The organism is Streptomyces sp. NPDC104581 (genome assembly GCF_055583685.1).
This window is the reverse complement of sequence record NZ_JBVJNN010000005.1, coordinates 56,420-160,780: the sequence shown is the minus strand read 5'-3', so window position 1 is coordinate 160,780 and position 104,361 is coordinate 56,420. Positions and strand designations below refer to the sequence as shown.

86 protein-coding genes, 1 tRNA gene and 1 pseudogene (1 of these 88 running past the window's edge) are annotated in these 104,361 nt (G+C 72.6%); 32 read left to right on the top strand and 56 right to left on the bottom strand.

What is annotated here, in order from left to right:
* Window positions 1-122: 122 nt before the first annotated feature.
* Entirely contained in the window at window positions 123-2,801 is a 2,679-nt protein-coding gene (gene clpB, locus ACZ61E_RS06830; protein WP_469698187.1) for an ATP-dependent chaperone ClpB, read from the bottom strand.
* A 183-nt stretch (window positions 2,802-2,984) separates the two neighbouring features.
* On the opposite strand from clpB, the gene ACZ61E_RS06825 reads away from it, so the two are divergent.
* Entirely contained in the window at window positions 2,985-3,389 is a 405-nt protein-coding gene (locus ACZ61E_RS06825) for a pyridoxamine 5'-phosphate oxidase family protein (RefSeq protein ID WP_469698186.1), read from the top strand.
* Window positions 3,390-3,538: 149 nt separating this feature from the next.
* Here the strand turns inward: ACZ61E_RS06825 and ACZ61E_RS06820 are convergent, their stop codons facing one another.
* Entirely contained in the window at window positions 3,539-3,859 is a 321-nt protein-coding gene (locus tag ACZ61E_RS06820) for a Rieske (2Fe-2S) protein (protein ID WP_023539836.1), read from the bottom strand.
* Between the two features lie 292 nt (window positions 3,860-4,151).
* Between ACZ61E_RS06820 and ACZ61E_RS06815 the strand changes: the two genes are divergently transcribed.
* Both ACZ61E_RS06815 and ACZ61E_RS06810 read left to right on the top strand, forming a co-directional pair.
* Window positions 4,152-5,135, top strand: a complete 984-nt coding sequence (locus tag ACZ61E_RS06815) for a helix-turn-helix transcriptional regulator (protein WP_469698184.1) — start codon at window positions 4,152-4,154, stop codon at window positions 5,133-5,135.
* Between the two features lie 197 nt (window positions 5,136-5,332).
* A complete protein-coding gene (locus tag ACZ61E_RS06810; RefSeq protein WP_469698183.1) occupies window positions 5,333-6,373 on the top strand; it encodes a helix-turn-helix transcriptional regulator in 1,041 nt (346 codons plus the stop codon).
* Window positions 6,374-6,407: 34 nt separating this feature from the next.
* Here the strand turns inward: ACZ61E_RS06810 and ACZ61E_RS06805 are convergent, their stop codons facing one another.
* The 4 genes from ACZ61E_RS06805 to dnaK form a co-directional block, all read right to left on the bottom strand.
* Window positions 6,408-6,884: a heat shock protein transcriptional repressor HspR gene (locus ACZ61E_RS06805; protein WP_078075943.1), complete on the bottom strand. Its 477-nt coding sequence runs from the start codon at window positions 6,882-6,884 to the stop codon at window positions 6,408-6,410.
* Window positions 6,885-6,889: 5 nt separating this feature from the next.
* Entirely contained in the window at window positions 6,890-8,098 is a 1,209-nt protein-coding gene (dnaJ, locus tag ACZ61E_RS06800; protein ID WP_469698181.1) for a molecular chaperone DnaJ, read from the bottom strand.
* A gap of 83 nt (window positions 8,099-8,181) precedes the next feature.
* On the bottom strand, window positions 8,182-8,862 hold the full coding sequence (gene grpE, locus ACZ61E_RS06795; protein ID WP_469698180.1) for a nucleotide exchange factor GrpE: 681 nt from the start codon (window positions 8,860-8,862) through the stop codon (window positions 8,182-8,184).
* Complete coding sequence (gene dnaK, locus ACZ61E_RS06790; protein ID WP_469698178.1) at window positions 8,859-10,721, bottom strand: molecular chaperone DnaK; 1,863 nt, start codon at window positions 10,719-10,721, stop codon at window positions 8,859-8,861. Before dnaK ends, grpE begins: the two co-directional genes overlap by 4 nt.
* A gap of 244 nt (window positions 10,722-10,965) precedes the next feature.
* Here dnaK and ACZ61E_RS06785 point away from each other — a divergent pair, with 244 nt between their 5' ends.
* The 4 genes from ACZ61E_RS06785 (at window position 10,966) to ACZ61E_RS06770 (ending at window position 16,457) form a co-directional block, all read left to right on the top strand.
* The gene (locus ACZ61E_RS06785) at window positions 10,966-11,538 is read left to right on the top strand and encodes a sugar transferase (protein ID WP_469698177.1); all 573 of its coding nucleotides are present in this window, start codon (window positions 10,966-10,968) and stop codon (window positions 11,536-11,538) included.
* A 123-nt stretch (window positions 11,539-11,661) separates the two neighbouring features.
* Window positions 11,662-13,956 (top strand): heterodisulfide reductase-related iron-sulfur binding cluster, encoded by a 2,295-nt coding sequence (locus ACZ61E_RS06780; protein ID WP_469698175.1) that lies wholly within the window; start codon window positions 11,662-11,664, stop codon window positions 13,954-13,956.
* A gap of 234 nt (window positions 13,957-14,190) precedes the next feature.
* Window positions 14,191-15,366 (top strand): FG-GAP repeat domain-containing protein, encoded by a 1,176-nt coding sequence (locus tag ACZ61E_RS06775; RefSeq protein WP_469698173.1) that lies wholly within the window; start codon window positions 14,191-14,193, stop codon window positions 15,364-15,366.
* A gap of 137 nt (window positions 15,367-15,503) precedes the next feature.
* Entirely contained in the window at window positions 15,504-16,457 is a 954-nt protein-coding gene (locus tag ACZ61E_RS06770) for a Yip1 family protein (RefSeq protein ID WP_469698172.1), read from the top strand.
* Between the two features lie 59 nt (window positions 16,458-16,516).
* On the opposite strand, the gene ACZ61E_RS06765 is transcribed toward ACZ61E_RS06770, so the two are convergent.
* Window positions 16,517-17,014: a phosphoribosyltransferase gene (locus tag ACZ61E_RS06765; RefSeq protein WP_469698170.1), complete on the bottom strand. Its 498-nt coding sequence runs from the start codon at window positions 17,012-17,014 to the stop codon at window positions 16,517-16,519.
* A 5-nt stretch (window positions 17,015-17,019) separates the two neighbouring features.
* Window positions 17,020-17,595 (bottom strand): dCTP deaminase, encoded by a 576-nt coding sequence (gene dcd / locus ACZ61E_RS06760; RefSeq protein WP_469698168.1) that lies wholly within the window; start codon window positions 17,593-17,595, stop codon window positions 17,020-17,022.
* 432 nt (window positions 17,596-18,027) lie between these two features.
* On the opposite strand from dcd, the gene ACZ61E_RS06755 reads away from it, so the two are divergent.
* Window positions 18,028-18,101 (top strand) — tRNA-Gly (locus ACZ61E_RS06755).
* 61 nt (window positions 18,102-18,162) lie between these two features.
* Here the strand turns inward: ACZ61E_RS06755 and ACZ61E_RS06750 are convergent.
* From ACZ61E_RS06750 to ACZ61E_RS06735, 4 genes are all read right to left on the bottom strand, one after another.
* Window positions 18,163-19,824 (bottom strand): allophanate hydrolase, encoded by a 1,662-nt coding sequence (locus tag ACZ61E_RS06750; RefSeq protein ID WP_469698166.1) that lies wholly within the window; start codon window positions 19,822-19,824, stop codon window positions 18,163-18,165.
* Window positions 19,825-19,962: 138 nt separating this feature from the next.
* Window positions 19,963-23,517, bottom strand: coding sequence for an urea carboxylase (gene uca / locus ACZ61E_RS06745; RefSeq protein ID WP_469698164.1), 3,555 nt, complete (start codon window positions 23,515-23,517; stop codon window positions 19,963-19,965).
* Window positions 23,514-24,176, bottom strand: a complete 663-nt coding sequence (locus ACZ61E_RS06740; RefSeq protein ID WP_469698163.1) for an urea amidolyase associated protein UAAP2 — start codon at window positions 24,174-24,176, stop codon at window positions 23,514-23,516. The genes uca and ACZ61E_RS06740 overlap by 4 nt, the downstream gene beginning before the upstream one ends.
* The gene (locus ACZ61E_RS06735) at window positions 24,173-24,997 is read right to left on the bottom strand and encodes an urea amidolyase associated protein UAAP1 (RefSeq protein WP_469698162.1); all 825 of its coding nucleotides are present in this window, start codon (window positions 24,995-24,997) and stop codon (window positions 24,173-24,175) included. Before ACZ61E_RS06735 ends, ACZ61E_RS06740 begins: the two co-directional genes overlap by 4 nt.
* Before the next feature lie 160 nt (window positions 24,998-25,157).
* Here ACZ61E_RS06735 and ACZ61E_RS06730 point away from each other — a divergent pair, with 160 nt between their 5' ends.
* From ACZ61E_RS06730 to ACZ61E_RS06710, 5 genes are all read left to right on the top strand, one after another.
* Entirely contained in the window at window positions 25,158-25,886 is a 729-nt protein-coding gene (locus tag ACZ61E_RS06730) for a TetR/AcrR family transcriptional regulator (protein ID WP_469698160.1), read from the top strand.
* A 627-nt stretch (window positions 25,887-26,513) separates the two neighbouring features.
* Window positions 26,514-28,166, top strand: a complete 1,653-nt coding sequence (locus ACZ61E_RS06725; RefSeq protein WP_469698158.1) for a PP2C family protein-serine/threonine phosphatase — start codon at window positions 26,514-26,516, stop codon at window positions 28,164-28,166.
* Window positions 28,167-28,265: 99 nt separating this feature from the next.
* Window positions 28,266-29,075: an SAM-dependent methyltransferase gene (locus ACZ61E_RS06720; RefSeq protein ID WP_469698156.1), complete on the top strand. Its 810-nt coding sequence runs from the start codon at window positions 28,266-28,268 to the stop codon at window positions 29,073-29,075.
* Between the two features lie 220 nt (window positions 29,076-29,295).
* A complete protein-coding gene (locus ACZ61E_RS06715) occupies window positions 29,296-30,129 on the top strand; it encodes a PIG-L family deacetylase (RefSeq protein ID WP_469698154.1) in 834 nt (277 codons plus the stop codon).
* A 185-nt stretch (window positions 30,130-30,314) separates the two neighbouring features.
* Complete coding sequence (locus ACZ61E_RS06710; RefSeq protein ID WP_469698153.1) at window positions 30,315-30,632, top strand: GYD domain-containing protein; 318 nt, start codon at window positions 30,315-30,317, stop codon at window positions 30,630-30,632.
* Window positions 30,633-30,837: 205 nt separating this feature from the next.
* On the opposite strand, the gene ACZ61E_RS06705 is transcribed toward ACZ61E_RS06710, so the two are convergent.
* The 11 genes from ACZ61E_RS06705 to ACZ61E_RS06655 form a co-directional block, all read right to left on the bottom strand.
* Complete coding sequence (locus tag ACZ61E_RS06705; RefSeq protein ID WP_469698151.1) at window positions 30,838-31,362, bottom strand: VOC family protein; 525 nt, start codon at window positions 31,360-31,362, stop codon at window positions 30,838-30,840.
* Entirely contained in the window at window positions 31,359-32,351 is a 993-nt protein-coding gene (locus ACZ61E_RS06700) for a DUF5996 family protein (protein ID WP_469698149.1), read from the bottom strand. The genes ACZ61E_RS06705 and ACZ61E_RS06700 overlap by 4 nt, the downstream gene beginning before the upstream one ends.
* Window positions 32,352-32,636: 285 nt before the next feature.
* A complete protein-coding gene (locus tag ACZ61E_RS06695; RefSeq protein WP_469698147.1) occupies window positions 32,637-33,233 on the bottom strand; it encodes a hypothetical protein in 597 nt (198 codons plus the stop codon).
* Window positions 33,234-33,450: 217 nt separating this feature from the next.
* Window positions 33,451-34,998 carry a cryptochrome/photolyase family protein gene (locus ACZ61E_RS06690; protein ID WP_469698145.1) on the bottom strand — a complete coding sequence of 516 codons (1,548 nt, stop codon included), beginning with the start codon at window positions 34,996-34,998 and terminating at the stop codon, window positions 33,451-33,453.
* Between the two features lie 199 nt (window positions 34,999-35,197).
* Complete coding sequence (locus tag ACZ61E_RS06685; RefSeq protein WP_469698143.1) at window positions 35,198-36,214, bottom strand: ABC transporter substrate-binding protein; 1,017 nt, start codon at window positions 36,212-36,214, stop codon at window positions 35,198-35,200.
* Window positions 36,215-36,228: 14 nt separating this feature from the next.
* Window positions 36,229-37,002: an ABC transporter ATP-binding protein gene (locus tag ACZ61E_RS06680; protein ID WP_469698141.1), complete on the bottom strand. Its 774-nt coding sequence runs from the start codon at window positions 37,000-37,002 to the stop codon at window positions 36,229-36,231.
* A gap of 1 nt (window position 37,003) precedes the next feature.
* Window positions 37,004-38,023: a FecCD family ABC transporter permease gene (locus tag ACZ61E_RS06675; RefSeq protein WP_469698140.1), complete on the bottom strand. Its 1,020-nt coding sequence runs from the start codon at window positions 38,021-38,023 to the stop codon at window positions 37,004-37,006.
* A 203-nt stretch (window positions 38,024-38,226) separates the two neighbouring features.
* Window positions 38,227-39,255: a pyridoxal-phosphate dependent enzyme gene (locus tag ACZ61E_RS06670; RefSeq protein ID WP_469698138.1), complete on the bottom strand. Its 1,029-nt coding sequence runs from the start codon at window positions 39,253-39,255 to the stop codon at window positions 38,227-38,229.
* Window positions 39,176-40,306, bottom strand: a complete 1,131-nt coding sequence (locus ACZ61E_RS06665) for a GHMP family kinase ATP-binding protein (RefSeq protein ID WP_469698136.1) — start codon at window positions 40,304-40,306, stop codon at window positions 39,176-39,178. Before ACZ61E_RS06665 ends, ACZ61E_RS06670 begins: the two co-directional genes overlap by 80 nt.
* Complete coding sequence (locus tag ACZ61E_RS06660) at window positions 40,303-41,163, bottom strand: Rossmann-like domain-containing protein (RefSeq protein WP_469698134.1); 861 nt, start codon at window positions 41,161-41,163, stop codon at window positions 40,303-40,305. Before ACZ61E_RS06660 ends, ACZ61E_RS06665 begins: the two co-directional genes overlap by 4 nt.
* Window positions 41,160-41,897 carry a class I SAM-dependent methyltransferase gene (locus ACZ61E_RS06655; protein WP_469698133.1) on the bottom strand — a complete coding sequence of 246 codons (738 nt, stop codon included), beginning with the start codon at window positions 41,895-41,897 and terminating at the stop codon, window positions 41,160-41,162. Before ACZ61E_RS06655 ends, ACZ61E_RS06660 begins: the two co-directional genes overlap by 4 nt.
* 323 nt (window positions 41,898-42,220) lie before the next feature.
* Between ACZ61E_RS06655 and ACZ61E_RS06650 the strand changes: the two genes are divergently transcribed.
* A complete protein-coding gene (locus ACZ61E_RS06650) occupies window positions 42,221-43,444 on the top strand; it encodes an MFS transporter (RefSeq protein ID WP_469698298.1) in 1,224 nt (407 codons plus the stop codon).
* Window positions 43,445-43,507: 63 nt separating this feature from the next.
* On the opposite strand, the gene ACZ61E_RS06645 is transcribed toward ACZ61E_RS06650, so the two are convergent.
* The 4 genes from ACZ61E_RS06645 to ACZ61E_RS06630 all read right to left on the bottom strand — a co-directional run bounded on the left by ACZ61E_RS06645 (window position 43,508) and on the right by ACZ61E_RS06630 (window position 48,124).
* Window positions 43,508-44,092, bottom strand: coding sequence for a TerD family protein (locus ACZ61E_RS06645; protein WP_469698131.1), 585 nt, complete (start codon window positions 44,090-44,092; stop codon window positions 43,508-43,510).
* Between the two features lie 120 nt (window positions 44,093-44,212).
* Window positions 44,213-45,451: a PP2C family protein-serine/threonine phosphatase gene (locus tag ACZ61E_RS06640; protein WP_469698129.1), complete on the bottom strand. Its 1,239-nt coding sequence runs from the start codon at window positions 45,449-45,451 to the stop codon at window positions 44,213-44,215.
* A gap of 168 nt (window positions 45,452-45,619) precedes the next feature.
* On the bottom strand, window positions 45,620-46,282 hold the full coding sequence (locus ACZ61E_RS06635) for a hypothetical protein (protein ID WP_469698128.1): 663 nt from the start codon (window positions 46,280-46,282) through the stop codon (window positions 45,620-45,622).
* A 198-nt stretch (window positions 46,283-46,480) separates the two neighbouring features.
* Window positions 46,481-48,124 (bottom strand): hypothetical protein, encoded by a 1,644-nt coding sequence (locus ACZ61E_RS06630; RefSeq protein ID WP_469698127.1) that lies wholly within the window; start codon window positions 48,122-48,124, stop codon window positions 46,481-46,483.
* 801 nt (window positions 48,125-48,925) lie between these two features.
* On the opposite strand from ACZ61E_RS06630, the gene ACZ61E_RS06625 reads away from it, so the two are divergent.
* Window positions 48,926-49,318: a TraR/DksA family transcriptional regulator gene (locus ACZ61E_RS06625; protein WP_469698126.1), complete on the top strand. Its 393-nt coding sequence runs from the start codon at window positions 48,926-48,928 to the stop codon at window positions 49,316-49,318.
* A 243-nt stretch (window positions 49,319-49,561) separates the two neighbouring features.
* On the opposite strand, the gene tatA is transcribed toward ACZ61E_RS06625, so the two are convergent.
* Entirely contained in the window at window positions 49,562-49,948 is a 387-nt protein-coding gene (tatA, locus tag ACZ61E_RS06620; protein ID WP_469698125.1) for a Sec-independent protein translocase subunit TatA, read from the bottom strand.
* Window positions 49,949-50,114: 166 nt separating this feature from the next.
* Here tatA and ACZ61E_RS06615 point away from each other — a divergent pair, with 166 nt between their 5' ends.
* On the top strand, window positions 50,115-50,510 hold the full coding sequence (locus ACZ61E_RS06615; protein WP_469698123.1) for a BlaI/MecI/CopY family transcriptional regulator: 396 nt from the start codon (window positions 50,115-50,117) through the stop codon (window positions 50,508-50,510).
* Between the two features lie 3 nt (window positions 50,511-50,513).
* Window positions 50,514-51,470 (top strand): M56 family metallopeptidase, encoded by a 957-nt coding sequence (locus ACZ61E_RS06610; protein ID WP_469698122.1) that lies wholly within the window; start codon window positions 50,514-50,516, stop codon window positions 51,468-51,470.
* 164 nt (window positions 51,471-51,634) lie between these two features.
* Here the strand turns inward: ACZ61E_RS06610 and ACZ61E_RS06605 are convergent, their stop codons facing one another.
* The 3 genes from ACZ61E_RS06605 to ACZ61E_RS06595 all read right to left on the bottom strand — a co-directional run bounded on the left by ACZ61E_RS06605 (window position 51,635) and on the right by ACZ61E_RS06595 (window position 55,636).
* Complete coding sequence (locus ACZ61E_RS06605) at window positions 51,635-52,615, bottom strand: sporulation protein (protein WP_469698120.1); 981 nt, start codon at window positions 52,613-52,615, stop codon at window positions 51,635-51,637.
* Window positions 52,616-52,809: 194 nt separating this feature from the next.
* A complete protein-coding gene (locus tag ACZ61E_RS06600; protein WP_469698119.1) occupies window positions 52,810-55,029 on the bottom strand; it encodes an MMPL family transporter in 2,220 nt (739 codons plus the stop codon).
* A 55-nt stretch (window positions 55,030-55,084) separates the two neighbouring features.
* Window positions 55,085-55,636 (bottom strand): TetR/AcrR family transcriptional regulator, encoded by a 552-nt coding sequence (locus tag ACZ61E_RS06595; protein ID WP_469698117.1) that lies wholly within the window; start codon window positions 55,634-55,636, stop codon window positions 55,085-55,087.
* A gap of 289 nt (window positions 55,637-55,925) precedes the next feature.
* Here ACZ61E_RS06595 and ACZ61E_RS06590 point away from each other — a divergent pair, with 289 nt between their 5' ends.
* The 3 genes from ACZ61E_RS06590 to ACZ61E_RS06580 all read left to right on the top strand — a co-directional run bounded on the left by ACZ61E_RS06590 (window position 55,926) and on the right by ACZ61E_RS06580 (window position 58,517).
* The gene (locus ACZ61E_RS06590) at window positions 55,926-56,609 is read left to right on the top strand and encodes a DedA family protein (RefSeq protein WP_469698116.1); all 684 of its coding nucleotides are present in this window, start codon (window positions 55,926-55,928) and stop codon (window positions 56,607-56,609) included.
* Between the two features lie 109 nt (window positions 56,610-56,718).
* A complete protein-coding gene (locus ACZ61E_RS06585; RefSeq protein ID WP_469698115.1) occupies window positions 56,719-57,681 on the top strand; it encodes a threonine/serine dehydratase in 963 nt (320 codons plus the stop codon).
* Window positions 57,682-57,944: 263 nt separating this feature from the next.
* Entirely contained in the window at window positions 57,945-58,517 is a 573-nt protein-coding gene (locus ACZ61E_RS06580) for a hypothetical protein (RefSeq protein WP_469698113.1), read from the top strand.
* Window positions 58,518-58,801: 284 nt separating this feature from the next.
* Here ACZ61E_RS06580 and ACZ61E_RS06575 read toward each other — a convergent pair whose 3' ends face one another.
* Entirely contained in the window at window positions 58,802-61,828 is a 3,027-nt protein-coding gene (locus tag ACZ61E_RS06575; RefSeq protein WP_469698111.1) for a LuxR C-terminal-related transcriptional regulator, read from the bottom strand.
* Between the two features lie 444 nt (window positions 61,829-62,272).
* On the opposite strand from ACZ61E_RS06575, the gene ACZ61E_RS06570 reads away from it, so the two are divergent.
* A complete protein-coding gene (locus ACZ61E_RS06570; protein ID WP_469698110.1) occupies window positions 62,273-63,271 on the top strand; it encodes an alpha/beta fold hydrolase in 999 nt (332 codons plus the stop codon).
* A gap of 90 nt (window positions 63,272-63,361) precedes the next feature.
* On the top strand, window positions 63,362-63,727 hold the full coding sequence (locus tag ACZ61E_RS06565; RefSeq protein WP_469698108.1) for a PH domain-containing protein: 366 nt from the start codon (window positions 63,362-63,364) through the stop codon (window positions 63,725-63,727).
* 24 nt (window positions 63,728-63,751) lie between these two features.
* Here ACZ61E_RS06565 and ACZ61E_RS06560 read toward each other — a convergent pair whose 3' ends face one another.
* The 7 genes from ACZ61E_RS06560 to ACZ61E_RS06530 form a co-directional block, all read right to left on the bottom strand.
* Window positions 63,752-64,852 carry a hypothetical protein gene (locus ACZ61E_RS06560; protein WP_469698106.1) on the bottom strand — a complete coding sequence of 367 codons (1,101 nt, stop codon included), beginning with the start codon at window positions 64,850-64,852 and terminating at the stop codon, window positions 63,752-63,754.
* A gap of 5 nt (window positions 64,853-64,857) precedes the next feature.
* Complete coding sequence (locus ACZ61E_RS06555; RefSeq protein WP_469698105.1) at window positions 64,858-67,371, bottom strand: Hsp70 family protein; 2,514 nt, start codon at window positions 67,369-67,371, stop codon at window positions 64,858-64,860.
* Window positions 67,364-68,092 carry a hypothetical protein gene (locus tag ACZ61E_RS06550; protein ID WP_469698104.1) on the bottom strand — a complete coding sequence of 243 codons (729 nt, stop codon included), beginning with the start codon at window positions 68,090-68,092 and terminating at the stop codon, window positions 67,364-67,366. The genes ACZ61E_RS06555 and ACZ61E_RS06550 overlap by 8 nt, the downstream gene beginning before the upstream one ends.
* Window positions 68,089-69,210, bottom strand: coding sequence for a serine/threonine-protein kinase (locus ACZ61E_RS06545; protein WP_469698102.1), 1,122 nt, complete (start codon window positions 69,208-69,210; stop codon window positions 68,089-68,091). The genes ACZ61E_RS06550 and ACZ61E_RS06545 overlap by 4 nt, the downstream gene beginning before the upstream one ends.
* A complete protein-coding gene (locus ACZ61E_RS06540) occupies window positions 69,207-70,013 on the bottom strand; it encodes an FHA domain-containing protein (protein WP_469698100.1) in 807 nt (268 codons plus the stop codon). The genes ACZ61E_RS06545 and ACZ61E_RS06540 overlap by 4 nt, the downstream gene beginning before the upstream one ends.
* A gap of 53 nt (window positions 70,014-70,066) precedes the next feature.
* On the bottom strand, window positions 70,067-72,271 hold the full coding sequence (locus ACZ61E_RS06535; RefSeq protein ID WP_469698099.1) for a septum formation family protein: 2,205 nt from the start codon (window positions 72,269-72,271) through the stop codon (window positions 70,067-70,069).
* Window positions 72,272-72,538: 267 nt separating this feature from the next.
* Window positions 72,539-73,534, bottom strand: a complete 996-nt coding sequence (locus ACZ61E_RS06530; protein ID WP_469698097.1) for a ferric reductase-like transmembrane domain-containing protein — start codon at window positions 73,532-73,534, stop codon at window positions 72,539-72,541.
* A 204-nt stretch (window positions 73,535-73,738) separates the two neighbouring features.
* Between ACZ61E_RS06530 and ACZ61E_RS06525 the strand changes: the two genes are divergently transcribed.
* Both ACZ61E_RS06525 and ACZ61E_RS06520 read left to right on the top strand, forming a co-directional pair.
* On the top strand, window positions 73,739-74,449 hold the full coding sequence (locus ACZ61E_RS06525; RefSeq protein WP_469698096.1) for a hypothetical protein: 711 nt from the start codon (window positions 73,739-73,741) through the stop codon (window positions 74,447-74,449).
* Between the two features lie 141 nt (window positions 74,450-74,590).
* Window positions 74,591-75,250 (top strand): sigma-70 family RNA polymerase sigma factor, encoded by a 660-nt coding sequence (locus tag ACZ61E_RS06520; RefSeq protein WP_469698297.1) that lies wholly within the window; start codon window positions 74,591-74,593, stop codon window positions 75,248-75,250.
* An 8-nt stretch (window positions 75,251-75,258) separates the two neighbouring features.
* Here ACZ61E_RS06520 and ACZ61E_RS06515 read toward each other — a convergent pair whose 3' ends face one another.
* From ACZ61E_RS06515 to ACZ61E_RS06500, 4 genes are all read right to left on the bottom strand, one after another.
* Window positions 75,259-76,596 (bottom strand): MFS transporter, encoded by a 1,338-nt coding sequence (locus ACZ61E_RS06515; RefSeq protein WP_469698094.1) that lies wholly within the window; start codon window positions 76,594-76,596, stop codon window positions 75,259-75,261.
* A 3-nt stretch (window positions 76,597-76,599) separates the two neighbouring features.
* A complete protein-coding gene (locus ACZ61E_RS06510; RefSeq protein WP_469698092.1) occupies window positions 76,600-77,865 on the bottom strand; it encodes an ATP-grasp domain-containing protein in 1,266 nt (421 codons plus the stop codon).
* Window positions 77,862-78,938 carry a pyridoxal-phosphate dependent enzyme gene (locus tag ACZ61E_RS06505; protein WP_469698091.1) on the bottom strand — a complete coding sequence of 359 codons (1,077 nt, stop codon included), beginning with the start codon at window positions 78,936-78,938 and terminating at the stop codon, window positions 77,862-77,864. The genes ACZ61E_RS06510 and ACZ61E_RS06505 overlap by 4 nt, the downstream gene beginning before the upstream one ends.
* Window positions 78,939-79,049: 111 nt before the next feature.
* Entirely contained in the window at window positions 79,050-79,742 is a 693-nt protein-coding gene (locus ACZ61E_RS06500) for a class I SAM-dependent methyltransferase (protein ID WP_469698295.1), read from the bottom strand.
* Between the two features lie 321 nt (window positions 79,743-80,063).
* Between ACZ61E_RS06500 and ACZ61E_RS06495 the strand changes: the two genes are divergently transcribed.
* Window positions 80,064-81,362, top strand: coding sequence for a CAP domain-containing protein (locus ACZ61E_RS06495; RefSeq protein WP_469698089.1), 1,299 nt, complete (start codon window positions 80,064-80,066; stop codon window positions 81,360-81,362).
* 217 nt (window positions 81,363-81,579) lie between these two features.
* The gene (locus tag ACZ61E_RS06490) at window positions 81,580-82,089 is read left to right on the top strand and encodes a hypothetical protein (RefSeq protein WP_469698088.1); all 510 of its coding nucleotides are present in this window, start codon (window positions 81,580-81,582) and stop codon (window positions 82,087-82,089) included.
* A gap of 15 nt (window positions 82,090-82,104) precedes the next feature.
* Here ACZ61E_RS06490 and ACZ61E_RS06485 read toward each other — a convergent pair whose 3' ends face one another.
* Entirely contained in the window at window positions 82,105-82,446 is a 342-nt protein-coding gene (locus ACZ61E_RS06485; protein WP_469698087.1) for a DUF5713 family protein, read from the bottom strand.
* A gap of 265 nt (window positions 82,447-82,711) precedes the next feature.
* Here ACZ61E_RS06485 and ACZ61E_RS06480 point away from each other — a divergent pair, with 265 nt between their 5' ends.
* Window positions 82,712-83,776: an NAD-dependent epimerase/dehydratase family protein gene (locus ACZ61E_RS06480; RefSeq protein WP_469698085.1), complete on the top strand. Its 1,065-nt coding sequence runs from the start codon at window positions 82,712-82,714 to the stop codon at window positions 83,774-83,776.
* Window positions 83,777-83,904: 128 nt separating this feature from the next.
* Here ACZ61E_RS06480 and ACZ61E_RS06475 read toward each other — a convergent pair whose 3' ends face one another.
* Together ACZ61E_RS06475 and ACZ61E_RS06470 are read right to left on the bottom strand one after the other, a co-directional pair.
* On the bottom strand, window positions 83,905-85,011 hold the full coding sequence (locus tag ACZ61E_RS06475) for a sensor histidine kinase (protein WP_469698083.1): 1,107 nt from the start codon (window positions 85,009-85,011) through the stop codon (window positions 83,905-83,907).
* An 833-nt stretch (window positions 85,012-85,844) separates the two neighbouring features.
* Window positions 85,845-86,645 (bottom strand): annotated as a pseudogene (locus ACZ61E_RS06470) (response regulator transcription factor); the annotation flags it as partial.
* Window positions 86,646-86,759: 114 nt separating this feature from the next.
* Between ACZ61E_RS06470 and ACZ61E_RS06465 the strand changes: the two are divergent.
* The 3 genes from ACZ61E_RS06465 to ACZ61E_RS06455 are packed head-to-tail and all read left to right on the top strand — an operon-like array spanning window position 86,760 to window position 89,097.
* Window positions 86,760-87,587 (top strand): glycosyltransferase family 2 protein, encoded by an 828-nt coding sequence (locus tag ACZ61E_RS06465; protein WP_469698081.1) that lies wholly within the window; start codon window positions 86,760-86,762, stop codon window positions 87,585-87,587.
* Window positions 87,584-88,237, top strand: a complete 654-nt coding sequence (locus ACZ61E_RS06460; protein WP_469698079.1) for a TIGR04282 family arsenosugar biosynthesis glycosyltransferase — start codon at window positions 87,584-87,586, stop codon at window positions 88,235-88,237. The genes ACZ61E_RS06465 and ACZ61E_RS06460 overlap by 4 nt, the downstream gene beginning before the upstream one ends.
* Window positions 88,234-89,097, top strand: a complete 864-nt coding sequence (locus ACZ61E_RS06455) for a class I SAM-dependent methyltransferase (RefSeq protein WP_469698077.1) — start codon at window positions 88,234-88,236, stop codon at window positions 89,095-89,097. The genes ACZ61E_RS06460 and ACZ61E_RS06455 overlap by 4 nt, the downstream gene beginning before the upstream one ends.
* A 382-nt stretch (window positions 89,098-89,479) precedes the next feature.
* Here ACZ61E_RS06455 and ACZ61E_RS06450 read toward each other — a convergent pair whose 3' ends face one another.
* The gene (locus tag ACZ61E_RS06450) at window positions 89,480-90,799 is read right to left on the bottom strand and encodes a molybdopterin-dependent oxidoreductase (RefSeq protein WP_469698076.1); all 1,320 of its coding nucleotides are present in this window, start codon (window positions 90,797-90,799) and stop codon (window positions 89,480-89,482) included.
* 320 nt (window positions 90,800-91,119) lie between these two features.
* On the opposite strand from ACZ61E_RS06450, the gene ACZ61E_RS06445 reads away from it, so the two are divergent.
* The gene (locus tag ACZ61E_RS06445; protein WP_469698293.1) at window positions 91,120-92,454 is read left to right on the top strand and encodes a hypothetical protein; all 1,335 of its coding nucleotides are present in this window, start codon (window positions 91,120-91,122) and stop codon (window positions 92,452-92,454) included.
* Window positions 92,455-92,517: 63 nt separating this feature from the next.
* Here the strand turns inward: ACZ61E_RS06445 and ACZ61E_RS06440 are convergent, their stop codons facing one another.
* Together ACZ61E_RS06440 and ACZ61E_RS06435 are read right to left on the bottom strand one after the other, a co-directional pair.
* Entirely contained in the window at window positions 92,518-93,216 is a 699-nt protein-coding gene (locus tag ACZ61E_RS06440; protein WP_469698074.1) for a GOLPH3/VPS74 family protein, read from the bottom strand.
* A gap of 32 nt (window positions 93,217-93,248) precedes the next feature.
* Window positions 93,249-93,398 carry a hypothetical protein gene (locus ACZ61E_RS06435; protein WP_469698073.1) on the bottom strand — a complete coding sequence of 50 codons (150 nt, stop codon included), beginning with the start codon at window positions 93,396-93,398 and terminating at the stop codon, window positions 93,249-93,251.
* 212 nt (window positions 93,399-93,610) lie between these two features.
* Between ACZ61E_RS06435 and ACZ61E_RS06430 the strand changes: the two genes are divergently transcribed.
* On the top strand, window positions 93,611-94,582 hold the full coding sequence (locus ACZ61E_RS06430) for an ABC transporter substrate-binding protein (protein ID WP_469698072.1): 972 nt from the start codon (window positions 93,611-93,613) through the stop codon (window positions 94,580-94,582).
* 56 nt (window positions 94,583-94,638) lie between these two features.
* Here the strand turns inward: ACZ61E_RS06430 and ACZ61E_RS06425 are convergent, their stop codons facing one another.
* From ACZ61E_RS06425 to ACZ61E_RS06395, 7 genes are all read right to left on the bottom strand, one after another.
* Window positions 94,639-96,024 (bottom strand): glutamine synthetase family protein, encoded by a 1,386-nt coding sequence (locus ACZ61E_RS06425; RefSeq protein ID WP_469698071.1) that lies wholly within the window; start codon window positions 96,022-96,024, stop codon window positions 94,639-94,641.
* Window positions 96,021-97,883, bottom strand: a complete 1,863-nt coding sequence (locus tag ACZ61E_RS06420; RefSeq protein WP_469698069.1) for an IucA/IucC family protein — start codon at window positions 97,881-97,883, stop codon at window positions 96,021-96,023. The genes ACZ61E_RS06425 and ACZ61E_RS06420 overlap by 4 nt, the downstream gene beginning before the upstream one ends.
* On the bottom strand, window positions 97,880-99,343 hold the full coding sequence (locus ACZ61E_RS06415) for a lysine N(6)-hydroxylase/L-ornithine N(5)-oxygenase family protein (protein WP_469698067.1): 1,464 nt from the start codon (window positions 99,341-99,343) through the stop codon (window positions 97,880-97,882). Before ACZ61E_RS06415 ends, ACZ61E_RS06420 begins: the two co-directional genes overlap by 4 nt.
* A complete protein-coding gene (locus ACZ61E_RS06410; RefSeq protein WP_469698065.1) occupies window positions 99,340-101,076 on the bottom strand; it encodes an IucA/IucC family protein in 1,737 nt (578 codons plus the stop codon). The genes ACZ61E_RS06415 and ACZ61E_RS06410 overlap by 4 nt, the downstream gene beginning before the upstream one ends.
* A 173-nt stretch (window positions 101,077-101,249) precedes the next feature.
* Window positions 101,250-102,836, bottom strand: coding sequence for a pyridoxal phosphate-dependent decarboxylase family protein (locus ACZ61E_RS06405; protein WP_469698064.1), 1,587 nt, complete (start codon window positions 102,834-102,836; stop codon window positions 101,250-101,252).
* Entirely contained in the window at window positions 102,833-104,323 is a 1,491-nt protein-coding gene (locus tag ACZ61E_RS06400; protein WP_469698062.1) for a diaminobutyrate--2-oxoglutarate transaminase, read from the bottom strand. Before ACZ61E_RS06400 ends, ACZ61E_RS06405 begins: the two co-directional genes overlap by 4 nt.
* A 36-nt stretch (window positions 104,324-104,359) precedes the next feature.
* A protein-coding gene (locus ACZ61E_RS06395; protein ID WP_469698061.1) for an alanine racemase crosses the window boundary here: on the bottom strand, window positions 104,360-104,361 show a 2-nt sliver of it. The gene runs 1,243 nt beyond the window's last position; only 2 of the gene's 1,245 nt are visible here; its start codon lies beyond the right edge, outside the window — the gene reads right to left on this strand; its stop codon straddles the right edge of the window (only 2 of its three bases are visible, at window positions 104,360-104,361).

Genomic DNA, 104,361 nt, shown 5'->3' with positions numbered 1-104,361 from the left:
TCCATCTCCCCCCCCCCCCCCCCCCCCCCCCCCCCGCCCCCCCCAACCCGTTGCGCCCCCCCCCCCCCCCCCCCCCCCCCCCCCCCCCCCCCCCGCGCCCGGCGGCGCGTCCTGCGGCGCCCTTACGGCGTCTTCTCCAAGGAGGGCGCATCGGGCCCGGCGCCCACCGCCCCGTCGGCCGCCGCGACCGCCACCGCGTCCTCCGGCTCCCGCCCGCGCGTCAACGGCCCCACGAGCAGCCCGTCCCCCGCGCGCTCCACCCGCACGGTGTCGCCGTCCACGACCTCGCCCGAGAGGATCTCCTTCGCCAGCCGGTCACCGATCGCCGTCTGGATCAGACGGCGCAGCGGGCGGGCCCCGTAAGCCGGGTCGTTGCCCTCGTCGGCGAGCCAGGCGAGCGCCTCCGGGGTGATGTCGAGCGTGAGCCGCCGGTCCGCCAGCCGCTTGGCGAGGCGGGCGATCTGGAGCTCGGCGATCCGGGCCAGCTCCTCCTTGGAGAGGGCCGAGAAGACCACGAGATCGTCCAGCCGGTTCAGGAACTCCGGCTTGAAGGAGCTCCGTACGGCTTCCAGCACCTGCTTCTTCTTCGTCTCCGCCGACGGGACCGGATCGACCAGGTACTGACTGCCGAGGTTCGACGTGAGGATCAGGATGGTGTTGCGGAAGTCCACGGTCCGGCCCTGGCCGTCGGTGAGCCGGCCGTCGTCGAGGACCTGGAGCAGGACGTCGAAGACCTCCGGGTGCGCCTTCTCGACCTCGTCCAGCAGCACCACGCTGTACGGCCTGCGGCGGACGGCCTCGGTGAGCTGGCCGCCCTCCTCGTAGCCGACGTAACCGGGCGGCGCGCCGACGAGCCGGGCGACGGAGTGCTTCTCGCCGTACTCGCTCATGTCGATGCGGACCATGGCCCGCTCGTCGTCGAAGAGGAAGTCGGCCAGCGCCTTGGCGAGTTCGGTCTTGCCGACGCCGGTCGGTCCCAGGAAGAGGAACGAGCCGGTGGGCCTGTCCGGGTCCGCGATGCCCGCGCGGGTGCGCCGTACGGCGTCCGACACCGCCTGGACCGCCTCAGTCTGGCCGATCAGCCGGTTCCCCAGCCCGGCCTCCATACGGAGGAGCTTGCGCGTCTCACCCTCCAGCAGCCGCCCGGCCGGGATGCCGGTCCACGAGCCGACGACGTCCGCGATGTCGTCCGGGCCGACCTCCTCCTTGACCATGGTGTCCGTGGCGGCCTCCTGCTCCGCCTCGGCCGCGGCCTCCAGCTCCCGCTCCACGGCCGGGATCTCGCCGTGCAGCAGCTTGGACGCGGTGCCGAGGTCGTTGTCGAGCTCCGCGCGCTCGGCCTGGCCCCGCAGCTCGTCCAGCTTCTCCTTCAGCTCACCGACCCGGTTCAGGCCCTGCCGCTCCTTCTGCCAGCGCGCGTCGAGCCCGCGCAGCTCCTCCTCGCGGTCGGCGAGGTCACGGCGCAGCTTCTCCAGACGCTGCTTGGACGCGGGGTCCGACTCGTTCTTGAGGGCCAGCTCCTCCATACGGAGACGGTCGACCGACCGCTGGAGTTCGTCGATCTCGACGGGCGAGGAGTCGATCTCCATACGGAGGCGGGACGCGGCCTCGTCGACGAGGTCGATGGCCTTGTCCGGCAGGAAACGCGACGTGATGTAGCGGTCGGAGAGCGCGGCGGCGGCCACCAGCGCGGCGTCCGCGATCCGCACCTTGTGGTGCGCCTCGTAGCGGCCCTTGAGTCCGCGCAGGATGGCGATGGTGTCCTCGACGTTCGGCTCGGCGATCAGCACCTGCTGGAAGCGCCGCTCCAGCGCCGCGTCCTTCTCGATGCGCTCCCGGTACTCGTCCAGGGTCGTCGCGCCGACCATGCGCAGCTCGCCGCGGGCCAGCATCGGCTTGAGCATGTTGCCCGCGTCCATGGCGGAGTCGCCGCCGGCGCCCGCGCCCACGACGGTGTGCAGCTCGTCGATGAACGTGATGATCTGCCCGTCGCTCTCCTTGATCTCGGACAGGACGGTCTTCAGCCGCTCCTCGAACTCACCGCGGTACTTGGCGCCCGCGACCATCGCGCCGAGGTCGAGGGAGACGACCTTCTTGTCCTTCAGGGACTCCGGCACGTCACCCTTGACGATGCGCTGCGCGAGCCCTTCCACCACGGCCGTCTTGCCGACGCCGGGCTCACCGATCAGTACGGGGTTGTTCTTCGTACGGCGCGACAGCACCTGCACCACGCGGCGGATCTCCTGGTCCCGGCCGATGACCGGGTCGAGCCTGCCGAGCCGCGCCGCGGCCGTGAAATCGGTGCCGAACTTCTCCAGGGCCTTGTACTGGCCCTCCGGGTCGGGTGTGGTCACCCGGCGTCCTCCCCTTGCCTTCTCGAACGCTTCCAGCAGCTTCTTCGCACCGGCCCCCTGCCGGTCCAGTACGTCCCCGGCCTTGCCGCCCTCCGCCGCGATCGCGATCAGCAGGTGCTCGGTCGAGACGTAGTCGTCGCCCAGCTTCCCCGCCCGCTTGCCGGCGTCGCCGACGACCGCGAGCAGCCTGCGGTCGGGCTGCGGCGGCGCGACCGTGGAGCCCCGCACGCTGGGCAGCTCGGCCAGCAGCCGGTCCGCCCCGGACCGTACCTCCGCCTGGTCGGCGTCGACGGCGACCAGCAGATCGGTGACGTTCTCGTTGTCCTCGCCGGCCAGCAGCGCGAGCAGCAGGTGCGCGGGGGTCAGATCGGCATGGCCGGCCGACACCGCGCGCTCGGTGGCGGCGTTGAACGCGTCCTTGCTCTTGTTCGTCAGCTCGGCGTCCACGTGCGGTCTCTCCTCCTCGACTCGGGCCGTCCCGCAACCCCTGGGACCTGACCCACCCAACGTACGCAAAGTTGAGTCTATTCCACTCAAGGCGCGCACGGAACGCCCGGCGGCGGATCGCCGCCCCGGCCCAACTCCCGCCGACCCGCGTCCCCGAGGCCGTTACGCGCCTATTCTTCCGGCATGGCCCAAGACGTACGTGCTCCCGACCCCGGATATCTCGCCTTCTGGGAAGAGCGCCATCTGTGCACCCTCACCACACTCCGGCCCGACGGCACACCGCATGTGGTGCCGGTGGGGGTGACGTACGAACCGGAGGCCGCGCTGGCACGTGTCATCACCAACAAGAACTCGGCCAAGGTGACCAACGTCCTGGCGGCGGGCCCCGACGGGGGGCGGGTCGCGGTCTGCCAGGTCCAGGGAAGGCGCTGGGCGACGCTTGAGGGCCTCGCGACGGTGCGCGTGGAGGTCGATCGGGTCGCGGACGCCGTAGGCCGTTACGCGGCCCGCTACGAACGCACGCCGGCGCCCAACCCGGACCGCGTCGTCATCGAGATCGCCGTCGACCGCGCACTGGGCAGAGGATGACGCGCGCCCCGCGGAGGCCGCCACCACGCGGCACGCGGCGCACCGGCCCCGCACGCGGACAGCACAGCGGCGCCATCGCGTTTCAGGTCCACGATGGCGCCGCTGTGTGGGGGAAGCGCCCGAGCGATCTACTACGACGGGGGAATCGCTCAGGCACTGCGGGGGGTGGCGGAAATGGTCTGTGGTTCGACCAGCTGGTGGTCACGCTGGTCAAGATTGACGAAAATCATGTCGTACCGAATCGCGCAGCGGACGGGCTGCGGCGCCCCCCGGGGCTTCCTCAGACACCGGTAGGCACGGACGTCCTCGTCCTCCTCGCGGACGACGACCACGGGCTCTCCGAACAGGGTGACCATCAGCGAGTCACCACGGTGTGGGATCGCCGTGACGAGATCGATGAAGTGCCATCCGGACCGGTAGGCCGAGGCCATCTCTCGCCGAAAGACCCTGTCGTCCGGCGGGACAGTCATGCGCCCAAGTCCGCCGGTGCGCTGTCCCAGGAGGGATCACTCGGCAGGGCCTGGACGGCGGACACAGACACACTGTCCGCCGAGGGGGTGCCACCCGCGACGAGCGAGCCCGTCACGGCCACCGCAAAAGCAAGTACGCAAAACGCGCGAGCCATCCTCTTCATGGACGATCTCCACCCCATTCTGATCACTATCCTCCCCCCGCGACTAAGACGATGGCCCACGCAGAACGCTTCCACCAGCGAGCGCAGGCATCATGTTCCTGTAATTCAGGACCCTGAGGGGGTGTCAAATGCAGTCAAGTCAGGGAATTGACGGACATAGGCATGGGCCTGGCGAACTATGCGAAGCCGGCAAAAATCTCTACGCGGCGGCTCTGCGCTCCGGCCGGCTGGCCCGGGAGGAGGCGGAGAGCGCGCCCTGCCTGCTCGCCCTCGCGCTACTGCGCCCGGACCCGGACGATCCCCAGTGGCTCAGGCCGGTGTCCCCGTCGATCGCGCTCAATCAGCTCACGCATCCCCTGGAACGGGAGATCCAGGAGCGGCGGCAGCTCGCCATGTCGCTGGCGGAGACCTTCGAACCGTTCATGACGCTCACCGCCATGGACCCCTCGGCCACGCACGCCATCACCGTGCTCGAAGGGCTGAGCCTCATCAACTCCACCCTGGACCGCGTCACCGCGGAGTGCACCGAGGAACTGCTCACGGTCCAGCCCGGCAGCGGACGGAAGCCGGGCTCCCAGGAGGAGGCGCTGCGCCGGGTCCGCCCGCTGCTCGACAACGGCGTGAAGATGCGGACCCTGTACCAGCACACGGCCCGGCACCATCCCGCGACGCTGGCCTACGTGGAACTGGTCGCCCCGGACGGAGTGGAGGTGCGGACGCTCGAAGAGATCATCGAGCGCCTCATCATCGTCGACCGCAAAGTGGCCTTCGTACCCGCCCGCAGCGATCGGCGGATCGCCCTGGAGCTGCGCCACGAAGGGCTCGTCCAGTACCTCGTCGGCGTCTTCGAGCAGTTCTGGCTCCACGGCACGCCCTGGGACGAGCAGTTGTCTTACGCGCCGGAGATCGACGGCATCACCAGCACGCAGCGCTCCATCGCGAAGCTCCTCATCGACGGCCACGTGGACGAGGCGATCGCGCGCCGCCTGGGCATGAACGTCCGCACCTGCCGGGCGCACATCGCCAAGCTGAGCGGCACCCTCGGCAGCGGCAGCCGGGCCCAACTCGGTTATCTCATCGCGCAGTCGGGCATTCTGGACCATGATCACTGATCCTTCCGAAGACGCCACGCCTCGCGCGAACCGCTTGGAAGAGGGGGACGGAGACCGTGACCGCGCCCGGGTGCGACGCGGCCACGGCCGGGATCGACCGGGGGAGTCGGCCACTCCCGACCTGAGGCAACACTCCACCCCCGACTAGGATTTGACCACCTCATCTTGCTGCATTGCACAGAACGGGGGGTGCCCAAATGGGCGGAACCGTAGACAAGCAGACGCATCCACACGGTGACCGTGAGCTGTGCGAGCCGGCGCTCCGCCTCTACACCGAGGCCCTGCGCCAAGGACGGATCGAGCGCACCGCGCTCACACCGGCGCCCTGTCTCACCGACATGGCCCTGCTGTACCCCGATCCCCAGGACGACGCCTGGATGTGCCCCGTGCTGCCCACAGCGGCCCTGGCGCACCTCCTCCGGCCCATCACGCGGGAGATCGACGAGCGCGTACGGCTCACCGCGTCCCTGGTCGACTCGCTCGCGCCGCTGAGCGCCGTCGTCGCCGAGGACCCGGGCCTCTCCATCACCGTGCTCGACGGGCACGAGCTGATCGACGCGAAGGTCGGCGAGGCCGCCCGCGCGGCGACGGTGGAGATCCTCACGGTCCAGCCGGGCTTCAGCCGGGAGCGCGACCTCATGAGGGCGGGGCTCGCCCGCTCCCTCGCCGCCATCGAACGGGGCGCCCGGTTAAGACACCTGTACCAGCACCCGGCGCGCTACAGCCCGCACATCAAGGAGTACCTGGGGCAGGTGCCGGCCGACCGGCTGGAGGTGCGCACGGTCGAGCAGACCGTCGAACGGCTGATCATCGTCGACCGCGCGGTGGCCTTCATCCCCGCCAGCGCCAACCGCCACACGGCCCTGGAGATCCGGCACCCGGCCCTGATCACCTATCTCGTCCAGGTCTACGAGGTCCTGTGGGCGCACGCCACGCCGATGACCGAACGGCCCCCCACCGTCTCCCCCGACGTGCCGGTGACGTCCGTGCAGAGCAGCATCGCCCGTCTCCTCGCCGAAGGCACCAGCGACGAGATGGTCGCGCGCAAGATGGGCATCAGCGTCCGCACCTGCCGCTCCCACATCGCCAAGCTCATGCAGGCCCTCGGCGCCTCGAGCCGCACCCATCTCGGCGCCCTGCTGGTCCAGTCGGGCCTGGCGGGAAGCCGGACGCCCCCCGGATCTCTCCAGGGGGCGACGGGACTCGCGGGCTCGCGTCCCGGCCGGGGCGTGCTGTGAAGGCAGCGCCGTGAGCCGCCCGGGGCACCGCGTCCTAGTCCGACGACAGCTTCGGCTTGGGCCGCCACACCACCAGCGCGCTCGTCTGCTGCACGTCCTGGTACGGCACCAGGTCCCGGCGGTACGACGCGTGCACCTGGGCCTCGCGCTGGCGCATCGCCGCCGCCGCGCCGTCCACCGCCGCGCCGAGTTCCGCCACGCGCGCCTGGAGCGCCGCGACCTGGTTCTCCAGCTCGATGATCCGCTTGATGCCGGCCAGGTTGATGCCCTCGTCCTGCGACAACTGCTGGACCTGCCGGAGCAGTTCGATGTCCCGCGCCGAGTAGCGCCGGCCGCGGCCCGCCGTACGGTCCGGTGAGACCAGGCCCAGCCGGTCGTACTGGCGCAGTGTCTGCGGGTGCAGCCCGGAGAGCTGGGCCGCCACCGAGATGACGTAGACGGGCGATTCTTCGGTCAGTTCGTAGGCTCGGTTGAACGATGAGTGCGGTCGACGCCGCCCGACCCCGTCCATTGGAGTCACGCTCCCTTCGCTGCCTGGAACAGCTCGTCCCGCGGGTTCTCCCCCGCGGTCGCCTTCCGGTAGGTCTCCAGCGCGTCACGGGCCTCGGCGCCGAGATCCTTGGGGACGACCACCTCGACCGTGACCAGGAGGTCGCCACGGCTGCCGTCCTTGCGTACGGCACCCTTCCCCCGGGCGCGCATCGTACGGCCGTTGGGCGTGCCCGCGGGGAGTTTCAGGGTGACCGCGGGACCGCCCAGCGTCGGGACCCTGACCTCGCCGCCGAGCGCCGCCTCCACGAAGGTGACGGGCACGGTGACGGTGAGGTTGTCGTCCTTACGGCCGAAGACCGGGTGCGAGCCGACATGGACGACCACGTACAGGTCGCCCGCCGGACCGCCGCGCTCGCCGGGAGCGCCCTTGCCGCGCAGCCGGATCCGCTGGCCGTCGCTGACGCCCGCCGGGATCCGGACCTGCATGGTCCGCGAGGACTTGGCGCGGCCACTGCCCTTGCAGACGTCGCACGGGTCCTGGGCGATCAGCCCACGGCCCTTGCAGTCCACGCACGGGTCGGTCAGCGAGAAGCCGCCGCCCGTGCCGCGCGACACCTGTCCGGTGCCGACGCAGGTCGGGCAGACCCGCGGCGAGCCGTTCTTGTCACCGGTGCCCGAACACGCCTTGCAGGGCGCCTGGCTGGACATCCGCAGCGGGACCGTGGCCCCGTCGACCGCCTCGGTGAAGCTGAGCGTCACCTCGGACTCGATGTCCTGGCCGCGGCGCGGCTGCGTACGCGTGCCCGTACCGGCACCGCCCCGGTTGAAGAGGCCGCCGAACACGTCCCCGAGCCCGCCGCCGAAGCCGCCGGCGCCGCCCTGGCCCTGGGGTCCCTGCCCGCCCTGGGGGCCGCCTCCGAAGAGGTCGCCCAGGTCGAAGTTGAAGGACCCGCCGCCGCCACCGGCTCCGGGGCCGGCCCGGAAGCCGCCACCGTTGCCGAAGAGCGAGCGCGCCTCGTCGTACTCCTTGCGCCGCTTGGGGTCGCCGAGCACGTCGTTGGCCTCGGAGATCTGCTTGAAGCGCTCCTCCGCTTTGGCGTCACCCTTGTTGGCGTCCGGGTGGAACTCGCGGGCGAGCTTCCGGTACGCCTTCTTGATCTCGGCCTCGGTGGCGTCCTTGGGGACGCCGAGAACCTTGTAGTAGTCCTTCTCCACGAAGTCCTTGGTACTCATTCCCGACGTCCCTCCTCACTGCCCGTCATGCGTACTGCCCATCCGTACCGCCGTGCGCACGTCCCGTACCGCCGGGCCGTGCGTCAGCCCTCGTCCGGGCCACCGCTCTCCTCGTCCGTGTCCGGCTCGTCGGCGTTCGACGCCTTCTCCCCGGGCTGGACCCCCGGCTGGGGCTCCGCCACGGCGACGCGCGCGGGCCTGATGGTCCGCTCGCCGAACCGGTACCCAGGCTGGAGGATCGCGACGCACGTGTCCTCGGTGACATCCGGCGCGTAGCTGTGCATGAGGGCCTCGTGGATCGTCGGGTCGAAGGGCTCGCCCTCCTTGCCGAACTGCTGGAGGCCCATCTTCGCGGCCACCGTCTCCAGCGATTCCGCCACCGACTTGAACCCGCCCACCAGCTCCTCGTGCTCCCGCGCGCGCCCGATGTCGTCGAGCACGGGCAGCAGCTCGGTGAGAAGGCTCGCGACAGCGATCTCCTTGACCGTGACCCGGTCACGCTCGACCCGGCGGCGGTAGTTCTGGTACTCGGCCTGGAGCCGCTGGAGGTCTGCCGTGCGCTCACCGAGCGCCGTACGGACCTGGTCCAGCTGAGCGATCAGCGCCGCCTGCGTTGCGTCCTGCTTTACGTCCCCTGCCGGAGGGCCCGCCGGGCCGGACTCCTTGGCGGAGTCCGGCTCGGCGGCCTTCGGCGCGGCGTCTTCGGGGGTGGCGCCTGAAGGGACGTCGGGCTCCTCTTCGAAGCCCGGAGTCTCCTCCGTCACGCGGCACCGTCCTTCTTGGGCTTCTCGTCGTCGACGATCTCGGCGTCCACGACGTCGTCCGCGGCGCTGTTGCCACCGGCGGGACCGGCCTGCTCCGCGCCCGGGGCGTCGGTGGCGCCTTCGGCCTGGGCGTTGGCGTACATGGCCTGGCCGAGCTTCTGCGAGACGGCGGCGACCTTCTCCGTGGCCGTACGGATCTCGGCCGTGTCCTCACCCTTGAGCTTCTCCTTCAGCTCACCGATGGAGGTCTCGACCTCTTCCTTCACGTCACCGGGGACCTTGTCCTCGTTGTCCTTGAGGAACTTCTCGGTCTGGTAGACGAGCTGTTCGGCCTGGTTGCGGGTCTCGGCGGCCTCGCGGCGGCGGTGGTCCTCGTCCGCGTACTGCTCGGCCTCTTCACGCATCCGGTTGACCTCGTCCTTCGGCAGCGAGGAGCCACCGGTGACGGTCATCTTCTGCTCCTTGCCGGTGCCGAGGTCCTTCGCGGCCACGTGCATGATGCCGTTGGCGTCGATGTCGAAGGCGACCTCGATCTGCGGCACACCGCGCGGGGCGGGCGGCAGTCCGGTCAGCTCGAACATGCCGAGCTTCTTGTTGTAGGCCGCGATCTCGCGCTCGCCCTGGTAGACCTGGATCTGCACCGACGGCTGGTTGTCCTCGGCCGTGGTGAAGATCTCGGAGCGCTTCGTCGGGATCGTGGTGTTGCGCTCGATGAGCTTGGTCATGATGCCGCCCTTGGTCTCGATGCCAAGAGACAGCGGGGTGACGTCGAGCAGCAGGACGTCCTTGACCTCGCCCTTGAGGACACCGGCCTGGAGCGCGGCACCGATGGCCACGACCTCGTCCGGGTTGACGCCCTTGTTGGCGTCACGGCCGCCGGTGAGCTCCTTGACGATCTCGGCGACGGCGGGCATACGCGTGGAGCCACCGACCAGGACCACGTGGTCGATCTCGGACAGCGCGATGCCGGCGTCCTTGATCACGTTGTGGAACGGGGTCTTGCAGCGCTCCAGCAGATCGGCCGTCAGCTGCTGGAACTGAGAGCGCGTGAGCTTCTCGTCCAGGTGCAGCGGGCCCTCGGCGGAGGCCGTGATGTACGGCAGGTTGATCGTGGTCTCGGTGGACGACGACAGCTCGATCTTCGCCTTCTCCGCGGCCTCGCGGAGACGCTGGAGAGCCATCTTGTCCTTGGCCAGGTCCACGCCGTGACCGTTGGCGAACTGCTTCACCAGGTAGTCGACGACACGCTGGTCCCAGTCGTCACCACCGAGGTGGTTGTCACCGTTGGTGGCCTTCACCTCGACGACGCCGTCACCGATCTCCAGGAGCGACACGTCGAAGGTGCCGCCGCCGAGGTCGAAGACGAGGATCGTCTGGTCGTCCTTGTCGAGCCCGTACGCCAGCGCGGCGGCCGTCGGCTCGTTGACGATGCGCAGGACGTTGAGGCCCGCGATCTCGCCGGCCTCCTTCGTGGCCTGGCGCTCGGAGTCGTTGAAGTACGCCGGGACGGTGATGACCGCGTCCACGACCTTCTCACCGAGGTAGGACTCCGCGTCGCGCTTCAGCTTCTGAAGGACGAACGCGGACATCTGCTGCGGGTTGAAGTCCTTGCCGTCGAGGTTGATCTTCCAGTCGGTGCCCATGTGGCGCTTGACCGACCGGATGGTCCTGTCGACGTTCGTGACTGCCTGGCGCTTGGCGACCTCTCCGACGAGCACCTCGCCGTTCTTGGCGAAGGCGACGACGGACGGCGTGGTCCTGGCGCCTTCGGCGTTGGTGATGACGGTGGGCTCGCCGCCTTCGAGAACGCTGACGACGGAGTTAGTCGTGCCCAGGTCGATGCCGACCGCACGTGCCATTTCGATTCCTCCAGCTGACTTGAGTGGAACAGGCTCAAGGATGCACGACCGATCCCCGGCCGTCAACAGAGCTGAGTCGACCCGACTCAACTATCGTGCGGCCCGATTTCCGGGAGCCCTCCCGCGACCGCGCGGTTCCCGCAGGTCCGCGCGCCTTCGGAACTTCCCTCCCGCACTGCGGCACGATCGGTCGCCAAGCGACCGCAAAAGGCGCGATGTCGCATACAACGGTCAGGGAGGCCCCATGGTTCCGGACCTGGATCTGGACCCCAAACGCCTGCTGGACCTGACGCTCGGCTCACTCCTGCTCGTGCTGACCGCGCCCCTGCTGGCCGCCGCCGCCCTCACCCTCACGTTCTCCGCACGGCACCCCGGCGCCGCCTTCACCCACGAGCGCCTCGTCGGCCTGGAGGGGCGCGTCTTCACCGCCCGCTCCCTCGCCACCCGCCGGCACCGGCTGGACCTGCTGTCGCGCCTGCCCCATGTCGTGAGCGGCGACATGTCCCTCGTCGGCCCCGCGCCGCTCCCGCCCGGCGACCCCAGGGCCGCGGCGCCCTGGCGACGCCTCGTACGGCCGGGTCTCACCGGCCTGGCACAGGTGCGCCGCCGCTCCCCCATGCCGTGGGACGAACCCGCGCTGCTCGACCAGCACTACGTGGAACAGCACTGGATCGGACTCGACCTGCTGATCCTCCTCAGGACGCCGGCCGCGGCACTCACCGGGCACGGCGGGGACGCCGCCGTACCGCGCATCCCCGCCCAGGGTCACCTCAGCGACACAGATCACCGCCCGCGCGGCTACAGTGCGGCGGGATAACTGGGTACCCTCAGCACGAACCGATTAAGTTACCGCTTAGTAGAAGCGCTGAGCAGGACCGCTCGGCGGCACCCCCGACGTGGTGCCGCTCGCCCCCACCCTCGCAGGCCCGAGGAGCCCCCAATGCAACTCGCCGCGATCATCGTGTCGCTGGTGCTGACCGTGGTCGGCGTCGCGCTCATCTCCCGAGCCGTCGCCGAGATCTACCGGTTCGTGAAGCTCGGTTCGCCCGTACCGGCCGGCAGCCGCACCGACGATCCCAGAGCGCGCACCGTCACCCTGGCCAAGGAGTTCATCGGCCACACGCGGATGAACCGCTGGGGCGTCGTGGGCTTCGCGCACTGGTTCGTCGCGATCGGCTTCCTGACGCTCGGGCTGACGATCGTCAACGCCTACGGCCAGCTGTTCCAGGCCGACTGGATCATCCCGTACATCGGCACCTTCCTGCCGTACGAGATCTACGTCGAGTTCATCGCCCTCGCGACCACCCTCGGCATCCTCGTACTGATGGCGATCCGGCTGCTCAACCTGCCCTCACGGGCCGGCCGCAAGTCGCGCTTCGCCGGCTCCACCGCCTGGCAGGCGTACTTCGTCGAGTACGTGATCCTCACCATCGGCGCCGCGATCCTGATCCTGCGCGGTCTCGAAGGCGCCCTGCACCACGTCGACGGCTACGAACCGGCGTACTGGGTCTCGTACCCCCTGGTCATGGCGTTCGACGGGCTCAGCCTCGGCACGCTCCAGAACCTGGTCTACCTGACCGCCATGATCAAGCTCGGCGTGACGATGATCTGGGCCATCACCCTCGGCCTCAACACCACGATGGGCGTCGCCTGGCACCGCTTCCTGGCCTTCCCGAACATCTGGTTCAAGCGCGAGGCCGACGGCGGTACGGCGCTCGGGGCGCTGCGGCCGATGGTGTCGAACGGCAAGGAGATCGACTTCGAGGACCCGGGCGACGACGACGTCTTCGGTGTCTCGCAGGTCGAGCAGTTCTCCTGGAAGGGCATCCTCGACTTCTCCACCTGCACCGAGTGTGGTCGCTGCCAGTCGCAGTGCCCCGCCTGGAACACCGGCAAGCCGCTGTCGCCGAAGCTCCTGATCATGTCCCTGCGCGACCACGCGCACGCCAAGGCGCCGTATCTGCTCGCCGGCGGCGGCAAGACCATGGAGGGCGAGGAGAAGGCCACGGCGGAGGCGCTGAAGGACGTGCCCGCCGCCGCCCTCGCGGAGGCCGAGCGCCCGCTGATCGGGACGCTCGACGGCGGCTTCGCCGCGGGCGGCGTCATCGACCCGGACGTCCTGTGGTCCTGTACCACGTGCGGCGCCTGCGTCGAACAGTGCCCGGTCGACATCGAGCACATCGACCACATCGTCGACATGCGCCGCTACCAGGTGATGATCGAGAGCTCGTTCCCCTCCGAGGCCGGGACGATGCTCAAGAACCTGGAGAAGAAGGGCAACCCCTGGGGCCTCCAGAAGAAGCAGCGTCTGGAGTGGACCAAGGAGGTCGACTTCGAGGTGCCGGTCGTCGGCCGGGACGTCGAGGACCTCTCGGAGGTCGACTACCTGTACTGGGTGGGCTGCGCGGGCGCCCTGGAGGACCGCGCCAAGAAGACCACCAAGGCCTTCGCCGAACTGCTCCACATCGCCGGCGTGAAGTTCGCGATCATGGGCGGCGACGAGAAGTGCACGGGCGACTCGGCCCGCCGCCTGGGCAACGAGCCGCTGTTCCAGCAGCTCGGCCAGGAGAACGTGGCGATGCTGAACATGGCGTACGGCGAGTCCCTCGACGAGGACGGCGGGGTCGACGAGTCGACGCGCAAGCCGAAGTCGGCCAAGAGGATCGTCGCGACCTGTCCGCACTGCTTCAACACCCTCGCGAACGAGTACCCGCAGCTCGGCGGCGAGTACGAGGTCATCCACCACACCCAGCTCCTCCAGCACCTCGTGGACGAGGAGAAGCTGATCCCGGTGACCCCCGTCGAGGGCCTCATCACCTACCACGACCCCTGCTACCTGGGCCGGCACAACAAGGTCTACACACCGCCGCGCGAGATCATCGCGAAGGTGCCCGGCCTCCGTAACGAGGAGATGCACCGCCACAAGGAGCGCGGCTTCTGCTGCGGCGCGGGCGGCGCGCGGATGTGGATGGAGGAGCGGATCGGCAAGCGCATCAACGACGAGCGTGTGGACGAGGCGCTCTCGCTGAATCCGGACATCGTGTCGACGGCGTGCCCGTTCTGCCTCGTGATGCTGACCGACTCGGTCAACGGCAAGAAGAACGACGGCAAGGCGAAGGAGTCGCTCCAGGTCGTGGACGTGGCGCAGCTGCTGCTGGACTCCGTACGGGCGCCGTCGGGCCCGGAGGACACTCCGGAGCCCGCGGAGGAACCGGAGCCGGAGCCCGCGACGTAACGCCCTCTTCAGGAGGAGCGCGGCCGGACCTGCCTCGGGGGCGGGTCCGGCCTCTTCTGTGGGCGGACGTCCCTTCCGTAGGAGGCCGTCGTCCGCGCGATCCCCCCGGGCGACCTCCTCACGCGCTCCCCCCCGCGTGTTCGCGATCGGTCTGCGATCGCGACTGGTCCGTTTCCCTACCGCGACGCGCGAACTGGAGCATCATGTGGCAGCGAACGTCCTGCGGCGAGACGGATGGGGGGTGGGGTCGTGCGCATACGCACCGGCGCCACGAGAGCGGTGCTGACCGGCGCCGGCGTCTGTACGGCGCTGGCCCTGCTGCTGACCGGTTGCGGAGGCTCCGCCGACAGTGACGGCGACGGCGGCCCGGGGAACGGCTCCAGGTCCAAGAACGGCGACACCACGCCCCTCGCCGGCGGCGCCTCCGTACCGAAGCGCCCCGTCCCGCGCGGCGACGGCAGCGACGTCCCCGCCGACTTCAACGGCGACGGCCTCCGCGACCTCGTACTGAACGACCTGGTCAGAGCGCCCGACGCGATCCAGGGTGACGACGCCGGCATCGGCATCGTGTACGGCACCGACTCACCGCGCGGTCTCGACCCCGCCGTACGCCAGACACTGAGCCCCACCGCCAACGGCGCCCCCACCGACGGCGTCCTGCCGGCCGCCTTCGACGCCGCGGCCACCTGCGACCTGGACAGCGACGGCTACGCCGACCTGGTCGTGAGCACCGACCCCCCGTACGACGGCCTCGGCCGCCCGCCCGTCCCGCTCCAGCTCCTCTTCGGCGGCCCGGAAGGCATCATCGGCAAGGCGGTCGTACTCAAGATCCCCGCCAAGGCGCGCTACGGCGACGACTGGCCCGACCACCCGGTGTGCGGCGACTTCGACGGCGACGGCGAGCCGGACCTCGCCGTCTCCGCGAGCGCGGGGCAGGTCAGCTATCTGCGGGGCCCGTTCAGCCGCGCGGGCGCTCCCGAGGCGGCGACGGCCCCCGTCCCCGGCGGCGGCCCGGTCCTCTACGCCCCCACGGGCAGGGCGGACACCGACGGGGACGGCTACGACGACCTCGTCCACGCCACCCGCACCCACGAGCCCGGCAGGGCCGGGAAGGGCAAGCTGCTGCTCGGCGGACCGCAGGGCCCCGGTGAGGCGGGCGGCACGTACACCTTCGAGGCCGTCGAGCTCCCGCCCGCACCCAGACTGCCGGGCGCGGAGGGCGAGCCCACCACCGACCTCCTGGACTCCGGGGACTTCACCGGTGACAAACGCACCGACCTGGTGACCCGCACGCACCAGGGCGAGGAGAAGGACCTGATCGCGCTGTACCCCGCCGGGAAGGGCGGGAAGGGCGGGGAGGCCGGCCGGCACCCGGCGATCAGTTTCAGCACGTCGATCTTCCTCAAGTAGGGTCGACCGGGCCCCCCTTCGCAGGTACGGCGAGCCCCCCGGGGTTCCCTTAGGGGATGTCACAGCTCGGCCGCAAAGGCCCGCCGGTTCCGGCCGCTCCGGCCCGGCGCCCGTGCGAAGCGGGTACGTTCGGTGACGTGGCTGGATTCAGGATCGGACGCGGCCGGGACAACCGCACACGCCAACAACAACCGCAGCAGCAGCCGTACGGACGGCAGGCGGCGCCCCCTCCTCAGTACGGAGGCGGACAGCCGGCACCCCCGTACGGCAGACAGCAGCACCCTCCGCAGCAGCAGTGGCCCCAGGCGGGCGCCGGACATCACGGCCCCCCGCAGGGCGGTTACGGCTACCCCGGACCGGGTGGACACGGCGGTCAGGGGGGAGGACACGGCGAACCCGAGTACTTCGGCGACCCGCACAACCAGCACCACGGCGGCGCCCACGACCCGTACGCGAACAACCCGGGGCACACACAGCAGTTCAGCGTGGACGAGAACGGCTACGGCGACGGCGCGACCTACCACGCGGGCTCGGCGCCCGCGCCGTCCGGCCCGCGACTGCACTGGAAGCAGCTGCTGAGCGGCATCGTGCTGCGCCCGAACGCGACGTTCTGGCAGATGCGCGACTACCCGGTCTGGGGCCCGGCACTGGTCGTGACGTTCCTCTACGGGCTGCTGGCGATCTTCGGATTCGACGGCGCCCGCGAGGAGGCGATCAACGCCACCCTCTCGACGGCCATCCCGTACGTCCTCACGACCGCCGTGGCCTTCGTGGTCGGCGGCCTCATCCTGGGCGCGGTGACCCACACGCTGGCCCGCCAGCTCGGCGGCGACGGCGCCTGGCAGCCGACGGTCGGCCTCTCCATGCTGATCATGTCGATCACGGACGCCCCGCGCCTGGTCTTCGCGCTCTTCCTGGGCGGCGAGAACTCACTGGTGCAGATCCTCGGCTGGGTCACCTGGGTCGCGGCGGGAGCGCTGTTCACGGTGATGGTGAGCAGGTCGCACGACCTGCCGTGGCCGAAGGCGCTGGGCGCGTCGGCGATCCAGCTGATCGCGCTGCTGTCGCTGATCAAGCTGGGCACGCTCTAGGGGACACCTGGAACCCGCCGTCGCGGACGGCGGGTCCCCAGGGTGGTCCCGCGTACCGCTCAGGAGTCGAGTATCTGCCCGCCGCGCCGCACCACGGGCGCCTCGACGCTCCACGGGAAGTTGATCCACGCGTCCGTGCGCCGCCAGACGTACTCGCACTTCACCAGCGACTGCGTCTTCTCGTAGATGACGGCGCTGCGGACCTCGGCGACATGATCGAGACAGAAGTCGTGGACGAGCTTGAGCGTGCGCCCGGTGTCGGCGACGTCGTCGGCGATCAGGACCTTCTTGTTGGAGAAGTCCACGACGTTCGGCACGGGCGCCAGCATGACCGGCATCGCCAGGGTCGTGCCCACTCCCGTGTAGAACTCGACGTTGACGAGATGGATGTTCTTGCAGTCGAGGGCGTAGGCGAGCCCGCCCGCGACGAAGACCCCGCCGCGCGCGATGCTCAGGACGACATCCGGCTCGTACCCGTCGTCCGCGACGGCCTGCGCCAGCTCCCGTACGGCGACACCGAAGCGCTCGTACGTCAGGTTCTCCCGTATGTCGTCCACGGCACTCACACCTGCGTCCGGTGGAAGTTGACGAACGAACGGGAGGCGGTGGGCCCGCGCTGCCCCTGGTAACGCGACCCGTAGCGCTCGGAGCCGTACGGGAACTCAGCCGGCGAACTCAGCCGGAACAGACACAGCTGCCCGATCTTCATACCGGGCCAGAGCTTGATCGGCAGCGTCGCGAGATTCGACAGCTCCAGGGTCACGTGCCCGGAGAAGCCGGGGTCGATGAAACCGGCGGTCGAGTGCGTGACGAGCCCCAGGCGGCCGAGACTCGATTTCCCCTCCAGGCGGGAGGCGATGTCGTCGGGCAGCGAGATGACCTCGTACGACGAGGCGAGCACGAACTCACCGGGGTGCAGGATGAACGCCTCGTCCCCGGTCGGCTCCACGGTCCGCGTCAGATCGACCTGCTCGACGGCGGGGTCGATGTGCGGGTACCGGTGGTTCTCGAACACGCGGAAGAACCGGTCCAGCCGCACGTCGATGCTCGACGGCTGCACCATCGACTCGTCGTAGGGGTCGATACGCACGCGCCCGGAGTCGATCTCGGCCCGGATGTCCTTGTCAGAGAGAAGCACGCCCCGAGGATACGCAGAACGCGCGGGCCCACCCCAACTCGGGCAACCCCGCGCGCCCCTGCCGACCACCCGCGTCAGCGCCGCCCGACCTCCACCGGAACGGCATGCCGCAACCGCGCACAACGCGGACACCGAATCAGCCGCCCGGGCCCCAGCCGCCCGTTGTCAAGCTGCTGCATCGGAAACGACGTAGTACTGAACACATGCCCTTCGGCACAGCGGACGACGGTGCGCTCCATCAAATCCATCAGGTCCCTTCCCCAAAACGCGGACGAACCCACACATTAGGGGATGACCGAACCACCACCGGAAGCGGCACTCCGACCCTGGACGCTACGCCCCAACTCCCGCGACCGACAGCACCATCGAGCACACGGAGTCGACAATGGGGTAGAGTGTCCACGGAAGCGCGGATGATCATCAGCGCTCCAAGCGGGTGTAGTTTAATGGTAGAACATGAGCTTCCCAAGCTCAGAGCGCGAGTTCGATTCTCGTCACCCGCTCCACGACGAACCCCCAGGTCATCGACCCGGGGGTTTTTTGTTGTCCAGAACTTTCTCAGCACCGTCAGCTCGTGGCCGCCAGGTAGGCCCGCCAGCCGCCGTAGGCCGTGATGTCCCGGGAGCCGTCGCCGAGCGCCGCGGGTTCGCAGAGGAAGCCGGGGACCAGCGTGCCGTCGGCCAGTTCCACCTTGCCGATCACCATGGGCCGGGGCAGCGAGGCGACAAGGCCGCCCAGGCCGCTGGGCGGTAGCTCCCAGATCTCGACCTCGACGCGGCCCCCGCTGGTGACACGTTCGAGGCCGGGCTTGGGCGGGTCGGTGGGCAGGGCGTGGAGGCGGTAGCGCGGGGCCGTGGTGGTGGTGCGTAGGAAGTGGGCCCCGTGGGAGAGGAGTTGGGAGTTGAGGGGCTGACCGGTGAGGTGGGCGCCGGCCACCGCGATACAGGTGGCCGGGGTGAGCAGGGCGGCGATCCGGGCCAGCCGCTCGTCGGTGTGCGCGCGACCGATGAGCATGACGCCGAAGGGGAGTCCGGAGACCGTGCCACCAGGGACAGCTACCGCGGCCATACCGAAGAGGTTGGTCGAGTTGGTGAATCGTCCCAGCCGAGCGTTGGCACCGAGGGGATCGGCGGCGACGGCGGCGAGGGTCGGGTGGCCCGGCGTGGTGGGCAGCAGCAGGGCGTCCGCGTCGCCCAGCGAGGCGAGGGCCCGGGAGCGCAGTCCGGCCAGCCGGGCGCGGTCGGTGAAGAGGCGGTGGGCGGGGATGTCACGGGCACGGCGGATGATCCCGGCCACGGTCGGGTCGAGGTCCGGCACGTCCGCGCCCAGCGCTTCGATGAACTCCCCCACCGCCGCGTAGCGTTCGGCGACGAACGCCCCGTCGTACAGCAGCGTCGCGGCGTCGAGGAACGGGGCCGGGTCGACGGTGCGCAGGAGGGCCCCGGCCGCTTCCAGCCGTGCGGCGGCCGCCCGGTACGCCTCGTCCCAGCCGGGGTCGAGCTCGCCGAGCGCGGCCGGGTCCGGGACCGCGATCCGCCACGGGCCCGGCGCCCGTGCGGGGGCGGCCACGGCCGGAGCCGTGATCAGGTGGCCGAGCGCCTGCTCCGCCTCGCGCAGGGTGCGGGCGAAGACGCTGACGCAGTCGAGGCTCGCGCACGCGGGAACGACTCCCTCGGTGGAGACCAGGCGCGGCGTGGGTTTGAGGCCCACGATGCCGTTGAAGGCAGCGGGCACACGTCCGGAGCCCGCGGTGTCCGTCCCGAGGGCGAGGTCGGCCATCCCGAGAGCCACGGCCACGGCGGAGCCGGAGCTGGAGCCGCCGCTGATCCGCGCCGGGTCGACGGCGCCCCGCACGGCCCCGTGGACCGGTGAGCGCGTCCCCGTGAGGCCGGTCGCGAACTGGTCGAGGTTGGTGGTGCCGAGGACGATCGCGCCTGCCGCCCTGAGACGGGCCACGGCAGGCGCGTCGTGGTCGGGCGTGTAGGCGTAGGCGGGGCAGCCGGCGGTGGTGGGCAGGCCGGCCACGTCGATGTTGCCCTTGACGGCCAGGAGGCGCCCGGCCAGTGGCAGGTGTTCGCCCGCGGCGATGCGGGCGTCCAGAGTCCGCGCCTCGGTCTCCACCTCGTCCCGCGGGCGGAGGTCGATCCAGATCTCGGGCCGGTCGGCACGGGCGATGAGGTCGTGGGCGGCGCGGACGCGGAGCACGACGGGGCCTGGTGGGGTGGTCACGGGGTTGACTGCCTTTCGACGCGTGCGTGCTGACGGGTGCCTGCTGACGGCTGCGTCCGGACGGAACCGTCCTCGTACCCTGCGGCCCGGGGACTGCGGTCGGACCGGCGGGGTCGGCGGACCCAGGGACGGACGCGGTCAGGTCGCCGGGGCGAGAACGACGAGAGGTGTGCCCGGCTCGACCTGGGCGCCGGGGACGGTGAGGACATCCAGGACGACGCCGTCGGCCGGCGCCCGAACAGGGGATTCCATCTTCATCGCCTCCAGGGTGAGCAGGTGCTGACCTGCTGCCACCCGGTCGCCCGGCGCCACGGCGACCTGCCAGACACCGGCCGCGAACTCCGCCTCCACCAGGTGGCCGCCGGCGGGGACGGAGACGGCCGCGGGTGACTCGGGGGCCGCGGTGGCCCGTTCTGCGCGGGAGAACTCGCCGCTCGCCTCCCAGGCTTCCCGCTCGGCCCCGAACGCGGCCGCCTGCCGCGCCCGGAAATCAGCGATGGAAGCGGCGTTCTCGGCCAGGAACCGACGGTGCTCGGCCAGGGAGAAGGTGCCCTCCTCGATGTGCGGGGTGAAGCGGCCGGCCGCCATGTCCGCGCGCAGGTCGAGGAGTTCGCCGGCCTCGACGGGGTACCACGTGATGCGGTCGAAGAACCGCAGCAGCCACGGCGAGCCTGGCCGGAAGGCGCCGCGCTGCTGCCAGGTGGACCAGACCTGTGTGGTACGGCCCACGAACTGGTAGCCGCCGGGGCCCTCCATGCCGTAGACGCAGAGGTAGGCGCCGCCGATGCCGACGGAGTTCTCGGCGGTCCAGGTACGCGCCGGGTTGTACTTGGTGGTGACGAGGCGGTGGCGCGGGTCGAGGGGCGTGGCGACGGGGGCACCGAGGTAGACGTCGCCCAGTCCGAGCACCAGGTACTCGGCGCCGAAGACGGTCCGGTACACGTCCGACACGTCCGCGAGTCCGTTGATACGGCGGATGAACTCGATGTTCCAGGGGCACCAGGGCGCGTCGTCGCGGACGCCCGCCATGTAGCGGGCGATGGCCTCGCGGGTCGCGGGGTCGTCCCACGACAGGGGCAGCCGCACGGTACGGGAGGGAACGACGAGCTCCTCGGTGGGCGGCAGGGCCCGTACGACGGCGGCCACCTCGTCCAGCAGCCGGCCCAGGCCGAGCACCTCGGGATCCACGCGGATCTGTAGCGAGCGGATGCCCGGGGTCAGGTCCGTGACGCCGGGCAGGCCCGCGGCGGCGACGGCTTCCATCAGGGCGTGGACGCGCATCCGGAGTGCGAGGTCGAGCTGGAGTGGCCCGAACTCGACGAGCAGGTTGTCGTCGCCGCCGCGTCGGTAGATGACGTCGTCGTGCCGGGCGAGGACGCCGCCGTCCACGACGGGCGCGCGGTCGGCGGCGACCGGGGCGTGGGGCGCGCGGCGCAGCGCGGTGGCCGTCCGCGGTGTGACGGGCACGAACCGGACCGTGTCGCCGGGCCTGAGCTGCCCGAGCTTCCACCGCTGCGCGGTGACGACGGTGGCGGGGCAGACGAAGCCGCCGAGCGAGGGACCGTCGGGGCCCAGCAGCACCGGCATGTCGCCGGTGTAGTCGACGCCGCCCACCGAGTAGGGCGTGTCGTGGATGTTGGAGGGGTGCAGACCCGCCTCGCCGCCGTCGGTGCGGGCCCAGCGCGGTGCGGGTCCCACCAGGCGCACGCCGGTGCGGGCCGAGTTGAAGTGGACGGTCCAGTCGGCGGCGTGGAAGACGTGGATGTCGTCCTCGGTGAAGAACTCGGGCGCCGCGTGGGGTCCTTCGGTGACGGCGATGTCCCAGGAAGTGGTGAGGACGGGCCGCCGCGCGTGCGGCACCGAAGCGGTACCGGCGGTGCGGGTCTCGCCACCGTGCAGGACGTCCCCGGTGCGCAGGGTCCGGCCGCCGTGTCCTCCGAACCGGCCCAGGGTGAACGTGGCGGCGCTGCCGAGGTGGGCCGGCACGTCAAGACCGCCCGCGACCAGGACGTACGTACGCAGCCCGGCCTCCCTCGGAGTGCCCACGGCGAGGACGGCCCCGGCGGACAGGGTGAGCGGCTGCCACTGCGGGACGGGCGCACCGTCCACGGTGACCTCGCAGGGGGCGCCCGTGACGCACACCGTGGTGGGGTGGCTGAAGCGCAGGCCCGGGCCCTGGAGGGTGCATTCGAGGCCGGGTGCGCCCTCGTCGTTGCCGAGCGCCCGGTTGCCGAGGCGGAACGACAGGTCGTCCATGGGGCCGCTGGGCGGGACGCCCACCTGCCAGTGGCCGGTGCGGCCGGGCCAGTCCTGGACCGTGGTGTGGGTGCCGCCGGCGAGGACGTCGACGCGCCGCGCCGGGTCGGTGACCGTGCCGAGCGTGGCGGTGGTGTGGCAGGCGGCCACGACCCGGGGGTCGGCGAGTGCGGCGCGTACGAGTCCGAGGTTGGTCTCGATGCCGCTGACGCGGGTCGCGGCCAGTGCGGCGTCGAGCCGGGCGAGCGCCTCGGCACGGTCGGCGCCGTGTGCGACGATCTTCGCGAGCAGCGGATCGTAGGCGGTGGTGATCTCCGTGCCGGACTCCACCCAGGTGTCGACGCGGACGCCCGCAGGCAGTACGACATCGGTGAGCAGCCCGGCGCTGGGGCGGTGGTCCTTGGCGGGGTCCTCCGCGTACAGGCGCGCCTCCACGGCGTGTCCGCGCGGCGGACCCGGCTCACGGACCACCCCGGTGTCGCCCTGCGCCAGCCGCAGCATCCACTCCACCAGGTCGACTCCGTGAACCGCCTCGGTGACCGGGTGCTCCACCTGCAACCGTGTGTTGACCTCCAGGAAGTACGCCGCGTCCGCCGTCGCGTCGTACACGAACTCCACGGTGCCCGCCGAGCGGTAGCCCACGGAGGCGCACAACTGCCGTGCGGCGTCGGCGAGCCGGACCCGCACCCCGTCGGGCAGGCCGGGCGCCGGAGCCTCCTCGACGACCTTCTGGTTGCGGCGCTGAAGGGAGCAGTCCCGGTCCCCGAGGGTGACGACGTGTCCCCGGCCGTCGCCGAAGACCTGTACCTCGATGTGGCGCGCGTGCTCGACGAGCCGTTCCAGGAAGACGCCGTCGGTGGCGAACGACCCGGCGGCCACCCGTTGGACCCGGTCCCAGGCATCGGCCAGTTCCCCGGGGGTGCGGCAGGCGCTCATGCCGATGCCTCCGCCCCCGCCGGTGGCCTTCAGCATGACGGGGTAGCCGATGTGCTCGGCCGCCGCCAGGGCCTCGTCCACGCCGGCGAGCAGTCCGGTGCCGGGTGCCGACGGGACGCCGGCGGCCTCGGCGGCGGCCCGTGCGGTGTGTTTGGTGCCGAAGAGGTCGAGGTGTCCGGGCGCGGGTCCGACGAAGGCGATGCCGGCGGCCTCGCACCGGCGGGCGAACGCCGCGTCCTCGGAGAGGAATCCGTAGCCCGGGTGGACGGCGCCGGCGCCGCTGTCCTTCGCGGCGCGCAGCACCAGGTCCGCGTCGAGGTAGGACTCCTTGGCGGGGGCGGGCCCCAGGCGTAACGCCTCGTCGGCGAGGCGCACGTGGGCGCTGCCGCGATCGGGGTCGGAGAAGACCGCAACCGTGCGCAGGCCCATGCGCCGGGCCGAGCGGATGACGCGTGCGGCGATCTCACCCCGGTTGGCCACGAGGACGGTGTCGAAGGTCATGCCGCTCCCCCTGTGGCGCCGGCGACGGGAGGCGGGGGGCTGACGGTGATCTCGACGGCGGTCGGGGTGAACCCGTTGCAGGGGTTGTTGATCTGGGGGCAGTTGGAGACCAGCACCAGTACGTCGGCGTCGGCCCGCAGGACGACCCGCAGACCGGGCGCCGAGATGCCGTCGACGATGCCGAGCGTGCCGTCCTCCTCGACGGGCACGTTCATGTACCAGTTGACGTTGCCGACCAGGTCGCGTTTGCCGAGTCCGTGTCGGGCGCCCTCGATGAGGAAGTTGTCGACGCAGGCGTGCTGCGGGTACGTGTGGTGCCCGTAGCGCAGGGTGTTGGACTCCTTGGAGCAGGCACCGCCCAGGGTGTCGTGGCGGCCGCAGGTGTCCTCGACCACGGTCATCAGTGGCGCGTGCTCGTTCGACATCAGCCTGGAGCCGGTGGTGAGGAAGACGTTTCCCTGAGCCTGGATCGTGTCGGGCGCGCTGTAGCGCACGGCGGTGTCGTGGGCGTCGTACACGAGGAAGTCGACGGCCTGGTTGCCGTGCAGGTCGGTGATGGTGAGCAGGTCGCCGGAGGCGACGACGGCGGACCAGGGCGCGCGCGGCGGCACCACGGTCCTCGTCCGCACCTCGGCGGGGAGGACGGTCACCGGTGTCATGCGAGACCCCCTGCGGCGAGAAAGGCGGTCGTGTTGAGGAAGGCGCGGCGCGCTTCGGGGGTGGCGTCCCAGAGCGCGTCGCCCTGCCGGGTGGGACGGGCGTGCCAGGCGAGCACCTGGAGCGGACCGCACGTATACCGGGGGCGCGGGTCGCAGGGGTGCGGCACGTTGGCCAGGAGGACGATGACGTCCTGCTCGGCGCGCAGGGTCACCGAGGCGCCGGGACCGGCGGAGCCGGTGAACTCCACGGCACCGTCGTCCGCCACCCGGGCGCCTTGGAAGAAGGAGACGGACGGTGGCAGGTCGCGGGGGCTCAGGCCGTTCTTGAGGCCGGCGAGCGTGAGCAGTTCGCGCCCCGCGGGGGTGGCCGAGTGCGGTGAACCGTCCCCGTAGCGCTCGGTGTTGCGCCGGAGGGTGGAGGTGCCGCACAGGGCGTCGTGGCGGCCCGAGGTGTCGGCGACCACTGAGGCCAGCACCCGGCCCTGGTCGGACAGGAGCAGCCGTCCCTCCGCGAGGTAGGCGTTCCATTGCACTTTCACGGTGTCGGCCGCGTTCAGGCGTTCCCACGGCCGTCCGGCCGCGTACAGCAGCAGATGTCCGCAGGCCTCTCCGCCCACGTCTGTCAGGCGCAGTTCGGTGCCCCGGGCGAGGACCTGGTGGGTGTACGAGCCGCCGGCGACGGTCTCGGCCCAGACCAGGCGTCCGGCCTCTCGCGGCGGGTCGGGCCAGTCCGTCGGCGGCACCACCGGCATGGCCTCGGCGCGCCGTCCCTCCTGTGAGCGGGCGTGGGCGCGCGCCTCGCGTGTGGTGCCTGTCGCCATCACTCGTCCTCCGGCCGTCCGGGCTGCTTTCTGTCGCGCGACAGAAATTAGGGGCGGGTGGATTCCGGGCGATTGCCTGGGCATTGCGGCCCTGTTACCGCCCGCTCGCCGGCACGTGCCGCCCGGACTCGCGGAGGGCGGTGTGTGCCAGGATCGGCCCATGGACACCCCGGCAACGGCCCTCGGCGCGGGGCGCGGTGACCCCCTCCCGGTGCGGGGTGCCCGCCGTGCGGGACGGCCGCGCGCCGCCCCGCGACCCGCGAGTGGCCTGTCCCCGCGCGAGGAACTCCTCGCCGCGGCAGCCGAGTTGTTCACCCGGCACGGGTACGCCGCCACGACGACGCGGGCGGTGGCTGAGCGGGCCGGGATGCGACAGGCGACGATGTACCACTACGTCGGCGGCAAACAGGACCTGCTCGCCGAGCTGTTGGAGGGCACGGTCACCCCGTCCCTGGTCCTCGCGGGCCGTCTGCTCGCCGAGGCCCCGCAGGTGCCGGCCGAGGCCAGGCTGTGGCATCTGTGCAGGTCGGACGTGGCCCTGCTGTGCTCGGGGCCGCACAACCTCGGCGCCCTGTACCTGCTTCCCGAGGTCCGCGGCGAGCGCTTCGCCGGCTTCCACGAAGCCCGGCGCCGCCTCAAGGACGCCTACGCGCGGCTGCTCGCGGCCACCGGTGTGCGCTGGGTGTCCGGTGATCCCCACTCGCTGCGCACGGACCTCGTGTTCGGTCTCATCGAGGGCGTCATCCTCGTCCACCGCTCCGCGCCGGAGTGTCGGGTGGAGAGCTTCGCCTCGGCGGCGGCGGACGCCGCGCTGCGCGTCGCCGGGGTGCCCGACGACGCGCTCGCGGTGGTGCGGGAGGCAGCCGAGGGACTCGCGGGACTCGACTGAGGACGGCGCCACGGCGCCACGGCGACCTGCGACCCGACCGGCGACACGGCATGGGCGGACGCGTCCGTCACGGGGCTGCGACCGGCCCGGCGGACGCGCGGGTGGGCGGCGTGGGCTGCGCAGCCGCCCTCGGACCGACTGCCGCCGCCAGCCCGGTGCGGGTCCGCCACCACCACCGGCGGGCCGCGCCCGGCACGACCGCCGCGACCAGGAACAGCGCCGCGCCGGGGGTACGGGCGGGTCACGGCCGACCGACAAGGGCTCGCAGATGGTCACATGCAGCATGGATGTCACTGACCACCGAGGCGATCGGCCGCTCGACCCGCGCCCGCCGTCGGCCCCGTCCAACGGCAGACCGAACCGCGGGCGGGGCCCCCGACGACTCGTCCGGGGCGGTGGGCGGGGCGGTGGGCGGGGCGGCCCCCCCGTCGTCGGGGTGGGGTCAGGTGTGCGGGAGGTCAGGGCGTGCTGTGGGGGCTTATGCGGGGGATGATCGGAGCATGAGAGGCGGTGATCCTCTGGTGTTCGGTGCGGAGCCGGGCCTGCGGGGCTCTGAGGAGGCGGTGGCGGGGGCGGCCGTGCCTCGGCGCCCGGTGCGGTCGTCGCCCCCGCGGCTGGGAGGGGGCGGTGAATGAAGGGTCTCTCCTCAGGCGGTACGAAGCGCTCCTGGGCGCCGTACCGCAGTCCGTCTGGGTGATGTCGGCCGACGGGGTCGTCACTCTGTTGATGGGCAGCGGGATGCCGGAGAGGCTGTGGCACCCCGACGGTGAGAGCTCATGGATGGACGCGGTGCATCCGAAGGACCGGGACTGGTTCCAGCGGGCGTGGCGCAAGGCCAATCGGCAGCGGTCCCCGGTCGACACGATCGTACGAGTACGGCTTGAGGCGGCCCCCGACCGGTTCCGCCACATCAAGATCATCGCAGCGCCTGTCCTGGACGGGAGCGGGGGGCTGGAGTGGGTCGGTACCGCCACCGACGCCGAGGACCACTGGCGCACCCGTATGCGGGAGAAGCTGCTGGCCCGTATGGCACCCGTACCGGCCGCGCACAATCTGTCGGAGGCCTTTCTGACCACCGCGGCGGCCGTCGTGCCCGAGCTCGCCGACGCCGCCGCCGTCTTCCACGTGGCGGGCAAGGCCGACGCCGCTTTCCGGGCCTCCGAGACCGTACCGGCCACGGCGTCGGCGGAGCGGGTGGGGCTGGCCCCCGGGCTGCCCCCCATCCATCCGCTGGACACGGACTTCCTGCGGGGGCCGGCCGCACGGCGGGCCATCGAGAGCCAGCAGGCAGGGCTGCTGACGTTCCCGGCCGGGGGGCCGCCCGAGAACGCCCTCTCCAGGGTCTCCGTCCGGTGGCTGCGGGATGCCGGTGCCACGAGCGTGGCCCTGCTGCCCGTCGTGGTGGACGGCCGGACCGTCGCACTGGCGACGACCGCGACCTGCCGGGGCAACCCGCCGTCGGACGAGGCCGACCTCTATCTGTTGCAGGACGTCTTCCAGCAGATGAGCGAGCCCCTGCGCCGGACCATGGAACTCCAGAGCATCCGCGACATGGCCCTCGTGCTCCAGCAGTCCTTCCTGGCCGTCCCGCCGTCCGTCGACGGTCTCGTCATCACGGCGCTCTACCACCCGGCCGACTCGGCCGCCGAGGTCGGCGGGGACTGGTACGACGCCGTCCGGCTCTCGGCCGACTCACTCGCCCTGTCCATCGGCGACATCGCAGGTCACGACGTGGACGCCGCCACCGCGATGGGCCGCGTCAACAGCATGTTGCGGGGACTCGCCTACGACAGCGGGCCGGCCGCCAGCCCGGCGGACACACTGAGCCGGCTCGACCGCGTCGTGCAGGCGCTCGACAGCCCGTCGATGGTCACGGCGGTCCACGCGGTCCTGAACCGGCGGGCGGACGACGCCTGGCACATCGCCCTGTCCAACGCCGGCCACCCGCCGCCCCTGCTCATCCCGGCCGACGCGCCGGCGCGGTATCTGCACGACCTCACGGCCTCGGACCCACCGCTCTGCGTCGGCGAGGCCCTTCCCCGTCACGACCTCCACGCGGTCGTCCGGGAGGGCGACACGTTGGTGCTCTACACCGACGGGCTCGTGGAGGTGCCGGGCACGGACATCGGCGACGGACTCCGGCGCCTGCGCGAGCACACCGACGCGCTGGTCCGGAAGGGCGTCTCCCAGCTGACCCTGATCCGAGAGCTCCTGCCGCCCGTCCAGAACCGCTGGGACGACATCGCCGTCATCGCCCTGCAAGCCCGGCGGGAGCGGTGATGCGCCGCCGGGCGCGCCCTCGTCCCGCTCGTTCGCTTGCGCCCGGAACGCCGCGTTCATACCGTTGACAAGCCGTCCTTGACCCGAAAGAGGCGCCGCATGAATGCTCCGCACGATCGACAGAGCGGACTGGCCACCTCGCGCGCCCACTCCGCCCGGGTGTACGACTACATTCTGGGCGGCAAGGATCACTATCCCGTCGATGTCGAGGCGGGCGACGCCATGTGCCGGCACTGGCCCGCCCTGCCCGTCCACATGATGGAGAACCGCCGGTTCATGCACCGTGCCGGCCGCTTCCTCGCCGAGGAGCGCGGCATCCGCCAGTTCCTCGACGTCGGGACGGGTCTGCCGACCTCGCCCAATCTGCACGAGGTCGTGCAGGAGGTGGCACCGGAGTCACGCGTGGTCTACGTCGACAACGACCCCGTCGTCCTCGCCCACGCCCGCGCCCTGCTCCAGAGCTCGGACGAAGGGGCCACGGCGTACGTGGACGCCGACATGCACGAGCCCGACACCATTCTGGACAGCCCCGAGTTCCGGGACCTCATCGATCTGAAGCGGCCCGTCGGCCTGATGATGATCGGCATCATGCACTTCATCCTGCCCCCGGACGACCGGCGCCTGATCAAACGGCTGCTGGAACCGCTGCCGTCCGGGAGCTATCTGGCGATGACCATCGGCACCGCCGACTTCGCACCCGAGGAAGTCAACCGGGTGGCGCAGGAGTACCGGCAGCAGAACATGCCCATGGCGCTGCGCGATCTCGCGACCGCCACGTCGTTCTTCGACGGACTGGAACTGGAGGAGCCGGGAGTCACCCAGGTGCACACCTGGCACCCCGGCCCTGAACAGGCGGGCGTCGACGGCCGCGACATCGCCATGTACGGGGCGGTCGCCAGAAAGCCCTGAAGCGGGCTGCGCGGGGGCGGCCGAGGTGCCGGAACGGGAACAGCCGGTGCCGTCGGCGCGGTTGCACCGTTCGAGGGGCCGGTGTCGTACGGGCGGGCAGCGCGGAGACCGGGGAGTCGTCCGCCCCGCCGGGACCCGGGCCCACGCCCACCACGACGGCGGTGCGCGCCCCGGCGCGCGCACGCGGACCGAGACGTACGCACGCAGGAGGACTTGTTCCATGACCGACCGGCCTTTGACGCTGATGGCAGTGCACGCCCACCCCGACGACGAGGCCAGCGGAACCGGAGGGGTCCTCGCGCGGTACGCGGCGGAAGGCATCCGCACGGTCCTCGTGACCTGTACGGACGGCGGTTGCGGGGACGGCCCCGGAGGCATCAAGCCGGGCGATCCCGGTCACGATCCGGCCGCGGTCGCCTCGATGCGCCGTCAGGAACTCCGGGCGAGCCGTGACGTCCTGAAGATCAGCGATCTGGAGATGCTGGACTACGCCGACTCCGGGATGGCGGGCTGGCCGAGCAACGACGCCCCCGGATCGTTCTGGGGAACCCCCGTGGAGGAAGGCGCCGCCCGGCTCGCGGAACTCATGCGGCACTACCGGCCCGATGTGGTCGTCACGTACGACGAGAACGGCTTCTACGGCCACCCCGACCACATCCAGGCCCACCGCATCACGATGGCGGCGCTGGAGCTGACCACGCTGACGCCGAAGGTGTACTGGACGACGATGCCCCACTCGGTGATGCGGAAGTTCGAGGAGACCATGCGCGAGTTCCAGGGGGACGGGCCGGAGCCGGATCCCGCCGAGGCCGCCGCGATGGCCGAGATCGGCGTCCCCGACGACGAGGTCACCACATGGGTGGACACCACCGCGTTCAGCGGTCAGAAGTTCGACGCGCTGGCCGCGCACGCCAGTCAGGGCGAGAACATCTTCTTCCTCAAGATGGGCAAGGAGAGGTTCGGCGAGCTGATGGGCACGGAGACGTTCGTGCGCGTACGGGACACCACCGGCGCGGCCGTGCCCGAGAACGATCTCTTCGCCGGACTGCGCTGACTCGGACATCCGGCCGACTGCCCGCCCGCCCCGACCACCCGGCTCCGTAAGGGGAGTGCCGCCGTGGCGGGCAGGCCGGGGCGGGCTCCCAACGGGTGAATCCGGGTGGTCGGCAAGTGAGGGGAGGCGTCACCCGGGAAACCCATTCCGCGTACCGGACACGTCGACGGGCACGGAGCGTCCCCATGCCGAAGTTCCTCATCCGAGCCAGCTATACGCCCGAGGGCGCGAAGGGGCTGCTCAGCGAAGGCGCGAGTGGCCGGCGCGCAGCCGTGGAGCGGGTCGTCGGCGGGCTCGGCGGACGGGTCGAGGCCATGTACTTCGCGTTCGGGGAGGACGACATCGTGCTCATCATCGATTTCCCCGACCCGGTCTCCATGGCCGCCGTCAGCCTGACCGTCAAGGCCAGCGGCGCCCTTCACACCCGGGCCACCCCGCTGCTCACCGTCGAGGAGATCGACGAGGCGGCCCGCCGGCAGGTGGACTTCCGCGCCCCCGGCTAGGCCGTGTCTGACAAATGGCGCCGTCCGCCCGTAGGGCGGGGCTCGCGGCGGCTGGTGCGGTGCGTCGCAAGGCGGAGGATCGGACTCGTCCCCGGCGCTCGAAATCGCTGGTTGCCCTTGCCGGGACGCCACTTCCGTCGTGCGCCCGTACGACCGCGGTGGCCAATGCCGACCCGCGGGTGTCCGGACCGGCCGTGGACGGCGGTCAGTCGGTGCCGGACCGTGCCCCGTTCCCCGGCGGGTCGTCGCGGTCGGCGGGATCTGTGGGAGCGGTGGGGTCAGTGGGATCGGCGCGGTCCGCGAAGATGCCTTCCAGCATGCCGGTGGCCTGACCGACCTCGATCAGATAGCCGTCCGGGTCCCTGAGGTAGCAGCGGAGTTCGGCCTTGCGGTCGAGGGGCTCCGTGAGGAATCGCGCGCCCTTGGCGACCGCCTGCTCGTGGAAGGCCGCGATGTCGGCCACCCGTACGTTGAGGAAGGAGGACACAGGGTCACCGGGCCCGGGGGCGGTGAGGACGACGCCGGGCTTGTCGGGTGTGGGCCCGCCGCCGGGGTTCATGATGATCCAGCCGTTGGCGATCTTCACGATGCAGGGGTTCTCGTCGAGCACCACCTGCCCGCCGAACACGTCGGCGTAGAAGCGGCGGGAGACCGCGACGTCCCGCACGGTGAGGAAGTGGGTCAGGACCAGGCCCTGCGCGGGCGTCGGCCAGTCGTCACGGGCGGTCATGAGGGTCGTCCTTCCGCTCGGCTGGGGCTGCGGCCGCGATTGCTCGGCTGCTCCGCCCAGCGCTCCGGGTCGGTCTCCAGTGACGCCCGGTCCCATCCGGCGCGGTCCGCGGCTGCCGCGTACGTGCTCCGGAGGAAGCCGGCGAGTGCGCGGTCCGGGTCGTCGGCGGTGCGTACCGCCTCGTACGGCAGCAGGAACTGCCCGTTCTGCCTGCTGTAGTAGGCAGCAGACGGGGTGACGGGGCTCTCCGCGAACCCGGGCGGCTCGGGGTAGGCGTACGAGTAGAAGGCGCCTTCCTCCCCGCCGCCCGGCCAGAATCCGCAACTGCTCAGCTCGTGCGAGTAGCCCTCCTCCATGACCCAGTCACCGCAGTTCGGGGCGCCTCCCGGATGGGTGGGGGCGCCGCGCCCGGAGAACCGGGTGCAGGCGAGGTCCATGGCGCCCCAGAAGAAGTGGACCGGGCTGACCTTGCCGACGAACTGTGCGCGGAATTCACCCATGACGCGGTTGGCCTGGAGGAGTTGCCGCCAGAACAGCTCCGCCGCGCCCGGTTCGTAGGTGTGGTGCTGGTAGTCCGACGAGAACGGGACAGCCGGCTCGACCTCGTTCGGATGGTCCTGGATGGCCGTGGGTACGCCCAGCTCCTCCAGCGTCCGCCCGAGGGTGGCGTGGAAGTCGGCCACCGGCATGGACTCCAGGGCGATGGAGTGGGCGCCGCCCTCGCTGGTGCGCACGCGCAGCATGTGGTCGACGAAGTCGAACTCGATGTCGAAGGCACCGGCGCCGTGGGGGACGGCGGAGGTGGTCAGCCCCCGGGGCGTCACATAAAGGGCCACCTGCCACCAGTGGTTGAGCAGCGGGGCGTGTGCCAGCCGGACCTTGCCGACGATCTGTACCCACATGTGCAGCGTGTCGCGGGTCTCGGCCCACTCGTCGACGCGCAACCGCGGCCACGCCGACCGGGTTCGGAAGGTTTCCGTCGTTCCCATGATCGCGGCCCTCTGCTCGGCGGCGTCGGACAACTCCCCGCGTGCGCCGTGGCCCAGGTCGTAGCGTCGGCCGCGACGCCAACCCCCCTCTTCTTCACCTTGCGCACCCTTCGGCTCCCCCGCAAGTCCGCCGGGAGCGGAGGGCGCGTGGGCCGCCGGCCGGGCGCTGCCGCCGCGCACGGCAACGCCCGGCCGGGGTCTGCCGACCGGGCGCTGCCGCACGAGCGTCGTCGGGCGAGCCGCCCGTGACCCCCGGGCCGGTGTCGTCCTCGGCCCGGGGGACGGTCAGATCGTCGGGGTGTCGTCGACGACCTCCTTGTGCGGTTCGACGACGAACTTCCAGCCGTCGCTGGGCTCCAGGAACCGCACGCGGGTCGGGTAGATGTCCAGGGCGCGGCGGTCGCGCTGGCTGGGCGCGTTCTTGCGGGCGCGGGCCGGCTCCTCGAAGAGGTCGATCTTGACGTCCGGTACCGCGACGACTTCCTCGCTCCAGCGCTGGACGATTCCCGCGCCGAAGGCGTCGCGGGCGGCGGCGTAGAGCGAATCCAGGGATTCCAGGTTTCCGTCCGGCACGAAGAGGGCGAGATTCAGGAGGACGCCCGCGCTCTGGAGGACCTCGATTTCCTCTCCCGCCTTGTCGGCAATCCAGATACCGCGCTCTTCGGCGTTGTCCGGGAGGACGTGGATTTCCCGGCCGAAGGACGTCCTCGCCTTGAAGGATCCGCCCTCGAAATTCTTACCCGGCTCCGTGAGGAAAGCCGGGGCGTAACAGTCGAGAGGAAGGCCATCCATCTCTGCCGAGACGAAGATGCCGTCCTGGAGGCCCAACTCCGAAACCTCTTCGGCCGTAAGACGTCGGGCCGTGACCTTCTCGGTATTCACGCCATTCCCCTTTTTTCGTGGCGTCCTGTGAATTCAATAGGACTCTATCACGAGAACGGTCAACCAGCTCCCGTTACCGCCGACTTGACGGTACGACAGCGCTGGTCAGCCGCCCCTGGGCAATTTATTCCGGTAGCCGGTTTCCGCGGAGTTCTCACCAACCAATTCGGTCGGGAAGTGGAATTGGAACGGACTTGGCCGAATACCCACGGACAGGTCAGGGTGGTGTGTCGCCGCGGCGCGCGGTCATGTCGAGGAGTTCCGGGAGGTCCGTCAGCCGGTCGAGGCCCTTGACCGCTCGGGCCATGCGGTGGTTGGACTCCAGCCGGTCGCGGTGGCGGTGCAGGAAGGCCCAGTAGCCGGCTGTGTAGGGGCAGGCGTGGTCGCCGGTGCGGTCGGTGGGGCGGTAGGCGCAGGGGCCGCAGAGGTCGCTCATCCGGTGGATGTAGGCGCCGCCGGAGGTGTAGGGCTTGGTGGTCATGAGGCCGCCGTCGGCGTACTGGGACATACCGACGACGTTGGGGAGCATCACCCAGTCGTAACCGTCGACGAAGCAGCGGTGGAACCAGTCGGTGACGGCCGCCGGGTCCCAGCCGTCCTGGAGTGCGCGGCTGCCGAGCACCATCAGGCGCGGGATGTGGTGCGTCCAGCCGGTGTCCCGCACCTGGGCGAGCACGGAGGACAGGCAGTTGGCGGTGACGGCGTCGGCGTCCAGGTCCAGGAACCAGTCCGGCAGCGGGGTGCGGTGGCGCAGCGCGTTCCGCCCTCGGTAGTCCTCGCCGAAGTGCCAGTAGAGATGCCAGACGTACTCGCGCCACCCGGCGATCTGCCGGACGAAACCCTCGACGCTGTTGAGGGGCGCGTCGCCGTCGCGGTAGGCGCGCTCGGCGCGTTCCACGCATTCGGCCGGGTCGAGGAGTCCGAGGTTCAGCGGCGCGGACAGCAGGCTGTGGCTCATCACCGGATCGGCCGCGAGCATGGCGTCCTCCTGGCTGCCGAAGTCCGGCAGCCGGTGGGTGATGAAGCGCCGCAGCGCGGAGAGCGCTTCGCGGCGGGTCGCGGGGAAGCGTCTGGGGCCGTCACGGCCGACGAAGGTGATGTCGCCGTCGCGTTCCCAGCGGTCGAGGTCGTGGCGGACCTCTTCGTCGATGGCGTCCTCGCGCGGTCGCCAGGGGGGCCGGACGCCCAGCGTCTCCTGTCCGCGCGGCGGGGGTTCGCGGTTGTCGTGGTCGAGGTTCCACCGTCCGCCGGCGGGCTCGTCACCGTCCATGAGCAGGTCGTGGCGCCCGCGGACCCAGCGGTAGAAGTCTTCGAGCCGCAGACTCCGTCCGCCGCCGCGGCCGGCCCACCGCGCGAAGTCGTCGTGGCTCACCAGGAAGCCCTTGGCCGGCAGGACCTCGATGTCCCCGCGGGTACGGACGAAGTCCAGCGCACGGCGGGAGGTGGGGTGACAGACCGTCAACCGGGCGCCGGAGTCGGTGTCTTGGCCCCTCGTCCCGGGGGACGGGTGGCCGAGGGCCGTCTCCAGGCCCTCGGCGTACGTCTCGGCCCGGACGTAGGTGACCCGGTCACCGAGTTCGGCGGCGCGGTGCCGCATCGCCGAGAGCACCAGATGGGCCTTGGCCCGGTGGAAACGGCGCCGGCGCAGCACCGAGCGCGCCTCGATCATGATCAGCGGTGCCTGGGCGTCGGGACCGCCGTGACGCGGGTCGACGAACCGGGGGCCGAGCTGGTCCCCGAACAGCCAGTGGGGGCGTGGCGTCATGGGTTCTGCCTCTCGCGGTCGCTTCCCCGCGCGGGGGCGGCGGCGAGGTGCCCGACCGATGCTGTCAGCCGCCGGCCGTACCCGTACGCAGACACTCCGTGGGCGGGTGCGCCGTCAGCGATGCCGCGCCGCCACGCCTCCGCGCTTCCCCCTCCCGCTTCCGTGCTCCCGCGCCCCGAAGCTTCCGTGCCCCGTGGCGTCAGCGCTTGAGCGAGGTGAGGTAGGCCGCGAACTTCTCCAGGCCGTCGATGTTCCGGGGGCCGCTGATCCCCTCGTTGTAGTCCAGGACGAAGAACTGGTTCTTCCGGACCGCCGGAAGCCCGCTCGTGCGCGGGGACTTCTTCAGGAAGTCGATCTTCTCCTTCGCGGACTGGTCGCCGTAGTCGAGGATGATGATCACCTCGGGTGCCGCCCGTGTGACCGCTTCCCAGTTCACCTGGGTCCAGCGCTCGTCGAGGCCGTCGAAGATGTTCCGGGCACCGGCGGTCGCGATGATGTCGTTCGGCGGGACCTGGCTGCCGGCCGTGAACGGCTGGTCCGTGCCGGAGTCGTAGAGGAACACCGGCAGGGGGTCGGACTTCGGCGCGGCCGAACCGACCTTCTCCACCCGCTCCTTGAGGCCGCGGACGACCTCGGTCGCCCTGTCCTCCACGCGGAAGATCCGGCCGAGCCGTTCGAGGTCGGTGTAGAGACCGTCGAAGGGGGCCGTTCTCTCGGGAAAACCGGGGTAGTTGTAGCAACTCTCGGTGTGCATGAAGCTCTGGATGCCGAGTCTGTCGAGGATCTCGGGTGTGATGCCGCGCCGGTCGCTGAAGCCCGAGTTCCACCCGGCGACGACGAGGTCGGACTTGTGGGAGACGACGAGTTCCTTGTTGAGGAGGTCGTCGCTGAGCATCTCGACCTTCCCGTACTCGGCGGCCCACGGGGACTCGCTCACCGGCGGGTTGGCCGGGGGCATGACGTAGCCGAGTACGTGGTCGGTCAGGCCCAGGCTGAACAGCTTGTCGGCACTGCCGCCTTCGTAGGCGACGGCCCTCTCCGGCACGGTGTACGGGACGGACTCGCCGCACCGGCGCACCTTCACCTCGGCCCCGGGCCCGGTGTCGCTCTCGATGTCGGCGCCGCAGCCGCCCAGCAGGACGGCGACGGTCAGGGCCTGGGCGAGCAGGGCGGGGCGACGTACGGCGGGGCGGCGTACGGCGGGGCGTGGGGACATGGGTCTCTTCCTGTTCAGGGGTGGGTCGGCAGTACGTAGAGCAGTTGCGGGCCGCCGGTGTGCGGGTGGCGTACGACCTCGGCCCGTACGCCGAACACCTCCCGCAGCAGTTCGGCGGTGAGGACCTCCCCGGGCGGGCCCGAGGCGACGAGGCGGCCCCGGGAGAGGACGGCGAGCCGGTCGCAGGCGGCTGCCGCGAGGTTGAGGTCGTGCAGGACGACCAGGACGGTCAGGCCCGATCCGCGCAGCAGGGCGAGCAGTTCGATCTGGTGCCGGATGTCGAGATGGTTGGTGGGCTCGTCCAGGACCAGGATCCTCGGCTCCTGGACCAGGGCGCGGGCCACCAGGACGCGCTGGCGTTCGCCGCCGGAGAGGGTCAGGATCCCCCGGTGGGCGAGGTGGCCGATGTCGAGGCGGGCCATGGTGGCGGTCACCAGGTCCCGGTCCCGTGCGCTCAGCCTCTGGTTGCCGCGCAGATGCGGGGCCCGGCCGAGGGCGACGACCTCCGCGACGGTGAAGTCGAGGTCGACGGAGCTGTCCTGGGTCATGGCGGCGACGGCCCGCGCGCTCTCGCGCGGCGTCAGTGAGGTGAGATCGCGCCCGTCGACGAGCACTGTTCCGCCGGTGGGTCTCAGCGCGCGGTAGACGCAGCGCAGGGCGGTGGACTTGCCGCTGCCGTTGGGTCCGACGAGACCGGTCACCCGGCCGTCGCCGACGCGCAGCGACAGGTCCCGCACCAGAGTCCTGCCGTCGAGTTCGAACGTCAGGCCGTCGAGGGAGAGTTCCATGTCAGCGGCCTCCGAAGAGATAGCTCTTGCGGCGCATCAGGGTGATGAAGACCGGTACGCCGACGAGCGCGGTGATGACACCGAGCGGCAGTTCGCGCGGGGCGGCCAGGGTGCGGGCGAGCAGGTCGGCCCAGACCATGAACACCGCCCCGGCCAGGGGCGCGAGGGCGAGCACCCGTGCGTGTCCGGCGCCCGCCACCAGGCGTACGAGGTGCGGCATGACCAGTCCGACGAAGCTGATCGCGCCGCTCACGGCGACCATGACCCCGGTCAGGAGGGAGGCGAGGACGAGCAGGAACCGCCGGTGCCGGTCGGGGCCGATGCCGAGGCTGACCGCGGTCTCGTCGCCGAGTGCCAGGACGTCCAGGGCCCGGGCCTGCCGGTGCAGCACCGCGATGCCGAGCAGGACGGTCGCGGTCACGACCGGCAGTGCGGCCCAGCTCGCCGCGCCGAAGCTGCCCATCGTCCAGTACAGGACGGTGCTCGTCGCCTCACCGCTCGGCGCGAGGTAGATGATCACGCTCATCACGGCCTGGAGTCCGAACGAGACGCAGACGCCGGTCAGTACGAGCCGCAGCGGGGAGAGCGCGCCGCCGCGCGAGGAGGCCGCGTACACCAGGATTGAGGCGAACAGCGCGCCCGCGAACGCCCCGGCCGACACCGCGTGCAGACCGAGCCCCGCGAGGCCCCCGGTGACCGTGACACCGACGGCGCCGACGGAGGCTCCGGAGGAGACGCCGAGGACGTACGGGTCGGCGAGCGCGTTGCGGACCATCGCCTGGACCGCGACACCGACCGCGCTCAGGCCGGCGCCCACCAGGGCCGCGAGCAGGACGCGCGGGGTGCGGATCTCCCAGATGATCTGGTACGTCGTGATGTCGGCCGCCTCGACGCGGCCTCCGGCGAGCGCCGCCCACAGGAAGCGGGCGGTGTCGGCGGGCGGGACCGGGGCCGGGCCCAGGCCGATGGCGAGGAGTACGGAGCCCGACAGCAGCAGGGCGAGGGCCGCGCACAGGGCCACGACGGCGGCCGGTCGGTGGAGCCGCCCCGCGGGGGTGACGGCAGGGGGGTCGGATACCGGTGGCTCGGCCGGCGTCGGCTCGGCTGCCGGGCCCGGGGTTTCCGGGGTCCCGGTTGCCGGCGTCCGGTGGGCGCCCGGGTCCGGGGCTCCGGTGGGCGTGGACGCCTTCGCGGACACGGGCGTCGTCGGGGTGTGACGGGGTGTCAACGGGTCCGCCGTTCACGCGTGGCCACCGGCGCCGGCGCGGGTGCGCGGTTCCAGTCCATCCGGGACCAGGGGTGGGCGAGGTCGTCGAGCGTGGCCACGGTGCGCGGGGCGAGGTCGTCCACCGCCCGCGCCGTGCGATGGCGGGCGAAGACCGAGTCGGTGTAGCGGTGGCCGGTGTCGGCGGCGATGAAGAGAAAGGTCCGGCCGGGGTCACGGCCGCGTTCCCAGCGGGCGGCGAGATAGGCGGCTCCGGTGGAGAGTCCGGCGAAGACGGCGTGCCGGCGCAGCAGGTCGACGCTGCCGGCGAGGGCGGTGCCGAAGCCCAGCCAGTGCAGGGTGTCGTAGAGGGTGTGGTCGACATTGGCGAAGGGGATGGAGCTGCCGATTCCGGCGATGATGATGTCGGGATCGGGCACGTGCTCGCTGCCGAAGGTGACACTGCCGAACGGCTGGACCCCGACGAGGCCAACACCGGGTGAGTGTTCCCGCAGCCGGCGGGCGAGTGCCCCGGTCGACGCGCCGGATCCGACTCCGCCGACCACCGTGAGCGGGCCGGTGCCGGTCTCCTCGTGGACACGGTCGGCCACGGCCCGGTAGCCGAGGTAGTGGATGTCGTCGTGGTACTGGCGCATCCAGTGGTATTCGGGGTGGCGGGCGAGGATCTCGTGGATACGGGCGACCCGGCGCTTCTGGTCGAGCTTCAGGTCGTCGCTGGGGTCCATCTGCTCGAACTCGGCTCCGAGCACCGCGAGTTGGGTGCGGAGCGTGTGGTCCACGGTCGTGGAGCCGACGATGTGGCAGCGCATGCCGTGGCGATGGCAGGCGAGGGCGAGCGCGTACGCGTAGATGCCGCTGGAGCTGTCCAGCAGGGTGTCGCCCGGCCGTACGGCGCCGGTGTCGAGCAGGTGGCGTACGGCCGCCGTGGCGGAGACCGCCTTCATGGACTCAAAGCGCAGACAGATGAGCCCTTCGTCCAGGCGTATCAGGTCGGGTCGTCCGATCGCGTCGGCGATGTGCTCGTCCATGGCGGGACTCCTCGCTGGTCGTGAACGGCATGAGGGGGGTGGGAGGTTCGGGAGGGGCGGAAGGGGTGGGAGGCGCCGGGTGGCCGGAGCGTGTGGGGCGGGTGAGGTCGTCGGCGGCCGGGGGGCGGGTCGTGAAGGTCCGGGTCACCGGGATGCCTTCGCGGTCCAGGGCGTCCGCGCAGCGGCGGAGCCGGGCCTCCAGTCCGGGGTCCGCGGGATCGAAGAGCAGTCCGGCCACGCTGCCGCTGTGCGCGATCTGTACGCCCACCGCCCCCGTCCGCCCGGCCACCCGCGTGAGGCGGTCGAACTCCGGGTGCCGCAGCACCCGTTGGGCGCGCCGGGCGCTCTCGGTGCTGACGTGCCCGAGCAACCTCACGTCTCCTTCGGCGACCGCCCGCCGCAGCAGGGAGCGCAGCCGCTCGTAGGCGCGTACGTCGTCGTCGCCGCGGGCGGGGGCCGGGAGGGACAGGGTGTCCACGGGCCGCCCCGCCCCCAGGGCGCAGCCGAGCACGACGGCGTGCGGGAGCGCTTCGCCGAGGACTTCGAGGACCCGGCCCTCGCGCTGTGCGAACAGCAGTGGCCGGCCGTCGAGCATCAGCGGGTCGGACGCCCGCTCGGCCCGTACCGCGATACGGGCGACGGTCCGTGACGGCAGCCGCAGCCCGCAGGCGTCGGCGACCGCGCGGACAGCGGCGATGACATCGCTGCTGGACGACCCCATGCCCAGTCCCAGGGGGACGTCACCGGTGAGCCGCAACTCGACCGCGCAGAGCGGAACTTGGGGCCGCCGGACGCGGCACTCGCGCAGGGTGAGGGTCGCGGCGCGCAGTGCCTTCGTCCGGTCGGGCGGGTGGACCGAGTGGGCCCCCGGCGGGGTGTCCGTCCGCAGTACGGCGTCGGCGCGGGTGCCGAGTCCGGTCAGCGGGAGGGTGACGAGAGCGGCGCGGCGCCGGCCGCGGGCGTCGAGGAAGACGCCTTGCAGGATCTCGCCGTGGTGGCAACTGGCGTATCCGGTACCGGAGACGGCCGCCCCGGACGCCCCGGCCGTCACGCGCCGTCCCCGGCGGGCGCGCGGTAGCGGTACAGCGTCGTCGGCTCCGCGCTGAACTGGGAGAACGGGAACGGCTCCGCGGACAGTGCGGTCACGCCGGATCCCAGGAAGGCCCGTGCCACCGCGCTGCCGGTCTGGGCGTAGACGATCAGCGGTACGGCGCGCTCGCGGCACCGGGCGAGGACGGTGTCGAAGGAGCCGTTGCCGAGGGTCATTCCGGTGGCGATGACGGCGTCGGACTCGGCGAGCAGCGTCTCCGCGCTGTCGTCCACGGCGTCGCCCCACTGGGTCGTACGGAGGTTGAAGTCGCAGAGCAGCGGGCTGCCGCCGCGCTCGCGGATCGCGGCGACCAGCGGATTGACCACGCCGATGAGTCCGACCTTCGCACCGGGTGCGATGTCCAGCAGACCGGCCACGGCCGCGTCACGGGCCTTCGCCCGGATCTCCGGGGTGCCCGCGGGAAGGGCCACCGGCTCGGCGCGCGCCGTCCGGGAGTGCGGCTCGGCCTCGGTGAGGTAGGCGTCGAGGGCGGCGATCCGGATCGGCCGGGGGCCCTCGCGCAGCAGTACGTCCAGGGGCGTCCCGGACGCCTCCCGGCAGACGGCGGGATCGATCTCACCGGCTTCGAAGGCGCAGGCTCCGAACGATCCGCCCAGCCTGATGAGTACGTACTGGTTGAGATAGGTGGTGTCGCCGCCGGCGAGGCGGGTGCCGTGGTGGATCCAGAACGCGCTGGTGGCCGTGAGCCCGGCCGGGTCCGGGCCGTGCGCTCCCGCCAGGACGCCGGCCGTCAGACCGTCGACGGTACGGGGGCGGGCGGGGGTCGCGGGGCCGGCGGGGGATGTGGGCGCGGTCATGACCGGGCCCCCAGGGTCAGCCGGAACAGGAAGGTCAGGACGCCGTCCCGCCAGTCGTGCAGATGGTCGATCTCCGCCGTGAACCCCTGGTCCAGGGCGTCGCCCACGATCGTGCGCAGATCGGCGGTGTTGGAGACGACGAGGTGGACCTCACCGCCGTCGGCGAGCAGATCCCGGTCGCGGATGCGGTGGAAGAACCGGGCCACGAGGGGTGCGCCCGCGCAGACGTTGCGCACAACGGCCGGGTCGTCGCTGACCCGTTGGCTGACCGCGGGCGGGTTGAACGTGATGACGTCCAGCCGCACATCCGGCGCCAGGCCGTCGAACATGTCGCCCACGACGGGGACGAAGTGGGTGCCCTCGCGGTCGCCGACGAGCCGCCGGTAGTGGCGGGCGGCCGTCTCCACGCTCTCGGCGTGGATGTCCATCGCGTAGATCTCGCGGGCCCCGCGTACTCCGGCGGCGACGGCCTCCACGCCCAACCCGGCGCCCATGGCGCCGTATCGGCGCCCGCGCACCTCGATCCGGCCGTCGAGCAGCCGCTCGTGGATCATCCGGCTGGTCGCGCCCGGCAGGAAGACACCCGGCGGCGCGTCGAAGTCCCAGCCCTCCCAGGTGTAGGCGCGGGTGGTGTGCGGATCGACCTTCGGCCGGTTGAGCTCGACGATCCGCGCCGCGGGCAGTGGCGGCGGGAGCTGTGCCAGCAGAGCGGGTCCGGTCGCTGTCGGGTCCATCAGGTCCTCCGGTACGAGAGGGGACAGATATGGCCGTGCCCCTGGCAGGGAAGGGCGAGCCAGACCGCACTATAACGATAATCATTTTCATCTTGCTACCCTTGAGTGGTCGCGGACGGCCCCGCCGTCCCGTGACCCCGCCGCGGCCCCACGCACCACCACGCACCATCACGCCCTGTCCCACGGGCACTTGACGGTGGCGGAGCCGTACCAGCCGGTCCCGATGTCAGGAGCGTCACACCGTGCCGACCGCACCCCATGCGACAGAAGTCGCCAACTCCACCCCGCCGCACGCGCGTTCGGTGCTGCGGGACCTCGCATTCCTGCGGCTGTGGACGGGCGCCACCGCGTCGGGGCTCGCCACCTGGGCCCTGCCGTTCGTGCTCGGCCTCGCCGTACTCGACCGGACGCTGTCCCCCGCCGCGCTCGGACTGCTCCTGGCCGCCCGCACCGTCGGGTTCCTCGCGGCGGTGCCTGTCGGCGGGGTGCTGGCGGACCGGCACACCCGGCGCGGAGTCGTCCTCTGGTCGGGGCTGGCCGCCGCGGTCTCCGCTCCGCTGCTGGCGGCGGGACTCGGGCGCTCGCTTCCCCTGATGGCGCTCGCCGCCGCGCTCGCCGGAGCCGGGCAGGGCGCCTGCCGGCCAGCCTTCCAGGCGCTCACGGCGGAAGTCGTCGACGCCGGGCGCAGGCAGCAGGCCAACGCGGCCATGACACTCTCCGTCCGGGTCAGCACCCTCGCGGGCCCGGCCCTCACCGCCCTGCTCGCGGTCGCCCTCGGCACCGGGGCACTGCTCCTGGGCATCGGGGCGCTCTGGCTCGTCGCCGCGCTCACCCCCGGACGCGGCACCCGCGCACCCGACCGCACGCCCGCGTGCGCGTCCGGCGGCGCGTCCGCCGCCGTCACCTCACCCGAACGCCCCTCGTTCCTGGCGGAGTTCGCGGACGGGGTACGCGAGGCGCGCCGGCACCCCTGGTTCATCGCCACGCTCGCCGCGCTGACCGCCGTCATCGCCACCGGCTACTCCGCGACCGGCGTCGTCCTGCCCCTGGTCAGCAGGGACCGGTACGACACCGGTGTGGTCCTCGCGGCGGCCACCACCGCGTACACCGCCGGAGCCCTCGCCGCCGCCCTGCTCATCGCCCGCTGGCGCCCGCCCTCCCAGGGCTGGGCCGCCCTCGCCGGGCTGGCCGCCTACGGATTCGCGCCGCTGAGCCTGCTCCTGCCGGTGCACCCCGCGGTCGTCGTCGCCGCGTACGCCGTCGCCGGAGTCGGTATCGAACTCTTCAACGTCCCCTGGTTCACCGCCACCCAGCGCGAGGTGGCACCCGACAAACTCGCCCGCGTCTCGTCACTCGACTTCATGCTGTCGTACGGGCTCGCGCCGGTCGGCCTCGCGCTCATCGCCCCGGCGATCGACGCCTTCGGCCCCCGCGCCGTACTCACCGTCTGCGCGCTGATCTGTTTCGCGGCCCCGGCCGCAGCCGCCCTCGTACCCAGCGCACGCCACTTCTCCTCGCGCCGGGCGCGGGAAGCGGGGGCGCCCTGAGCCGTGGGCCGGACCGCGTACGGCTCAGGGGTCGCTCCCCGGCGGCGCTCCCGCCGCCGCCCGTTACCTGCTGACGGCGAAACGCATCAGGGCCTGCTCGTCGCCCTGCTTGATCTTGCCCGTCTCGTTGATCACCTGAAGCTTCCAGCCGGCGCCCTCACGCACCGCCTTGGCCACGAGGCACCCGTTGTCGTTGCTGAGCAGGCTCGGCCAGATGTCGGCGACCTGCTGGGTGCTGCCGCCCGTCGCGTCGTACACCTTGAAGCTGATGTTGCGCGCGTTCTGGAAGGAGCTGCGCTTCTTGTACGCGGCGGCGATGAACACGATCGACGTGATGTTGCCCGGCACGCGGGAGAACTCGACGGTGACGGTCTCGTCGTCACCGTCCCCCTTGCCTGTCTGGTTGTCGCCGCTGTGCAGCAGCGATCCGTTCCCCAGCGGGTCGAGGGAGTCCAGCCCCGCCAGCCGTACCGGATCCGCGCCCTGCACCGCGATCGCGATCAGGTCGAGGTCGGTGCCGGCCTTCTGCCGGAGCTTGCCCAGGACTCCCCCGCTGCTTCCCACCGTCGGGTCCCAGGACACTCCGATGGACAGATGCGTCACCCCGTCCAGGTCGGCGGGACCGTCTTCCTTCGTCAGCGTGATCATGCCTAATCCTTCTGATGGCCGGAATAGTGCGATACCTGAAGTGTGCCTGGTGCCCCGCGCGCCCGGTCAACCAGGGCGCGGCCGGTGCTTCGGGGGTGCGGCGCCCGCCACGGGCGGGAGCTACAGGCGGATGACGACCAGGGCGATGTCGTCGCTGGAACCGGCCGTGAGATGGAGACGCTCCAGGAGCGTGTCGGCGAGGGCCTCCGGGCTGAGGTCCGCGCAGGTGCTGAGCGCGGAGGTCAGACGGCCCACGCCGGTGTCGATGTCCTCGTCGCGGCGCTCGATCAGTCCGTCGGTGTACAGGACGAGGGTGTCGCCGACCTCGTACGCGACACTCGCCTGGGGGCGCAGCACATGCTCGGGACGGGCTCCGAGGGGCGGGTCGGTGGCCTGGTCGAGCAGCTCGCTGCTGCCGTCCCGGCGCAGCAGGACCGGCGGCGGATGCCCGGCGCTGCTGTACATGATCAGGTGGCTGCGGGCGTCCACCATGGCCGTGACGGCGGTGGTGGCCAGGGCGCCGTCGAGCGAGCGGGCGTACAGGCCGAGGATCTCCAGCGCCTGGGCGGGGCCGGGGACGGCACGGCTGACGGCCGAGAGCGCGCTGCGGAGCATCCCCATCACGGTGGCGGCCTGGAGTCCGTGGCCGACCACGTCGCCCACCGCGACGGCGAACCGGGAGTCGGAGAGGTCGACCGTGTCGTACCAGTCGCCGCAGACGTTGAGCGAGCCGATGGCGGGGAGGTAGCGCACGGCGATGTTCGGGTGCCTGGCCAGGTCCGGCGAGTGCAGCATCGCCTCCTGGAGCGTGACAGCGACCTGCCGCTCCCGGCCGTGGGCGAGCCGCAACTCCTCGTTCAGCCGCTGGAGTTCACGGGCGCGGGCGTACAGCTCGGCCTCCATGCCCTCCTCGCGCGGGGTCAGTTTCCCGCCGGCCTGATCGCGGAAGCGGCGGGAGCGCACGAAGGCGGTGACGTCCTCGGCGCGGTGGATGATGCACGTCACCCTGCCCTCGGAGTCGACGACCGGGGTGTTCACCGGGGACCACCAGTGCTCAGTGAACCGGCCGGCCCGCCGCGGATCCGGGATGTCGTAGCGCTGGAGCGCCATGGTGTCGGGCTCGCCGGACTTCAGGACGCGGGAGAACGAGGCGGAGAGGTTCTTGACGCCGTCCGCTTCGGGGTCATGGGGGTTGTCGGGGAACGCGTCGAAGATGTACTGCCCGAGGAGCTGCTCCCGGCGCAGCGCCGTCACGCGCAGATAGGCGTCATTGACGTCGATGATCACCAGCTCTGGGTCCAGCACCAGGTACGGACTGGGCGACGAGGCGAACAGAACGGTGTAATCGATGTCCGGCATGATCGCTCCTGACCTGCCCGGTGTTCACTCCTCCCTCTCCAAGCTAAGGCCAAAGCCGTCCGGCCACATCCGCGCCGGTCGGGGCGCGGACGTGACAGGTCGGGTCGCTCACCGGCCACGCGGGGTGAGCGGTGCGGTGGTCGGCGGGCGGGGATCAGCCCCCGGTGGTCAGTAGAGCTTGGCGACGGCGGTGCGGGTGCTGTCGCGGAACGGGGCTATCTCCTCGGAGAGGGTCCAGCCGAGGTGGCTGACCTCCAGAACGGTGACCGTACGGCCGTCGCGGCCCACGGAGATCAGATGCGCGTCGGCGATGCCGATCTCGGGGTGGGAAATGTCGACGTTGTAGACGTCGGCGCCCTCCTCGACGGCGACCGTCCCGTGGTGGAACGCCTCTCCGACCGTGCCCGGGTACTCCACCGCGAGCCGGTCGAGACAGCCGGTGATCCGCTGCTTCACCTTGGCCACCAGTGTCTTCGCCTTGGCCTCGGTGGCGGCGACGGTGGTGGTCTGACGGCCGTTGGTGTCCAGGTCGGTGCGGAAGTCCCGGTAGGAGGTGCCCGCCGCCGGGACGACCCCCTCGGTGCAGACGGAGCCGTACTCCGGCAGGCCCTGCCGCACCGCGTCGGCGACCCACGGGGTGCTGGCGGCGGGCAGCTGGCCCGCGGAGAGGAACTTCGGTGCCGGGCCGGCCGCGGTGGCGGTGGCGAGTGAGGCGAGGGTCAGACCCGTCACCGCGGCGGTCAGTACGGCGGCGCGGACCGCGTTGGCGTACGTCCTCGTGCTGGTGCGGGTGCTCGTGCGGGTCGTGGTCGTGGTCGTGGTCGTGGTCATGGTCGGGCTCCCCCGTCGGCAGTGCTGATGATCGTGGTCGGCTGAACGATCAACAGCATTGGCGGACCGGGCCTGACCAGGCAAGACACCGCGACAGGCGCGGAACGCCCGGGACCGTTCCACCCCCGCTGACGTGCCGTCATATACGGGGAGTGGAACGGTCGGTGGAACGCCGGGCGCCTTCCGGGGGCGGGGCCGCTACGCGATCGGCTTGGTCTTGGTGCAGTTCGTCCACTCGACCCAGGGCCGGGCCCCGCCGTTCTTCGGGCCGGTCGCGTACGACGGGTTGCCGGTGATCGTCTGGTTCTTCTCCTCGTGCGTGATGTCGATGCCGAAGAGTTTGAACCCGGCGGTGAGCTGCCCGGCGGAGATGCCGAAGCCGATGCCGAGGGAGGCGTTCCACCAGTCGGTGTTGGCGTTGTAGTCAAGGCGGGACAGCTTGCCCTTGTCGTGCAGCAGACGCTCCAGGGGACCCGCGTCGCTGCCCGGCACCTCCGCCGCGTCGGAAGGTGTCGGCAGGACGTCGCTGGCGGGGAAGTCGCCCCGGCCGCGCAGCCAGTCCTCCACCAGTTTGCTGTCCGCGTCGTTGTCCAGCGCGACCTCGGCCGACTCGGTGTGGATCTGCGACTTGATGTTGCCGCCACCGCCGCCGACATCGATCGTCACCGGCGTACCCGGGACATTGGCACCGGCACCGACCTGCACGCCGGCGCCCTCTCCGTTCTCCTGGCTGGTGGTGATCACCAGCTTCTCCGGGCGGTGCTCCTTGCCGTCCTTCTCCTCCTGGTCGAACGTCGCCGCGTCGTAGGTCACGGAGACCTGCTGCATACGCGTGGCCTTGCCCTGGGCGAGTTCACCGCCCTTGGCGTCGACGCTGAAGGTGTAGACGAAGGTGATCTTCCCGGCGTCGGGGCCGGTGTTGGCGCGCATGACCACGACGTCCTCGGTCATGCTGCCGGTCCCGAACTCGCCCGAGATGTTGCCCAGGTCGGTGGGCTTGCCGTCCTTGTCCTTGCCGCCCTTGCCCTTCTTGAACCCCTTGCCGAAGCTCACCCCGCCCGACACCTCGGTGCTGGTCTTGGTGATGTCGACGTCGGGGGCCTTCTCCGGCGGCAGATCGGGCTTCTTCTTGTCGGCGTGGTACCCGCAGATCATGCCGAGTTCGGAGGAACGGGGCCCGGCCGGACGCGAGTTGCACTCGCTCTGGGCCTTCAGGTACTCGGTGAACTGCTTGGCGTCCTCCAGGTTCAGCTCCAGGTCCTTCTGCGAGTCGCCGGTCTTGTTGCCGTTGAACAGCCACTGACCGCCGCTGCCGCTGCCCTTCACATAGCTGCCGCTGAGCGAGGCGCTGCCGCCCCACTCCTTCAGCCCGGGGATACCGGCCGAGATGCTGGCGGTCACACCGCCTCCGGACTCGGTCACGCGTTCCAGGGTCACCGTGCCGTCGGACCACTGCTGGAGCTTGATCTGCTCGGAGCTGCTGATCTTGATGAAGAGGATCTGGACGACGACCGTGGTCTTGGTCTGATCCTGGGCGAGGAGGCACTTCGCGGGCTGGAAGGGATCGCCCGGCGGTGGCTGGGGAAGAGGCCCTCCGTCGTCACCGCCGCCCCCGTCGTCGCCGCCCCCGTTGCCGGAGTCGCAGCCCTCCCCGCCGTCACCGGCGTTGACGATGCGGCACACCGCGTCCTTCAGCGCGACCGACGTGTCGTCCGGGACCGTCAGCGCCACGATCGCGCCGACGATCGCGGCGACGACACCTATCAGCGCGACGTACTCGACACCACCCTGACCCCGCTCGCCGCGCCGGGGAGCCCCGTGCGCGCACCGTGTGCCTGTCATCCGGACTCCTCCATCCAGCTTTCCCGGCCTCCCCGCTCGGGAGATCTCCGGAGAGTAGGGAGAGGTCCGGACCCAGTCGCAGGGCCTAGGGGCCCAGCTGTGGGCCCAGCGGAGCGCTGAGCGCGTTAACGGACGCCGAACGGACGCCATACGGGCCATGGCGGCACGGGTACGGGCACAACCGGGCGCCTCCCACGGCACGGCCGGCCGCACTCCGAGCGGTTTCAGGAGAGGGGCAGAGGCGGTTGCCGACGGCATACCGGGCACTCACGGCCGGGCCGTGGGCCCGCGTCCGGGACGTCGGGGCCCGTTCAGCGGACCCGGGCGGCGGTCGGCGGTCGGCGGTCGGCGGTCGGGGTGCACGCGAGGACGCGCCCGCGCGGCTCGCCGGGCCACCGCCCTCAGAACGGAAGGGGCCTGACCCGGGTGACGGTGGGAACGGAGAGGGCGGCGTCGAACGCCAGGGGAAGCGGCGCCGGGACACGGTGGCGCTCTGCGACCGGATCCGGTCCAGCAGCGGCTCCCCGGCCGCATCCGCGGCGACTGCCCCAGGCCGGTCAGCCGGGCAGAGTGCGCTCGGAACCAGTCGGCGAGCAGGGGGAGGACGGATGCTTGTCGGTCATGGACCGGGCTCCCTTCTCCCTGTACATCGCTGGACGCGGACGTGCGCCGCCGTACGGGGCGGTACCGGGGCGCCGCCGTACGGAGACGTCGCGGCGCGGACCGTAACACCGGCCCCCGGTGCCGGGACCCGGGGTGAGCGCGCGGAATGCGTCGGCCGAGGCCGGCGTTGTCGGGTGCGTGAGTCACCCGCCTCCCGTCGACCACGAGCGCGTCCGCACGCGGCTGTCGGCCCAGCGCGCGGACACACGTGCGCGGATCGAGGCCCTGGAGCGCGATTTCGACGCGATCGTCGAGGCGAACGCGCTGGTGGCGGTGGACGACGAGCACGATCCCGACGGGTCGAGCACCGCCTTCGAGCGGGCCCATGTCGCCTCGCTGCTGGCGCAGGCGCGTGATCATCTGCTCGGTCTCGACCAGGCGCTGGAACGGCTGGAGCACGGCGACTACGGGCGGTGCGAGGTGTGCGGCCGGCCGATTCCCGAGGAGCGGCTCGAAGTACGGCCCGCGGCCCGTACCTGTGTGCGCTGTGCCGGTGCGCGGCAGCGCCGGACGGGCCGGACCGCCCCGTAGCCGGATGCGGGAGAAGTGGCATCCGGGGCGCGCCGGAGCGGGACGGCTCACGGGCGCACCAAGTCCTGCACGACCAGCGGGCGGTGACGTGCGGTCAGGGGAGGACGGAACGTGTCGTCGCGGCGGTGGCGGCCCTGACGCATCCGATCGGTCCGGCCGACCGGGCCCTGCCCGGTCGGCCGGCGCGGATCGTGCCCGGCTTCTCCATCGAGGCGGCGGTACGGAAAGAGGCGCGGTGACCGGTCACTGACCGGGAGTTGAGGGGCGGGGGCCGGGCGAGCGGTCCTCGGGGCCGGGGTGCGTCGGCCGCACGTTGGTCGGCTGTACGTCCGTCGGCTGTACGTGCGTGGGCTGCACGTGCGTGGGCTGCACGTGCGTGGGCTGCACGTGCGTCGGTGGTTCGACGTACGACGGCTCGACACGCGTGGGCTCACCGGGGCGGACGGGATAGGACGGGTCAGCCGCGGGGGCCGCCGCCGGCGGCGGGTTCTCGGCCTTCATCGCGCGGACCTCGCTCTTGAGGATCCGGGCCGACTTGCCCGCCGAACGGGCCAGGTCCGGCAGCCTCTTGGCGCCGAGCACCAGAATCACGACGATCAGAATGATCGCCAGCTCACCAAGCCCAAGCAACGGGACCTCCAGGCCACGTGGAGCGCGGTCCGACGCCCCGCACCGGAACGGGCCCGCACTGGTACGGACCCGCCATCTGCTGCCAGAATCTACAGGACTGTAGAGATCGGCGGGAGAGGGCATTCCAGCCTGCGGACGGCCCGCTCCCGAGCCGGAGGGAGACGGTGTGACCGAGCGCGAGGGCCCCGACGAACGTCGGCGCCGGGGGCAGGGTGAACTGGAGTCGCAGGTGCTGGCCGCGCTCCGGGCGGCACCGGGGCCGGTGACCGCGGGCTGGGTACGCGAACGGCTCGGCGGGACCCTCGCGTACACCACCGTGATGACGATCCTGACCCGCCTCCAGGCCAAGAACGCCGTGACCCGCGAGCGTTCGGGCCGCTCCTTCGAGTGGCGCGCCGCCTCCGACGGTGCGGGGCTCGCCGCACTGCGGATGCGCCGGGTGCTGGACGCGGAGTCGGACCGGGAGGCGGTGCTCGCGCGGTTCGTCACCGCCCTGTCGTACGACGACGAGCGGCTGCTCCGCGGCCTGCTGCACGCCACCGAGGACGAGGCGGAGGACTGACCCGTGGGCGTGTTCGTCTTTCTGCCGCTCGTCCTGCCGCTCACGGCGGTGCCGGTCGCGCGACTGGCCGAGCAGCATCTCCATCCACGTCTGGCCACCCGCTTCCTGACCGTGCTGGCCGTGGTGCTGGCCGTGTGCAGCACGCTCTGTCTGGGGCTGCTGGTGGTCGTCGGCACGGCCCAACTGCCCGGCAATCCACTGCCGGACGGCTGGTCGGACCCGGAGGTACGGGACGCGGTGCCGTACGACGAGGTGGCCGGGAAGGCGGCCATCGCCGCGCTGGTCGCGGTGGCGGCGGGGTGCGCGGCCACGGGATGGCGGCACCTGCGGGTACGGCGACGGGCCTGGGGCGCGCTGGCCGGGATGCCCGCACGGCAACTCGTGGTGCTGCCGGACCGGGCGCCGTACGCGTACGCGCTGCCGGGCGGCGGGCGAGGCGGCCGGGGCGGGGACCGGACGGGGCGGATAGTCGTCTCCAGCGCGCTGCTCGACTGTCTCAACCCGGCCGAACGGAAAGCCCTGTTCGCACATGAGCGGGCGCATCTGACGGGGCGTCATCACTGCGGTCTGCTGGCGGTCCGGCTGGCGGCGCGGGCGAATCCCTTACTCCGGCCCTTACAGGCGGCCGTGGCGTACACGACCGAACGCTGGGCGGACGAGGAGGCGGCCCGGACGACCGGCAGCCGCACGCTGGTCGCCCGCGCCATCGGAAAGGCCGCGCTGGTGTCCCGCGGGGCCCCGGCCCCGACCCTGGCCGGCGTCGCCGGCGCGGGCCCCGTCCCCCGCCGGGTCGCCGCGCTGCTGGCCCCCGCACCCGCGGCGATGACATGGCCGTCGTTCTTCACCAGGGCGGGCCTGGCGATCTGGACGGCGGCGGCGGGAACGGTGGGCTCGGCACTGTCCTCGGCCAACGCGACGGTGACGCTCTTCTTCGTCCTGAAGGCATCGGCCCAGCTGTAGCCCCCGCCGGCCGACCCGGCGTCCGGTGCGTGTGCTCGCGAGGCGGGGGACCGCCCTCGTACGGGACGTACCCGGACGGCTTCCGGCAACGCGGCGCGGGCGCGCGCCGGGCGCCGGACGCCAGTTTGAGGACAGGCCCTGGGGCCTGTCGTTCGGATCAGGCCCTAGCCCTCCTCTTCCTCCTCTTCCTCCCCCTCGAAGTAGTCCCCCACCTCGTCCACGACCTCCGCCGCCACCATGCCGCCCGCCACGCCCACGGCCAGACCGGCCGCGCCGAGGGCGACCGCCGTGCCCGTACTCATACCGGAGCCGTGGCCGTGCCCGGAGCCGTGGTCGGAGCCGTGACCGTGCCCATGTCCGTACCCGTGGCCGTGGTCCGCGTACGCGCTCGCGAGACGGTCCATCCAGCCCGCCACCACCGTGTTCCAGTCGGTGTGCGGCACCTCCTCGTGCCCCACCGTGTGCCGGTTCAGCGCGTCGTCCACGCCCGCCTCGCCGCGTCCGTCGGCCTCCAGGACGACTTCCGTCGCGCCGGGGTGCGCCAGGAACGTGACCTCGACCTCGTTCAGCAGGTGGGCGTAGGCCGGCGCCGGGATCAGCTCGATCTCCTGGTAGAACGGCAGCCGCTGGCCCGTCCCGTTGATGTGCCCGAGCTCCAGGTCCGCCGACCTGAACCCGAAGCCCAGCTGCCCGAACGCCTCCAGCACGGCTTCCTGCACCGGCAGCGGCCGTACGGCGAGCGCGTCGAAGTCGCCCTTGTCCCTGGCGCCGGACAGCTCCAGGTCCGTGACCACGCCCAGGCTGATCCCGAGCGGTTCACCGTGCAGCTCGGTGAACGGGATCTCCCACGGCACGGGCACCGCGAACGGCACGGTGTACGACTCGCCCTCGCCCAGCCGGAAGCCCCCGCCGACCTCGTACCGCTCGAAGCCGACGTACCCCTTGCTCTCGCCCTCCTCGTGCTCCGCCTCGACATGGGCGACCAGTTCCAGGTCGACGCGGTCGACGTCGTACGACGCGCTCCCGCCGACCAGCCGGACCTCGCCCCGCAGGGTGCCTCCGGGCAGTACCGCACCGGCCTCCAGCACCGTCTCCACCGTCGGCCCGCCGACGCCGAGTGAACCGAGCAGTCGCTTGAACACCATCGAGGTGTTCCCTCCTTCGTTCCCGGACTCCAGTTACGGAAAGCACCTCTACAGACCTGTAGAAGTGAGCACCAAGCATAGGGACAAAGCCGCCCGGCGGAGTCGCCGAACGCACATCCCCCGCCAGGACACGCGTGACGCCCCGGCCCGCCTTCCGGGGGCCGGGGCGTCACGGGTGTCGCGCGCCTCGGGCGTCACACCCTGACCGCGTCCTCGCTCTCGCTGGCGTCCGCAGCGCGCTGCTCGGGAAGGAGCTCGCGCTGGAGGCTCTCGCCCTCGATGTCGAGGTTGGGCAGCGTCCGGTCGACGAACCGCGGCAGCCACCAGGCGGCGCGCCCGAGCAGCGACATCACCGCCGGGACCAGCGCCATGCGCACGATGAACGCGTCGACGAGCACACCGATGGCCAGCGCGAAGCCCATCGACTTGATGATCGGGTCGGGCATGAAGACGAACCCGCCGAACACGGCCGTCATGATCAGCGCGGCGGCGGTGACGACACGGGCGTTGTGCCCCATCCCGCTGACGGTCGCCTGCTGCGCGCCGGCGCCGTGGACGTAGTCCTCACGCATCCGGGAGACGAGGAAGACCTCGTAGTCCATGGCCAGCCCGAACAGGATGCCGATCAGCAGGATCGGCAGGAAGCTCACCAGCGGACCGGGGGTGTCGACGCCCAGCAGGTCGGCGAGATGCCCCTGTTGGAAGATCGCCACGGTGATGCCGAAGGTGGCGCCGATGGTGAGGAGGAAGCCCAGCGCGGCCTTCAGCGGCACCAGGAGCGAGCGGAAGACCAGCATCAGCAGCAGGATCGACAGACCGACGACGAGCAGCAGATAGACGAGCATGGCGTCCGCGACCTTCTCGGAGACGTCGATGCCGATGGCCGTGGTGCCCGAGAGCGCGACATCCGCCCCCGCCGCCCCCGGGACGTCCCCGATGTCCGCCACGCGGTCACGGACGGTGCGCACGACCTCCTCGGTGGCCTCGTCCGTGGGCCCGGCCTTCGGGATGACGGTGAGGAGTGCCGTGGTGCCCTGCTCGTTCAACTGCGCCGGTGTGACGGCCAGTACGTCCTCGGTGCCCTGGATGCGCTTCGCCGCCTCCTTCGCGGCGACACCGGTGGCCGCGGCGTCGTCGCCCGAAACGACGGCGATCAGACGGCCGTTGAAGCCGGGACCGAATCCCTCACTGGTGAGGTCGTACGCCTCGCGGGTCGCCGAACCGGCGGCTGCGGTGCCCGCGTCGGGAAGCGCCAGGCGCATGTCGGCGGCGGGCAGGGCCAGTACGCCGAGGCCGAGGATGCCGGCGAGGAGGACGGGGACGCGGAAGCGGGTGACGGTCCGGCCCCAGCGGAAACCGAAGCCCTCGCGGGACCCGGCGGCCGGGCCGTCCTTCGACATGCTGACGGGGGTGTCGCCGTCGCGCTGCTTGCGGGGCAGTACGCGCAGGCCGGCGAAGCCGAGGAGCGCCGGGAGGAGGGTGAGCGCGACCAGGACGGCGACGGCGACCGTACCCGCCGCGGCCAGGCCCATGACGCTCAGGAAGGGGATGTTGACGACGGTCAGCCCGGCGAGGGCGATGACCACGGTCGCGCCCGCGAAGACCACGGCCGAACCGGCGGTGCCGACCGCGCGGCCGGCCGCCTCCTCGGCCTCCGTGCCCTCGGTCAGGTACTGGCGGTACCGGGAGGTGATGAACAGCGAGTAGTCGATACCGACGGCGAGGCCGAGCATGAGCGCCAGGATGGGGGCGGTGCTGGTGAGTTCGACGACGCTGCTCAGGGCGAACAGCCCGGCCATGCCGGCCCCGACGCCGACGAGCGCGTTCAGCAGCGTCATACCGGCGGCCACCATCGAGCCGAAGGTGACGACGAGGACGCCCGCGGCGATCAGCACACCGATCGCCTCCGTGGAGCCCACCTCCACCTCGGCGCTGAGGACTTCGCCCCCGTGCTCGACCCGCAGCCCCTCGGCGTCGGCGCCGGCCTTCTCGTACGCCGCGCGCTGCGCGTCGGTCACCTCGTCCACGGACTTCTCGAACTGCACCTGGACCAGGGCGTACCGGCCGTCCTGGGAGACGGCGCCGGCCTGGAACGGGTCCACCGCGCCGACCACGCCGGGCACGGCGGCGGCGTCCCGTACCACCGGCGCGACCATGGCCGGGGCGAGCTTCCCGCCCTCGGGCGCGGCTATGACGATGGTGCCGGTCGTGCCGCTGGCCTGTGGGAACTGCTCCTGGAGCGAGTCCAGGGCGCGCTGGGACTCGGTGCCGGGCATGGTGAACTTGTCGCTGCTGGGGCCCATGAAGGTGGCGGCGGCTCCGCCCAGCACGACGAGCAGGAGGAGCCATACGGCGACGACGCGCTTGCGCCGGCGGAAGGAGAACCGGCCGAGCCGGTACAGCAGGGAAGCCATGGCGAAGGTTTCTCTTCTCGGTGGTCGGTGGGGGACGGGGAACGCGTGTGATCGGTCAGTCGGGGCCGGGGGCGGCGAGGGTGCGCAGCGCGCCGCGGACGAGTTCGTCGCGCAGCTCCTGATCGGGTACGTCGACATCGCTGGCGCCCGTCACGAAGACGGCCCCGAGGACCATGTAGGCCGCGACCACGTCCCGCGCGGCCTTCGAACGGCCCGCGAACGCGTCCAGCAGCCGGTCGACGGTGCCGGGGATGCTGCCGAGCGCGGGGTGCGCGGTCATGCCGGGGATGTCCTCGAAGAGGATCTTGATCTCGCGCCGGAAGCGCATGGCGAGATCGACGTAACCGGTGACGGCGGCCTCCGTCGCGGCCCGCCCGTCGAGGTCGAGCAGCCGGGCGTCGAGCGCGGCGAGCCCTTCGCCGGCGGGGGTCAGCAGCTCGGTGAGGATCGCTTCCTTGCTGGTGAAGTGGTAGAGCAGGGACGCTTTCGAGCAGCCCACGGTGGTCGCGATGTCGTGCAGCGACGTGCCTTCGTAGCCACGGGTCGCGAACAACTGCAACGCCGATTCCAGGATGTGTCCGCGCAGGGCGGAGGCGGGCCGTGCCATGCGTCCACCATAACTGTCCGATCGGTCAGCATTGGTGGACGGGGTGGCCGGGCACCTCGCACGGCGCCGAGCGCCTTCGGGCGGGCCCGGCGGTGATCCGCGAGGCGCACCACGGCGGGCCCGGCGGTGACCCGCATCACGGGACTGGCCTGCGCTTTCTATTGTTGTGGGGGACGCGCGACGTACGTGCTCGAACCCGAACCCCCGCGACCTCCCCGACCTCCGCGCCGGACGCCCGAACCGTCCGGCGGGATCGCCCCCGCCCCGCGCCCCCCTTTGGAGACAACTGATGGATGCCGTACCGCTCGCCCTCCCGCAGGAACCCGCGGGCGGCATCGCGGGCTGGGCCGCCGATCTCGTGGACAGGATGGGGGCGCCGGGCGCGGGTCTCGCCATCGCGCTGGAGAATCTCTTCCCGCCGCTGCCGAGCGAGATCATCCTGCCGCTGACCGGCTTCGCGGCGGGCCAGGGAGTCATCAGCCTGGAGTCGGCCCTGTTCTGGACCACGCTCGGTTCGGTGGTGGGGGCCGCCGTCCTCTACTGGGTGGGGATGCTCTTCGGCCGCGAGCGGATGCACGCGATCTGGGCGAAGCTGCCGCTGGTCAAGGACGCCGATCTGGTGCGTACGGAGGAGTGGTTCGCCAAGCACGGCACCAAGGCCGTCTTCCTGGGCCGCATGGTGCCCATCTTCCGGAGTCTGATCTCGGTGCCGGCCGGGGTCGAGCGGATGCCGCTGCCGGTCTTCATATCCCTGACGGCCCTCGGCAGCCTGCTGTGGAACTCGGTTCTGGTGCTGGCCGGTTACTGGCTGGGCGACCAGTGGCACCTGGTGGAGACCTACGTCGGGCTGTTCTCCAAGGTGATTCTCGGCCTGGTCCTGCTCGCCGTCGTCGCCTACGCGCTCACGCGTCTGCCGCCTCTCGCCGGTACCGGCCGGCGCCGTCGCCGGCGGGGGCGGGCGGGGAGGGACTGAGGCGGGTGGTCCGGGGCGGAGTCGGGGCACCCAGGGCCGACCCGGGCGGCGGCGGTCTGTACGGTCTGCGGAAGCGGCGGCAACCGGCCGTCAACAGGAGGTACGTGTCGTGATCGGCATCTCGGACATCGAAGCGGCGGCGGGACTGATCGCCGGACATGTCGTGCGTACGCCGACCGTCGAGAGCCCGGGGCTGTCGGCGCTGCTCGGGGTCCCCGTCACCGCCAAGCTGGAGCTGCTCCAGCGCACCGGCTCCTTCAAGGCGCGCGGGGCGACGGCGAAGCTCCTGTCCCTGGGCGAGGCGGACCGCGCGGCCGGGGTGGTGGCGGTGAGCGGCGGCAACCACGCGATCTCCGTCGCGGTCATGGCCGAGGCGCTCGGTGTGAAGGCCACCGTCGTCATGGCGAAGTCCGCGCCCGCCCGCGCCGTGGAGATCGCGGAGGCGGCCGGCGCGACGGTACGGCTGACCGACACGATGGACGAGGCGTTCGCGCTGATGTCCCGGCTCCAGGCGGAGGGACTGACCATGGTCCACCCCTTCGACGACCCGGTGGTCGTCGCCGGACAGGGCACGGTCGGTCTCGAACTCGCCGAGGACGCGGGCGACGGGGTCACGGATGTCCTCGTCTCCATCGGCGGCGGCGCACTCGTCTCCGGTGTCGCGGCGGCGCTGCGCGCGCGGCGGCCCGGCGTACGGATCTGGGGTGTCGAGACCGTCGGCGCGCAGGCCATGTCCGAGGCGCTGGCGGCCGGGGGGCCGAAGCCGGTACGGCTGTCGTCCATCGTCTCCACGCTCAGCGCGCCCACGGTCTCGCGGATCACCTACGACCATGTGAGCGAGCTGGTCGGTGAGGTGCTCGTCGTCACGGACGCCGAGGCCGTGCAGGGCACCCTCGACCTCGCCGACCACGCGAAGGTCTGGGCCGAACCGGCCGCGGGCTGTCTGGTTCCGGCCGCCCGCCGCGTGATCGAACGCGTCGGCGGCGGGGCCCGTCTGGGCCTGGTGCTGTGCGGCGGCAACGCGACCACGGGGGACGTCATGTCCTGGGCGGAGCGCTACCACCTCCGCTGAGCGGCCGGCCCCGGGAGCCCCCGGACGGCCTCCCACGGGCCCGGACCGGGCCCTCGATCGTCCCCGGCGACGCGGTCGCCGGGGATTCTTTGCGTATCCGTATGTCGGGGGACCCGGATAGGCGGGCGGCACGGGCGCACGTAATTTGCTGGCGATCCCCCCAATGTACGGGGCCCGTTCCAGGGGCCCGAGACGCGCGGCGTCGTCCACGACGGGTCGCACCGGCATGAATGTGCGCCGCTCCCCCCACAAGGAGATATGTCATGCTCTCGTCAATCCGAAGAATCGCTGGGGCATCGGCCGTCGCCGCCGCCCTTCTCTTCGCGCTCCCCACGTCGGCCAACGCCGTCGAGAACAGTGACATCGCCCGCCCCGCCGCCGTGACGCAGTCCGCCGAGGCCGCCGTCGCCGCGGACGCCACCCCCGCCCCCCGCTTCGAGACCGGCGACGCCGGCAACCTGTCGGACCTGCCGACGGTGAACGCCGACGAGCGAGCCGTCAGGGTCCCGGCCTGGAGCTACCACATCACCTCGTCCTGCAGCGGTCGCGAGGGCGCGATACGCCAGGGCGCCAACTACTGGGGCTCCGCCACCGAGACGGCGTCCAGCGGCACACCCGTGTCCTGTGTCGGCGGCTATGTCCAGGGCTGCGGCGGAAGCAACGTCGTGGGCTGCAACTGGGGCGCCGGCCAGCGCATCGAACTGTCCACCATGGTCGGCGACTTCGCGCTGCTGGCCGCCCACGAGTTCGGCCACAACTGGTACGGGCACTCCGGCACGGGCTGCGCGAGCTGGGCCAGCCAGGCCGACGTGATGCGCACGACCATGTGCAGCTGATCCACTGCCCCCTCGGTCCTCCGGGATCCGGGCCGACGATCACTCGCCGAGCGGGCGGGCCGACCACGCACGACGGTCGGCCCGCCCTCCGCCGTCCCCGGCCGCCCGCCGCGCCGTCGCCAGGCCGTGTCTTCGAAGTCCCGCCTGGCCCGCGACGCCCGGCGCGGCACCTCGCCGCGCGGTCGCAAGCCGGCCGGGTACGCCCGGTACGAGACCGGTCCTCCGCCTCCCGACGCACCGCACCGCACCGGCCGCCGCGGGCCCCGCCCCGCGGGCGGACGGCGCTACGTCGAAGACACGACCCAGGCGCCGTCGCCCTCCTCGTCGCCGCGCGTCGCGCGGGCGCGCGACACCTCCTTCGCCAAGCCCTGCCGACTGGCGATACCGAGCTTGCGCATCGCCCGCGCCACATGCTGTTCCACCGTGCGCGGCGACAGATACAGCGTCGCCGCGATCTCACGGTTCGTCAGACCCGTCGCCGCCAGTTCCGCGACCTCCCCCTCACGCGGGGACATCCGCTCCGCGTACGCCGGGCGGCCCGGCGACCGCCGCCCGGCCGCCGGACGGCAGGCGCGCAGCGTCGCCCGTACGCGCGCGGCGTCCCAGACCGCGCCGAGCGCGGTCAGCTCCGCCACCCGGCGGGTGAGGTCCTCGACCGCCGCGTCCACCTCGTCACCACCGGGCCCGCCGCCGAGCAGGAGCGTGCAACGGCCCGCGCCCTCGGCCATGAGCGCGCGGGCGTACGGGTGCGGCAGCCCGGCGTACGCGGCGCCCGCCCGCTGGAAGCACTGCCGGGCCTCGGCCAGTTCGCCGTCCGCCTCGGCCAGCACGGCCCGGCACCAGTGCAGGGCCGCCGACGCCGACGGGGCGTCCCGCCCGGTCAGCCCGGCCGCGAACTCCGCCACCACGCGCCGCGCCGACTGCCGCTGCCCCGCGCCGGCATGGGCGAGGACCACCCAGGGGGCCAGTTCGGCGCCCCAGACCCAGACGCCCTTCCCGGCGAGCCACGCCCAGGCCGAGGTGGCGGCCTCGGCCGCCGAGCCGACGTCCTGCCGGGCGAGCAGAAGCCGGATATGGGCCCCGGCGGCCGTGGCCGCCACCGGGGCCTCGCACGACTCGTAGACCCGGTAGGGCGGTTGGGCCCGGCCCTGGACGGGCCCTTCGACATGCCCGTGCGCACGGTCGGCTCGCGGGAGCCAGTCCCGCACCGCCTCCCAGTCGCCCCTCGCCAGCGCCAGCAGGGCCAGTACGACACGGGCGTCGCTCGCGCTGCCGTCCTCCGCCACCAGCCCCGTACACCGTTCGGCCAGGCCCTCCCAGCGGCCGGTCAGCCAGTCGCGGAACAGCGCCGTACCGCGTCCCACCCGCTCCAGGAACGGCGCGCCGCTGCGCGCCGCCAGTTCGATGCCCTCGGTCAGCAGCTCGTCCGCACGCCGGTAGTGGCCCAGATACACCGCGCCGTTCGCCGTGTTGCACAGTCCCCGCGCCACCTGCTGGCGGCCCGCCCGGTCCGGGCAGTCCCGGGGCAGCCGCGCCACCAGCCGCCAGGCTTCCAGGTCACCGGTGTTCATCAGGACGGTCGCCCGGCAGGCGGCGGTCGCCGTGCGCGCCGCCCGGTCCCCGGACGCCTCGGCCGCCGTCTCCGCGCGCTCCAGCCAGGTCACGTTCTCCTCCAGCGAGGCGCCGGGGAAGAACGGGTTCGCCAGCGCCGCCATCGCCCGCGCCGCGAGCGCGGGCCGCTCGGCCTCGGCCAACTCGTCCGCCGCGCGGCGCAGTTCCGAACGCCCCTCCTCGAAACGTCTCTTGCGGTTGTGCAGCAGCAGGCCCAGTTCGAGCCGGATCTCGCCCCGGTCGGCGGCGGGCAGCGCCGGGTCCTCGACGATCCCGCGCAGGATGCGGGCCGTCCCCTCCGAGCGGCGGCCCAGTACGGCGCCGCGGGCCAGCGTCAGCGCCAACCGCCCCCGTCTGTCGGCCGGCAGACCGCCGCCCTCCAGCGCCTCCTCCAGCAGTGCGACGGCGGCCTCGTCGTCGCGCCCGAGGTGCTCGGCGGCCCGCAGCCAGTCCTCCGTCCGGCCGCCGCCGCGCCAGTGGCGCGCGACACGGGCCCACGGCGCCGGCTCGCGCGCCGCGAGCAGCGCCGCCGCCCGGCGGTGCAGCCGCTCCCGTACCGGGCCCGGCAACTCCGCGTACAGGGCCGTCGCCGCCAGCGGCACCGCGAATCCGTACCGCCCCTCGCTCGTCTCCCGCAGGACCGAGCCCTCCAGCGCCGCGATCAGCGCCGTACCGCCCTCGTCGCCGTGGAGGCCCGCGACCGCCGCCAGGTCCTGGGCACCGGCCGGCTCGTCCAGCACCGCGGCGGCCCAGACGACCGGGCGGTACGGCTCCGGCAGCGCGGCCGTCCGCTCCAGCACCAACTCCGCCAGCCGGACCGGCACTCCGACCGCGTCCACGTCGGCGGCGGTGAATCCGCGGTCGCGCACCTCGCGGTCCCGCGCGTCCCGGTGCCGCACGCCGGGGTCCGCCGCGTCGCGGTGGTGGCGGCCGTCGCCGTCGCCGTTCCGGTCGTCGGCGGCGTCCCGCACCATCCGCAACAGGTCGACGAGCACCTGCGGCACACCGCCCGAACGCTGCCGGAGCCGGGCCACGAACTCCTGCGGACACCGCCACGCCCCGAGCAGCTCCCCCGCCACCGAGCGCACCTCCCGCTCGTCCAGGGGCTCCAGCCGCCACCGCGCGACCGAGAGCCGCGCCGGATAGTCCACCGCCCGGCCCAACGGCAGCCCGTGGCAGGGCAGTTGCTCGGGACGGTAGGTCAGCACCGCGGCGAAGGGCGCGGGCGGCTCCCTCAGCAGACCCCGCAGCAGGGCCAGACAGTCGTCGTCCGCGTGGTGGAGGTCCTCCGCGACCAGGAGGCCGGGGCGGGCCGAGGCGAGCAGGGCCTCAAGCGCCTGGTACGCGGTGAGCCGCACCCCGTGCTGAGCCGTGTCCCGCCCCGCGTTCCGCTCGTCCGCGTTCGCCGGCCCGGCCGGCTCGCCCCGCCCGGCGCGTGGCTCCGGCCCGGGCGGGTCCGCGACCACCAGAGCGCCCGACGCCCGGAACGTGACCACCAGCCGCGGCACCGCCCGCGCCCGGGGCGACTCCAGCAGCCGGTGCACCAGTCTGCTCTTCCCCGTCCCGGCGTCGCCCTCGACCAGCACCAGCGCCGGTTCCTGCCCGGCCGCACCGTTCCCGGCGCCGTTGCCCGCACCGCTGCCGGTACCGGTGCCGGGCAGCGCGGACGCCAATCGCCGCTCCCACGTCTGTTCGTACACGAGAGGCCACTCCTCACGGTCGTCGCACACCGGTCGCCGCACCGGCCCGTCCGGGACGCGGTCGCAGACCACCGCCCTCCGGTGTCCGCTGCCTATCACGCATCGACATGTACAGAACAGACAGCACCCGGCCACCCGCGGCCGTCCGCAGTCGCGTTCCGCCGTCGAACTCTCGTCCGCGACGGCCGGCCGACGGTGGGGCACCCGGCCGCCAGACGCAGATGTGCGCGAATTCCTGGAACTCGTACGAGGGAATCCCGTTCCACTTTCTCCCCAAGACTCACCGGCGGGTGATTTCGTGGCGAATTCTGGTCGTTGGTAGGAGCAGTGAAGCGGAAGTGCTCCTGCTCGCTCGCGTCCGGATCCGGTGCACCGCCACCGCGGGACGCGCAGGGTCACTTGCCGGACGGCGACACCCCCCACCTCAGTCCTTGGAGCCACCCAGTGCCTGTGCCCACCGACGCGATCACCAGTTCACGTACCCCCGCCGCCGACGGCGCCCCCACCCTTCCGCCCCAGGCCACGGAGACGGCAGCCGGGAACACCGGGCAGCCGGCGGAAGTCACCGAACACGATCTGACCTTCGACGGATTCCGCTACACCTGCCGGATCGCCCGTCAGGGCCAGCCCGGCACCGAGCCCGTCGTGATCCTCGGCGGCTCCTCGCAGGACCGGCATTCATGGCAGCGGCACGAGAAATGGCTCACCCCGCTCAGTTCCGTGATCACCGTCGATCTGCCCGGCTACGGAACCGCCGACTTCCTGCCCGCCGTGTACGGCGTCGATTTCCTCGCCGCCGCCGTACACCACGCCGTCCGGGAACTCCGCATCCCCCGTATCAATCTGGTGGCCGCCTGCTACGGCGGAGCCATCGGCGTACGGTTCGCCCAGCACTACCCGCACCTCCTCGAACGGCTGATGCTCGTCGGGATGACCACCGTCATCCCGGACGACTACGCGGCGGCGATGGAACGTTGGGACGGCATGATCCAGCGCGGTGAGACGGAGCCCATCGCCCGGGAACTCGCCGACCGCTTCATGTCGCCCCCCGGCACCGGCCATGTGCGCAAGAGGGCCGCCGTCGCCCGCCTCGTGCATCAGCAGATCGCCTCGCAGAGCCCCGAACAGCTGCGCATGTCCGCCGAGCACAACTCCCGGCTGATGCGCCACGAGTGGTACCGCCCCGAACCGGTCCCCGCCGTTCCCAGCCTGGTCGTCACCGGTGAGCACGACACCCTGACCACACCCGCCATGGGCCGCACGATGGCCGCGTGCCTGCCGTCGGCCCGGTTCATGACCATCGAGGAGACGGACCACCTCGCCCCGGTGGAACGCATCGCCGACTTCGCCGACCTCATGGCGCGCTTCTGCACCGACCGCCCACTGGAGGGCCTGCCCTACGCCTCCGAACCCGAGTCGTTCGGCACGTCCCGGCGCGCCTGACCGTTCCCCCGGCCGACCGTTCCCCCGCCCCGGCGGGCCGGCGCACGAGCGCCGGCGAGTCGCACGGTCTTTCCGGGGCAGGAGGCTCTCATGGCATTGTTCGGAAACGCACACACCATCAATCCGGCCACCGCACAGCAGGACTACGCCCGGCTGCTGGGCCAGGGCGAACAGGTGCACGCCGCCTACCAGTTGATCCGTGACAGCATCCTCTTCACCGACCGGCGGCTGATCCTCATCGACAAGCAGGGGATGACCGGCAAGAAGACCGAGTACCACTCCATCCCGTACCGGAGCATCACGCACTTCGCCGTGGAGACGGCCGGCACGTTCGATCTCGACGCCGAGCTGAAGATCTGGCTCTCCGGCGCCACGGTGCCGATCGAGAAGACCTTCACCAAGGGCGTCGACATCTACGAAGTGCAGGCCATCCTCACGCAGTTCGCGGCGCGGTAGCCGACGGCTGTCGGGGCCGCCTTCTCAGGACGCGGACGGCGGCTCCTTCGGGGTGATCAGCAGCGTGACCGTACGGTTGCGGGGCGCGTTCGCGGCGGTCGCCGGGAAGGGGCCCCGCCGCTGGTCCGCGCTGACCAGCCGGAAGTCCGTCAGCCGCAGGTCGCTGTCCTGCGCCAGGTACTGGGCCGCCACCCGGGCCCGGTTCAGCGCGACCACCGATCCGCCGCTCGGGGCGCCGCCCGGTACGGCCACGGAGTGGCCCACCACGGTCGTCTCCACCCCCGTACCGGCCCCGGCCGCGTCACCGGACTCCAGGTCGGAGAGCCTGCGGCCGATCTCCGTCAGCGCGGACGCGCCCTGCGCACCGATCACGGAGTCGTACGGGAACACCCCCGTGCTGAAGACCAGTTGGACATCGCCGGCGTGCCGGCGGATCTCCACCCCCGGCATCGCCAGGCGCTCCGCGACCGTGTCCAGCGTGCTGTCGCGCCGCGCCGCGGCGGCCGTGTCGCCCGCTTCGAGCGCATCGAGTCGCTCCTTGAGGGCATCGGCCCGGCGCGACTCCTCCCGCAGCCGCTCCGATCCGGTGTCCGCCTCGGCCACCGAGTCCGCCGGCTGCCGGTCGCCGTCGCCGCCGTTCGCGAGGAGCCAGCCGCCACCGCCGATCAGCGCGACTCCCGCCAGCGCGGCGGCGACCACCGCGACCCGGCCGGTGTGGACGACCGGGCGGGCGTGCCGCCGTCCTGCGGCGATCTTCGCGAGGGTACGGCGGCCGGCCGCCGCGTCCGGGTCGCCCGGCGCGATGGCCTCCACCCGCGACCAGCACGTGTCCGCCTCGGTCAGCTCCCCGCGCTGGGCATGCACCTTGGCGCGCAGATTGAGGGCGGCCAGGACCGTCGTACGAGGGGCGGGGGCGCCCGGGCCGGCCGACTCCCCCTTCCGCCCCGGCTCCCCCGGCTCGTCCAGCGGGCCCAGCCCGTCCAGCAGCCGGGCCGCCAGATCGAGGTCACCCGCACGGGCCGCCGAGTGGGCCCGGTGCACCGCCAGTTGCAGGCTCAGTGCCCGTGCCCCCGCCGGGTCGGTCACCTCCCCCGTACCGCCCGCCGTATCCGTCGCGTCCGTCACGCCGCTCACCCCCTGCCCAGCCAGACGACCTTGTCCTGCTCGTCCTTGGGCAGCAGCCGGTACAGCCGCTGGTTCACCGCGTCCAGCCCCTGCCGGTCGTTCGCCGCGATGGCCCGCTGCCCCTCCTGGATCAGCGGTCCCGCCTGTCCGGACGACCGGAGCATCTCCTGAAGCGTGTAGAACAGCTTCACGGCCCAGTCGGGGCTGCGCCGTTCGAGTTCGAACAGGAGCCTCCCCGTCCGGTCGATGAGCCCGCGGACGGCGACCGAGTCCTGTGCGTCGATCGCCTCGTCGGCCCGGCTCCGGATCGCGGCCAGCTCCTGCCGGTCGGCCGCGTCGCCGTGCTGACGCACGAGTTCGTCGGCCTCCGCGATCGCGGCCCGCAGGTCCTGTACGAGACCCGGCAGCCCCACCGCGTCCGCGATGTCGTCCAACTCCGCCTCCAGGTCGCGCAGCCGCTCCTCCGCCGCGGCTGCGGCCCCGACGTCCACCGTCGACGCGTCGACCTGGTCGCGGGCGGTGCTGACGGTGCGCTCCTCGTCCAGCTTGGCCAGCCGCCGCTGGGCGTCGGCCGAGCCCGTGTCGGACACGAACCCGCGCAGCGCCCCGAGCCGCTCCTCCGCCTGCTCCAGCGACTTCCGCAGCTCCTCGGGTTCCGTGGTGCGGATGTTGTCGAGGTCGATCTCGGCCTCGAACTGCGCCTGCACCAGCGGCACATCGGCGATCACCGTCACCATGCTGGACCTGTCGACCTCGACGGTCACCTCGACCTCGCTGCCCGCCGGCAGGTCGATCCGGATGTCGCGGGGCCGGATCTCCAGCATGCCGACACCACGGTTGCGGTCGGCCCGGCTGCGTTCGCCCTGGATGACCGGGATGCGGATTGTCGCGTCGCCGTCGGAGCGGTGCAGGGCCGCCGACGTACGGAACACCTCACGCACCGAGGTCGGCAGTGTGGCGCCCTTGCGCAGCATCGGTGCGAAGACCTGCTCGGCGAGCTGGATGCCCAGCGAGTGCGCGAGCCGTACGCCGCCGAACTCCAGGTCCCGGTGGGTGATCGTCAGCGTGTTGGAGGCGAGTTCGCAGCGCGCGCCCGACGGGTCGGTCAGCTCGACGAAGAACTTCGACGTGGTGTGCGGGTCGACGGCCACGTCGGTCACGAAGACACCGTCCGCGTTCGGCGAGATGGCGGCGGAGCGGAACGGCGGCTGTCCGTCGGGGTTGTTCAGGGTGACCGTGTAGCCGGTCCAGTCCACCTCCGCCGAAGCCCCCGCCGAGGACTCCGCCGCCGGTTCCGAGGCGCCGCGCAGGCGTCCGCCGACCGTGGGCTGGAGGGTGGTGACACTCGGCTCGTACGACAGCTCGACGGCGAACTGCCCCGCCGGCACCGGCGCCGACCTCGACTGCGGGATCCGCACCGTGCTGGCGAAGATCGCCGCGCCCCGGGCGACGACCGTCGTCGGGTCGAGGCTCACGTCGAGTTCGATGCCGAGACCGTGTCGCGGGTCGGCCAGCCGTTCCCGGAGGCCGGGCGAGAGCGTGACGCCGCCGACGAGCAGCAGCCGGTCGATGTCGTCCGGACCGAGCGCCGCCTCGGCGAGCGCGTCCCGGCAGAGGTTGATCGCGCGGACGTAGAACGGTTCGGCGATGGTGTCCAGTTCCCCGCGCGTCAGGGTGTGTTCGAGGGTGAGGGGGTTGCCGTCGGCGTCGTTGAGTTCGATCAGCATGTCGACCTGGTCGCGCCGGGAGAGATGGATCTTCGCGTCCTCGGCCGCGCGCTTGAGCTTCGCGAAGTTGGCCCGCCAGCGCGGGTTGTCCCGGCGCATGTCCGTCAGACCCAGCTCGGCGGCGACGGCGGGGAGCAGCAGCCGCTCGATGACCGCCCAGTCGATCAGCTTGCCGCCGAGATAGGGGTCGCCCGCGTGGTTGAGCACCCGGAGGTCGCCGTCGCGCTTGCTGACCAGGGCGGCGTCGAAGGTACCGCCGCCGAAGTCGAACACCATCCAGTACGCGCGGTCGGTGGCGTCCTGGAAGCCGTACGCGAAGGCCGCCGCGGTCGGCTCCTGCACCAGCGGGCACGCGGAGGTGAATCCGGCCAGCTCGGCGGCCTCCATGGTGGCCTTGTTCTGGTTCAGGGCGAAGGCCGCGGGGACGGTGATCACCGCCGACTCGGGCGGCGTGCCGCAGTGGTGCGCGGCGTCCGCGCGCAGCGACCGCAGCACCTCCGCCGAGAGCTGGGGCGGGCTGAGGGAGACACCGGCGGTGGTGAAGGTCTTCCGCGAGTCGGCGAGACCCATCTCCAGCTTGAACTCGGCGGTGGCGTTGGCCGGGTCGTGCTCCACGCGGTCGCGCGCGGCGCGCCCGACGTGGACCCTGCCCTCCTTGGGCATCCACACCGCCGAGGGTGTGATGTCCCAGCCGTCGTTGTTCTTGATGACGGAGACGGTGCCGCCCTCGACGACGGCGATGGCGCTGTTGGTCGTACCCAGGTCGATACCGAAGTCGACGGTGTCACGCATGATCGGTCCTCTCGTGGTCCGAGCTGGACGGTGTTTCGGGGGCGGAAGCGGGGGTGGGAGCGGGAGCACGGGCGGAGGCGGGGACGGCGTCCTCGGGTTCCGGTGCGGGCGTGGGCGCGGACTCCGGTACGGGACCGGACCCCGCCCCCGACCCGGGCTCGGGCTCGGGCTCGGACGCCGGTGCCGGTGCCGGTGCCGGTGGGCAGCCGACGATCACCTGGCCCATCTGGATACGGCGGCCGTGCAGATAGATCGTCGGCCTGATGGTCTCCAGGACCGTCTCGGCCGTCAGCGACGGATCCTCCTCGAAGGTCAGCGCCTCCAGCGACCGGCCGGTGTGGAACGCGTCGCCCTCGTGCTCCTGGACGAGCAGACCGGCGTCGTCCAGCGCCTCGCGGCACGACCGCAGATAGCGCCCGGTCTGCCGGGAGCGCGACGACGCCGCCTCGCCCTGCCGGGTCAGCCGGCGCTGGGCGCGCCACAGATTCGTCGCGGCGTCGGCCAGCGCCTTCGCGTCCAACGAGTCGTCGGCGGCGGGTGGTTGAACAGCCGTGTCCGCCTCCGCCGGCTCCGCGGTCGCGACCGAGGCCGCCACCGAAGCGAGCAACCGCTCCAGCTCCTCGCGCGACGGTTCGTCCCACGGCAGCGGCGCGATCCGGAAAGCGCGGTGGTGCCGGCGCTGCCGGAGATCCTCCCTCAGCCGGGACAGCCGCCCGCTCACATCATCACCCCCCGGCGCCACAGCGTGAGCTTGGACAGATACCGGTCGCGCAGGTACGGCGACAAGTTGACGGCCTCCTCCATGAGGTCCGCGGCGCGGTCGAGTTCCCCCGGCGAGCGGGCCAGTGCGAGTGCTTCTTCGGCCAGCCGCCGCGCACGCTCCGTGGGCGGTCTGACAGGACGCTTGGTGGTGGACGCGGGCGTCTCGCCCACCGGCCGCGAGGCCCCGGACCCGACGGAGTCGGGGGCACCGGCCGCCGTGCCCGCCATGGACTCCGCGCGTTCGCGCAGCGCGTCCGCGAGGAACTGGGCCGTGGCCGGCCTGTTCCGCGGGTCGATTTCGAGGGTGGCCAGCACGATGCGGTCCAGGTCCGCGTCGACCTCGTCGTTGTAACTGCTCGGCGGGAGCAGCGACCGGTTGAACCGCCCGAAGGAGAACGACGAGAACTCCTCGCCGCCCTGGTGAAACGGGAACCGGTTGGTGAGCAGCAGATACGCGATCACACCGACCGACCACACGTCGCTGGCGCACGAGTACCCCTGGTTGCGCATCACCTCGGGGGCCATGAAGGCGTACGTCCCCTGCGCGCTGGCCAGATGCGTGAACGGATCGGCGCGTTTGGCGAGACCGAAGTCGCTGACCCGCACCCGCATGCCCGTCCCGTCGTAACCGATCAGGACATTGGCCAGGGTCACGTCCCGGTGCACGATCGGCGGGTCCTGGTCGTGGGCGACGGCGAGACCGCCGGCGATCTGGGTCATCACCTCGGCGACCAGGTCCCTGGGCACCATCGACTTGTGCGCCGCGGCGAGCCGTTCGAGGCTGCCGCCCGCCACGTACTCCATCGTGAAGAAGCCCCGCAGCCCCTCCGGCGTGCGGACCGTGTTCGCGTCGAAGAGACGAACGATGTTCGGGTGTCCGAGAGTCGACAGCAGCCGCGCCTCGTCCAGCATGCGGCGCGTCTCCTCCAGGGACGCGACGCGCTTGAACAGCTTCATCGCCTGCCAGCCGAGATACTCGTGACGCACCCGGTGGACCTCGGCGAACGCCCCCTCGCCCAGCGGTCGGTCGATCACGAGCGTGTCGCTGACCCGGTCACCACTGACGAGCAGTGTCATAGCCCCGACGCCCCCTGTCCGCCCGTACTCCCCCCACCCGCGTGCACGTTGAGGCGGTAGCCGATCCCCGTCACGGTCTCCAGGATCTTCGGATTCGACGGGTCCGACTCCACACAGCGCCGTACGGCCCGTACGACGCCCGCGAGGTCGGCCCTGCTGTACGAGCGGTGCGGCGCCCACTCCTCGTGCGCGCCCCACAACGCCGTGATCAGCTCGGCGTGTTCGCAGGCGACGGCCGCGCCGCTGGTGCTGCGTCCGGACATGTAGCGCAGCAACTGGTGTCCCTGTGGCCGCAGTCCGGTGATCAGGGTCTCTTCGCCGTCCTCGTTGCGGTACGCCCTGGCGGCGACCCAGTCGTAGCGCAGGCACGGTCCGGTGTGGCGCACGTCGGACGGGGAGCCGAACGGCGCCGGCCGAGTGGTGTGCGGGTCCAGGAAGGTCAACTCCCAGTACACCGGCTCCCCTTCGGGGTCCATGTCGCCGAGGATCAGCAGTGTGTCCCCGTGCTGGATGCGTTTGCGCGCCTGGAGCCGTTCGACGGTGTCGCCGTGCCTCAGCAGCGTTCCGTTGACGCTCGCGTTGTCCGTCACCGACCACATGCCGTCGGCGAAGTCGAGCGTGCAGTGCAGCCGGCCGACCCAGCGCTGTGGATCGGGGCCGAGTCCGACGTCGGGTGCCCGCTCCGGTACGGCGCGGCCGACGGTCACCGACACGCCTGCCAGCTCGAAGACGGCCTGTGCCCTCTCCGGCGAACTGACCCGCAGAGCGGCCCCCTTGACCCCCACCACCCGTTTCTCCTCCATGGTCATCATCGGTAGTCGTGCGTCGGACGGGCTCGTCCCCCCGGGCCGGCTGGTCATCGGAGCCCGCCGGTGAAAGTGCTGTCGCCCGCGTAGGACAGTGCGCACATGGTGTAGATCGGGCTGTCCTTCGCGTTCCACGTCCACCAGTCCTGAGCGGGATAGGTGACGTTCAGGACCATGGTGCCCTCATAGCCCTCCGTCTCCTTCTCGCAGGCCGCCTTCGCCCGCGCGTAGACGGCGTCGTCACCGGGCCACTCACCGGTGCCGTCCGGGTACAGGACGGGGTAGGCCACTATCTCGGCCCAATGGGGCTCCTCACAGGGCACGATGGGGATGCCGACCGATTCGAGGGCCAGGTCCTTCTTGGTCTGGACGCACGATCCCACGGGTGCGTTCTCCTCGACGCGCTGGCCGAACGTGCCCATCAGCGCCGGTTCGGTCGAGACCGGTACGTCCAGCCGCACCAGGTCTTCCCCCGTCATGTAACGGTCGTCCGGCCAGTGCGCCACACACGTCGTGTACTCGTCCAGCGCCGGCCCCGCGGGATCCCAGGCGCTCTCGGGGGGCACCGTGAAGGTCACCTTCAGCCCCTTGCCCTCCGAACCGAGCCGGGCCAGGGCGAGTTCGCACCGGAACCGGGCGAGCGCGGCCACCTGCTGGGCTCCCGGATACTTCCCCGTCAGATACCTGGACGCGCTGTCCACCAGCAGTTCGTAGGCCACCACCTCGCCCCAGTGCTCCTCGCCGCACGGGACGACGTCCACCTCGCGCTCGCCGGGCCGCCAGTCCGACTTGCTCCCGATGCACCCGCCCCGCGGGTCGTTGCCCTCGACGGTCGGGGCGGAGATGACGACCGAGTCGCCCTGTGGCCGGTAGCCGTCGTCGCCGCCACCGCCGTCGTCGTCGAAGGCCCCCGCGATCTTCGCCACCAGGAAGCCCAGGACGACGAGTACCAGCACGGCCCAGGCGAGCGCCCGCCGCCCCGGGCGTGTCCCGTTCCCCCGCCCCGCGCCCTGGAGTCCGGCCAGCATGCGGTCGATCTCGTCGGTCCCCGGGCCGCCGGCCAGTTGGTGCCTGACGTTGAGCAACAGGGTTCTGGCGGGGCCGATCCGTCCGGCGGCGACCAACCGGTCGACCTCTGAACGGATCTGGTTGAACGTCGTCATCATGTCGCGCAGACCGTCGCGGTTGGTCCTGACCGTCTGCTGGGTGACCGGGTCCGTCGCCAGTTCGGCCGCCGTACGGAACCATTTCGAGGCGTTCAGGTTCGCGGCCGGGCCGAGCCCGTCCGTGGCGGCGGTGGCGCAGTTGTTGAGCAGGACGGCGACGTCGTTGCGGACGCTCGCGGTGCGCCGGTGCCGGGCGTGCGGGACGAGCGACTCCAGCAGGGCCAGTGCGGGCAGCGCGTGGTCGTACACCTCGGCCGCGGCGTCGTCCCAGTTCCCCCCGTCCAGCTGGGACGACGCCCGTTTCATGGTCGCGCGCAGCGACTCGTAGTGCGGCGCGGCGGCTTCCTCCAGCTGGTCGTCGACCGTGCCGGAGGGTACGAGGGGCCAGTCGCGCGCCAGCTTGGCGAGCCGGAGGCGGTCGGCGGGCGCCGGAGCCGCCGCGGCCAGCTCGATGAGCGGTTTGACGAGGGTGCCCGGCATCGCGTCGCGGAACGTGTCGATCACCGACTCGTCGAGCTGCCGGTCGTCGAGCACGGCGATACGGTGCCGCACGTGGTCCCAGAAGGCGGCGCGCCTGAGCACCTGGCCCCACAGCCGCGAGGCGTTGGACCAGAGCCGGACGGCTTCGTCGATGTCGGGTCCGGCCGACACCGCGCCGTTCTCGGCCTCCAGGTCGAGTGCCGCGCTGTGGGCGCGGACGGCGGCGTCGTGGTCGTGGTGCAGGGTCTTCGGGCACGAGCAGGTGGTCGCGGCCGGGCCGGTGCCGGTGCCGTTCGGGGAGGCGTCGGCGGGCTCGTCCCAGAGCCAGAACAGCTCGTCGACCAGCCGGCGTCGCGGATCGCCGAGTATGCGGTCGAAGGCGCCCCGGACATCGTCGAGCCGGACGGGGAGCGAGTGCCCCAGGTCGACGTCGGCGCCGAGTTCCAGCGCGGGGGTGATCCGCTGCTGACGCTGCCGCACGGTCCGCCGGTCGGCGTTCGTGGGCAGGCCGGTGATGCGGAAGGCGTTTCGCCGGTACATCTGCGGACCTGCCGCCTCCAGCAGTCCGGCTGTCGTCTCGTCGATCACAGCACGCTCCGAATCGACCATGTCGAGGGTTGTCGTCCCTCTGGAAAGTATGGCGATCCCGAGTGCCCCGCTCCATGGCAACTGAATGGAATTCACATGGGTAACGCCCCCTTCCCCAGGCCCGGTTGGCCGATGGAGGGGGCTGGGCGAGGGGGGCGGGAGAGGTGGTGAAGGTGGTGCGGAAGTTACGCGGCGGACGACTACCGTCCGGTAGCCGAGCGGGTCCCGTCGGCCGGCCGTCCGCCGTCGGTCGCCAGTGGCCGGTCGTCAGTGGCCGGTCGTGAGTGGTCAGTCGTGCACGTGCGTGGAGGAGGTGTCCTCCGGCGGTACGGTGCGCCCGCCGTCCCGCCCCGAGGCGATGACGGCGACCAGCACACCGATGACGGCGACGGCCGCCACCCGCCCCGTCAGGCGCAGACCCCAGCCGGCCTTCGACCCACGGTGCGCGCCGGGCGGCGCGAGCCGTTCCGAACGGCGGGCCGGGCGCAGGAGCCGGAGCAGGAAGAGCGCGGCGATGGGGAGCTGGAGCAGCCACACGGTGGTGCGGAAGGCTCCGTCGTACCAGACGTTCGTGCCGTACAGCAGGGTGTGCCACACGCTCAGGACGTACACGACGAGCACGAAGCGGTGCAGGACGCGCCAGGTCTTCGGGCCGATGCGGTGGCGTACGTAGAAGAGCAGGCCGAGCGGGACGGCGAGGTAGAGCGCCGCCTGGCCGATCGGCATGGCCCAGACGCCGGTGCCGGAGTTGTAGCCGCCGGGGATGAACGTCTCCAGTACGGCGGTGCCGATCCGCGAGGGCCACGCGTCGGTGTCCTGGTAGATCAACTCGGCGGCGAACAGCAGCGCGTGGGCGACGATGAGCGCGATCGTGTTGAGGCTGGTGGTGCGGTGCAGCCGTTCCAGGCGCGGTCCCGAGAGCGGCAGGCGCGCGGGGCGCGGACCGGAGATCAGCAGCCCGATGACGACGGTGCCCCACGCCCAGAGCAGGGCGGACCAGCCGAACGCCTGGCTGAGGTAGTACATCCAGAAGGCGCTGGTGTCCGCCATGAACGGCATGACCGTCAGGGTGGACGACGTCTCCGCCTCGATCCGCACGAAGAGGACGACGAAGACGGCGGCCGTCACGACCAGGGCGACCAGGCCGTCGAGCCGGCTCGCGCGGAGGTCCGAACGGAGGGTGACGCGCGAGGACGTGGCGGCGGCGGGGGCCCGGCGCTTCTTCGCGGCGGGGGCCGGGGGCTTCTCCGCGTCGGGGGTCGCGGGCTCTGGGGGCGGATTCATCGGGCGGTCTCCGGTTCCGTCATCTTCCGTCGTACGGATTGGTGCGCGGTCGTACTGTTGGAGGTGTCGGTGGCGGGTCCCGATAAGTTCCCGGGGTTCCGATGTGAGCTGGATCACACCAACTCCTTGTCCCCGCATAGCGCGTGAACATCCGATGTATGCCCATCAGGTGGGCTTTACCGACAGCCCTGTCACGCTGGCACCATGACGGCCATGGGAGCCGGACCCGCACTCCGCCTCGCACGCACCGCGGTCTTCGCCGCCGTGTGTGTCGTGGTGTCCGGGCTCGGTCACGCCCTGTCGGCCGGTGGCCCGCTGCCCCCGCGCGTGCTCGCCCTCGCCTTCCTGCCGGTGTGCGCGGCCGGCTGGTGGCTGTCGGGGAAGGAACGCGGCGGCGCGGTGATCGTCGCCGCGAGCGCCGCCGGACAGCTCCTGCTGCACGCCGTGTTCAGCGGACTGCATCCCCTCCCGGCCGGCGGTCACGCCGGACACGGGGGCCACGAGGGCGACGGGCGCGGCACCGGCACACCGGTGAACGGCGGCGAGGTCCCGCACGAGACCTACGGCGAACTCCTCGGCCCGAACGGACTGGCCGCTCTGCTCGACAGCTCCGGCTTCACCTCCGGCATGCTCGCCGCCCACCTGCTCGCCGGTCTCGTGTGCGGCTGGTGGCTGTGGCGCGGCGACCGCGCGTTCGTACAACTGGTGGACGCCCTCGCGCTGTTCGTCTGCGAGTTCACCCACGGCCGCGCGTACGCGCGGCTGCGGTTCGCCCACGAGGTGCTGAGCGGCGGCGCGGCCCCCCACTTCCGGGCGCTCGCGCCTCCCGTGCCGTACCGGCCGATCCGGCCCCCGGCCCAACTCCCCGCCCCGCACGCCGTGTCGAGGCGTGGGCCGCCACTCCTTCCGTCCTGAGCACCGCACCACCCCACACCCCACACCGCTCTGATTCCACGGGCCCGGCGGCCCGGACGCGAAGGACATTCCGTGATACCTGCTGCCCGGCACACACCTGTGCCCACCCGCGTACCCCCTGCACACATACCCCCCACCCGCATACATCCGACGACCAGCCACCGCGCACGCCTCGGTGAGCCGGCCGGCCGCGCCGCCGACGACTCCGAGATCACCGCGTGGGCCCTGGCCGCCGGTCTCGGGGACCGCAGAGCCGCCGAACTGTTCGTACGGGCCACGTACGACGACGTACGCAGGTTCGTCGCGCACCTCAGCGCCGACGTGCGCGGTGCGGAAGATCTGACCCAGGAGACGTATCTGCGGGCGCTGGCGAGCCTGGCGCGGTTCGCCGGGCGCTCCTGCGCACGGGTGTGGCTGCTGACGATCGCGCGCCGCGTGGTCGTCGACCGCTACCGGCGCGCGGCCGTACGGCCCCGGATCGCCGACACGGCGGACTGGGTGACGGTCGCGGACCGGGCCCAGCCGCGCCATCTGCCGGGCTTCGAGGAGTCCGTGGCGCTCTCGGACGCGCTGGCCGCGATGGATCCGGGGCGCCGGCAGGCGTTCGTGCTGACCCGGCTCATCGGGCTCTCGTACGCGGAGGCCGCCGACGCGCTGGGCTGCCCGGTCGGGACGATACGGTCCCGCGTCGCCCGCGCCCGGCGCGATCTCGCGGCGGTCTGGGCGCCGGAGAGCGGAAGCACCGAGGCCGGGAGCGCGGAGGCCGGGAGCGCGACACCGACGGTGGCCGTTCCCGTGTGACGCGGACGTCAGCGCGGGTGGCGGGCTTCCACCAGCTCGCCACCCGCGCGGCGGCCGGCGCGGGCACCCGCACGCCGCCGTGCCCAAGCGACGCACACCACCAGCAGCGCGGGCAGCGCGACCGCCTGCGCGCTGACCAGCAGCCAGAACGCCGGTACCGCCGAGGCCCGTTCGAGCGCCGCGTACAGCTGGCCCCCGACCGCCGCCGCCGCGAACGCCCCCAGTCCGGCCGCCAGCCGCTGTCGGCCGAAGACCGTCGCGGAGGGGGCGGCCGACCGGTCGAGCGCTTCCAGGTCGTTCTTCAGGAAGAGGACGACCTCGCCGAGGCAGAGCAACACCGCCCCGGCCGCGATGCCCACCCCGCCGCCGGACGCGAGCAGCGCCGTACCCGCCGCCATCGCGCCGAAGCCGATCCGGAGCGCCGTCGCGTACGGGAGGGCGGCGAGGCGGCGCGCGGAGAGCGGCTGGGCGACGACGAGGAGGATCGCGTAGCCCATGAGGACGAAGCCGTAGAAGGCGGCGGAGGTCCGGGGAACGGCGTAGAGGGCGAGGTAGTGCTGGAAGAACATGAAGACGTAGACGGCGAGCACGGTGAACGCGAACGGCGGGAGGGCCGGGGGGCTCAGTTGGTCGTGACGGCCGGAGGCCCCGCCACCCCGCTCCTGCCCCTGCTCCTCCTCGTGCTTCTGCTCCCGCCCCCGCTCCCGCCTCCCGTCCCCGGCCTCGCTCCCCGCCGACGCGCGAGCCTCCTTCGCCTCGTCCGCCACCCGCGGCAGCAGCAGATGCCCCGCTCCCACCAGCGCGAACAGCGCCGCGACCGCCGTGAACAGCCCCGCGGGCGACGCCAGTACGAAGGGAGCCGCCGCCGGCGGTCCGAGCGCGATGCCCGCGTTGAAGGCGGAACCGCTCGCCGCCAGCAGCCCCGGACGCCGCTCGGGCCCGCAACCCGCCACCAGATAGGCCTTGTTGGCGGGCAGATACAGCGCCGCCCCGCACGACACCAGGAACAGCGCGCCCACCGCGACGAGCGGCCGGGTCAGCCCCGGTACGAACGCGGCGAAGCCCGCCGTACGTACCGCCAGCGCCACCAGCATCGTGGCCCGCAGCCCGATCCTGGCCGCCAGCGCGGCCCCGACGACACCGCCGGAGAACTGCACCAGCGACGCGACCGCCAGTACCGCGCCCACCACTCCGAGGCCGAGCCCGAACCGTTCGTGGAGCAGGACCGACATGTAAGGCAGAACGGCGAAGCTGCCGAGGGTGATCAGGAACGAGGCGCCGAGCAGGAACACTTGAGGCAGCGTCAGGGCGCGCGGGCCCGGCCGGAGCAGCCCCGGCAGCCGCACACCTCACCCCCGCCCGGCCGTCTTCATCACCGGCCGCACCGTCGTCGCGGCGCTCCACGCCCGGTGCTGCGCCAGTTCGGCCGTCGGTGCCTCGGCGAGCACCATGCCCGTGCAGCCGCGCTGGTCGCCGGTGTGCGACACGGTGTCGCCCGGTGCCCGGACCGGATACCAGCTCACGTCGCCCGGGAACGCGTTCAGGCCCTCCAGTCCGGCCCACCCCGCCAGCACGCCCGGCTCGTCCGCGTACACCAGGACGAAGGCGACGGCCGGCCCGGTCGGTCGCGGCGGCGCGTCCAGCAGTCGGGGCCGCCGGCCGAGCGTGACGTCCACCAGCGCCTCGTAGACGTTGACGTCGAGCGTGCGGCACATCGCCTCGGCGACCAGCGCGCCGCCGATCCTGCGGTTGATCTCGACCAGTTCGGGACCGCGGCCGGTGAGGACGAACTCGACATGGGCGAAGCCCTGGTCGTGCCCGGCCGTCGCCAGCACGTCGCCCACCCACCGTTCGATCGCGGCGAGTTCGCCGGGCGGCAGAGCCACCGGGAAGGCGGCGGCCTCCTCCCGTACGGCGGGACGGCGCGACGTCTGCCGGCTCAGCACACCCAGCAGCCGGGTGCCCCCCTCCCAGCTCAGGGTCTCCGCGCTGTAGAGCGGCCCGGCGAGGAACGGCTCGGCGAACAGGCTGCCGTTCAGCCCGCCGGAGCCGCCGCCCGCGCCCGTCCCGCCCGCGCGCTCCCCGGCCTCCCCGAGGGCGGTGCGCAGCTCCTGGTCGTCGTGCACGATCCACACGTCGCGCGACGACGTCCCCGCCGACACCTTCAGCACGGCGGGCAGCCCGACGGCCTTCACCACCGACTCGGCACTGTCCGGTCGGGGTTCGACCTCGACGGCCGTGCCGGCGCTCAACCCCGCCCGGTGCAGCGTCCGCCGTACGCGCGCCTTGTCACGGAGCGTTCTTACGGCCTCCGGATCCGGACCCGGCAGACCGAACTCCCGTGCGAGGTCGGCCGCGGGCACGCTCCAGGTGTCCGTCGTGTTGATCAGCCCGGCGAGGTGGGGCAGGCGCGCGAGCGCGCGGCGCACCGCGTCCGGGTCGAAGGTGTCGACGTCGATGACGTCCACCCCGTGGGCCCCCTCCGCGGTGGCGAGTTCATGGCGGTACACACCCCGGTCGCCGGTCAGCAGGACGAACCGGTGCCCGGCGGCGTGGGCGGCCCGCGCCGTCCGTCCGAGTCCGAAGGAGAGCGCTTCGAGGGCGGCGACGGTCATCGGACGGCCTCGCTCTCGGGCGTGACGACCGCGCCGGGTGGCGCCGGCCGGCCCGCCCACTCCAGCACGGACCAGGGCGGGCGCAGTTCGGCGAGTTCGTCGATGCGCTCGGGCCGCAGGGTGCCCGGGTCGGCCGCCTCGGTGTGCCGCGCGAACACCCGCTCCGCGTAACGGTGTCCGGTGTCGGCGCCGAGGACCAGATGCGTGCGGCGCGGATCGCGGTCCGCCTCCCAGCCGGCGACGAGGTGCGCGGCGCCCGTGGACAGCCCGGCGAACACCGCGTGCTGCCGCAGCAGTGCGACCGAACCGGCCATCGCGTGCCGGAAGTCGAGCCAGTGCACGGTGTCGTACAGCTCGTGCCGCACGTTCCCGAAGGGGATGGAGCTGCCGATACCGGCGATGATCGCCTCCGGGTCGCTGAAGCCCTCGCTGCCGAACGTCACGCTCCCGAAGGGCTGGATGCCCACCAGCCGTACCGTGCGGCCGTCCTCGCGCAGCGCCCGGGTGAGTCCGCCGGTCGACGCGCCGGTGCCGACGGTGCCGACGACGGTCAGGTCCTCGCCGGGCAGTGCGGCGGCGGCGAGGCCGGCCAGCTCCCGGTAGCCGGTGTGGTGCACACCGTCGTGGTACTGCCGCATCCAGTGGAAGTCCGGTCGCTCGGCGAGGAGTTGGCGTACGTGCCGGACGCGCCGCTCCTGGTCGAGCCGCAGGCTCCGCGAGGGCGGCATCTGGTCGACGGTGGCGCCGAGCACCTCCAGCTGGGCGCGCATCGTGGCGTCCACGGTGGTCGAGGCCACGATGTGGCAGCGCAGGCCGTGGCGGTGGCAGGCCATCGCGAGCGCGAGCGCGTAGATGCCGCTCGAACTGTCCACGAGGGTCTGGCCGGGCACGACCCGGCCGCGGTCGAGCAGCGCGCGTACGGCGCCGAGCGCCGCGTACACCTTCATGGTCTCGAAACGGGCCAGCACCACGTTCCCGGAGAGCCGGAGGAAGGCCGGGGCTTTCATGGCGTCGGTGATGTGGTCGTGCACGGGGACCGAGAGCTGGGGGGTGGCGGGGCTGAGCTGGGGCATGGCGTACGGGTCCTCCAGGACTGTGGAGCGTGGCGTACGGGCGTGGTGCCGGGGTGGGTGCGGCGGGGTCCGTGAGGTCGGGCGGGCCCCGTACGCGGTCGTCGCCGGGCGTCACTTCTTCAGGCCCCGGACGATCAGCCGGCGCGAACCCTGGTCGTACGGACCGCCGTCGAAGTCCCCGAAGCACTCGACGTCCGCGAACCCGGCCGCCACGAAAAGGTCGTGCAGTTCGGCGGCGCTGTAGAGGAACGACTTGATGGACGCGGTGCGGGCGGTCCCTCCGCGGACCAGCGTCCAGTCGGTGCGGAGCCTGCGCCAGCTGTCCAGGACGGTGTCGCGCTGGACGACGTACGAACCGTCCGGCAGATCCACAGCCTGTGGACGGCCGATCCAGCCCGCGAGCACCTCCTTGCCCATCACGTCGACCAGCAGCCGGCCGCCGGGGGCGAGGCTCCGCCACGCGTTGCGCAGGACACGGGCGTTGTCGTCGGCGTCCTCGAAGTAGCCGAAGGAGGTGAAGACGTTGAGGATCACGTCGTAGCTCTCGGGGGCCACGTACGTGAGCATGTCCTCGCGCACCAGCCGGACGTCCGCGGCGGCCTCCCGGCAGGCGGCCTCGGCGCGTTGCAGCATGGCCGGGCTCAGATCGACACCGGTCACCCGGTGGCCGCGCGCCGCCAGGGGGAGGAGGAAGAGGCCGGGGCCGCAGCACAGGTCGAGGACGCGGGAGCCGGGCGGGAAGTCAAGCAGCGGGGCCGACCCGACCAGTTCGGCGACGGTCTCGGCGCGGGCGCCGGAGAACATGGCGGGGGCGAAGTCGACCCACAGGCTGTCGTCGTCGTACCAGTCGCCGCCCGCCGCGTCGCTCGGCGCATCGCTCGTCACATCGGCCTCCAGGTCGTCCGTCACCGTCCTTGCCGGGTCCTTGCCGGTCCCTGTGAGTTGTCGCGGGGTGACGGGCCCGAGTTCCCGCGGCGTGCGAAATGGCGGGAGACGGCCACGAGGGGGAGGGCGGGAACCCCGCCGCCGGCGCCCGGCGTTCTACCGTCGACGGCCCGGCACAGCGAGCCGGACAGCCGGAAGAGACGGCCGGACCGACGGCCGTACGGACGGAGGGGGTGTGCGATGGCCGACCTGGTCCCGGGTGGAAACGTGTCCCTGCCCGGGGGTGTCCTCACGGTCAGTGTGCCGGGACCCTTCGACGTCTCCGTCCTGATCACCGGCGACGACGGAAAGGTCTCCGGCGACGGGGACTTCGTCTTCTACAACCAGCCGTCGGCGCCCGGCGCCCGCCTGCGGGGCGACACGGTCACCGTTGACGTGGGGCGGCTGCGCGCCGGGGCGAGCCGGATCACGGTGGTCGTGAGCGCCGCCGACCCGGCCGTCCCGCTGGGCCGGCTGCCCGCGCCCGCGCTGTCGGTGACCCGGGCGGACGGACCGGGTCCGCTCCTCGCCCGCTTCACCCCGCCGCGCCCGGGGCACGAGAGCGTCCTGCTGCTCGCGGAGATCTACCGCCGGGGCGGCGGGTGGAAGCTGCGGGCGCTGGGCCAGGGGTACGCGGACGGACTGGCCGGGGTCGCCCGTGACTTCGGCATCGAGGTGGCCGAGGACAGCGCGCCGCCCGCCGCTTCCGTACCCCCGGCCCCCGGCGACGGCATGGTCGCCCTCGTCAACGCCGAGCGCTCACGCTCCGGCGCGCCGCCCGTCACGGCCGACGCCCGCCTCGCGGCCGCCGCACAGGCACACTGCGCGGGGATGGCGGCCGAGGGCAGGCTCGGTGCCGCGCCCCGGCCGGGCACGTCCCTCTACCAGCGGGTCACGGCACAGGGGTACGCGTATCTGACGATCGCCGAGCAGCTCGTCTCCGGTCCGCGTACGGAGGCGGACTTCCTCGCGTACTGCCTGACCGACGCACGCATGAGCCGTACGGTCCTCGACCCGGCCCTCTCGCAGCTCGGCGTCGGCCGGGCACCGGGACCCGGCGGCGACATCTTCTGGACGGCGGTGTGGGCCAGCCCGCTGACCCCGCGGGGCCTGGCGGCCGTCACGTCCGAGGTGGTGGCGCTCACGAACGCGGAGCGCGCGGCGGCCGGCCTGCGCCCCTTGGCCGGCGACCCCCGGCTGACGGCCGCCGCGCAGGCGCACAGCGACGAGATGGTCTCGCGGGGCTTCTACGCGCACACCAGCCCGGACGGGCGGCAGCCCTGGGACCGGGCCGCCGCCGCGGGCTGCGCCCACCGGGCCATCGGCGAGAACATCGCGTGCGGTCAGCGCTCCGCCGCCGAGGTGGTCCGGGGCTGGATGGACAGCCCCGGACACCGCGCCAACATCCTCAAGCCGGACTTCACCCACATGGGCATCGGCCTGCGCGGCGGCGGCGAGATGGCCACGTACTGGACCCAGCTGTTCGGCGCGTCGGGGTAGGAGGGCGCGGGCGGCACCGGCACGGCACGGCACGGCTCCAGGAAATCGTCATGGCGCGCGGGCTGTTGAGCGGGCGGCCCTCTCCCATGTGGCGGGCAGGCAGTCAGGAGCCGGGGTCGGGCCGATATGAAAAGGTGCTCGGGACACCCAACGGGTGGCCGGGCCGGGCCGTCCGGTCGGACCGAGCCCGTCGGGCCGCACCACACGGGGGATTTCCATGCGCGGTACGACCACCTCGCTGTGCCTCGCCACAGCCCTGCTCCTCGCCTCCGGCGCCACCGGCTGCTCCGGTGACGGCGAGGAACCGCGGCTGGCCGTCGGGACCAGTGTGACACGGGAGTTGGAGGGCGGGGGCAAGGCCGTCTACACGCTCAAGAGCGTGATCGACCCGGCCGAGATGAAGCCCGGCGAGCTGCCGCCGTTCCTTGAGGGAGGGTCCTGGGCCGCGCTGGAGCTGAGCTTCGAGAACGTCGGGGAGAAGGACATCGAGGAGCGGCCCCTCCACCGGACGGCGGTCGGGCCGCGCGACGGCGAGGAGCCGTTGGGCACGACCCCCACCGACTTCGAGCCCCTTCAGGGACCCGCGCTGCCCCAGGTCGTACGGCTCAAGCCGGGCGAGAGCACGGAAGGGTTCCTCGTCCTGGAGGTCGGGCGGCCGGGGCCGGTCGTCGGCACGGTGACGTACTCGCCCGGCCGCAGCGGCGACATCGTCTGGCGGGTCGACTGACCGCGCAGGGCGCCGTCACCAGTCGCGCTCCGCCACCACCTCCTCCAGATCCGCGTCCGCGAACCCGTAGGCCGAGACGACGAACCCGAAGTCCCCGGCTATGACGTCACGGGCCACGGTCTCGATCTCGCTGCCCGCCGCCCAGAACTCCTCCTGGAGCCGGTTGAACTCCAGCGTCGCGGTCTCGGTGAGCGCGTACAGCGCCGCCAGATCGCCGGGCCGGTCCGCCTCGATGCGCTCGCACAGGCGCGTCAGGATGTCCCGTCCCTTGTCGAGGAGATGATCCGGGAAGTAGTCGGACGGATAGAGCTCCCGCAGAAACTCACGCCCGGCGACCTGCTGGTTCCCGATCGACACGATGATCCCCATCCCCTTCGAAGAGCCGATGCGCCGATCCTGCACCACGGGTCCGACAACGCCCGGCCGGCCGCCCCCAGAGCTGCCAAGGGGTGAGGTTCATCAGCGCGTCGGCGCAGGGCGGGTTCCGGACCGAGCAGTCGGCCGGGGACTCCGGTCGCGGGGGTGGGTGGCGGGCGGCGGGCGGCGGGCGCGATCTTACGGTCCCGTGACATGCCGTGCCGGGTACCTGCCGCTCCGTCACCGCGCGCCTAGCGTGGGCCGTATGCGTGTACTTGTCACCGGCGGAGCCGGGTTCATCGGATCGGAGATCGTCGGCGCTCTCGTGTCGCGCGGCCACGAGGCCGTCGTGTACGACGCGATGCTGCCGTCCGCGCACGGCGGGGCGCCGCCGCGGCCGGCGCGGGACGGGGAGCGGCTGATCGTCGGGGACGTGCGGGACCGGGAAGCCGTGGCGGCGGCGCTCGCCGGGGTGGACGCCGTCTGTCACCAGGCCGCGATGGTCGGGCTCGGGAAGGACTTCGCGGACGCGCCCGCGTACGTCGGGTGCAACGACCTCGGCACGGCGGTGCTTCTCGCCGCCATGGCCGAGGCGGGCGTACCGGCGCTGGTGCTCGCCGGGTCGATGGTGGTCTACGGCGAGGGACGCTACGACTGCCCGCGCCACGGCGTGGTCCGGCCGGGGCCGCGCGCCACCGCCGATCTGGCCGCCGGGCGGTTCGAGCCCAACTGCCCCGACTGCGGGGAGTGGTTGGTACCGGGGCTGGTCGCGGAGGACGCGCCCCTCGATCCCCGCAACGTGTACGCCACGACCAAGCTCGCTCAGGAGCACCTGGCCTCGTCGTGGGCGCGGGCCACGGGCGGGCGGGCCGTCTCCCTGCGGTACCACAACGTCTACGGGCCGGGCATGCCGCGCGACACCCCGTACGCGGGGGTCGCCTCGTTCTTCCGCTCCGCGCTGGCGCGCGGGGAGGCGCCGCGCGTCTACGAGGACGGCGGCCAGCGGCGGGACTTCGTGCACGTACGGGACGTCGCCGCCGCCAATGTGGCCGCCCTCGACGCGGTGTGCGCGGCGGGACCCTCCGGCTTCGCCCCGTACAACACCGGCAGCGGCGAGCCGCACACGATCGGCGAGATGGCCGCCGCGCTGGCCTCGGCGCACGGCGGGCCCGCGCCCGTCGTCACAGGGGAGTACCGGCTCGGGGACGTGCGCCATGTCACCGCCGACTCGCAGGCGTTGCGCGACGAGTTGGGGTGGAAGCCGGAGGTGGGCTTCGCGGAGGGCATGGCGGAGTTCGCGACGGCGCCGCTGCGCGAGCCGGGCCGGTAGCTCCGGACACGGCGTCGTCGTCCCGGGAACAGCGCCGCCGCCCCGTACGGTGTCCGCCACCTGTACGGCGGCGGGCGGCACGGCGCGGCGCGGCAGTGATCCCGTACGGGGTGTCCCGGCCGGGCCGGTCAGGCGGCGGGGAGCGTCACCTCGAAGCAGCAGCCTCCCGCCACGTTGCGGACCGCCGCCCGGCCCGCGTGCGCCTCCACGATGCCCCGTACGATCGCGAGCCCGAGGCCCGCGCCGGCCGGGGGCGTGCGGGCGTCGCTGCCGCGCCAGCCCGTGTCGAACACGCGCGGCAGGTCCTCCTCCGGTATTCCGCCGCAGCCGTCGGTCACCGAGAGCACCACCCCGCCCTCACCGTGCCGCGCTGCGACGGCGACCGTGCCGTCGGCCGGGGTCCGGCGGATGGCGTTGACCAGCAGATTGCCGAGGACCCGGCTCATCTCCCTGCTGTCGACCTCCACCGGTACGGGGTCGATCCGGCCCCCCACGAGCCGTACGCCCAGCTCGCGGGCGAGCGGATCGGCACCGGCCAGGGCGTCGCCGACCAGGTCGTACACGGAGATTCGGGCGGGGGCCAGGGTGAGCGATCCCGCGTGGATCCTGGAGAGTTCGAAGAGATCGCCGACCATGTCGTTCATGCGCTCGACCTCGGTGCGTATCTGCCGCAGATAGCGCGGTGAGTCGACGGCCATGCCGTCCTCCAGCGCCTCCGACATGGCCCGCAGCCCGGCGAGGGGCGTGCGCAGATCGTGCGAGATCCACGCGACGAGTTCGCGCCGCGAGGTCTCCAGCGCGCGTTCCCGCTCGCGCGAGCTGTCGAGCTTGGCGCTCGTTGCCGCCAACTCGCGTGTGAGCGCGTCGAGTTCGGCGGTGGCGGGCTCGACGGGCGCGGCGAAGACACCGCCGTCGCCGAACGACCGGGCGGCCAGGGTCAGATCCCGGCTGCGGGCGACCATCCACCGGCCGAGGAGGACGGCGGTGACGAGCGAGACGACGGCGGCCATCGCGACGACCGTGGTGACGACGCTCAGATCGTGCGGCGACAGGAACATCGCCCAGGCGACGGCGAGCGTCCCGGCGAGCATCGCGGTCACGGCGACGGCGGCGACGACGGTCACGGACACGACGAGCGACCGGTGGCGGGACAGGCGCAGGGCAAGAGCGCCGAGGAGGCCCGCGACCGCGGCGCCGAGGAACGCGATGAGAGCGATGAGGAGCATGTCGGTCACGACCGGTCGGCCCTCCGGACACCGGACGCCGGGCCCACCACCCGCGGGGACGGGGACATGCCCGGTGAGGACGTCGGGGCGCCGACGGCGGACGTGTCGGCCGAGGTTGCGCGGACGCCCGGCGCGGTGGAGCTCTCGGCCGAGATGCCGCCCACGCCCAGCGCGCCAGGCCCGGCGGAGCTGTCCGCCGAGGTCTCGCCCACGCCCAGCGCGGCGGAAGTGTCCGCCGGATTGTCGGGCACACCCTGCGAGCCGAGGCCGGCCGAGCCGTCAGCCGGGGCTGCCCGGACGCCCTGCCCGGCGGAAGTGTCCGCCGAGGTCTCGCCCACGCCCAGCGCGGCGGAAGTGTCCGCCGGATTGTCGGGCACACCCTGCGAGCCGAGGCCGGCCGAGCCGTCAGCCGGGGCTGCCCGGACGCCCTGCCCGGCGGAAGTGTCCGCCGAGGTCTCGCCCACGCCCAGCGCACCAGGCCCGGCGGAGCTGTCCGCCAGGGTGTCGCGCACACCCTGCGAGCCGAGGCCGGCCGAGCCGTCAGCCGGGGTTGCCCGGACGCCCTGCCCGGCGGACATGTCCGCCGAGGTATCGCGCACACCCTGCACGCCGAGGCCGGCCGAGCCGTCCGCCGAGGTCTCGCCCACGCCGGGCACGGCGGAGCTATCCGCCAAGGTGTCGCGCACACCCTGCACGCCGAGGCCGGCCGAGCCGTCCGCCGAGGTCTCGCCCACGCCGGGCGCGGCCCGTGCGTCGCGTGGCGCAGGCACGGCGCCCGTGCCGGGGTCCGCACCCGCGGCAGCGCCCAGGTCCGCGTCCGAGCCGGCTGCCACGGCCACACCCGCCGCCGCGTCCGCCAGCCGGTAGCCGACTCCCCACACCGTCTGGATCAGCCGAGGCCGTGCCGGGTCGTGTTCGATCTTGGCGCGCAGCCGGCGGACATGGACGGTGACCGTCGACAGGTCCCCGAAGTCCCAGCCCCACACCTCGCTCATCAGCTCCTCGCGTGTGAACGCCCGCCCCGGATGCCGCAGGAAGAAAGCCAGCAGGTCGAACTCCCTCAGCGTGAGCGCCAGTTCCGCCCCCTCGCGGGTGGCACGGCGCCCCACCGGATCCAGGGACAGGGTCGCCGTCCGCAGCACGCCCGCCGCCTCCGGCGACGTACCGGGCGGGGTCGCCGGCAGCCGCGCCCGGCGCAGCACCGACTCCACGCGCAGCACCAACTCCCTTGGGCTGAACGGCTTGGTGACGTAGTCGTCCGCCCCCGTCTCCAGCCCCAGTACGCGGTCCTCCTCGTCCCCGCGCGCCGTCAGCATGATCACCGGTACCGGGCCGCCCTGTTCGCGCATCCGGCGGCAGACCTCGAAGCCGTCCATGCCGGGCAGCATCAGGTCCAGGACGACCAAGTCCGGCCGTCTGCGGGCGAATCGCGCGAGCGCGGACGGGCCGTCGGCGGCGCGTGCGACGTCGTGACCGGCCCGGTCGAGGTAGCCGGCGACGACCTCGGCCACGGTCGGATCGTCGTCCACGACGAGGACATGGGCGGGCTCCCGCGTCTGCCCGTTCGCCCCATGGCCGCCGCTGCCACCGCTGCCACCGCTGCCGCCGTTGCCACCGACACCGTCGATGGGATTGCTCTGCATACGTCCACCTTCGCACCGCGACCCGCGTGACAGACCGCGCGAACGCCCGGATCGGCCGAACGTCCGTGTTTCGTAAGGTCCAGAAGTCCGTTATGCAGCCTTACGATCCGTAGGGTGAGCGCCGTGACACACCTCACTGATCTCACCGCCGATGTCGTTCTGCCCTGCCTCGACGAGGCCGACGCGCTGCCATGGGTGCTGGATCACATCCCCGTCGGCTGGCGCGCGATCGTCGTCGACAACGGCTCCACGGACGGATCGGCGGACGTCGCACGCTCGTTCGGCGCCACCGTCGTCCACGAGCCGCGACGGGGTTTCGGTGCCGCCTGCCACGCGGGCCTCCTCGCGTCCGACGCCGAGTACATCTGCTTCTGCGACTGCGACGCCTCCCTCGATCCCGGCCTCCTCACCGGCTTCGTACGCCAAGTAGCCCTTGGTGAGACCGACTTGATGCTGGGCCGTCGTCGCCCGCAGGGCCGGGGCGCCTGGCCCGCGCACGCCCGCGCCGGGAATCTCGCGCTCTCCCGGATGCTGCGCCGGCGTACCGGCGTGACGCTGCGCGATCTCGGCCCCCTGCGCGCCGCACGCCGCGCGGACCTGCTGGCGCTGGGCCTCACCGACCGGCGCAGTGGCTACCCGCTGGAGATGGTGGTGCGCGCGGCCGACGCGGGACTGCGGGTCACCGAGACCGATGTGCCGTACCGGCCGCGTACGGGCAGGTCCAAGGTGACCGGTACCTGGCGGGGCACCTGGCACGCGGTGCGCGACATGCGCGCCGTGCTCAACCAGCCACCCGCGCCCACCGTGAGGCCCACGAGCACCGAGCCGAGCACCACCGCGGAGAACACCGCGGAGATCACCGCGGAGAACACCGCGAAGTCCACCGCGGAATCGATCGTGAACACCGCCCCGCACAGCACCCCCGCCGAGGCCGCCAAGTGACCTCCCCCGCCACCACCCTCCTCGTCATCGCCAAGGAACCCCTCCCCGGCCGCGTCAAGACGCGTCTCACCCCGCCGTTCACCCCCGCCGACGCCGCCCGCCTCGCCGAGGCCGCACTCGCCGACACCCTGCGGACCGTCCGCGACCTCCCCGCCCGGCGCCGCGTCCTGGTCCTCGAAGGGCGGCCCGGCCCCTGGCTGCCGCCCGGCTTCGAGGTCGTGCCGCAGTGCGCGGGCGGGCTCGACGAGCGGCTGGCCGCCGCCTTCGAGAGCTGTACGGGCCCGACGCTCCTCGTCGGCATGGACACCCCGCAGATCACCCCCGCCCTGCTGGCCCCCGCGCTCGGCCCGGCCGGCTGGGACGGCTGCGACGCCTGGTTCGGCCCCGCCGACGACGGCGGCTTCTGGGCGCTGGGGCTCGCCGCGCCCGAGTCCGTCCCGCCGGATCTCATCCGGGGGGTGCCCATGTCCGTGCCCGAGACCGGCGCCGTGCAGCGCCGCCGTCTCGTCCGCGCCGGGTTCACCGTGCGCGATCTGCCGCCGCTGCGCGACGTGGACTCGGCGGCCGACGCCGAGTACGTCGCTTCGGCCGCCCCCGACGGTCTGTTCGCGGCCACGCTGCGCCGGCTCACCCCGGTGGGCGCCCGGTGAGTACCACGGACACCGGCAGCGGAACGGAGACCGGCACCGGAACGCCGGAGACCCGCGCCTCCGAGACCGGCACCGGAACGCCCGCCACCGGCACCGAGGCCGCCGCCTGGCGCACCGACCCGTACGCCGACGCCCTCCGCGCCGGCCGCGGCCCGCTCTTCCTGCGCCGTACGGACGGCTGGCTGCTGCCTCTCGACGTCGAGCGCTGGTGCGCCCGCGCCGACGCCGCCGACCTCTCCGCCCTGCGCCGCTGCGAGGGCGCCGTGCTGGACATCGGCTGCGGCCCCGGCCGGCTCGTCGCCGCCCTCGCGGCGCGCGGACGGCCGGCGCTCGGCGTCGACGTCAGCGAGGCGGCCGTCGAGCACACCCTGCGGCTCGGCGGCACCGCCCTGCGCCGCTCCGTCTTCGATCCCCTTCCCGGCGAGGGGCGTTGGGGCACCGTCCTGCTCGTGGACGGCAACATCGGCATCGGCGGGGACCCGGCGGGACTGCTCCGCCGGGTCGCCGGACTGCTGACGCACGGCGGGCTGATCATCGCCGAGACCGCGCCCGTGGACATCGACGAGCGGGTACGCGTACGAGTGGACGACGGGCGCCACCCGCAGGCCGACGGGGCCCGCGCCACGGGTTCGCACTTCCCGTGGGCCCGGCTCGGCACCCCGGCCCTGCTCCGGTACGGCCGGGCGCTCGGCTGGCAGCCCGTCGATCAGTGGGAGTCGGCGGGCCGCCCCTTCGTCGCCCTGCGCCGCAGCACCGCCCGTGTCACCAGACAGAGCGCCGAGCACACGAACAGCACGGCCGTGACCAGCAGCCAGCGCGCCAGGAACCCGTCCGCCGACAGGGCGGTGTACGGCTCGTAGCGCCTGACCCGCCCCGTGATCAGGGGGAACCACACCAGCAGGAGCAGTCCGGACAGGAAGGCCGGTACGCGGACGTGGTTGACGAGCCGGCGCCGTGGTCCCAGCGCGGCGGTCACCGTACGGTCGGCCGCCGTGTAGAGCGGCACCAGGACCAGGTCGTGCACGAGCGCGGCGCCGACGAACCAGACCACGATCAGGAACGTCTCGCCCTCCAGCAGGCGTACCCCCACGTATCCCGCGAACGCGAGGGTGGCGAGCAGCAGCACGAGCTGGAACGGACTGCCCAGCAGGGCGCGGTACGTGAGGGCGCGGGGCCGGAGAGTGCGGGGCCTGGGAGCGCGGGGCTCGCGTACGCCGCGTCCCGCGCCGTTCCGGTGATCCATCACAGCGCTCCGAACGTCAGCCGGGTGACCCATTTCGTGTTCAGCACCCCGGGCGCGGCAGGGACGATGATCCGCGCCGGGAAGCCGTGATCGAGCGACAGGTCCGCGCCGTTGACCCGGAGGGCCAGCAGCGAACGCCCGTCGCGCACCTGGTTGTCGCGCAGCGCGCCCGAGCGGAAACTCCCGCGCGCCTGGAGGGACTCCACGAACACACCGGGCGCGTCGGCCGGGTACCCGGCCAGTGCCGCGAGATCCCGCAGGCGTACGCCGCGCCACGACTGGTTCGATGTCGACCAGCCCTCCACACACGCGATCGGCAGCTCCGAGGTGTGCTGGTCCATCGCGAGCAACTGGGCGCGCGAGAGCCGGATGTCCCCGGCCGGGCCGCTGACGACGAGCCGCCACCGGTCCGTCTCGGTGTCGGCCGCCCTGACCCCGACCGACGCCGCCGTCTTGTTGATCTGGAAGCCGTTCGGGCCGCTGCCCGGGTCCTCCCAGCCGTGCGGGGCGAGCAGCGCGGTACGGCGCAGCGGTCCGTCGAAACTCCGGCCCGCCGTCGTGAGCAGCATGAACAGCGCACCCGTGCCGACGAGCGCGAAGGCGCCGCGCCGTGTGACGGTCGGCGCGGCGGGCGCCGGGGACGCCAGGTCGTCGCCGGTCCCCGGTGCGCGGTGCGCCCCGGCCCCCGTGACCTCACCGGGTCCTCCCGAGCGAAGCTCACCGCTCCGGATCGCCCGCAGCGCCTTCGGTGTCTTCAGCGCCGCGTGCGCGACGAACGCGACGAAGAACACCCACGCGCCGTAGAAGTGCAGCCGGTAGAAGGACCCGGGGAAGAGGTAGTCGAGCTGGATGTTGAGTACCCCGGTGACGAACTCGAACAGCGCTCCGCCCACCAGCAGCACCAGCGAGATCCGTTCCAGCGCGTGCGCGAGGGAGGTGACCGGCGGCAGCGTGAACAGCCTCGGGATCACCGACCAGAGCTTCGCCAGCAGCACGGGGACGAGCGCGATGCCCACCGTGACGTGCAGCCCCTGGGTGAGCCGGTAGAGCCAGTACGGGTGGGTCGGCCAGTCGAAGAGGTAGAAGCCCAGCCATCCCCGGTCCGGGGTCTTGTCGTTGACGGACGCGAGATCCGGGTTGTAGGCGGCGTACGACAGCAGACCCGTCACGAACAGCAGCGTGAGCCCGGCCAGCAGCACGAGTCCTAGTACCGCCGTGAACCGGACGCCGCGCACCGGACTGCGCCAGAAGGCTGGTTCGGTGGGCAGCGGTGGCAGCGCGCGGGCGGCGCGCTTCGGCAGCGGTGGGGGGTGATCCATGCCGCGACCGTAAACCCGCGCACCCGCCCGGGAGCTGGTACGACTTCTGACGAAATGGTGACGTGGCCCCGCCGTACCGCCGGAACGCGCCGCCCGCTGCATAACGTGCCTGGGTGACGACCGATGAACGAGGACAGCCGCTCGGCGACAGGGACACCGGCACGGGCACGGGCACCGACACGGACACGGACACGGCGACGGACGCGGACACCGGCGCGCACCCGGACGTGGACACGGCCGGAGGCAGAGCCGGAGTCACGGTCGGAAACGCGGCCGGGGGCAGAGCCGTCCGCGGACGCGACGCGACCGGCCGCCCGCCCATCCGGGATCTCGTCGCCGCCGCGATCGGGCTCGCGCTCGTCACCACCGCCGCGCTCGTCGGCTGGGCGGTCCAGCGCGCCGACGGCAGCCTCCAGGTCAACTGGCCGCCGCTGCTGGGCACCTGGGACCCCCGCGTCGGCCCCGGCACCCCCGCCGCACTCGCCGTCGCCGTCCTGATCATCGCGTACGGGCCCGGCCTCGCGGCCCGGCTGCCGTGGCGGGCGCTGCTCCTCACCACCTGGGCGGCCGCGCTGGCCTGGACGTTCTCGCTGGCGCTCGTCGACGGGTGGCACTGGGGCGTGGCACGCCGGCTCACCACCAAGAACGAGTACCTCACCGTCATCGACCGCTTCTCCGACATCGGTGCGACACTGCGCGGGTTCTCCGACCACATCGTGATCGGCCCGCCCGGCAACTGGCCGGCCCATGTCGCCGGTCATCCGCCGGGCGCCACCCTCACCTTCGTCTGGCTCGACCGGATCGGCCTCGGCGGCGGCTCGTGGGCCGGGGTCTGGTGCATCGTGGTGGGCGGCTCGGCCGTGGCCGCCGTACTCGTCACGCTCCGCGCGCTGACCGACGAGCACACCGCGCGCCGTGCGGCGCCCTTCCTGGCGCTGGCCCCGGCCGCCGTCTGGGTGGGCACATCGGCCGACGGCTACTTCGCGAGCGTCGCCGCCTGGTCACTCGCCCTGCTCGCGCTGGCCGCGACGCGTACGGTGCGCCTCCCCGCCGCCGCCGCGCTGGGCGCCGGGCTGTTGTACGGGTTCACCTGCTACCTCTCCTACGGTCTGACCCTCATGGCGCTGCCCGGCCTCGGCGTCCTTCTCCTGGCCCGCACGGCGCGCCCGCTGCCCCTGGTGCTGGCGGGCGCCCTGGTGGTGCCGGTGGCGTTCACGCTGGCGGGGTTCAACTGGTGGGAGGCGTACCAGGAGTTGGTCGTGCGCTACTACCAGGGCGCGGGCGGGGTGCGCCCGTACTGGTACTGGGTCTGGGGGAACCTCGCCGCCACCACCCTGGCCGTCGGCCTCGCGACGGTGGCCGGCCTGGGCCGGGTGTTCGCGCTCGCGCCCCGCGCCGTACGGAGCGTCAGGCCCGCCCGGGAACCGTCGGCCCCCGTGCTCCGTCTGGCCCTTCTGGTCCTGGCGGCGCTGCTCGCGGTGCTCGCCGCCGATCTGTCCGGGATGAGCAAGGCGGAGACGGAACGCATCTGGCTGCCGTTCATGCTGTGGCTGCTCCCCGCCACCGCCCTGCTGCCCGGCCGCCGGCGGTGGTGGCTGGCCGGGCAGGCGACCGTGGCCCTGCTGGTCAACCACCTGGTCTTCACCGGCTGGTGAGGCCGCCGGTGAAACCCGTCCGCGACCGGGCCGGCGAACCCGCCGGTGAGCCTCTCCGCTCGGTCACATGACGGTGGTCGTCACCACCGTCAGCATGACGATCGCCGTCAGCGCGTCCTCGGCCGCCTTGACCGCCCGGTGCACAGCCGGCCCCGCCCACTGACCGTGCGCGACCTTCTCCATGTTCACCTTGGCGGTCGCCAACTGCGGCTTCTCGTAGAGCAGTCCGTGCAGCTTCGCCCCGTGCAGCAGGGCCACCAGACTCGCCGTGCGCTCGTCCGGGGCCGCCCCGCGCATCACGACCTCGTCGAGCCGCTGCCGGACCGCCGACTCCACCGATCCGTCGGCTTCCGGGTAGCGGCGTACGGGGAAGAGGCCGAGCACCTTCTTCTTCTCCTCGCGGACCAGCCCCTTGGCCACGAGGCTCGCGGTCGTCCCGGCCACCGCGTCCTTCCTCAGGCGCTCGATCCACTCCTTGGTCTTGCGCGGCTCGCGCTTCCCTTCGTCGGACATGTCGGCCAGCGCCGCGTCCAGGGTGGGGTCGTCCAGCGGCGCCGCGTCGCGGACGGCGACCCGGTCCTCGCTCACCTCGACACGGCCCGCCAGCACCAGTTCGACCAGCGAGGCCGCCGCGATGGCGTAGGAGACGTTCGTCGACTCCTTCTCGGTCCCGGACTCGTCGTCCAGCGACAGGAGCAGCAACTGCTCGCCCAGCGTGGTCGCGACCGGTGTGTTCGTCGGTGTATTCGTGGCGAAGTCCATGACGCTCGTCTCTCCTCGAACCGTGGGGGCAATCAGCCGTCTTCCCCCGGGGCCGCCGCGGAACGCGTTCGGTTCAGCCCGAGGGTGCGGGCGAGCTGCTGGCCCTCCGGGCCCTCGGAGTCCTGGATGGTGTCGATGGGTTTACGGCGCAAGACGCCTTCACCCGCGCGGAATCCTGCCATTTCGCGACTCCTTCCCGACGTTTTCGAGGCTTCCCGGGACGTGCAACAGTGCGCCATGGTCGCGGGTGCCCCGCGACGGGGGGAGACATGGCGTGTGCTGGCCCTGTGACTGGACCGTGATGTACGGAACTTGTCGGGCCGGTCCCGCTGAAGTTAGGTTTGCCTTAGTTACGTCCGGGCCGACTCCGGGCGGCCGTCAGGGAGTGCCCACCGTGTCCACACACCTCACCCGCCGTATCGGCGTGGCCGCCGCGGTCACCGCGCTCGCCGTCTCACTCTCCGCGTGCGGTGGCGACGGCGACGAGTCCTCGGACAAGGCCGGGTCGGGAGGGACGCACGCCGTCACGACCGCCATGGGCGAGGTGCGGGTGCCGGACGACCCCCAGCGTGTCGTCGTGCTCGACACGGACGCGCTCGACTCCGCGATCACGCTCGGGATCACTCCGGTCGGTGCCACGACGGCCGTCGCGGACACGCCGTTCTCCACCTATCTGCCGCAGGACCGGCTCAAGGACATCAAGGCGGTCGGGCTGATCGCCGAGCCGAACCTCGAAGCGATCGCCGCCCTTGAGCCCGACCTGATCCTGAGCAGCAAGGTGCGCGACGAGAAGAACTACAAGCCGCTCTCGGAGATCGCCCCGACCGTCTTCTCCGACACCACGGGCCCCAACTGGCGCGAGAACTTCGAACTGCACGCCGACGCCCTCGGCAGGACGGCCGAGGGCAAGAAGATCGCCGACGCCTACGACGCCCGGGTCGGGGAGCTGACCACGGCGTTCGGCGGCCCGGAAGCGGCGAAGAAGACCACGTTCGGCTTCGTCCGCTTCGTGGAGGGCGCCGACACGCGTCTCTACCTCAACGACACGTTCGTCGGTTCGATCTACGGCGATCTCGGCGTGGGCCGCCCGGCCAACCAGGACAAGACCGGGTTCTCGCTCGACGTCAGCCCGGAGAAGATGGACGAGGCGAACGCGGACGTCGTCTTCTACTCGACCTACGGTGACGCGAAGAAGGCGAAGGAGACCGACATCATCGGCGGCCCGCTCTGGAAGAACCTGGACGCGGTGAAGGCCGGGAAGGTGTTCAGGGTCGACGACAACGTCTGGATGCTCGGCATCGGTTACACCGGCGCGGGCAAGGTGCTGGACGAGATCGAGAAGAACTACGGCGCCGCCACCGGCTGACACCTGGACAGGTGGCCGGCCGGGCCGGGCCTGCTCGGCGGCCGGCCGGCCCGACGCTACAGCCGCTCGAAGCCGCGCATCCGCTCCCAGTCCGTCACCGACGTCTCGAACGCGGCCAGTTCGGTCCGGGCCGCCTGAGCGTAGTGCGCCACCACCGGCTCACCGAAGACCTTCGCCGCGATCCCGCTCTCCCAGCGGTGCAGCGCCTCCGTGAGCGTGCCGGGCAGCCGGGGCACCGAGGGATCGGCGAGCGCGTTCTCCCGGTGGGGGGGCGGGAGTTCGAGCCGGTGTTCGATCCCGTACAGACCGGCGGCGACCGCGGCCGCGAGCGCGAGGTACGGGTTGGCGTCCCCGCCCGGCACCCGGTGCTCGACACGCATCGAGGAGCCCGTCCCCACCACCCGTATCGGGCACGTCCTGTTGTCCCGGCCCCACGCGATACCGGTCGGCGCGAAGGCGCCCGGCTGAAGCCGCTTGTAGGAGTTGACGTTCGGCGCCATCAGCAGGGCGAAGTCCGGCAGACAGGCGAGCTGACCGGCGACGAAGTGCCGCATCAGGGCGGACATGCCGTCGTCGGCCGACGGGTCGGCGAGTACGGCGGTGCCGTCCGTGCCGCGCAGCGACAGATGGACGTGGCACGAATTGCCCTCGCCCTCGTCGAACTTGGGCATGAACGTCAGCGCCACGCCCTCCTGGGCGGCGATCTGCTTGGCGCCGTTCTTGAAGAAGACGTGGTTGTCGCAGGTCGTCATCGCCTCCGCGTAACGGAAGACGATCTCGTACTGCCCCGCGTGGCACTCGCCGCGTGCCGTCTCCATCGCGAGCCCGGCCCGGCCCATCTCCCGGCGGAGGCGGCGCACGACGGGCTCGATGTCGGTGAGGCCCTGGAGCGAGTAGTCCACGTTGTACCCGGTCGCGGACGTCAGGCCCTGGTAGCGGGTCTCGCGGGCGGCGCGGTAGGTGTCGAGGAAGACGAGGAATTCGAGTTCCGTACCGGCGAGCGCGGTCAGTCCGCGCTCGGCGAGGCGGTCGAGCTGGGTGCGGAGCACGTGGCGGGGCGCGACGGCGACCGGTGAGCCCCCGGCGCCCGGCCAGTGCGCGTCGGCGATGACGAGCGCCGTGCCCTCGTCCCAGGGCAGGTGGGTGCGGAGGGTGGCGGGGTCGGGGCGCAGGAGGAAGTCGCCGAAGCCGCTCCGCCAGGCGTCGATGGCGTAGCCGGGGCGGGTGTCCATCTCCACGTCGGAGGCGAGGAGATAGACGCACGCGCCGAATCCGGCGCCGTCGTCGCCGCTGCCGCCCGCGTCCTCGATCCCGTCGAGGAAGTACGGCACGGAGAGCCGGGTGCCCTGGAGTCTGCCCTGGATGTCGGGGACGGCGACGATCACCTCCTCGACCCGCCCGGCGGCGGCCTCGGTCCGCAGCAGCTCGTACGGGTCGCTCATTTCGGGTCCTCCGTTCGCGCCAGCGGGTTCGGCACGGTGCCGTGCACGACGTCGAAGCCCTCGTCGCGCTCCGACCGGTCGTGGAACCCGCCGCCCAGGAGCTGTTCACGGTTCAGCGCGACGCGGTCGAAGGAGGGGGCGAGGAGCCCGTACGCGTCGAAGCGGTCGGCCAGCTCCGGGAAACGGGCGTGGTAGCGCTCGATCTCGGCGCGTACGAGCGCCCAGAACTCGCCCTCGGGCACGTCCAGTTGGCTGGCGCACAACGGGGCGAAGAACCGGAAGTGCCCGGCGAGGACGGCGCTGAGCAGCGAGTGCGCCAGCTCGTGGGCCGGCCAGCGCAGCAGGACGCGGTCGGCGCGCTCCGGGAGCGCGGCGTACTCCGGCCGGTCGCCGGGCAGCAGGTTCACGTCCTCGGCGAAGTCCTTGACCGCGATTCCGATCGGGATCTCGTCGCGGTCGAAGAGGACGACGGTGTTCTCGCCGTGCGGGCAGAAGGCGACGCCGTACCGGTAGAGGTAGTGCAGCAGCCCCGGCAGCAGCGCCCCGAAGAATCGTTCCAGCCAGATCGCGGGGCTGAGCCCGGAGCGTTCGACCAGCTCCGCGGTGAGCGCGCGCCCGTCGGAGCCGGTCTTGAGCAACGCGGCCATGGTGCGGGCGCGTTCACCCGCGTCCGGGTCGAGCAGCGCGGCGACCGGCTCGCGCCAGACGGCGCCCAGGAGTTCGTGGTAGCGGTACGGGGCGTCCTGGACCGACTCGTAGAGCGGATGCCCCACGGCGACGGAGGCGACCTCGCCGAGCGGATGGATGCGCAGCTCCCCGCTCAGATACGGGTCGGCGTCCCGTACGGAGTGCAGCCAGGCGCTCACGTCGGGCGCGGCCTCGGTCGGCCCGGTCGAAAGCCCGCGCCAGACAAGGGTGTTGCGGATGAGGAGGGGGACTTTGACGTTGCGGCGGTGCGGGTGGTCGATGTTGGCCAGGGTGCGGATCGACTGGAGGGGGCGGTAGCGGTCGTCACCCTGCCCGAGCGGCACGATGCGGCCCTCGGCGAGATACGGCGCGAAGAGGGTGGCGACGGCCTCGTCCCAGTGGAACGGGTGCACCGGCAGCCAGCTGAACTCCGCACCGCTCAGACCGGTCCGGGCGCACTCCTCGGCGAGGACCGCGGCGAACCGCTGCCGCGTCGCCGGGTCCAGCTCCTCGGCGAGCAGCCGCTCGGCGTCGAGCCCGGGAACACCCGAGTAGACGGCGAGGTCGCTGTGCACGGCGGCCCACAGCAGCCGGACGGCGGGAGCGGATTCGGGTGCGTAGGCGGCGGCGTCGGAGGCGGCGAAACCGAGCCGGCCCTTGTTGAGGAGCATGCAGGGATGCCCGTCCTGGTACGCCTCCAGCTCCAGATGGTCCAGATCGGCCAGCTCGGCGGCGGGCAGCGCCCTGACGATCGCCTCGGCGTCGGCCCGCCGGGTGGCGGTCAGCTCACGCAGGACCTCGGCGGTGGTGGCACCGTCCCAGCCGAGCACACCGCGCGCGTCGAGCAGCAGACGTTCGGGACCGGCCTCCCGGCCGTCGGGTACGTCCGGGTGGCGGACCAGACTGCCGGGTTCGACACGCCAGGTGCCGAAGGTGCCGCGGGCGGCGCGCAGCGTCCAGTGCACGTCCTCGCCGAGGTCGAGCCGGTACCGGCCGGCGGTCGCGGCGCCGGGCGCGGGTACGGCGTCGGGCGCGGGCACGGCGTCGGTCGCGGGCACGGCGTCGGGCGCTGGTACGGGGACGAGCAGTTCCTCGTACGCGAACTCCTCGACGGCCTTGATCAGCAGCCGGCGGCCGGCCTCTTCCCAGGCGGCCCGGTCGGGATGGTTCATCGGACGTTCTCCTCGGGGACGGCGGAGCGGGTGGGGGCGGGGAGTCGGGGGCGGGGGTCTGCCGGGCCGGGGCCGGGGCTCGGCACCCCGAACGTCGTCCACGCCGCCCGCTCCGGGACCCGCAGCACCGTCCGCCCGGCCACGGCGTTGAGGATCGTCGCCGCGCGCCACGCGCCGAGGGTCAGGTCGGGCGCCCCGACCCCGTGCGTGTGCATCTCCGCGTTCTGCACGTACAGGGTGCCCGACACCCCGGGGTCGAGCGCGACGCGGTAGTCGCCGTCGATCCGGTACCGGCCCTGCGCGTCCCAGTCCACGAGGGTGCCGAGCCCCTGCTCGGCGTCATCGCCGCCGTCGCCGTCATCGCCGTCGAGGAAGGCGGGGCGGGACGCCGCGTACCCCGTGGCCGAGACGATCGCGGACGTCCGGATCTCGAACAGCGCGTCCTGCTGCGCGTGACGGCACGTCAACACATATCCGTGCGGGGCGGCTTCGGCCGCGACGATCTCGACTCCCGGATGCAGCGCGGCCCTCGGCTCCGTCCCGCCGATCGTCCGCTCGTACATCTCGTCGTGCAGCTCGCCCAGCGTCTCGTCGCTCACACCCTTGTAGAGCTGCCACTGCTCCCGTACGAGCCGCTCCCGCCGGTCCTCGGGCAGGGCGCGGAAGTAGCGGACGTAGTCGGGCGTGAAGTGTTCGAGCCCGATCTTGGAGTACTCCATCGGCGCGAACGCGTTCGTGCGCGCGAGCCAGCGGACGTACGGGCCGCCCGCACCCGCCCCGTCCTGGTGCCGCAGCAGGTCGAGCGCGACCTCCGCGCCCGACTGGCCGGCGCCGATGACGGTCACGTCGTCGCAGGCGGCGAGCCGTGCGCGGTGGGTCCGGTAGTCGGCGCTGTGCAGGACCCGGCCGGTGTGCGCGGTGCCCGCGAGCAGCGGGCGCAGCGGCTCCGGCACGACCGGGTTCGTGCCCACCCCGAGGACGACCTGCCGGGCGAGGACGCGCGTGTGGGTCCCGTCAGCGGCGCGATGGGAGACGGTGAACAGCTCCCGCCGCTCGTCCCACCCCAGCCGGTGGACGTGCGCGTCGAACCGGCAGGACGCCACCCCCTCGGTGACCCAGCGGCAGTAGGCGTCGTACTCGCGGCGCGGTATGTGGAAGCGCTCCGAGAAGAAGAAGGGGAACATCCGGTCGTGGTGGCGCAGATAGTTGAGGTACGACCACGGGCTCGTCGGGTCGACCATCGTCACGAGGTCCGCCAGGAAGGGGACTTGGAGCGTGGTGCCCTCCATCAGCAGTCCCGGGTGCCAGGAGAACGCGGGTTTCGCGTCGAGGAACAGCGTGCGCAGCTCCGGGACGCCGTCCGCCAGCGCGGCGAGCGAGAGGTTGAACGGACCGATGCCGATGCCGACCAGGTCGTACACAGGGGTACTCGATTCGGACACGGGCTCGGACTGGGTCACCGCTGGGCCTCCGCGAGGGGATTGGTCAGGTCGACGTAGACGGACTGGGACTCGACGTCCCCGACAAGCTCGTCGAGCCCGTCCACACAGGTCAGGTAGTTGGCCTTGCAGCGCAGCACGGGCGCGTCCAGCAGCAGGTCGAGCAGTGTCTTCGCCCCGGGCTCGGCGGCCCGCAGCCGCTCCAGCCGGGCGCGCAGCACCCGCAGCAGGTCGCCCTCGTCGGCCAGCCCGAGGGCGCCGAACGCGCCGACGAGGCCGAGGAGGTTGTTGATGCCGAGGTAGTACGCGACGCGCTCGTCCACGAACGCGTCGTCGAAGACGAGATCGAGCCCCTCGGCAGCGCCCGGCAACAGCCGCTCCACGGCGGGCGCGTGGGACGCGGCGACGTAGTAACCCTGGCTGTCGCGGTACCAGCCGGCGCACGGCAGTCCCGCCGCGTCGAGCGCGACCAGCGTGTTCTGGTGGTGCGGCTCCAGGGCGATGCCGTACCAGGCACGGAGGCGGATCAGCGGGACCGCGAGCACGTCCAGATACGCGGCCAGCCAGCGCGCGGACGCCTCGGCCGTGGAGACGCCGTGCGCGCGGGCGGTACGGGCGACGGCCTCGCAGAGCAGCGCGCGGTGCGCGGGCGGCGAGCCGTCGCCGGGGCCGGTGCGTTCGGCCACCAGCCCGGCGACGCAGAGCCCTTGGAGCCCTCCGCCCCCGAAGGGGTTGTCGCGTACGGCGGTCTCCAGCCCGGTTTCCGTGTCGCGGCCCGCCGACACCCACCCGAAGTCGCGCAGGATGCCGAACTCCGGATGTTCGGCCCGCAGCCGCCCGGCGGGTCCGGCGGCCAGCAGCCGGGCGGCGCGGACGCCGAGCCGCATCTCGCTACGGAGGTTGTTGCGGCGGGAGTTGGTGATCCGCATACCGAGGGAGAGCTTCAGCATCACGCCGGCGTCCGGCCGGTGCACGGTCCGCACGGACGAGGTCGGGTACCAGTGGGGCCCGGCGGGCCCCAGCGGACGCAACAGCCCCTCGTCCAGGAGCGAGCGGACGGCGGGCCGGGCGAGCACCTCCCGCGCCTGCCACGGATGCGCGGGCACCACGGCCATCCCGTCGGGCACGGACAGCCCGAGCCCGTCGGTGAGGGGCCGCAGCAGCTCGACGGGGGGACGCCCGTCGGCGCTCTCACCGACGAGGACGTCCGGATGCGCGGCGAACCAGTGCAGCGGGAAGGACCCCCGCAACTCCGGTGAGTACGCGTCGAGTTCGCTGTCCGACGCGCCCTCGCGGCTCTTGGGCGCGGGGTGGAAGGGATGCCCCAGGAGCAGCGCCTGCTCGGCGTCGAGGAACGGGGTCACCCCGCGTGTCCCCGGCGACTCGGCCCGCCGCCGCACGAGATGCGCGCCGGTCCGCACGGCGGAGTCGATCACCCGCCCCACGGCGTCCGTCCCGAGGTACGGCGGCGCGCCCCGCCCGAGGGTGGACTCCCTGACGAGCGCGGCGGCGACGAGCCCCACATCGGCGGGCACGCTGCCGCCCCGGCCGGAGGTCACGACACGGACGCGCCCGAACCGGTGCCACCCGGTGGCGGACCGGTACAGCACGCGTACGCGCAGGGTCAGCGCACTGCACGGCAGCCGCAGACTCAGCAGCCCGCCACTGGGAGGCACGTCGGTCCCGGTCTCCCGGACGTACGCGCGGAGCAGGGTTTCGACGGCGACGGAGTCGGCGGCGCGGAGGGCATCCACCTGATCGATCGAATCCCCCACGGCTGCCCCTCCGGGCCCAGCGGCCCCCTCAAGCCCCTGCGCCTCTCCAGGACCGGCGGCCCAATGAAGCCCCTTTGGCGATTGAGGAGCGGGGTCCGGGGCAGCGCACCGGCAGGGGTCCGGGGCAGCGCACCGGTCACCCAGCGCCCCGCTCACGCCCCCTCCTCCGCCACACCCGCGGCCACCACCGCACCCAGCAACCGCTCCACCTCCGCCACCGTCGCACGCGGATTCAGCAGCGTCAGCTTCAGCCGTACGCGCCCCGGCCCCTCCCCCGGCAGCTCCGTGCGCCCCACGACCGCGGCGCCCTCGCGCAGCAGCCGCCGGCGCAGCGAGGCGTTCAGCCGGTCGGTGCGGGCACCGTCGGCCGTCCCCTCCGCCGGCACGTACCGGAACAGGAACGCCGTCAGCACCGGGACCCCACCGCCCGGCTCGGCCTCGCCGTGCAACTCCAGCCGCGGGTGCGCCGCGACCGCCCGCGCCCCCGCCACCGCCAGTTCGTGGCAGGCGTCGACCAGCCGCCCCAGCCCCTCCCGGCCCAGCGTCCGCAGCGTCACCGCGATCTTGAAGGCGTCCGCGCGGCGCGTGGTCCGCAGGGAGAGGCCCAGCAGGCTCGGATAGCCCGCCTCCTCGTCGTCCGCCGGGTTCAGATAGACCGCGCGGCGCGCGAGCGACGCGTACGTCTCCGACCTCCGCACCAGGAAGACCCCGGCCGCGGCGGGCTGCCAGCCCAGCTTGTGCCAGTCCAGGGAGACGGAGTCGGCCAGTTCGACACCGTCCAGCAGCGGCGCCAGCCGGTCGGACAGCAGCGCTCCGCCCCCGTACGCGGCGTCCACGTGCAGCCACGCCCCGTACTCCGCCGCCAGCTCCGCGCACTCCCGCAGCGGGTCGATCGCGCCCGTGTCGGTCGTCCCCGCCGTCGCGACGATCGCGACGGGCAACTGCCCGCGCTCGACGCACTGCTCCAGTTTCGCCGCCAACGCGCCCGTTCTCATGCGCAGTTGGGAGTCGACGGCCACCGGGATCACCGAGTCCTCGCCGAGCCCGAGCAGGGCCGCCGCCCGCTGCACCGAGAAGTGCGCGGCGGCGGACGCCAGAATCCTCGGCCGCGCCCCGGCCACCGCCCCCGGGCCGACTCCCGCGCCCGTCCTCGGCACCCCGGTCAGCTCGATCTGCCGGCCCGTCGCGGCGCCGAGCACCCGGTCCCTGGCGAGCATCAGGCCCATCAGGTTGGACTCGGTACCACCCGAGGTGAGGACGCCCGCCGCCTCGGCGGGGTCGTATCCGAGCATGGCCGCCAGCTCCTGGAGGAGCAGTGTTTCCAGGGTCGTCGCCGCGGGGGCCTGGTCCCACGAGTCCTGGGAGGGGTTCAGCGCGGACACGGCCAGGTCGGCGGCGACGGCGACGGCCAGCGGCGGGCAGTGCAGATGCGCCGCGCACGCGGGGTCCGCCGGGTCCGCGCTGCCGTGCGCGAGCAGTTCGGTGAGCCCGCCGAGCGCCGTGGCACCGCTCACGGTGCGGAACACCTCGGCGACGGACGCCTCGATGCCGTCCGGCGCGCCGGGGGCGACCGGACCGCCGCGCCGCGCCGCGCCCGCCGCGAGCGCGCCCAGCACGTCCCGTACCAGCGGCTCCAGCGCGGCGGCTCCGCCCACCCCACCCGACAACTCGGTGCCGGGCTCGGGCCGCAGGGCCCGCAGTACGTCCTCGACGGCGGCGCCGAGCGCCTCCGTGGTCACGCCGCCCGCCCGGAGACGCCCGCGGCGCCGGCACCGTCCGCGGATTCCGCCGCCGGCGGTGTCTCCGGTGTCGTCCTCGGCGCGTTCACCGCTTCGGCGATCGCCTCCGTCAGCCGTTCCAGCACGGCCTCGGCCTCCTCGTCCGTGATCACCAGCGGTGGCAGCAGCCGTACCGTCGACCCGAACCGCCCGCCCAGTTCCAGGATCAGCCCCCGCCTCAGACAGCCCTCCTGGATCCGCGCCGCCAGCGCGGGTGCCACGGGCCGGGAGCCGCAGGAGTCCAACGGCCCCTCGGGATCGACGATCTCGACGCCGATCATCAGCCCGCGCCCCCGTACGTCGCCGATCAGCGGCAGTTCGGACCGCAGCCCGTCCAGCCGCGCGGCCAGCCGCGCCCCCACCGTCGCCGCGCGCTCCACCAGCCCTTCGCGCGTGACGTGGCGGAGCGTCGCCGCGCCCGTGGCCATCGCCAGGGTGTTGCCCCGGAACGTGCCGGTGTGCGCGCCGGGCAGCCACCCGTCGTAGTCCTGGTCGTACACGATCACCGCGAGCGGCAGCCCGCCGCCGATCGCCTTCGACATCACCATGACGTCCGGCACGGCGCCGCTGTGCTCGATCGCCCAGTAGGCACCGGTGCGCCCGACGCCGGTCTGCACCTCGTCCACGATCAGCGGGATACCGCGCTCGCGCGTGACGCGCCGCATCTCGCGCAGCCAGGTGTCGGGCGCGGGCACGGCCCCGCCCTCGCCCTGGACCGCTTCGAGGATCATCGCCGCCGGGGGGACGACACCGCCCGACGGATCGTCGAGCAGCCGCTCGGTGTACGTCGCCGCCAGCTCCGCGCCGCGCTCACCGCCGACGCCGAACGGGCAGCGGTACGCGTACGGGTAGGGCAGCCGTGTCACCTCACCACCGGCCGCGCCGCCGCCCGGCACCGGCTCCTTGACGGCCACGCTGCCCGTCGTGGCCAGCGCGCCCGCCGTCATCCCGTGGTAGGCGCCGGTGAACGCGAGCACCCCGCGCCGCCCGGTCGCCGTCTGGGCCAGCTTCAGCGCCGCCTCGACGGCGTCCGTCCCGGCGGGCCCGCAGAAGTGCACGCGGGCGCGGTCGGCGAACGGCTTCGGCAGCGTCTCGAACAGGGCGTCGGTGAAGTCGTCCTTCTCCGGTGTCGCGAGGTCGAGCACGTGCAGGGGCGCCCCGCTGTCGAGGGTGCGCCGGACGGCCTCGCGCACGACGGGGTGGTTGTGGCCGAGCGCGAGCGTCCCGGCCCCGGAGAGGCAGTCGAGATAGCGGCGGCCGTCGACGCCCTCGATCGTCATGCCGTGGGCGCGGGCCGGGACGATCGGGAAGCTGCGGGCGTAGGTGCGCGCGGACGACTCCCTGGCGCGCTGCCGCTCCAGGATGGCGCGGGCGTCACCGGGGGCGCCGGTGTCCGGGGCACCGGCGGGGTGCCCGGAGGCGGACAGCGTGGCGGCGGGAACGGTCATGGATCGGCTCCGGAGTATGAGGGTGGGGGAGACGGCTC

Coding starts and splice junctions, on each gene's coding strand:
- ACZ61E_RS06680 (WP_469698141.1), bottom strand. CDS start 37,002: ATGGAACTCTCCCTCGACGGCCTGACGTTCGAACTCGACGGCAGGACT.
- ACZ61E_RS06495 (WP_469698089.1), top strand. CDS start 80,064: ATGGCCGACCTGGTCCCGGGTGGAAACGTGTCCCTGCCCGGGGGTGTC.
- ACZ61E_RS06630 (WP_469698127.1), bottom strand. CDS start 48,124: ATGACAGGCACACGGTGCGCGCACGGGGCTCCCCGGCGCGGCGAGCGG.
- ACZ61E_RS06510 (WP_469698092.1), bottom strand. CDS start 77,865: ATGACCGTCGCCGCCCTCGAAGCGCTCTCCTTCGGACTCGGACGGACG.
- dnaJ (WP_469698181.1), bottom strand. CDS start 8,098: ATGAGTACCAAGGACTTCGTGGAGAAGGACTACTACAAGGTTCTCGGC.
- ACZ61E_RS06735 (WP_469698162.1), bottom strand. CDS start 24,997: ATGGCGACAGGCACCACACGCGAGGCGCGCGCCCACGCCCGCTCACAG.
- ACZ61E_RS06805 (WP_078075943.1), bottom strand. CDS start 6,884: ATGGACGGGGTCGGGCGGCGTCGACCGCACTCATCGTTCAACCGAGCC.
- ACZ61E_RS06580 (WP_469698113.1), top strand. CDS start 57,945: ATGCTCTCGTCAATCCGAAGAATCGCTGGGGCATCGGCCGTCGCCGCC.
- uca (WP_469698164.1), bottom strand. CDS start 23,517: ATGACCTTCGACACCGTCCTCGTGGCCAACCGGGGTGAGATCGCCGCA.
- ACZ61E_RS06720 (WP_469698156.1), top strand. CDS start 28,266: ATGAATGCTCCGCACGATCGACAGAGCGGACTGGCCACCTCGCGCGCC.
- ACZ61E_RS06775 (WP_469698173.1), top strand. CDS start 14,191: ATGGGGGGTGGGGTCGTGCGCATACGCACCGGCGCCACGAGAGCGGTG.
- ACZ61E_RS06825 (WP_469698186.1), top strand. CDS start 2,985: ATGGCCCAAGACGTACGTGCTCCCGACCCCGGATATCTCGCCTTCTGG.
- ACZ61E_RS06740 (WP_469698163.1), bottom strand. CDS start 24,176: ATGACACCGGTGACCGTCCTCCCCGCCGAGGTGCGGACGAGGACCGTG.
- ACZ61E_RS06670 (WP_469698138.1), bottom strand. CDS start 39,255: ATGGACGAGCACATCGCCGACGCGATCGGACGACCCGACCTGATACGC.
- ACZ61E_RS06685 (WP_469698143.1), bottom strand. CDS start 36,214: ATGTCCCCACGCCCCGCCGTACGCCGCCCCGCCGTACGTCGCCCCGCC.
- ACZ61E_RS06505 (WP_469698091.1), bottom strand. CDS start 78,938: ATGCCCCAGCTCAGCCCCGCCACCCCCCAGCTCTCGGTCCCCGTGCAC.
- ACZ61E_RS06490 (WP_469698088.1), top strand. CDS start 81,580: ATGCGCGGTACGACCACCTCGCTGTGCCTCGCCACAGCCCTGCTCCTC.
- ACZ61E_RS06535 (WP_469698099.1), bottom strand. CDS start 72,271: ATGGTCGATTCGGAGCGTGCTGTGATCGACGAGACGACAGCCGGACTG.
- ACZ61E_RS06780 (WP_469698175.1), top strand. CDS start 11,662: ATGCAACTCGCCGCGATCATCGTGTCGCTGGTGCTGACCGTGGTCGGC.
- ACZ61E_RS06555 (WP_469698105.1), bottom strand. CDS start 67,371: ATGCGTGACACCGTCGACTTCGGTATCGACCTGGGTACGACCAACAGC.
- ACZ61E_RS06710 (WP_469698153.1), top strand. CDS start 30,315: ATGCCGAAGTTCCTCATCCGAGCCAGCTATACGCCCGAGGGCGCGAAG.
- ACZ61E_RS06730 (WP_469698160.1), top strand. CDS start 25,158: ATGGACACCCCGGCAACGGCCCTCGGCGCGGGGCGCGGTGACCCCCTC.
- ACZ61E_RS06785 (WP_469698177.1), top strand. CDS start 10,966: ATGGTTCCGGACCTGGATCTGGACCCCAAACGCCTGCTGGACCTGACG.
- ACZ61E_RS06425 (WP_469698071.1), bottom strand. CDS start 96,024: ATGAGCGACCCGTACGAGCTGCTGCGGACCGAGGCCGCCGCCGGGCGG.
- ACZ61E_RS06440 (WP_469698074.1), bottom strand. CDS start 93,216: ATGGACTTCGCCACGAATACACCGACGAACACACCGGTCGCGACCACG.
- ACZ61E_RS06640 (WP_469698129.1), bottom strand. CDS start 45,451: ATGCCGGACATCGATTACACCGTTCTGTTCGCCTCGTCGCCCAGTCCG.
- ACZ61E_RS06645 (WP_469698131.1), bottom strand. CDS start 44,092: ATGATCACGCTGACGAAGGAAGACGGTCCCGCCGACCTGGACGGGGTG.
- ACZ61E_RS06705 (WP_469698151.1), bottom strand. CDS start 31,362: ATGACCGCCCGTGACGACTGGCCGACGCCCGCGCAGGGCCTGGTCCTG.
- ACZ61E_RS06600 (WP_469698119.1), bottom strand. CDS start 55,029: ATGGCTTCCCTGCTGTACCGGCTCGGCCGGTTCTCCTTCCGCCGGCGC.
- ACZ61E_RS06635 (WP_469698128.1), bottom strand. CDS start 46,282: ATGACCACGACCACGACCACGACCACGACCCGCACGAGCACCCGCACC.
- ACZ61E_RS06810 (WP_469698183.1), top strand. CDS start 5,333: ATGGGCGGAACCGTAGACAAGCAGACGCATCCACACGGTGACCGTGAG.
- ACZ61E_RS06660 (WP_469698134.1), bottom strand. CDS start 41,163: ATGACCGCGCCCACATCCCCCGCCGGCCCCGCGACCCCCGCCCGCCCC.
- ACZ61E_RS06500 (WP_469698295.1), bottom strand. CDS start 79,742: ATGTTCTCCGGCGCCCGCGCCGAGACCGTCGCCGAACTGGTCGGGTCG.
- ACZ61E_RS06540 (WP_469698100.1), bottom strand. CDS start 70,013: ATGGAGGAGAAACGGGTGGTGGGGGTCAAGGGGGCCGCTCTGCGGGTC.
- ACZ61E_RS06545 (WP_469698102.1), bottom strand. CDS start 69,210: ATGACACTGCTCGTCAGTGGTGACCGGGTCAGCGACACGCTCGTGATC.
- ACZ61E_RS06595 (WP_469698117.1), bottom strand. CDS start 55,636: ATGGCACGGCCCGCCTCCGCCCTGCGCGGACACATCCTGGAATCGGCG.
- ACZ61E_RS06590 (WP_469698116.1), top strand. CDS start 55,926: ATGGATGCCGTACCGCTCGCCCTCCCGCAGGAACCCGCGGGCGGCATC.
- ACZ61E_RS06530 (WP_469698097.1), bottom strand. CDS start 73,534: ATGAATCCGCCCCCAGAGCCCGCGACCCCCGACGCGGAGAAGCCCCCG.
- dnaK (WP_469698178.1), bottom strand. CDS start 10,721: ATGGCACGTGCGGTCGGCATCGACCTGGGCACGACTAACTCCGTCGTC.
- ACZ61E_RS06715 (WP_469698154.1), top strand. CDS start 29,296: ATGACCGACCGGCCTTTGACGCTGATGGCAGTGCACGCCCACCCCGAC.
- ACZ61E_RS06525 (WP_469698096.1), top strand. CDS start 73,739: ATGACGGCCATGGGAGCCGGACCCGCACTCCGCCTCGCACGCACCGCG.
- ACZ61E_RS06700 (WP_469698149.1), bottom strand. CDS start 32,351: ATGGGAACGACGGAAACCTTCCGAACCCGGTCGGCGTGGCCGCGGTTG.
- ACZ61E_RS06605 (WP_469698120.1), bottom strand. CDS start 52,615: ATGGTGTTCAAGCGACTGCTCGGTTCACTCGGCGTCGGCGGGCCGACG.
- ACZ61E_RS06450 (WP_469698076.1), bottom strand. CDS start 90,799: ATGGATCACCCCCCACCGCTGCCGAAGCGCGCCGCCCGCGCGCTGCCA.
- ACZ61E_RS06420 (WP_469698069.1), bottom strand. CDS start 97,883: ATGAACCATCCCGACCGGGCCGCCTGGGAAGAGGCCGGCCGCCGGCTG.
- ACZ61E_RS06480 (WP_469698085.1), top strand. CDS start 82,712: ATGCGTGTACTTGTCACCGGCGGAGCCGGGTTCATCGGATCGGAGATC.
- ACZ61E_RS06655 (WP_469698133.1), bottom strand. CDS start 41,897: ATGGACCCGACAGCGACCGGACCCGCTCTGCTGGCACAGCTCCCGCCG.
- ACZ61E_RS06690 (WP_469698145.1), bottom strand. CDS start 34,998: ATGACGCCACGCCCCCACTGGCTGTTCGGGGACCAGCTCGGCCCCCGG.
- ACZ61E_RS06400 (WP_469698062.1), bottom strand. CDS start 104,323: ATGACCGTTCCCGCCGCCACGCTGTCCGCCTCCGGGCACCCCGCCGGT.
- ACZ61E_RS06815 (WP_469698184.1), top strand. CDS start 4,152: ATGCAGTCAAGTCAGGGAATTGACGGACATAGGCATGGGCCTGGCGAA.
- ACZ61E_RS06820 (WP_023539836.1), bottom strand. CDS start 3,859: ATGACTGTCCCGCCGGACGACAGGGTCTTTCGGCGAGAGATGGCCTCG.
- ACZ61E_RS06435 (WP_469698073.1), bottom strand. CDS start 93,398: ATGGCAGGATTCCGCGCGGGTGAAGGCGTCTTGCGCCGTAAACCCATC.
- ACZ61E_RS06565 (WP_469698108.1), top strand. CDS start 63,362: ATGGCATTGTTCGGAAACGCACACACCATCAATCCGGCCACCGCACAG.